The sequence below is a fragment of the Enterobacter sp. BIDMC109 genome (genome assembly GCF_001037885.1).
Classification (GTDB): Bacteria; Pseudomonadota; Gammaproteobacteria; order Enterobacterales; family Enterobacteriaceae; genus Enterobacter; species Enterobacter hormaechei_C.
Map to the genome: position 1 here is coordinate 2,967,435 of NZ_KQ090002.1, position 115,343 is coordinate 3,082,777.

At 56.4% G+C, this 115,343-nt stretch carries 105 protein-coding genes, 4 tRNA genes, 2 pseudogenes and 1 riboswitch (2 of these 112 cut by a window edge); of the genes and pseudogenes, 48 read left to right on the forward strand and 63 right to left on the reverse strand.

Annotated features, from left to right (window positions below; all coding sequences use genetic code 11):
• On the reverse strand, positions 1-377 hold the 5' portion of the coding sequence (gene ompX / locus SK62_RS14020; protein ID WP_003858450.1) for an outer membrane protein OmpX. 142 nt of this gene lie to the left of the window's left edge; 377 of the gene's 519 nt are visible here — the first part of the coding sequence; it begins with the start codon at positions 375-377; its stop codon lies beyond the left edge, outside the window.
• A gap of 354 nt (positions 378-731) precedes the next feature.
• On the opposite strand from ompX, the gene rhtA reads away from it, so the two are divergent.
• The 6 genes from rhtA to ybiO all read left to right on the forward strand — a co-directional run bounded on the left by rhtA (position 732) and on the right by ybiO (position 7,329).
• Positions 732-1,619, forward strand: coding sequence for a threonine/homoserine exporter RhtA (gene rhtA / locus SK62_RS14025; protein WP_017384917.1), 888 nt, complete (start codon positions 732-734; stop codon positions 1,617-1,619).
• A gap of 298 nt (positions 1,620-1,917) precedes the next feature.
• Complete coding sequence (gene dps / locus SK62_RS14030) at positions 1,918-2,421, forward strand: DNA starvation/stationary phase protection protein Dps (RefSeq protein ID WP_000100801.1); 504 nt, start codon at positions 1,918-1,920, stop codon at positions 2,419-2,421.
• Between the two features lie 361 nt (positions 2,422-2,782).
• Complete coding sequence (gene glnH / locus SK62_RS14035) at positions 2,783-3,526, forward strand: glutamine ABC transporter substrate-binding protein GlnH (protein ID WP_003858455.1); 744 nt, start codon at positions 2,783-2,785, stop codon at positions 3,524-3,526.
• 93 nt (positions 3,527-3,619) lie between these two features.
• Complete coding sequence (gene glnP, locus SK62_RS14040; protein WP_003858462.1) at positions 3,620-4,279, forward strand: glutamine ABC transporter permease GlnP; 660 nt, start codon at positions 3,620-3,622, stop codon at positions 4,277-4,279.
• Positions 4,276-4,998: a glutamine ABC transporter ATP-binding protein GlnQ gene (glnQ, locus tag SK62_RS14045; RefSeq protein ID WP_006809503.1), complete on the forward strand. Its 723-nt coding sequence runs from the start codon at positions 4,276-4,278 to the stop codon at positions 4,996-4,998. The genes glnP and glnQ overlap by 4 nt, the downstream gene beginning before the upstream one ends.
• Positions 4,999-5,118: 120 nt before the next feature.
• The gene (ybiO, locus tag SK62_RS14050) at positions 5,119-7,329 is read left to right on the forward strand and encodes a mechanosensitive channel protein (RefSeq protein WP_017384918.1); all 2,211 of its coding nucleotides are present in this window, start codon (positions 5,119-5,121) and stop codon (positions 7,327-7,329) included.
• 45 nt (positions 7,330-7,374) lie between these two features.
• Here ybiO and rlmF read toward each other — a convergent pair whose 3' ends face one another.
• Positions 7,375-8,286, reverse strand: coding sequence for a 23S rRNA (adenine(1618)-N(6))-methyltransferase RlmF (gene rlmF, locus SK62_RS14055; RefSeq protein WP_017384919.1), 912 nt, complete (start codon positions 8,284-8,286; stop codon positions 7,375-7,377).
• A gap of 242 nt (positions 8,287-8,528) precedes the next feature.
• Between rlmF and mcbA the strand changes: the two genes are divergently transcribed.
• The 3 genes from mcbA to ybiJ all read left to right on the forward strand — a co-directional run bounded on the left by mcbA (position 8,529) and on the right by ybiJ (position 9,728).
• A complete protein-coding gene (gene mcbA / locus SK62_RS14065; RefSeq protein WP_003858470.1) occupies positions 8,529-8,792 on the forward strand; it encodes a DUF1471 family periplasmic protein McbA in 264 nt (87 codons plus the stop codon).
• 123 nt (positions 8,793-8,915) lie between these two features.
• Positions 8,916-9,182 carry a DksA/TraR family C4-type zinc finger protein gene (locus SK62_RS14070; protein WP_017693765.1) on the forward strand — a complete coding sequence of 89 codons (267 nt, stop codon included), beginning with the start codon at positions 8,916-8,918 and terminating at the stop codon, positions 9,180-9,182.
• A 285-nt stretch (positions 9,183-9,467) separates the two neighbouring features.
• Positions 9,468-9,728, forward strand: a complete 261-nt coding sequence (ybiJ, locus tag SK62_RS14075; protein ID WP_032670284.1) for a DUF1471 family protein YbiJ — start codon at positions 9,468-9,470, stop codon at positions 9,726-9,728.
• A gap of 117 nt (positions 9,729-9,845) precedes the next feature.
• Here ybiJ and ybiB read toward each other — a convergent pair whose 3' ends face one another.
• Positions 9,846-10,808 carry a DNA-binding protein YbiB gene (ybiB, locus tag SK62_RS14080; protein ID WP_047718766.1) on the reverse strand — a complete coding sequence of 321 codons (963 nt, stop codon included), beginning with the start codon at positions 10,806-10,808 and terminating at the stop codon, positions 9,846-9,848.
• A 256-nt stretch (positions 10,809-11,064) separates the two neighbouring features.
• Here ybiB and SK62_RS14085 point away from each other — a divergent pair, with 256 nt between their 5' ends.
• From SK62_RS14085 to SK62_RS14105, 5 genes are all read left to right on the forward strand, one after another.
• Positions 11,065-11,601, forward strand: a complete 537-nt coding sequence (locus SK62_RS14085; RefSeq protein WP_047718768.1) for a fimbrial protein — start codon at positions 11,065-11,067, stop codon at positions 11,599-11,601.
• Between the two features lie 69 nt (positions 11,602-11,670).
• Positions 11,671-12,345 (forward strand): fimbrial biogenesis chaperone, encoded by a 675-nt coding sequence (locus tag SK62_RS14090; protein WP_048249640.1) that lies wholly within the window; start codon positions 11,671-11,673, stop codon positions 12,343-12,345.
• A gap of 26 nt (positions 12,346-12,371) precedes the next feature.
• Positions 12,372-14,915 (forward strand): fimbria/pilus outer membrane usher protein, encoded by a 2,544-nt coding sequence (locus tag SK62_RS14095; protein ID WP_139152745.1) that lies wholly within the window; start codon positions 12,372-12,374, stop codon positions 14,913-14,915.
• Positions 14,916-14,936: 21 nt separating this feature from the next.
• Positions 14,937-15,926 carry a fimbrial protein gene (locus SK62_RS14100; protein ID WP_047718772.1) on the forward strand — a complete coding sequence of 330 codons (990 nt, stop codon included), beginning with the start codon at positions 14,937-14,939 and terminating at the stop codon, positions 15,924-15,926.
• Positions 15,927-15,931: 5 nt separating this feature from the next.
• Entirely contained in the window at positions 15,932-16,435 is a 504-nt protein-coding gene (locus SK62_RS14105; protein WP_015571072.1) for a fimbrial protein, read from the forward strand.
• On the opposite strand, the gene dinG is transcribed toward SK62_RS14105, so the two are convergent.
• Together dinG and rhlE are read right to left on the reverse strand one after the other, a co-directional pair.
• The gene (gene dinG, locus SK62_RS14110; protein WP_015571073.1) at positions 16,422-18,599 is read right to left on the reverse strand and encodes an ATP-dependent DNA helicase DinG; all 2,178 of its coding nucleotides are present in this window, start codon (positions 18,597-18,599) and stop codon (positions 16,422-16,424) included. The genes SK62_RS14105 and dinG overlap by 14 nt on opposite strands.
• A 97-nt stretch (positions 18,600-18,696) precedes the next feature.
• Positions 18,697-20,079 (reverse strand): ATP-dependent RNA helicase RhlE, encoded by a 1,383-nt coding sequence (gene rhlE / locus SK62_RS14115; protein ID WP_047718773.1) that lies wholly within the window; start codon positions 20,077-20,079, stop codon positions 18,697-18,699.
• Between the two features lie 204 nt (positions 20,080-20,283).
• Between rhlE and cecR the strand changes: the two genes are divergently transcribed.
• From cecR to SK62_RS14140, 5 genes are read left to right on the forward strand one after another with little or no spacing between them, the layout of a single operon-like run.
• Entirely contained in the window at positions 20,284-20,961 is a 678-nt protein-coding gene (gene cecR / locus SK62_RS14120; protein WP_015571074.1) for a transcriptional regulator CecR, read from the forward strand.
• A complete protein-coding gene (gene hlyD / locus SK62_RS14125; RefSeq protein ID WP_023296152.1) occupies positions 20,958-21,953 on the forward strand; it encodes a secretion protein HlyD in 996 nt (331 codons plus the stop codon). Before cecR ends, hlyD begins: the two co-directional genes overlap by 4 nt.
• On the forward strand, positions 21,946-23,685 hold the full coding sequence (locus SK62_RS14130) for an ATP-binding cassette domain-containing protein (protein WP_045337871.1): 1,740 nt from the start codon (positions 21,946-21,948) through the stop codon (positions 23,683-23,685). The genes hlyD and SK62_RS14130 overlap by 8 nt, the downstream gene beginning before the upstream one ends.
• On the forward strand, positions 23,675-24,808 hold the full coding sequence (locus SK62_RS14135) for an ABC transporter permease (protein WP_045343735.1): 1,134 nt from the start codon (positions 23,675-23,677) through the stop codon (positions 24,806-24,808). The genes SK62_RS14130 and SK62_RS14135 overlap by 11 nt, the downstream gene beginning before the upstream one ends.
• A 57-nt stretch (positions 24,809-24,865) precedes the next feature.
• Entirely contained in the window at positions 24,866-25,972 is a 1,107-nt protein-coding gene (locus SK62_RS14140) for an ABC transporter permease (protein WP_047718775.1), read from the forward strand.
• Here the strand turns inward: SK62_RS14140 and SK62_RS14145 are convergent.
• Positions 25,934-26,344, reverse strand: a complete 411-nt coding sequence (locus tag SK62_RS14145; protein ID WP_003858499.1) for a YbhQ family protein — start codon at positions 26,342-26,344, stop codon at positions 25,934-25,936. The two genes, SK62_RS14140 and SK62_RS14145, sit on opposite strands and share 39 nt — an antisense overlap.
• 133 nt (positions 26,345-26,477) lie before the next feature.
• Here SK62_RS14145 and SK62_RS14150 point away from each other — a divergent pair, with 133 nt between their 5' ends.
• From SK62_RS14150 to SK62_RS14160, 3 genes are read left to right on the forward strand one after another with little or no spacing between them, the layout of a single operon-like run.
• Complete coding sequence (locus SK62_RS14150; RefSeq protein WP_017384933.1) at positions 26,478-27,239, forward strand: endonuclease/exonuclease/phosphatase family protein; 762 nt, start codon at positions 26,478-26,480, stop codon at positions 27,237-27,239.
• Complete coding sequence (gene clsB, locus SK62_RS14155; protein ID WP_047718776.1) at positions 27,236-28,474, forward strand: cardiolipin synthase ClsB; 1,239 nt, start codon at positions 27,236-27,238, stop codon at positions 28,472-28,474. The genes SK62_RS14150 and clsB overlap by 4 nt, the downstream gene beginning before the upstream one ends.
• Positions 28,474-29,436, forward strand: a complete 963-nt coding sequence (locus SK62_RS14160) for a lysylphosphatidylglycerol synthase domain-containing protein (protein ID WP_015571080.1) — start codon at positions 28,474-28,476, stop codon at positions 29,434-29,436. Before clsB ends, SK62_RS14160 begins: the two co-directional genes overlap by 1 nt.
• 126 nt (positions 29,437-29,562) lie before the next feature.
• Here the strand turns inward: SK62_RS14160 and SK62_RS14165 are convergent, their stop codons facing one another.
• The 6 genes from SK62_RS14165 to moaA all read right to left on the reverse strand — a co-directional run bounded on the left by SK62_RS14165 (position 29,563) and on the right by moaA (position 33,036).
• The gene (locus SK62_RS14165; RefSeq protein WP_015571081.1) at positions 29,563-30,270 is read right to left on the reverse strand and encodes a Bax inhibitor-1/YccA family protein; all 708 of its coding nucleotides are present in this window, start codon (positions 30,268-30,270) and stop codon (positions 29,563-29,565) included.
• 58 nt (positions 30,271-30,328) lie between these two features.
• The gene (gene moaE / locus SK62_RS14170; RefSeq protein WP_015571082.1) at positions 30,329-30,781 is read right to left on the reverse strand and encodes a molybdopterin synthase catalytic subunit MoaE; all 453 of its coding nucleotides are present in this window, start codon (positions 30,779-30,781) and stop codon (positions 30,329-30,331) included.
• 1 nt (position 30,782) lies between these two features.
• A complete protein-coding gene (moaD, locus tag SK62_RS14175; protein WP_047718778.1) occupies positions 30,783-31,028 on the reverse strand; it encodes a molybdopterin synthase sulfur carrier subunit in 246 nt (81 codons plus the stop codon).
• The gene (gene moaC / locus SK62_RS14180) at positions 31,021-31,506 is read right to left on the reverse strand and encodes a cyclic pyranopterin monophosphate synthase MoaC (RefSeq protein WP_006809528.1); all 486 of its coding nucleotides are present in this window, start codon (positions 31,504-31,506) and stop codon (positions 31,021-31,023) included. The genes moaD and moaC overlap by 8 nt, the downstream gene beginning before the upstream one ends.
• A gap of 3 nt (positions 31,507-31,509) precedes the next feature.
• On the reverse strand, positions 31,510-32,022 hold the full coding sequence (gene moaB / locus SK62_RS14185) for a molybdenum cofactor biosynthesis protein B (RefSeq protein WP_022647501.1): 513 nt from the start codon (positions 32,020-32,022) through the stop codon (positions 31,510-31,512).
• A gap of 24 nt (positions 32,023-32,046) precedes the next feature.
• On the reverse strand, positions 32,047-33,036 hold the full coding sequence (gene moaA, locus SK62_RS14190; protein WP_017384935.1) for a GTP 3',8-cyclase MoaA: 990 nt from the start codon (positions 33,034-33,036) through the stop codon (positions 32,047-32,049).
• Positions 33,024-33,157: riboswitch (molybdenum cofactor riboswitch) on the reverse strand. It overlaps the preceding gene by 13 nt.
• A 226-nt stretch (positions 33,158-33,383) precedes the next feature.
• Here moaA and yvcK point away from each other — a divergent pair.
• Positions 33,384-34,292, forward strand: coding sequence for a uridine diphosphate-N-acetylglucosamine-binding protein YvcK (gene yvcK / locus SK62_RS14195; protein ID WP_017384936.1), 909 nt, complete (start codon positions 33,384-33,386; stop codon positions 34,290-34,292).
• A 97-nt stretch (positions 34,293-34,389) separates the two neighbouring features.
• Here yvcK and SK62_RS14200 read toward each other — a convergent pair.
• Positions 34,390-35,544, reverse strand: a pseudogene (locus tag SK62_RS14200) (IS481 family transposase).
• Between the two features lie 115 nt (positions 35,545-35,659).
• Positions 35,660-37,675 carry an excinuclease ABC subunit UvrB gene (gene uvrB / locus SK62_RS14205; RefSeq protein WP_015571085.1) on the reverse strand — a complete coding sequence of 672 codons (2,016 nt, stop codon included), beginning with the start codon at positions 37,673-37,675 and terminating at the stop codon, positions 35,660-35,662.
• 748 nt (positions 37,676-38,423) lie between these two features.
• On the opposite strand from uvrB, the gene SK62_RS14210 reads away from it, so the two are divergent.
• Positions 38,424-39,146 (forward strand): ABC transporter ATP-binding protein, encoded by a 723-nt coding sequence (locus SK62_RS14210; RefSeq protein ID WP_045142380.1) that lies wholly within the window; start codon positions 38,424-38,426, stop codon positions 39,144-39,146.
• Here the strand turns inward: SK62_RS14210 and bioD are convergent.
• Genes bioD through bioB form a run of 4 tightly spaced genes read right to left on the reverse strand, consistent with a single transcriptional unit; the run spans position 39,109 to position 42,736 of the window.
• On the reverse strand, positions 39,109-39,810 hold the full coding sequence (gene bioD, locus SK62_RS14215; RefSeq protein ID WP_023303329.1) for a dethiobiotin synthase: 702 nt from the start codon (positions 39,808-39,810) through the stop codon (positions 39,109-39,111). The two genes, SK62_RS14210 and bioD, sit on opposite strands and share 38 nt — an antisense overlap.
• Complete coding sequence (bioC, locus tag SK62_RS14220) at positions 39,803-40,558, reverse strand: malonyl-ACP O-methyltransferase BioC (RefSeq protein WP_045343742.1); 756 nt, start codon at positions 40,556-40,558, stop codon at positions 39,803-39,805. Before bioC ends, bioD begins: the two co-directional genes overlap by 8 nt.
• Positions 40,542-41,699 carry an 8-amino-7-oxononanoate synthase gene (bioF, locus tag SK62_RS14225; protein ID WP_032670302.1) on the reverse strand — a complete coding sequence of 386 codons (1,158 nt, stop codon included), beginning with the start codon at positions 41,697-41,699 and terminating at the stop codon, positions 40,542-40,544. Before bioF ends, bioC begins: the two co-directional genes overlap by 17 nt.
• Complete coding sequence (gene bioB / locus SK62_RS14230; RefSeq protein WP_017694116.1) at positions 41,696-42,736, reverse strand: biotin synthase BioB; 1,041 nt, start codon at positions 42,734-42,736, stop codon at positions 41,696-41,698. The genes bioF and bioB overlap by 4 nt, the downstream gene beginning before the upstream one ends.
• A 68-nt stretch (positions 42,737-42,804) precedes the next feature.
• Between bioB and bioA the strand changes: the two genes are divergently transcribed.
• Together bioA and SK62_RS14240 are read left to right on the forward strand one after the other, a co-directional pair.
• Entirely contained in the window at positions 42,805-44,112 is a 1,308-nt protein-coding gene (bioA, locus tag SK62_RS14235; RefSeq protein WP_047718610.1) for an adenosylmethionine--8-amino-7-oxononanoate transaminase, read from the forward strand.
• A gap of 47 nt (positions 44,113-44,159) precedes the next feature.
• Complete coding sequence (locus SK62_RS14240) at positions 44,160-44,636, forward strand: kinase inhibitor (protein ID WP_003858531.1); 477 nt, start codon at positions 44,160-44,162, stop codon at positions 44,634-44,636.
• Between the two features lie 103 nt (positions 44,637-44,739).
• Here SK62_RS14240 and hutH read toward each other — a convergent pair whose 3' ends face one another.
• From hutH to hutI, 5 genes are all read right to left on the reverse strand, one after another.
• Positions 44,740-46,260, reverse strand: coding sequence for a histidine ammonia-lyase (gene hutH, locus SK62_RS14245; protein ID WP_023303326.1), 1,521 nt, complete (start codon positions 46,258-46,260; stop codon positions 44,740-44,742).
• Complete coding sequence (hutU, locus tag SK62_RS14250) at positions 46,257-47,945, reverse strand: urocanate hydratase (protein WP_032671286.1); 1,689 nt, start codon at positions 47,943-47,945, stop codon at positions 46,257-46,259. Before hutU ends, hutH begins: the two co-directional genes overlap by 4 nt.
• A gap of 127 nt (positions 47,946-48,072) precedes the next feature.
• Positions 48,073-48,807 (reverse strand): histidine utilization repressor, encoded by a 735-nt coding sequence (locus tag SK62_RS14255; protein WP_017384945.1) that lies wholly within the window; start codon positions 48,805-48,807, stop codon positions 48,073-48,075.
• Positions 48,808-48,826: 19 nt separating this feature from the next.
• Entirely contained in the window at positions 48,827-49,765 is a 939-nt protein-coding gene (gene hutG, locus SK62_RS14260) for a formimidoylglutamase (RefSeq protein ID WP_015571092.1), read from the reverse strand.
• The gene (gene hutI, locus SK62_RS14265) at positions 49,762-50,985 is read right to left on the reverse strand and encodes an imidazolonepropionase (protein WP_047718611.1); all 1,224 of its coding nucleotides are present in this window, start codon (positions 50,983-50,985) and stop codon (positions 49,762-49,764) included. The genes hutG and hutI overlap by 4 nt, the downstream gene beginning before the upstream one ends.
• A 223-nt stretch (positions 50,986-51,208) precedes the next feature.
• Here hutI and SK62_RS14270 point away from each other — a divergent pair, with 223 nt between their 5' ends.
• Positions 51,209-52,492: a putative acyl-CoA thioester hydrolase gene (locus tag SK62_RS14270; RefSeq protein WP_023296146.1), complete on the forward strand. Its 1,284-nt coding sequence runs from the start codon at positions 51,209-51,211 to the stop codon at positions 52,490-52,492.
• Positions 52,493-52,595: 103 nt separating this feature from the next.
• Here SK62_RS14270 and pgl read toward each other — a convergent pair whose 3' ends face one another.
• A complete protein-coding gene (gene pgl, locus SK62_RS14275) occupies positions 52,596-53,591 on the reverse strand; it encodes a 6-phosphogluconolactonase (RefSeq protein ID WP_015571095.1) in 996 nt (331 codons plus the stop codon).
• A 119-nt stretch (positions 53,592-53,710) separates the two neighbouring features.
• On the opposite strand from pgl, the gene SK62_RS14280 reads away from it, so the two are divergent.
• Complete coding sequence (locus SK62_RS14280; RefSeq protein ID WP_017384949.1) at positions 53,711-54,529, forward strand: pyridoxal phosphatase; 819 nt, start codon at positions 53,711-53,713, stop codon at positions 54,527-54,529.
• On the opposite strand, the gene modC is transcribed toward SK62_RS14280, so the two are convergent.
• The 4 genes from modC to SK62_RS14300 form a co-directional block, all read right to left on the reverse strand.
• A complete protein-coding gene (gene modC / locus SK62_RS14285) occupies positions 54,530-55,588 on the reverse strand; it encodes a molybdenum ABC transporter ATP-binding protein ModC (protein ID WP_023303318.1) in 1,059 nt (352 codons plus the stop codon).
• Positions 55,588-56,280: a molybdate ABC transporter permease subunit gene (gene modB / locus SK62_RS14290; RefSeq protein WP_015571097.1), complete on the reverse strand. Its 693-nt coding sequence runs from the start codon at positions 56,278-56,280 to the stop codon at positions 55,588-55,590. Before modB ends, modC begins: the two co-directional genes overlap by 1 nt.
• On the reverse strand, positions 56,277-57,053 hold the full coding sequence (gene modA / locus SK62_RS14295) for a molybdate ABC transporter substrate-binding protein (protein ID WP_047718612.1): 777 nt from the start codon (positions 57,051-57,053) through the stop codon (positions 56,277-56,279). Before modA ends, modB begins: the two co-directional genes overlap by 4 nt.
• A 178-nt stretch (positions 57,054-57,231) precedes the next feature.
• Complete coding sequence (locus SK62_RS14300; RefSeq protein ID WP_003858549.1) at positions 57,232-57,384, reverse strand: AcrZ family multidrug efflux pump-associated protein; 153 nt, start codon at positions 57,382-57,384, stop codon at positions 57,232-57,234.
• Between the two features lie 127 nt (positions 57,385-57,511).
• Here SK62_RS14300 and modE point away from each other — a divergent pair, with 127 nt between their 5' ends.
• The 7 genes from modE to gpmA all read left to right on the forward strand — a co-directional run bounded on the left by modE (position 57,512) and on the right by gpmA (position 65,320).
• The gene (gene modE / locus SK62_RS14305) at positions 57,512-58,300 is read left to right on the forward strand and encodes a molybdenum-dependent transcriptional regulator (protein ID WP_047053052.1); all 789 of its coding nucleotides are present in this window, start codon (positions 57,512-57,514) and stop codon (positions 58,298-58,300) included.
• Between the two features lie 67 nt (positions 58,301-58,367).
• Complete coding sequence (gene modF, locus SK62_RS14310; RefSeq protein WP_017384953.1) at positions 58,368-59,840, forward strand: molybdate ABC transporter ATP-binding protein ModF; 1,473 nt, start codon at positions 58,368-58,370, stop codon at positions 59,838-59,840.
• 201 nt (positions 59,841-60,041) lie between these two features.
• A complete protein-coding gene (galE, locus tag SK62_RS14315; protein WP_048249645.1) occupies positions 60,042-61,058 on the forward strand; it encodes a UDP-glucose 4-epimerase GalE in 1,017 nt (338 codons plus the stop codon).
• A 9-nt stretch (positions 61,059-61,067) separates the two neighbouring features.
• Positions 61,068-62,114, forward strand: coding sequence for a galactose-1-phosphate uridylyltransferase (galT, locus tag SK62_RS14320; protein ID WP_047718614.1), 1,047 nt, complete (start codon positions 61,068-61,070; stop codon positions 62,112-62,114).
• A 2-nt stretch (positions 62,115-62,116) separates the two neighbouring features.
• Positions 62,117-63,265 carry a galactokinase gene (galK, locus tag SK62_RS14325; RefSeq protein WP_023324336.1) on the forward strand — a complete coding sequence of 383 codons (1,149 nt, stop codon included), beginning with the start codon at positions 62,117-62,119 and terminating at the stop codon, positions 63,263-63,265.
• Positions 63,259-64,302 (forward strand): galactose-1-epimerase, encoded by a 1,044-nt coding sequence (gene galM, locus SK62_RS14330; protein ID WP_045328178.1) that lies wholly within the window; start codon positions 63,259-63,261, stop codon positions 64,300-64,302. Before galK ends, galM begins: the two co-directional genes overlap by 7 nt.
• 265 nt (positions 64,303-64,567) lie before the next feature.
• Positions 64,568-65,320, forward strand: coding sequence for a 2,3-diphosphoglycerate-dependent phosphoglycerate mutase (gpmA, locus tag SK62_RS14335; protein WP_006809557.1), 753 nt, complete (start codon positions 64,568-64,570; stop codon positions 65,318-65,320).
• A 61-nt stretch (positions 65,321-65,381) separates the two neighbouring features.
• Here the strand turns inward: gpmA and aroG are convergent, their stop codons facing one another.
• Positions 65,382-66,434: a 3-deoxy-7-phosphoheptulonate synthase AroG gene (gene aroG, locus SK62_RS14340; RefSeq protein ID WP_003858564.1), complete on the reverse strand. Its 1,053-nt coding sequence runs from the start codon at positions 66,432-66,434 to the stop codon at positions 65,382-65,384.
• Between the two features lie 304 nt (positions 66,435-66,738).
• Between aroG and SK62_RS14345 the strand changes: the two genes are divergently transcribed.
• Positions 66,739-67,098: a protein YbgS gene (locus tag SK62_RS14345; RefSeq protein WP_003858566.1), complete on the forward strand. Its 360-nt coding sequence runs from the start codon at positions 66,739-66,741 to the stop codon at positions 67,096-67,098.
• 99 nt (positions 67,099-67,197) lie between these two features.
• Positions 67,198-68,136, forward strand: coding sequence for a CDF family zinc transporter ZitB (zitB, locus tag SK62_RS14350; protein WP_048249647.1), 939 nt, complete (start codon positions 67,198-67,200; stop codon positions 68,134-68,136).
• On the opposite strand, the gene pnuC is transcribed toward zitB, so the two are convergent.
• The 19 genes from pnuC to mngA form a co-directional block, all read right to left on the reverse strand.
• Entirely contained in the window at positions 68,133-68,852 is a 720-nt protein-coding gene (gene pnuC, locus SK62_RS14355) for a nicotinamide riboside transporter PnuC (RefSeq protein WP_017694131.1), read from the reverse strand. The two genes, zitB and pnuC, sit on opposite strands and share 4 nt — an antisense overlap.
• Before the next feature lie 22 nt (positions 68,853-68,874).
• On the reverse strand, positions 68,875-69,918 hold the full coding sequence (gene nadA / locus SK62_RS14360) for a quinolinate synthase NadA (RefSeq protein ID WP_039271322.1): 1,044 nt from the start codon (positions 69,916-69,918) through the stop codon (positions 68,875-68,877).
• 230 nt (positions 69,919-70,148) lie between these two features.
• Positions 70,149-70,224, reverse strand: a tRNA-Val gene (locus SK62_RS14365).
• Positions 70,225-70,251: 27 nt separating this feature from the next.
• Positions 70,252-70,327 (reverse strand) — tRNA-Lys (locus SK62_RS14370).
• 3 nt (positions 70,328-70,330) lie between these two features.
• Positions 70,331-70,406 (reverse strand) — tRNA-Val (locus SK62_RS14375).
• Positions 70,407-70,433: 27 nt separating this feature from the next.
• Positions 70,434-70,509, reverse strand: a tRNA-Lys gene (locus SK62_RS14380).
• A gap of 161 nt (positions 70,510-70,670) precedes the next feature.
• Positions 70,671-71,459: a cell division protein CpoB gene (gene cpoB / locus SK62_RS14385; protein ID WP_003858574.1), complete on the reverse strand. Its 789-nt coding sequence runs from the start codon at positions 71,457-71,459 to the stop codon at positions 70,671-70,673.
• A 9-nt stretch (positions 71,460-71,468) separates the two neighbouring features.
• Positions 71,469-71,990 carry a peptidoglycan-associated lipoprotein Pal gene (gene pal, locus SK62_RS14390; protein WP_003858578.1) on the reverse strand — a complete coding sequence of 174 codons (522 nt, stop codon included), beginning with the start codon at positions 71,988-71,990 and terminating at the stop codon, positions 71,469-71,471.
• A 34-nt stretch (positions 71,991-72,024) separates the two neighbouring features.
• Positions 72,025-73,317: a Tol-Pal system beta propeller repeat protein TolB gene (tolB, locus tag SK62_RS14395; protein ID WP_017384962.1), complete on the reverse strand. Its 1,293-nt coding sequence runs from the start codon at positions 73,315-73,317 to the stop codon at positions 72,025-72,027.
• A 100-nt stretch (positions 73,318-73,417) separates the two neighbouring features.
• Positions 73,418-74,665 (reverse strand): cell envelope integrity protein TolA, encoded by a 1,248-nt coding sequence (tolA, locus tag SK62_RS14400; RefSeq protein ID WP_026094363.1) that lies wholly within the window; start codon positions 74,663-74,665, stop codon positions 73,418-73,420.
• Between the two features lie 28 nt (positions 74,666-74,693).
• Positions 74,694-75,122 carry a colicin uptake protein TolR gene (tolR, locus tag SK62_RS14405; protein ID WP_003858589.1) on the reverse strand — a complete coding sequence of 143 codons (429 nt, stop codon included), beginning with the start codon at positions 75,120-75,122 and terminating at the stop codon, positions 74,694-74,696.
• Between the two features lie 3 nt (positions 75,123-75,125).
• Complete coding sequence (tolQ, locus tag SK62_RS14410) at positions 75,126-75,818, reverse strand: Tol-Pal system protein TolQ (RefSeq protein ID WP_003858590.1); 693 nt, start codon at positions 75,816-75,818, stop codon at positions 75,126-75,128.
• Complete coding sequence (gene ybgC, locus SK62_RS14415; RefSeq protein WP_003858593.1) at positions 75,815-76,219, reverse strand: tol-pal system-associated acyl-CoA thioesterase; 405 nt, start codon at positions 76,217-76,219, stop codon at positions 75,815-75,817. Before ybgC ends, tolQ begins: the two co-directional genes overlap by 4 nt.
• A 148-nt stretch (positions 76,220-76,367) precedes the next feature.
• A complete protein-coding gene (gene ybgE / locus SK62_RS14420) occupies positions 76,368-76,658 on the reverse strand; it encodes a cyd operon protein YbgE (protein WP_003858596.1) in 291 nt (96 codons plus the stop codon).
• On the reverse strand, positions 76,658-76,771 hold the full coding sequence (gene cydX, locus SK62_RS14425) for a cytochrome bd-I oxidase subunit CydX (protein ID WP_003858598.1): 114 nt from the start codon (positions 76,769-76,771) through the stop codon (positions 76,658-76,660). The genes ybgE and cydX overlap by 1 nt, the downstream gene beginning before the upstream one ends.
• Before the next feature lie 14 nt (positions 76,772-76,785).
• Positions 76,786-77,925, reverse strand: a complete 1,140-nt coding sequence (gene cydB / locus SK62_RS14430) for a cytochrome d ubiquinol oxidase subunit II (protein WP_023303309.1) — start codon at positions 77,923-77,925, stop codon at positions 76,786-76,788.
• Between the two features lie 15 nt (positions 77,926-77,940).
• Positions 77,941-79,509: a cytochrome ubiquinol oxidase subunit I gene (gene cydA / locus SK62_RS14435; protein WP_003858601.1), complete on the reverse strand. Its 1,569-nt coding sequence runs from the start codon at positions 79,507-79,509 to the stop codon at positions 77,941-77,943.
• Positions 79,510-80,188: 679 nt separating this feature from the next.
• Positions 80,189-82,825 (reverse strand): mannosylglycerate hydrolase, encoded by a 2,637-nt coding sequence (mngB, locus tag SK62_RS14440; RefSeq protein ID WP_047718616.1) that lies wholly within the window; start codon positions 82,823-82,825, stop codon positions 80,189-80,191.
• 23 nt (positions 82,826-82,848) lie between these two features.
• The gene (mngA, locus tag SK62_RS14445; protein WP_047718618.1) at positions 82,849-84,765 is read right to left on the reverse strand and encodes a PTS 2-O-a-mannosyl-D-glycerate transporter subunit IIABC; all 1,917 of its coding nucleotides are present in this window, start codon (positions 84,763-84,765) and stop codon (positions 82,849-82,851) included.
• 170 nt (positions 84,766-84,935) lie between these two features.
• Between mngA and SK62_RS14450 the strand changes: the two genes are divergently transcribed.
• Positions 84,936-85,652 carry a GntR family transcriptional regulator gene (locus SK62_RS14450; protein ID WP_017384967.1) on the forward strand — a complete coding sequence of 239 codons (717 nt, stop codon included), beginning with the start codon at positions 84,936-84,938 and terminating at the stop codon, positions 85,650-85,652.
• An 86-nt stretch (positions 85,653-85,738) separates the two neighbouring features.
• Here the strand turns inward: SK62_RS14450 and sucD are convergent, their stop codons facing one another.
• From sucD to sdhC, 8 genes are all read right to left on the reverse strand, one after another.
• Positions 85,739-86,608, reverse strand: a complete 870-nt coding sequence (sucD, locus tag SK62_RS14455; RefSeq protein WP_006809578.1) for a succinate--CoA ligase subunit alpha — start codon at positions 86,606-86,608, stop codon at positions 85,739-85,741.
• Positions 86,608-87,774, reverse strand: coding sequence for an ADP-forming succinate--CoA ligase subunit beta (sucC, locus tag SK62_RS14460; protein ID WP_017384968.1), 1,167 nt, complete (start codon positions 87,772-87,774; stop codon positions 86,608-86,610). The genes sucD and sucC overlap by 1 nt, the downstream gene beginning before the upstream one ends.
• An 85-nt stretch (positions 87,775-87,859) precedes the next feature.
• Positions 87,860-89,086, reverse strand: a complete 1,227-nt coding sequence (gene odhB, locus SK62_RS14465) for a 2-oxoglutarate dehydrogenase complex dihydrolipoyllysine-residue succinyltransferase (protein WP_003858613.1) — start codon at positions 89,084-89,086, stop codon at positions 87,860-87,862.
• Positions 89,087-89,100: 14 nt separating this feature from the next.
• Positions 89,101-91,908 (reverse strand): 2-oxoglutarate dehydrogenase E1 component, encoded by a 2,808-nt coding sequence (gene sucA, locus SK62_RS14470; RefSeq protein WP_003858615.1) that lies wholly within the window; start codon positions 91,906-91,908, stop codon positions 89,101-89,103.
• 359 nt (positions 91,909-92,267) lie between these two features.
• A complete protein-coding gene (gene sdhB, locus SK62_RS14475) occupies positions 92,268-92,984 on the reverse strand; it encodes a succinate dehydrogenase iron-sulfur subunit SdhB (RefSeq protein WP_017384969.1) in 717 nt (238 codons plus the stop codon).
• Positions 92,985-92,999: 15 nt separating this feature from the next.
• Positions 93,000-94,766, reverse strand: a complete 1,767-nt coding sequence (gene sdhA / locus SK62_RS14480; RefSeq protein WP_023303306.1) for a succinate dehydrogenase flavoprotein subunit — start codon at positions 94,764-94,766, stop codon at positions 93,000-93,002.
• Positions 94,766-95,113 (reverse strand): succinate dehydrogenase membrane anchor subunit, encoded by a 348-nt coding sequence (gene sdhD / locus SK62_RS14485; protein ID WP_003858621.1) that lies wholly within the window; start codon positions 95,111-95,113, stop codon positions 94,766-94,768. The genes sdhA and sdhD overlap by 1 nt, the downstream gene beginning before the upstream one ends.
• Complete coding sequence (gene sdhC, locus SK62_RS14490; RefSeq protein WP_026080740.1) at positions 95,107-95,511, reverse strand: succinate dehydrogenase cytochrome b556 subunit; 405 nt, start codon at positions 95,509-95,511, stop codon at positions 95,107-95,109. Before sdhC ends, sdhD begins: the two co-directional genes overlap by 7 nt.
• 639 nt (positions 95,512-96,150) lie before the next feature.
• Here sdhC and SK62_RS14495 point away from each other — a divergent pair.
• Complete coding sequence (locus tag SK62_RS14495) at positions 96,151-97,434, forward strand: citrate synthase (protein WP_006809584.1); 1,284 nt, start codon at positions 96,151-96,153, stop codon at positions 97,432-97,434.
• 84 nt (positions 97,435-97,518) lie between these two features.
• On the opposite strand, the gene nei is transcribed toward SK62_RS14495, so the two are convergent.
• From nei to SK62_RS14530, 7 genes and pseudogenes are all read right to left on the reverse strand, one after another.
• Complete coding sequence (nei, locus tag SK62_RS14500) at positions 97,519-98,310, reverse strand: endonuclease VIII (protein WP_032670331.1); 792 nt, start codon at positions 98,308-98,310, stop codon at positions 97,519-97,521.
• Positions 98,311-98,328: 18 nt separating this feature from the next.
• On the reverse strand, positions 98,329-99,069 hold the full coding sequence (gene pxpA / locus SK62_RS14505) for a 5-oxoprolinase subunit PxpA (protein WP_047718619.1): 741 nt from the start codon (positions 99,067-99,069) through the stop codon (positions 98,329-98,331).
• On the reverse strand, positions 99,056-99,988 hold the full coding sequence (gene pxpC / locus SK62_RS14510) for a 5-oxoprolinase subunit PxpC (RefSeq protein WP_017384973.1): 933 nt from the start codon (positions 99,986-99,988) through the stop codon (positions 99,056-99,058). Before pxpC ends, pxpA begins: the two co-directional genes overlap by 14 nt.
• The gene (pxpB, locus tag SK62_RS14515; RefSeq protein WP_003858633.1) at positions 99,982-100,638 is read right to left on the reverse strand and encodes a 5-oxoprolinase subunit PxpB; all 657 of its coding nucleotides are present in this window, start codon (positions 100,636-100,638) and stop codon (positions 99,982-99,984) included. The genes pxpC and pxpB overlap by 7 nt, the downstream gene beginning before the upstream one ends.
• A gap of 14 nt (positions 100,639-100,652) precedes the next feature.
• Positions 100,653-101,396 carry a type 2 GTP cyclohydrolase I gene (locus SK62_RS14520; protein ID WP_003858635.1) on the reverse strand — a complete coding sequence of 248 codons (744 nt, stop codon included), beginning with the start codon at positions 101,394-101,396 and terminating at the stop codon, positions 100,653-100,655.
• Positions 101,397-101,406: 10 nt separating this feature from the next.
• A pseudogene (phrB, locus tag SK62_RS14525) lies at positions 101,407-102,820 on the reverse strand (deoxyribodipyrimidine photo-lyase).
• Positions 102,821-103,422: 602 nt separating this feature from the next.
• Positions 103,423-103,629, reverse strand: coding sequence for a YbfA family protein (locus tag SK62_RS14530; RefSeq protein WP_003858637.1), 207 nt, complete (start codon positions 103,627-103,629; stop codon positions 103,423-103,425).
• 309 nt (positions 103,630-103,938) lie between these two features.
• On the opposite strand from SK62_RS14530, the gene kdpF reads away from it, so the two are divergent.
• From kdpF to potE, 9 genes are all read left to right on the forward strand, one after another.
• On the forward strand, positions 103,939-104,028 hold the full coding sequence (gene kdpF / locus SK62_RS22720; protein WP_003858638.1) for a K(+)-transporting ATPase subunit F: 90 nt from the start codon (positions 103,939-103,941) through the stop codon (positions 104,026-104,028).
• Positions 104,028-105,707, forward strand: a complete 1,680-nt coding sequence (gene kdpA, locus SK62_RS14540; protein WP_032102596.1) for a potassium-transporting ATPase subunit KdpA — start codon at positions 104,028-104,030, stop codon at positions 105,705-105,707. Before kdpF ends, kdpA begins: the two co-directional genes overlap by 1 nt.
• A gap of 18 nt (positions 105,708-105,725) precedes the next feature.
• Positions 105,726-107,774 carry a potassium-transporting ATPase subunit KdpB gene (gene kdpB / locus SK62_RS14545; RefSeq protein ID WP_032652983.1) on the forward strand — a complete coding sequence of 683 codons (2,049 nt, stop codon included), beginning with the start codon at positions 105,726-105,728 and terminating at the stop codon, positions 107,772-107,774.
• A gap of 12 nt (positions 107,775-107,786) precedes the next feature.
• The gene (gene kdpC, locus SK62_RS14550) at positions 107,787-108,362 is read left to right on the forward strand and encodes a potassium-transporting ATPase subunit KdpC (protein WP_015571119.1); all 576 of its coding nucleotides are present in this window, start codon (positions 107,787-107,789) and stop codon (positions 108,360-108,362) included.
• The gene (gene kdpD / locus SK62_RS14555; protein WP_015571120.1) at positions 108,363-111,050 is read left to right on the forward strand and encodes a two-component system sensor histidine kinase KdpD; all 2,688 of its coding nucleotides are present in this window, start codon (positions 108,363-108,365) and stop codon (positions 111,048-111,050) included.
• The gene (gene kdpE / locus SK62_RS14560; protein ID WP_003858643.1) at positions 111,047-111,724 is read left to right on the forward strand and encodes a two-component system response regulator KdpE; all 678 of its coding nucleotides are present in this window, start codon (positions 111,047-111,049) and stop codon (positions 111,722-111,724) included. Before kdpD ends, kdpE begins: the two co-directional genes overlap by 4 nt.
• 278 nt (positions 111,725-112,002) lie before the next feature.
• Positions 112,003-112,107, forward strand: coding sequence for a leader peptide SpeFL (gene speFL, locus SK62_RS22395; protein WP_003858645.1), 105 nt, complete (start codon positions 112,003-112,005; stop codon positions 112,105-112,107).
• Positions 112,108-112,362: 255 nt separating this feature from the next.
• Entirely contained in the window at positions 112,363-114,561 is a 2,199-nt protein-coding gene (gene speF, locus SK62_RS14565) for an ornithine decarboxylase SpeF (RefSeq protein WP_048249654.1), read from the forward strand.
• A protein-coding gene (potE, locus tag SK62_RS14570) for a putrescine-ornithine antiporter (RefSeq protein WP_003858648.1) crosses the window boundary here: on the forward strand, positions 114,558-115,343 show its 5' portion. It continues 528 nt past the right edge of the window; 786 of the gene's 1,314 nt are visible here — the first part of the coding sequence; it begins with the start codon at positions 114,558-114,560; the stop codon falls past the right edge of the window. Before speF ends, potE begins: the two co-directional genes overlap by 4 nt.

The following is a 115,343-nucleotide window of genomic DNA, read 5'->3' on the forward strand; positions in this document are numbered from 1 at the left end:
TTGCTTGCAGTACGGTTCAGACCCTGGTTTTCGGTCTGCTGGAATTTACCGTAGCCAACACCTACAACACCGTAGATGCTTGCCCAGTCATTCAGGCGGTAAGCAGGACCCGCGGTGATGCCGTAGTACTGACCTTTATTGTAAGAGCCATTTTCAGTACGATCTTTCTCGGTGTAAGTGAAAGAACCGATCACACCCAGCGGGTTGTTGTCTTGCTCGTAACGGTACTTCAGGTTGAAACCGTTGGTTTTGTTCATCACGCCCTGCATATCGCTCTGAGCGTAACCACCGGTTACAGTAGAAGTTGCCGCTACAGCGGTACCTGCGGAAACAGCCAGAACAGCTGCCAGTGCTGAAAGACATGCAATTTTTTTCATAACCACCTCAAATGTGCTTCAAGTAAGTCCGTAAGTTTTAAATATATCAAAAAATTCTGTGAAACTCTTTGTCATTCACGATGTCTAATGCGACCTTTCCTGTAACAGAACATTTCCAGCACCAGCTATCTCGTTCAAATAACTCCAGATTTTCACCTGTAAATGCTAATAGTGCGCGTCATCGCCATTTAGTTCATCCAGATTATTCCTAATCTTTCGGGCGATAAAATCATCAACGTTTTCTCATTTTACGGATTTTCCCTGGATTTTTTTCAACAGTAGCTCAACCGTTGCAGCTTATTTCCATTACACTGCGACTTTTACCTCATTTGACATAAATTGACAGGAGAAAGGATGCCAGGTTTACCTCGTAAATCGTCGGTCTGGATGCCGGTGGCAGTCATACTTATCGCGATGATGTCCATACAAAGCGGCGCGTCGCTGGCAAAATCGCTGTTTCCGCTGGTTGGTGCGCCCGGCGTCACGGCGCTGCGTATCGCATTAGGCACCCTGATCCTCGTGGTTGTTTTTAAACCCTGGCGGCTACGGTTTAAAAAGGAGCAGCGACTGCCACTGCTTTTTTATGGGCTGGCGCTGGGAGGGATGAACTACATGTTCTATCTCTCTATTCAGACGATCCCGCTGGGGATCGCGGTCGCGCTTGAATTTACCGGCCCGCTGGCGGTTGCCCTCTTCTCTTCTCGTCGTCCGGTAGACTTTATCTGGGTCGTACTGGCCGTGCTGGGGCTATGGTTCCTGCTGCCGCTCGGGCAAAGCGTTTCACAAATCGATCTGACAGGGGCAGCTCTGGCGCTGGGCGCGGGGGCATGCTGGGCGGTGTATATTCTCACTGGCCAGCGTGCGGGGGAAGAGCACGGCCCCGCGACGGTCGCCTTAGGCTCGCTGATTGCCGCCGTTATCTTTGTCCCGATTGGAATGGCACAAGCGACAGACTCAATATGGCAATGGTCAATCCTGCCGGTTGGGCTGGCGGTTGCCATTCTCTCCACGGCGCTGCCCTACTCTCTGGAGATGATCGCCCTGACGCGCCTGCCCACACGCATTTTTGGTACGCTCATGAGCATGGAGCCCGCGCTGGCCGCCATCTCAGGAATGATTTTCCTCGGTGAAACCCTGACCCTGGTACAAACGCTGGCGCTCTGTTCCATTATCGCGGCGTCTATGGGCTCCACCCTGACCATGCGTCCGGAACCTAAAGTGGAAAAAATAGACCTCAACTAAGCCTTAAATTCTGCATGGCTAACCCGCCATGCAGAATATACTCCACGTCAGTAGCTCAAATAATTTCTTACAAACTCTCTCATATTGCCAAAATATTTCACCTGCTCGCCTTCCTGGAAAGTGAATTAAGATTGATCTGCATCAATTTAAATAAAACACTTATTTTTCAAAGTATTGAAAATACAACCATCCTTTCACTATTAAACCAATAGGCAGAGCCAAATCGCAGAGAAAAAATCCGGTGCTATACTTAGTCCCGTAATTACCTGGGACACAAACATCAAGAGGATATGAGATTATGAGTACCGCTAAACTGGTGAAAACGAAAGCGTCTAATCTGCTTTATACCCGTAACGATGTATCGGATAGCGATAAAAAAGCGACCATCGAGTTGCTGAATCGCCAGGTGGTCCAGTTCATCGATCTTTCGCTGATCACCAAACAGGCCCACTGGAATATGCGCGGTGCAAACTTTATTGCCGTTCATGAAATGCTGGATGGCTTCCGCACAGCACTGGTGACTCACCTGGATACCATGGCCGAGCGCGCCGTACAGCTGGGTGGCGTGGCACTGGGTACCACACAGGTGATCAACAGCAAAACGCCATTGAAAAGCTATCCGCTGGATATCCATACCGTCCAGGATCACCTGAAAGAGCTGGCGGATCGTTATGCGATTGTGGCGAACGATGTTCGTAAAGCGATTGGCGAAGCCAAAGATGAAGATACCGCTGATATCTTCACTGCCGCATCACGCGACCTGGATCAGTTCCTGTGGTTCATCGAGTCCAACATCGAATAATCCCTGCGGATTGTCCGAATAACCCTCGCCCCTGGCGGGGGTTTTGCACATTTATGGTGCGCACTTTTGCCCGCAACGGCCGCAAAAGTGAATAAAATGTAATAATCACCTCACACAACCGTTAACGGAAGATTGTTTTTTCGTCAGATTCTGCGCTAAATATCCCCCTGTCAGAAGACCTTAACGAAGCGCACCAAAACGGTGCTCCATTCTGGTGCAACCTGGCAGAATTGCCACGCTTTTTGTGCAATGCGTGACATCATCCCCTTTGCAAAACAACAGCTTGTAAAATTGGCACGATTTTTTCATTGTGCCTGAGGTTCTCGCAGGGGATCGCCCCGTGGATATAAAAGGAAATGCTATGAAGTCTGTATTAAAAGTTTCACTGGCTGCACTTACCCTGGCGTTTGCGGTGTCCTCGCAGGCTGCCGACAAACTGGTTGTGGCGACTGACACGGCGTTCGTACCGTTTGAATTCAAACAGGGTGATAAATACGTTGGTTTTGACGTGGATCTGTGGGCCGCTGTCGCAAAAGAACTCAAACTGGATTACACCCTGAAGCCAATGGATTTCAGCGGCATTATCCCGGCACTGCAAACCAAAAACGTTGACCTGGCGCTGGCAGGCATCACCATTACCGAAGAGCGTAAAAAAGCCATCGACTTCTCTGACGGCTACTACAAAAGCGGCCTGCTGGTGATGGTGAAAGCGGATAACAACGACGTGAAAAGCGTGAAAGATCTCGACGGTAAAGTGGTCGCAGTGAAGAGCGGAACCGGCTCCGTTGATTACGCGAAAGCCAACATCAAAACCAAAGACCTGCGTCAGTTCCCGAACATCGACAACGCTTACATGGAACTGGGCACCAACCGCGCTGACGCGGTGCTGCACGACACGCCTAACATCCTTTACTTCATCAAAACCGCCGGTAATGGCAAGTTCAAAGCGGTAGGTGATTCCCTGGAAGCTCAGCAGTACGGTATTGCGTTCCCGAAAGGCAGCGACGACCTGCGTAACAAAGTTAACGGCGCGCTGAAAACCCTGAAAGAGAACGGCACCTATAACGAAATCTACAAAAAATGGTTCGGTACCGAGCCTAAATAATTTCACCTGACTTCAGGTTTGTAACGCCCGGTGGCGCTTCCGCTTACCGGGCCTACGTTTTTTGTTTTTCACCACGGTATACAGGAATACATCATGCAGTTTGACTGGAGCGCCATCTGGCCTGCCATTCCTCTCTTGCTTGAAGGCGCTAAAATGACCCTGTGGATTTCGGTCCTCGGTCTGGTTGGCGGGTTGATTATCGGTCTGGTGGCCGGTTTCGCCCGCACCTACGGCGGCTGGATTGCAAACCACATCGCACTGGTTTTCATCGAAGTGATCCGCGGCACCCCCATTGTGGTGCAGGTCATGTTCATCTACTTCGCCCTGCCGATGGCCTTCACCGACCTGCGCATCGACCCGTTCAGCGCCGCCGTTGTCACCATCATGATCAACTCCGGCGCCTACATTGCGGAAATTACCCGCGGTGCGGTGCTGTCGATTCATAAAGGCTTCAGCGAAGCCGGCCTGGCGTTAGGTCTTTCCCGTCGCGAAACCATTCGTCACGTGATCCTGCCGCTGGCGCTGCGCCGCATGCTGCCGCCGCTGGGTAACCAGTGGATCATCAGCATTAAAGACACCTCGCTGTTTATTGTTATCGGCGTGGCCGAACTGACCCGTCAGGGCCAGGAGATCATCGCGGGTAACTTCCGCGCTCTGGAAATCTGGAGTGCGGTCGCCGTTGTCTATCTGATTATCACGCTTGTCCTGAGCTTTGTTCTGCGTCGTCTTGAAAGAAGGATGAAAATCCTGTGATTGAATTTAAAAACGTTTCCAAGCACTTTGGCCCAACCCAGGTGCTGCACAATATCGATTTGAACATCAGGCAGGGCGAAGTGGTGGTGATCATCGGGCCGTCCGGTTCCGGCAAATCCACCCTGCTGCGCTGCATTAACAAGCTTGAGGAGATTACCAGCGGCGATTTGATCGTCGATGGTCTGAAGGTTAACGATCCGAAAGTGGACGAGCGCCTGATCCGCCAGGAAGCGGGCATGGTGTTCCAGCAGTTCTACCTGTTCCCGCACCTCACGGCGCTGGAAAACGTGATGTTTGGTCCTCTGCGCGTGCGCGGGGCCAGCAAAGCGGCAGCGGAAGCGCTGGCAAAAGATCTGCTGGCGAAGGTTGGTCTGGCGGAGCGTGCCCACCACTATCCTTCCGAGCTTTCCGGCGGCCAGCAGCAGCGCGTGGCCATTGCCCGTGCGCTGGCGGTGAAGCCAAAGATGATGCTGTTCGATGAGCCAACGTCGGCACTCGACCCGGAGCTGCGTCACGAAGTGCTGAAAGTTATGCAGGATCTGGCGGAAGAAGGCATGACGATGGTGATCGTTACCCACGAAATCGGCTTTGCCGAAAAGGTGGCGTCCCGTCTGATCTTCATTGATAAGGGCCGTATCGCGGAGGACGGGAATCCGCAGGCGCTGATTGCGAACCCACCAAGCCAGCGCCTCCAGGAGTTCCTGCAACACGTCTCCTGATAGCCACACCCAGAGCCGGGCATGCCCGGCTTTTTTACGCCGGATTGTTCCCAAAAACTCCCCTCCGCTCCCCGCGCTCTATACTTATCATTTTGCACGATATTTTTGTCGGAGGACGCCGTGCCGTGGATCCTGTTGCTACTGTTTAGCCTGTTTAGCGCGCCATCACTTGCTGTAACCCTTCCCGGCGTTACCACCGGAGCCACCGCCACCCAGCAAAATGCGCCGCCAGAGCCAGACGCTGAAAAGAAAAAAGCCGCCTACGGCGCGCTGGCCGACGTGCTTGAGAACGACACGTCCCGACAGGAGCTGATCGATCAGCTGAGGAAGGTGGCCGCCACGCCGCCTCAGGATCCGGTTCCTGCTATTGCGCCGCCGGAAGCCGAAGAAGAAAAAACGGTGCTGGAAAACGTCACCGACATCAGTCGCCGCTACGGGGAAGCCCTGTCGTCGCGTTTTGCCCAGCTCTATCGCAACCTGGTTGGCACCTCACATAAGCCTTTTAATCCTCACACCTTTTCCGCAGCCGCCACCCAGTTTGCTATTCTGGCCGGCGCCGTCTTCATTTTTTACTGGCTGTTGCGCCTGTCTGTCTGGCCGCTTTACCGGAAAATGGGCCAGTGGGGGCGCAAAAAGAACCAGCATAAAAGCAGCTGGCTGCATCTTCCGGCAATGATTACCGGGGCGTTTGTCATCGATTTACTGCTGCTGGCCCTGACGCTGTTTGTCGGCCAGATGCTGGCCGACCGCCTTAATACCGGAAACAAAACCATCGCGTTTCAGCAGGGACTGTTCCTCAATGCGTTTGCCCTGATTGAGTTCTTTAAAGCCCTCCTGCGGTTGATCTTCTGCCCGCGCGTGCCGGACCTTCGCCCCTTCGCCATTTCGGATCAGAGCGCCAAATACTGGGCGGTGCGGCTCAGCGTGCTGAGCGGGTTGATCGGTTATGGCCTGCTGGTTGCCGTGCCGATTATTTCCAACCAGGTTAACGTGCAGTTCGGGGCGCTGGCGAACGTGCTGATCATGCTGTGCATTACCGTCTGGGCGCTGTACCTCATCTTCCACAATAAAAAAGCGATCACCGACAGCCTGCTGCACCTGGCCGATCGCTCCCTCTCCTTTTTCAGCCTCTTTATTCGCGCCTTTGCGCTGGTGTGGCACTGGCTGGCCAGCGCCTATTTTATTGTGCTCTGTTTCTTCTCCCTGTTCGATCCGGGCAATAGCCTGAAATTTATGATGGGGGCGACGTTCAAAAGCCTGGCGATTATCGGCATCGCGGCCTTTGTCTCTGGCCTGCTCTCCCGCTGGCTGTCGAAAACGATCACCCTGTCGCCGCAGGTTCAGCGTAACTACCCGGAACTGCAAAAGCGGGTGAATGGCTGGATGACGGTATCCCTGAAGGTGGCGCGTATTCTGACGGTCTGCGTGGCAATTATGCTGCTGCTGAACGCGTGGGGGCTATTTGATTTCTGGAACTGGCTGCATAACGGCGCGGGGGAGAAGACCGTTGATATTCTTATTCGTATCGCGCTGATCCTGTTCTTCTCCGCCGTCGGCTGGACGTTGCTGGCAAGCCTTATCGAAAACCGTCTGGTGTCGGATGTCCACGGCAGGCCACTGCCGAGCGCCCGCGCCCGCACGCTGCTCACCCTGTGCCGCAACGCGCTGGCGGTGATCATCAGCACCATCACCATCATGATTGTGCTGTCGGAAATCGGCGTGAATATCGCCCCGCTGCTGGCGGGTGCCGGTGCGCTGGGGCTGGCGATCTCCTTTGGTTCGCAGACGCTGGTGAAGGATATTATCACCGGCATTTTTATCCAGTTTGAGAACGGGATGAACACCGGGGATCTGGTGACCATCGGACCGCTCACCGGCACGGTGGAACGCATGTCCATTCGCTCCGTCGGTGTGCGTCAGGATACCGGCGCGTACCACATTATTCCGTGGTCATCGATCACCACCTTTGCTAACTTTGTGCGCGGCATTGGTTCGGTGGTGGCGAATTATGATGTCGATCGTCACGAAGATGCAGAGAAGGCGAAACAGGCGCTGCGGGATGCGGTGAGCGAACTGATGGAGATGGAGGATATTCGCGGGCTGGTGATTGGTGAACCGTCGTTCGCGGGCATCGTCGGGCTGACGAACACTGCCTTTACCCTGCGCGTGTCGTTCACCACCCAGCCGCTTAAGCAGTGGACGGTGCGCTTTGCCCTCGACAGCATGGTGAAAAAACACTTCGATCTGGCGAACGTGAGAGCGCCGGTGCAGACGTATCAGGTATTGTCGCCGCCCGCTTCGCCGCTCCCTCCGCAGGAGCCGACGCTGTAACCGAGCCGGGTGGCGGCTTCGCCTTACCCGGCCTGCGATGGGGTGCTATTTGCGGCGTTTGTTATCGTCCATAAAGGTCCAGGCGATAAAGCGGCTCTGCTTCTGGCCCTGCGCCATCTCTTTTTTGACCACTTTCACCGCGCCGACGTCGGTCAGGGCGCGGTAAAGCGGCGGCAGGTTATCGCCACGGGAAACCAGCGTGGTAAACCATTTCACCTGACGACCGAAGCCCTTACTCTCGGCAATCATGCGCAGAATAAATGCCACTTCCCCGCCCTCGCACCACAGCTCCTGCTGCTGGCCGCCAAAGTTCAGCGCGCCATCTTCAGCCTGGCCCAGGTTACGCCGCTTGCGTTCACTTCCCGCACGAGCGGAGGCGGCGGAGTCGTGGAAGGGCGGGTTGCACAGGGTGGCATCATATTGTTCGTTCTTGTGAATAATGCCGTTGAAAATAGCAGCGGGATCCTTTTGACGACGCAAACGAACGGCCCGGCTTAACCCTGGGTTAGCGTTGATAATGGCCTGTGCGCTGGCAAAGGCCTCGGCGCCGATCTCGCTGCCGGTAAACCGCCACTGGTACTCATGTGCGCCTATCAGGGGGTAGATCAGGTTCGCGCCCGTACCGATATCAAGCACGGTGGCCTGTTTCGGCACCACGCCGCCATTATCATCTGCCAGCAGATCGGCAAGATGATGGACATAATCCGCACGTCCTGGCACCGGTGGGCAGAGAAAGCCATCCGGGATGTCCCAGTGCGTAACGCCGTAAAAATGGGCCAGCAGCGCTTTGTTCAGCGTTTTAACCGCCAGCGGATCGGCAAAGTTTACCGACGGTTCACCGGCTGGTGTCTGAACAATAAAATCCTGCAATTCCGGGCAGCTCAGGCACAGGGCTTTCATGTCGTAGCGGCTACGGTGGCGGTTACGCGGGTGCAATCCCGGCTTTTGGGAAGTCATGGCATTCTCCTTTAGACAGCCGCGTAAGATACCCTGTGACGGCGCGGGGGTAAATATCTGTCTGCGCTGCACAAAAAACCGACGAAAATCAGCATCCTGTATGTCTATGATCTGTCAGCAAATTGTCAGATTTTATCGTTCAAAAAATAAGCAGATCATCATCAAATTTTTGCGCTAAATCACGCGCGTCAGGCTTCTAAACTTAAGAGGAATCACCTGTTGTTTCCCCTGAGGATGTGATTATGAAAAAGTATCTGACCTTTATTATTGCGGGTGCGCTGGCAGGCGCATCGTTCTCAGCCTGGTCCGTTCAACCTCTGACCGACAGCAATGACACCAGCCAGCTACGTGCGGCCGGGACGGTCTCTGTCAGCCGGGCAAGCAACCTTGATGACCTTCAGGACAAGCTGGCCGAAAAAGCGCGTCAGGAAGGGGCTAAAGGCTTCGTGGTGAACGCCGCCGGTGGCGATAACCATATGTACGGCACCGCGACCATCTATAAATAACGCCCTCTTTTCCCACACTGCATCTGCAAGGCAGATGCAGTTCTCATTTCCTTCCTTCGCCTTGACTGTGCGTTTTTTAACCCCATATTAAGATGAATGGCTTAAACAGATCAGGAGAACATGATGGCTTCCGGCTGGGCGAATGACGACGCCGTTAACGAACAGATCAACAGTACCATTGAAGATGCGGTCGCGCGTGCTCGCGGTGAAATTCCGCGCGGCGAAAGTTTGACGGAATGCGAAGAGTGCGGGGATCCGATTCCTGAAGCACGGCGTAAAGCCATTCCTGGCGTACGGCTATGCATTGCCTGTCAGCAGGAGAAAGATTCAAAAAATGCGGCACATTCAGGATATAATCGTAGAGGATCGAAAGACAGCCAGTTACGTTGACTTTCCTTTACCGAAGTTAACCGCGCCAGCCGTTTACTTTACGCTCACGACTTTTAGCGAAACGCGTAGCAAAACGTGCCCTTCCGATGGCTTCTGTAAAGCGCATCCCCAAGAAATGTCAATTGCGCTTCTGAATTTATTAATAATCAATAAGTTATTTTTCATTCAATTTTTTTGAGTAACCACGTCAATTCTCTTCGATTTTATCTTCCACTAAAAACCGTGATACTTATCACATCGACGGAACATCGTCCCCTTAACAGAATAACCTGCGAGAATTGACCTATGAAAACCATCAAATATGCTGTTGCCGCTGTTGCCCTGTCCGCTCTGTCTTTCGGCGCTTTCGCCGTAGAGCCAGTCTCCTCTACTCAGTCACAGGATCTGAACAAAATCGGGGTGGTGAGTGCTGAAGGCGCGACCACGCTGGACGGTCTGGAAGCCAAACTGGCGGAAAAAGCTGCCGCTGCCGGCGCAAGTGGATACACCATCACCTCCACTAACGGTAATAACAAACTGAGCGGTACCGCGGTTATCTACAAGTAATCGAACAAATTATGCTCCACCCTCACCCTCCCCTCTGGTGAGATGCTCCAACCCTCATTGACCCTGTTGTTGTTACCCTTGTTTGCCCGTCCGCCACTGGACGGGCTTTTTTTTTGCTTAAAACGACTGCGCCACGCGCTGCAACCCGGCGTCCACGGACGCCACTTCCCCTGCCGCCAGCAGACAGCAGGCCATTTGCAGCTTGATAGACTGCGGAACCGGCACCTTTCCGGCCAGACACTGTACGATCCAGTGCGCGGTGACTTGCGGATCTTTCAACTCAGGCAGGATCACATCGCTGTTCTCTTCCCCACGTTCCAGCACGACCCGCGTCCCGGCAGGCTCAATCAGCATCAGCTGTGGACAACGCTGCGGGTTGGCGTAAACCTCCCCTTCAGTTCCATGCATCAGCAGCGCTCGCCCGCCGATTTCGGCAAAGAATTGACCGACCCGCGTCACGTACTCCGGATGGGAGACACTGGAAAGACGCAGCGCGGCGTCTTCGGCAAACGGCGTCGCCAGCTTCGCCAGGGTGTGGGCGCTGTTACGTACCCCCATGCGCCAGCGCATGTCCAGCTGCTTTTCCAGCGGCGGGCAGAGCGCGCGCACGGGAATATAGACCGGCTGGTTCCCCTCCAGCTTTGCCTGCGCCTGGCCAGCATGGAGAGTGGGTTCGATGCCTAATAATTCCAGAATGGTTTCTGTCAGCACGCGCGTCGGATCTTCGCTCACGCCATGCACCACCACCGGGAAACCGAGTTTCTGCAACAGAATAGCCAGCAGCGGCGTGAGGTTTGCCTGCTTACGCGCGCCATTGTAGGTCGGGATCACAATCGGCATCGGCTTCGTGACGGGCGGGGTTAAACGCATCGTCTGCGACTGCATGGCCTCATAAAAACCGCGCATCTCCGCCTCACCTTCCCCTTTGATGCGCAGCGCAATCAGAATGCCGCCCATTTCCAGATCCGGCACGTCGCCATTGAGCATATGCGTGTACAACGCACGGGCCGTTTCCTGATCCAGATCGCGAGCATGGTTTTTCCCACGCCCTACCTCTTTGATAATTTTGCGGTAATCCACGACATTTCTCCTGACAGCATCATCTTGTTAACAATATAGCCCGATGAACACGCACCCGATAGTGTTTTGTGATCATTATCAACCTGCTGTTTTCAGGTAAAAAAAATAAACTCAAGCACTATTTGCATTATTTGTGATTGGAACTAAAGATTCGTACCTGCCCTTTTTTTGATTAAATAAACATCTGAAAGTTATTAAGGGTCAACGGTAAAAACGTCCAGGCAACGTTTTTGCCAGAAACACATCGGGATTTACTATGAACAAGGTTGCATTAGGGTTGTTTATCGCCGCAGCGGTGGGATGTTCTGCATCCGCATTTGCGGCAATCAACGGTGAAGGGCAGATTAATTTCACCGGAGAAATTATCGATTCTGCTTGCCAGGTCGTGAATGGATTAAGTAATCCATTAGATGTTCAGTTAGGAAAAGTATCTAAAACGGTATTTACCGGCGCAGGCTCTACCAGCACACTCACGAAGTTTGATATTAAGTTAACCAATTGTCCGGAAACCGTAACCTCGGCTGCGATTAACTTCGGTGGTACCCCGGATGCGAATAATAATGCCACGCTGGCATTAACGCCCGATACCGGTGCAGCTACTGGTGTGGCGATTCAGCTAATGGATGCTTCCGGGCAGCCTGTCACCCTGTATACCCCTTCGATGCAATATCCTTTAGTCTCCGGTACGGAGGTTAACGACCTGGAGTTTGGTGCACGTTATATTCAAACTCAGGCGGCAGTCACTGCGGGCCCTGCTAACTCTGTATCGACCTTCACCGTTATTTATAACTGATCTTATCAATCCTGAGATATTAATGCTCTTGCGGGCATTAACATCTCATCTTTTTAATGAGAAATCTTTATGCGCCACGGTTATTTACTGAGCACTCTTTTACTGGTAGCAGCCTCGGCACAGGCGGGTGTCGTGATCAATGGCACCCGTCTGGTCTATCAGGGAGATAAAAAGGAATCATCTCTTGGTCTTTCAAATCCAGATACCACGGATTATCTGGTGCAGTCCTGGGTCGATTCCGGCGGTAAAAACCCGGCCAAAGCCCCGTTCCTGATCACCCCGCCGCTTTTCCGACTGGATGCGAAAGAGGATAACGTCCTGCGCGTGGTGCGTACGGGAGGAAATTTACCGCAAGACAGGGAATCTCTGTACTGGCTGAATATTAAAGCGATCCCTTCCTCAAAGCATGTTGAGGGTGTAAATACGCTGCAAATTGCCATTAACACCCGAATTAAATTGCTCTATCGCCCGTCAGCGGTAAAAGGCAAACCAGAAGATATGGCCGATAAACTTGAATGGCATCGCGAAGGGAATGATTTAGTGGTGAACAATCCCACGCCTTTCTATATGAATTTTCAGGCCGTCACCCTGAATGGTCAGAAAATCACGAAAGCCACCTGGGCTGTGCCAAAAACTGAAACGCATTTTGCTTTACCTGGCAATGTCGGAGGCTCGACCGTCGCGTATTCCATTATTACTGATTACGGCAGCATCAGCCAGACATGGTCTAAACACGTTCATTAATAATATTGCCCGGTAATAAAATCATCATGTACCGCCATAAAAAGCCGTTCACCTGCCGATTTTCGTCATTGCTGATGACTTTTTGTTGCCTGGCAATGGCGATCTTTGCGCAGCAGGTTTTGGCTGATGATTATTTTAACCCAGCCCTGCTGGACATTGATAACCCACAGCAGGAAAAGACCGATCTGTCTGTCTATGAAAAAGGTCCCGGTCAGGCGCCAGGTAAATATCAGGTCGCGGTATTTATCAATAACAATAAAATTGATACCCGTGACGTGACCTTTAACATAGTTAAAGATCCGCAGGGCACCAGCACGCTTCAGCCCTGTTTTACACTGGACGAATTAAAGAGCCTCGGGATCAAAACGCAAAAATATCCGCAGCTGAGGGCAGAAGGTCAGTGCGCCGATCTACACGCCATCCCTTCGGCATCCGCGACCTTTCGCGTGCGCAATCAGCAGCTGCTGCTGAGCATTCCGCAAAAGGCGCTCGGACAGGTGCCACGCGGTTACATCGACCCGAAAGAGTTTGACGAAGGGATCAACGCGGGCCTGCTTAATTACAGCGTCAACGCCAGCCAGAGCCATGCGCGCCAGCAGGGTGAAGAGGATAGCAGCAGCCAGTACGTTAACCTGCGTCCCGGCTTCAACCTCGGGGCATGGCGCGTTCGTAACTACTCCACCTGGAATCGCAGCACCACGGGCCACGAGGAGGAACAGAAATTCACCTCCGTTTATACCTATGCGCAACGCGACATTGTGGCAATGAAAAGTGACGTGACGGTGGGGCAAAGCACCTCACCTTCCGACGTTTTTGACAGCGTCCCCTACACCGGCGTGGAGCTGAAATCCGACAGCGACATGCTGCCGGACAGTGAAAAAGGCTATGCCCCTATTATTCGCGGCACCGCCCACAGCAACGCGCTGGTGATGGTCCGCCAGAACGGGTACGTGATTTATCAGAACACGGTCGCGCCGGGCGCATTCGAAATTAACGACCTCTACCCCACCGGCAGCAGCGGTGACCTCCAGGTTACGGTGAAAGAAACAGACGGCAGCGAGAGCCATTTCGTGGTGCCGTTTGCCTCCGTGCCGGTATTGCAGCGTGAAAAAAACCTGCGCTACAGCGTAACCGCCGGGCGTTATCGCTCTTATGACAAAGACGTTGAAAAGACCCCGTTTGCCCAGGGAAGCGCCATCTACGGTTTACCTCACGGCTTCACGGCCTATGGCGGCGTGCAGCAGAGCAGCCACTATCAGTCCCAGGCGCTCGGCGCCGGGAAAAACATGGGCGATCTCGGGGCGTTCTCCATTGACGTGACCCGCGCCAGAGCCCTGCTGAAAAAACAGCAGTCCAGCAAGGGCCAGTCGTGGCGCGTACGCTACAGCAAAGATTTCGCCGGTTCAGGCACCAACTTTTCGCTTGCGGGCTATCGCTATAACAGCAAGGGGTTTTACACCCTGGACGACACTATGGAGTCGTATACCCGCGCCGACGACTGGTCTGCTCCCCAGCAGCGCCGCGCCCGTACAGAAGCCACCATTGACCAGACGCTGCCAGAAGGTTGGGGGTCGGTGACGCTGAGCATGGTGAAGGAAACTTACTGGAGCCAGAGCCAGAACATGACCTCCCTGAGCGTCAGCTACAACAACAGCTGGCACGGCGTGAGCTACAGCCTCAGCTACAGCATGAACAAAAACACTCACGACAGCGATGAAGACGGTAATGAGGTAACAAACGACAACCAGTTCTCGCTGAGCGTTTCGGTTCCGCTGGATCGCTGGATGCATAATACCTGGGCCACGTACAACCTGAACAACACCAAAGATGGCACCACGCAGAACATCGGTCTTAACGGTACGGCCCTGAAAGAAGACAACCTGAACTGGAATATCCAGGAAGGGCTCAGCAGCACCGGCAGCGGTAACTCCACCAGCATCAACACCGATTACAAAGCGACCTACGGCGAAGTGAGCGCAGGCGTCAGTCAGGATAAGTATCAGCAGACCCTGAACGTCGGTTTGCAGGGCGGCGTGGTGGCCCACGCTAACGGGATAACCCTGAGCCAGCCGCTCGGTGACACCATCGCGCTGGTGAAAGCGCCGGGTACGCACGGCACCCATATCACCAACCAGACAGGCGTGGAGACTGACTTCCGTGGCTATACCGTCGTGCCGTTCGTGACCGCGTATCGCCATAACACCATCGCACTGGATACCGAAACGCTGCCGGAGGATGCCGACGTCACCCACGCGGCGCAAATTGTGACGCCAACCCGCGGGGCCGTGGTGCGCGCCAGCTTTACTACCCGCGTGGGTAATCGCGTCCTGATGACGCTTACACAAAATGGTAAACCGCTGCCCTTCGGCGCAACGGTCACCACCGGGGATAAGGACAGCGAATTTATTGTCGGAAATGACGGCCAGACTTACCTCTCGGGTCTGCCACAGCAAGGGCATCTCAACGTTTCCTGGGGACAGGAGGCGAGCGAGCACTGCGTCGCTGACTATGCGCTAACGGATGAGGAAGAGAAAACCAGCATCATTAACGCTGCCGCGCAGTGTCATTGATTACCGTTCAGGCTAACGATTATGCAAATGATTAAACAGTGCTTTTTCTTACTGGTTCTGGGAACCGCCGCGTTATTTATGCCGCATGCGAAGGCGACCTGCACCACGCCGGATCTGCCCAAAATGATTAACGTGGCCTCCATCTCTGTCCCGACGACGCTGGCCGTTGGCGCAACTATCCCGGGTACAGAGCAAAGCGTTCATGTTGCCGGGCACTGCGATCAGAGTATTGACAGCGGTCTGGAAATTGTTTCCTGCTACTACGGCACCGGCGCGGAAATTCCTGGGCTCAGGGGCGTTTATGATTCCGGCGTACCGGGAATTGGGGTCGCACTAATGAACGATCAGGGTCAGCGAATCAGCGGAGCCGGCGGAGTACAGTGCGATTCACGCGGAACGCCTGTTGCCTATGTTTCTACTGATGGCACACAGTCGTTCAACTTTGACGTCACGCTTGAACTGGTCAAAACAAGCGACGCCGTGACCTCCGGCACGCTGGTGCAGTCTCAGACCGAATTCGGCATTGGCGTTTTTGGCCATGAAGGGATCGGCAGCCCTAATCATATTGCGTATGCAGGTAACGTCATTTTGCATCAGGTCACCTGCTCTGTTTCGCCAAAAAATCTCACCGTTAATTTGGGCGATTTTCCCGTCAGTGATTTTATGAGCGTGGGGTTTTTATCCAGCCCCGCTCAGACGTTTAATATCACCGTTAACTGTGACACAACCGTTCAGCCTGAGCTAAAAATCACCAGTGCTAACGGGTACGAAACGGCATTTGAGGGAGTGATCAAACTGACGAAGCAGACGGGCATGGCAAGGGGCGTCGGGGTAAGAATGCTGTTTGATGACCATATCGCGACCTTTGACTCCTACGTCAACACCCAAAGCCAGGCCGTTGCCAATGAAACGCTGGATATCCCCTTTCAGGTTCGCTACGAGCAGACCAGCGATGTGGTGACGCCCGGCCCCGCCAACAGCGTAGCAACCATCACTCTCGCCTATAAGTGACAAACATGAAAAAGACAATCGCGTTTCTGGCGGTGGGCTTACTGGCCCAGGCTCACGCAGACGACATTCAGATCCAAATGACGGGAAATATTTACGCCAATACCTGCGTCATTGACAGCGCCAGCCGCAACCTGACGGTGGACTTAGGCCAGGCGGTGTCGGGCAGTTTTAGAGACGTGGGGGATACCGGCGAGTGGAAAGACTTTTCCCTGTCAGTATCGCACTGCCCAGCCACGCTGGCGCTTGCCACGGCCTTTTTCTATGGCCAGGCAGACAGCGTGCATCCGACCAAATTTGCCAATATCGGTAGCGCAAAGGGACTGGCGCTGGAGCTGGCAGACCGACAGGACAAAATACTGATTGCCCCGCAGGCCGCCTTTAACGCCGCCATCAATCCGAGCGACCACACGGCAACCTTTCCTCTGTCCGCACGCTACTACGCCACCTCAATGCCCGTCACTGCCGGGACGTTCAGCAGCGTGATTCAGGTGACATTCACTTACCAGTAGGACCGCGCCTCTTTGCACGGATGCTTTTTGTACGCCCGGCAGAGGGTTTTGCCGGGCGTTTTTTTACCTCCGGCACTTCTGGCTGCTCAATCGGGAAGATCGGCAGCGCATTCAGCAGCCGCTGGCCATAGTTTTTGGTAAGCAGGCGTTTGTCATAAATCACCACCTCGCCCCAGCAGCCGTGGCTACGGATCAAGCGCCCGACCTGCTGGATCAGGTTAAACGACGCCGCAGGCAGGCTTTGCACTTCAAACGGATAACGGTTAAGGCTTTTCAGCCATTCGCCTTCGGTGATCACCACCGGGCTGTCGATGGGCGGGAAGGCAATTTTATGGATATGCACCTGCGTCAGGTAGTCGCCTTTTAAATCCAGCCCTTCCGCAAAGGACTGTAGCCCCACCAGCACGCTACGCTCGCCGTTATCAATGCGTTTACGGTGCGTTTCCACCAGCCGATAGCGCGGCTGATCGCCCTGCACCAGCAGGAGTAAGCGCAGATCGGTGACGTGCTCCAGGAAGCGTTGCATCGCGCGGCCGCTGGCAAACAGCACCAGCATACCGGGGTATTTTTTACTCTCAACTTGCTCGCGGAAGTAGGCCGCCATTTCCGCAATATGCTGCTCTTCGTTATCGATAAGCGGCTCATAGTTCATGCGCGGGATCACCAGCTTGCCCTGCTCACAGTGGTTGAACGGCGAGTCCAGGGCCACAAAACGGTCCCCCGCTTTCTCTTTCAGGCCGCTCATTTCCTGTAACCTTGAGAAGCTGTTCAGTGAACGCAGGGTTGCCGACGTCACTACCACGTGCGGCACGCTGCGCCAGATCAGCTTTTCCAGCTGATCGGCCACGCGGATGCCCACGCAGTGGAAGAACAGATGTACCTGTCCGTCTCGCACTTCGCGGGTGGCCCACTTTGTCACTGGCGCCCCGGACGCCTGCGCCATCGAGGCCAGCCGCCAGAGTTTGCTCTGCGCCTCAAACATGCCCAGCGCGCGGTTCATTTGCAGCAGAATGCGGTGCAAGCGCACCACGTCATGGGTACCGGTTTTCTCGCTGAGATCGTTTAAGAACATCTCCGCCAGCCCGCGCAGCTTTTCAAGGTGCTTCGCCAGCTGCTGGCAAATCTCCATCACTTCCTGTGGCAACTCACCCATCGCAAAGCGGTGTTCCGCTTCCTGGGTGGCGGGGAGATACAGGTTGAGAATGTTATTCAGCGAGGCGATGAGGCCGTACACCTCTTCACAGTGCTCGCTCAACCGCTCCGGGACCGCCAGCGGCGGCGTGGTTTTCGGGCGGAACTGCTCCATGCAGGTTGCCACCAGCTTGCAGAACAGATCGAGTTGCAGGCGAAACCACGGGGCGGTAATTTCCGCACTCATCTCCAGCGCATCCCGCGCCACGTCGGGCAGATGATGACCTTCATCCAGCACCAGCAGCAGGTTTTTGGGCTCCGGCAGGACCGCTTCACTCTCCAGGGCAGCCATCACCAGCGCATGATTGGCGACAACCACCTCCGCTTCCTGAATCTCACGCCGGGCGACAAAGAACGGGCACTCGCGATAGTAATGACAGTTGCGGTTCAGGCAGCTCGCTTTATCGGTGCTGAGCCTGCGCCACAGGTCGTCGCCGATCGCCTGGCTGGTGTGATCCCGCAGGCCGTCCCACCTGTAGCCGTCGAGATCGGCCTTTAGCTTTGCGCACTGCTCCTGCTCCGCCTTGTTGTTTGGCGTCAGCTCGTCATCAAGAAACGCGAGCAGATCCTGCTGGGAGGGTTCACTGCTGGCCAGCGCCGCCAGATTGCGCGGGCAGACGTAGCGCCCGCGACCAAAGGCGGCGGTGAACCGTAAATCGGGGATAATTTTGCGCAGCAGCGGCAAATCTTTGCTGAAGATCTGATCCTGCAAGGCCACGTTAGCGGTACTGACCACCAGCGTTTTGTCTTCTTCCCGCGCGATGGCAATGCCGGGAATGAGATACGACAGGGTTTTCCCGACGCCGGTCGGGGCTTCAATCGCCAGATGTCGTCCGTCGTCCCCGGCGAGCGTTTTTGCCACGTCGGCAATCATCTGCCGCTGCGGGGCTCGGGGGATAAAGTCGGGGATCTGCTGTTGTAGCGCCTTATACCATGCGCCAATTTGCGCCTTGAGCGCAGCGGTTAAAGCCATCGGAAAACCTGAAATACTGTATAAACAGCCACTATTGTGGCACTTTCTCTCCGCTGCCGCAAAAAGAAAAGCCCGGCTTTACGACCGGGCTTCCAGATTACTGCGGGTTAGCAGGTTTACGCGGGCGGCGTCGGCGCTGCCCCTCGCCTGCCGGTTTCCCTTCGCCGCTACGCCATGGGTTTTCACCGGCCGGTTTGCTGTCGTTATGACGACGCGGCGGTTTGCCCGAAGATTTCGGTGCGCCACCTTCTGAACGACGCGGCTGCTGACCGCGACCACCGCCGCCCTGACCGCGACCGCCGCCCTGACGACCGTTCTGAATTGGCTCGGCTTTGATCGACGGGTCCACTTCATAGCCCGGGGTTTCAATGCGCGGGATCTCTTTCTTCAGCAGGCGTTCGATGTCGCGCAATAACTTATGCTCATCCACGCAGACCAGAGAGAGCGCTTCCCCGGTTGCCGCCGCACGGCCGGTACGGCCGATACGGTGCACGTAGTCTTCCGGCACGTTTGGCAGCTCGTAGTTCACCACGTGCGGCAGCTCTTCAATGTCCAGGCCACGGGCGGCGATGTCGGTTGCCACCAGCACACGTATGTCGCCGGATTTAAAATCAGCCAGCGCGCGGGTACGCGCACCCTGACTCTTGTTGCCGTGGATCGCCGCGCTGCGAATACCGTCTTTATTGAGCTGTTCCGCCAGGTGGTTAGCGCCGTGCTTGGTGCGGGTAAAGACCAGTACCTGCTGCCAGTTGCCCTGGCCGATCATCTGGGAGAGCAGTTCCCGCTTGCGCTTCTTATCCACAAAGTGCACGTGCTGCGTCACCTGCTCGGAGGCGGTATTGCGGCGCGCGACTTCCACTTCCAGCGGGTTATGCAGCAGCTTTTCCGCCAGTGCCTTGATCTCGTCGGAGAAAGTCGCGGAGAAGAGCAGGTTCTGACGACGCGTCGGCAGCTTCGCCAGCACGCGGCGAATGTCGTGGATGAAGCCCATATCCAGCATACGGTCGGCTTCGTCCAGCACCAGAATTTCGATGTTATCGAGCTTCACCGCGTTCTGGTGTTCCAGATCCAGCAGACGCCCCGGCGTTGCCACCAGCACGTCCACGCCGCCGCGCAGCTTCATCATCTGTGGGTTAATGCTTACCCCGCCGAAAACCACCAGCGAACGAATGTTGAGGTAGCGGCTGTATTCACGCACGTTCTCGCCAATCTGGGCCGCCAGTTCGCGGGTTGGGGTGAGGATCAGCGCACGCACCGGACGACGGCCTTTGGCGTGCGGCTGGTTTTTTACCAACAGCTCCAGCAGCGGCAGGGTAAAGCCCGCGGTCTTACCGGTACCGGTCTGCGCGCTTGCCATCAGGTCACGGCCCTGCAAAACGGCCGGAATGGCCTGCTGCTGGATAGGGGTTGGCTCAACGTAGCCCTGCTCTGCGATGGCGCGCAGAATTTCCGGGTTCAGACCAAGGGAATCAAAAGACATAAAAACTCCGAACCGCCCCGACCATCACAGGTGTAGTTTTCAGGGAGATATAACGAATAGAAGGACAAAAACCACAATGTCGCGAAGGAGCGGAGTGTAGCAGCTTTTGTGACGTGGCGCATAAAATATCCCCGGCGATGACTCGACGTTTGCGCAAATCAGGCATAATCTTAATCAATCGATTGATTAATTTTTAATGCTGCTATGAATACAACCCCAACGACAACCAAAGGCGAACAGGCGAAAAGTCAGCTTATCGCCGCCGCGCTGGCGCAGTTTGGCGAGTATGGTCTGCATGCCACCACGCGGGATATCGCCGCTCAGGCCGGGCAGAATATTGCGGCCATCACCTACTATTTTGGCTCAAAAGAGGATTTATACCTCGCCTGTGCCCAGTGGATCGCGGATTTTATCGGCACCAGCTTTCGCCCGCACGTGGAAGAAGCCACCGCGCTGTTCAGCCAGCCAGAGCCGGACCGGGCTGCCATCCGCCAGTTGATCCTTAACGCCTGTCACAACATGATCCGCCTGCTGACGCACGACGATACGCTGAACCTGAGCAAATTTATCTCCCGCGAGCAGCTCTCCCCCACTGCCGCCTACCAGCTGGTGCACGATCAGGTGATCGCTCCGATGCACGGCCATCTGACCCGGCTGATCGCCGCCTATACCGGACGGGACGCCAGCGATACCGACACCATTTTGCATACCCACGCCCTGCTGGGCGAAGTGCTCGCCTTCCGTCTGGGGCGTGAGACCATCCTGTTACGTACGGGCTGGACACAATTCGATGAGGATAAAGCCGCGCAAATTAGCCAGGTCATTACCTGTCACGTTGATCTGATCCTGCAAGGCTTAACGCAAAGGAGCCAGAAGTCATGAAAAAACCTGTCGCCATCATTCTGGTGGTTGTTGTGTTACTTGCTGCGGGAATCGGTGGCTGGCTGTGGTATCAGAGCCAGCAGGATCGTGGCCTGACGCTGTACGGCAACGTGGATATCCGCACCGTGAACATGAGCTTCCGCGTCGGCGGACGGCTGGCCTCGCTGAACGTTGACGAAGGCGATGCCATCAAAGCCGGGCAGACGCTGGGAATGCTGGACAAAGCCCCGTTTGAGAACGCGCTGATGCAGGCAAAAGCAGGCGTCTCCGTCGCACAGGCGCAATACGACCTGATGCTGGCGGGCTACCGTGACGAAGAGATCTCCCAGGCGGCCGCTGCCGTTAAGCAGGCAAAAGCAGCCTATGACTATGCGCAGAATTTCTATAACCGTCAGCAAGGCTTATGGAAAAGCCGTACTATTTCCGCCAACGACCTGGAAAACGCGCGCTCATCCCGCGACCAGGCACAGGCGACGCTGAAATCTGCCCAGGATAAGCTAAGCCAGTACCGCACCGGTAACCGTGCGCAGGACATTGCCCAGGCGAAGGCCAGCCTTGAGCAGGCGCAGGCGCAGTTAGCCCAGGCGGAGCTGGATCTGCACGACACCACGTTAGTCGCCCCGTCTGACGGCACGCTGATGACCCGCGCCGTGGAGCCGGGCAGCATGCTCAGCGCGGGCAGCACCGTGTTAACGCTCTCCTTAACCCGTCCGGTGTGGGTGCGCGCTTACATTGATGAGCCAAATCTTGGCCAGATGCAGCCGGGCCGCGAACTGCTGCTCTATACCGACGGTCGCCCGGACAAGCCGTATCACGGCAAAGTGGGCTTCGTCTCCCCTACCGCCGAGTTCACGCCAAAAACCGTTGAAACCCCGGACCTGCGTACCGACCTGGTGTATCGCTTGCGCATCATCGTCACCGATGCGGACGACGCGCTGCGTCAGGGCATGCCTGTTACCGTGACCTTAAACGACGGGGAACGACATGAATGATGCGGTTATCCAGCTCAACAATCTGGTCAAACGCTTCCCGGGAATGGCCAAACCGGCGGTCGCACCGCTGAATTGTACGATTCAGAAAGGCTATGTGACCGGGCTGGTGGGGCCGGACGGCGCGGGTAAAACCACGCTGATGCGGATGCTGGCGGGATTGCTGAAGCCGGATGAAGGCAGTGCCAGCGTGCTTGGCCTCGATCCGATCAAAGACGACGCGGCGCTCCACGGCATGCTCGGCTATATGCCGCAGAAGTTTGGTCTGTACGAAGATCTGACGGTAATGGAAAACCTCAATCTGTATGCCGATCTGCGCAGCGTTACCGGCGAAACCCGGCAGAAAACCTTCCAGCGTCTGCTGGCGTTTACCTCCCTCGGCCCGTTCACCGACCGGCTGGCGGGCAAACTTTCCGGCGGGATGAAGCAGAAGCTGGGGCTGGCCTGCACGCTGGTGGGCGAACCGAAGGTGCTCTTGCTGGATGAACCCGGCGTGGGCGTGGACCCGATTTCCCGCCGCGAGCTGTGGCAGATGGTGCACGAGCTGGCGGGTGACGGCATGCTGATCCTCTGGAGTACCTCTTACCTTGATGAAGCAGAGCAGTGCCGCGACGTGCTGCTGATGAATGAAGGCGAACTGCTCTATCAGGGCGAACCCACCGAGCTGACGCAAACCATGGCCGGGCGCAGTTTTCTGCTGCACAGCGCGCAGGAGTCCAACCGCAAGCTGCTGCAACGGGTACTGAAGCTGCCGCAGGTGAGCGACGGGATGATTCAGGGCCGTTCGGTGCGCGTGATCCTCAAAAAAGAGACTTCCGCCGACGATATCCGCCGTGCGCAGGGTATGCCTGAGATCGACATGACAGAGACCGCGCCGCGCTTTGAAGATGCGTTTATCGATCTGCTGGGCGGGGCGGGAACCTCAGAATCACCGCTTGGCGCCATCCTGCACACGGTGGAAGGCACGGCGGGCGAAACGGTCATTGAAGCAAAATCGCTCACCAAAAAATTCGGCGATTTCGCCGCCACCGATAACGTCAATTTTGCCGTGAAGCGCGGCGAGATATTTGGCCTGCTCGGGCCGAACGGCGCGGGGAAATCCACCACCTTTAAAATGATGTGCGGCCTGCTGGTACCGACCTCCGGCAAAGCGCTGGTGCTGAACATGGATCTCAAAGTCAGCTCCGGCAAGGCGCGCCAGCACCTGGGCTATATGGCGCAGAAGTTTTCGCTCTACGGCAACCTGACGGTGGAGCAAAATCTGCGATTTTTCTCCGGCGTCTATGGCCTGCGGGGACGGGCACAGAATGAGAAGATCGGCCGCATGTGCGACGCCTTCGGCCTGACCGATATCGCCTCACACGCTACCGACGCTCTGCCGCTTGGCTTCAAACAGCGGCTGGCGCTGGCCTGCTCACTGATGCACGAGCCGGATATCCTGTTTCTTGATGAACCGACTTCAGGCGTGGACCCTCTCACCCGCCGCGAATTCTGGCTGCATATCAATAGCATGGTGGAAAAAGGCGTGACCGTGATGGTCACCACCCACTTTATGGACGAGGCAGAGTATTGCGACCGCATCGGGCTGGTCTATCGCGGCAAGCTGATTGCCCACGGCACCCCGGATGACCTGAAAGCGCAGGCCGCCGACGACGCGCAGCCAGACCCGACCATGGAGCAGGCGTTTATCACCCTCATCCACGACTGGGATAAGGAGAATACTCATGCGCAGTAACGCCCTTTCCTGGCGCCGGGTGCGCGCCCTGTGCGTCAAAGAGACGCGGCAGATTGTGCGTGACCCCAGCAGCTGGCTGATTGCGGTGGTGATCCCCCTGCTGCTGCTGTTTATTTTCGGCTACGGGATTAACCTCGACTCCAGCAAACTGCGGGTCGGGATTTTGCTGGAGCAGCAGAGCGAAGAGGCGCTGGACTTCACCCACGCCATGACCGGCTCGCCCTACATCGATGCCACCATCAGCGACAACCGGCAGGAACTGATCCAGAAAATGCAGGCCGGAAAAATTCGCGGTCTGATCGTCATTCCGGTCGATTTTGCCGCCAATATGGCACGCCCTGGCGCCGATGCGCCAATTCAGGTGATCACCGACGGCAGCGAGCCTAACACCGCCAACTTCGTGCAGGGCTATGCGGAGGGGATCTGGCAGCTCTGGCAGATGCAGCGCGCCGAAGACCGGGGGGAGGAGTTTGAACCGCTGATTGACGTGCAGACGCGCTACTGGTTTAACCCCGCCGCCATCAGCCAGCATTTTATTATTCCGGGGGCGGTCACCATCATCATGACGGTGATTGGCGCGATCCTCACCTCGCTGGTGATCGCCCGCGAATGGGAGCGCGGCACCATGGAGGCGCTGCTCTCGACCGAAGTGACGCGCGTCGAGCTGCTGCTCTGCAAGCTGATCCCCTACTACTTCCTCGGCATGCTGGCGATGCTGCTGTGTATGCTGGTCTCGGTATTTATTCTTGGCGTGCCGTACCGCGGCTCGCTGGTGCTGCTGTTCTTTATTACCAGCCTGTTTTTGCTCAGCACGCTGGGGATGGGACTGTTAATTTCCACCATCACCCGCAACCAGTTTAACGCCGCGCAGGTGGCGCTTAATGCCGCCTTCCTGCCGTCGATTATGCTCTCCGGCTTTATCTTCCAGATAGACAGTATGCCGGCGGTGATCCGCGCCGTGACGTACATCATTCCGGCGCGCTACTTTGTGAGCACCCTGCAAAGCCTGTTCCTGGCGGGAAATATTCCGGTGGTGCTGATTATCAACACCCTGTTTTTGCTGGCGTCGGCGGTGATGTTTATCGGGCTGACGTGGATGAAAACGAAAAGAAGATTAGATTAGCCATCGGATTTTGTAGGTCGGGTAAGCACAAGCGCCACCCGACAGGAGGACGACGCGATGTTTCACCGTTTATGGACATTGATCCGCAAAGAGCTGCAATCCTTGCTGCGCGAGCCGCAGACCCGCGCCATTCTGGTGCTGCCGGTGCTGCTTCAGGTTGTACTGTTTCCGTTTGCCGCCACGCTGGAGGTCACCAACGCCACCATCGCCATTTACAACGAAGACAACGGCAAGCATTCCGTCGAGTTGACGCAGCGTTTCGCCCGCGCCAAAGCCTTTACCCATGTCCTGCTTCTGGAAAGCCCGCAGGCGATCCAGCCCACCATCGACACGCAAAAAGCATTATTGCTGGTGCGCTTCCCGGCGGACTTTTCCCGCAACCTGGACACCTTCCAGACCGCGCCGATGCAGCTGATTCTCGACGGACGTAACTCCAACAGCGCCCAGATTGCGGCGAACTATTTGCAACAGGTGGTGAAGGATTACCAGCAGGAGCTGATGGCAGGCAAACCCAAACCCAACAACAGCGAACTGGTGGTGCGCAACTGGTACAACCCGAACCTGGACTATAAATGGTTTGTGGTGCCGTCGCTGATCGCCATGATCACCACCATTGGCGTGATGATTGTCACCTCGCTGTCCGTGGCGCGCGAACGTGAGCAAGGTACGCTGGATCAGCTGCTGGTCTCACCGCTCGCCACCTGGCAGATATTTGTCGGCAAGGCGGTGCCGGCACTGATTGTCGCGACGTTCCAGGCCACCATCGTGCTGGGGGTGGGAATATGGGCGTACCAGATCCCGTTTGCCGGATCGCTGACGCTGTTTTACTTCACGATGGTGATTTACGGCCTGTCGCTGGTGGGGTTTGGGCTGCTGATTTCCGCGCTCTGCTCAACGCAGCAGCAGGCGTTTATCGGGGTGTTTGTCTTTATGATGCCGGCGATTTTGCTTTCAGGGTATGTTTCGCCAGTGGAGAACATGCCAGTGTGGTTACAGGATTTGACGTGGATAAACCCGATTCGTCACTTCACGGATATCACCAAGCAAATCTATCTGAAGGATGCGAGTCTGGATATTGTGTGGGGAAGTTTGTGGCCGCTACTGGTCATCGCGGCCACAACGGGCTCAGTGGCCTATGCGATGTTTAGACGAAACATCGCGTAGCTTTTTCTCTTTGGTGAGCAACGACACCACCGCAGGCCCTGCGAGGATAGCCAGACCCGCCAGGGCCAGCAGCAGGTTGTTTTGCAGCACGCGTGACAACAGCCACAGGACGATCATTGCCGCACCAAAATACCAGGTGGTGGTGAGCTCTTCGAGCACATCACCCACTTCACGCCAGCGCGCGTCGTGGTGACGCTGTAAAAACAGCATCGACAGCACGGTCACGCCGTAAACCACGCATAACCCTAAGCCGACACGCACCAGCGTGCCGCTCATCCAGCCCATCACCAGTACGGCCACGACCAGTAAATGCAACATTATCTGCCAGCAACTCAAACCGGTTGCGACACGAACGCGTTGTTGCCACTTCATGGCTTCTCTCCTGAAGGATTTTTCTCTGCTAATTCAGACTACCGCACTTTACGGAAAATTCCGTAACGCCGCATCTTTTTGTGACGCCTACTACACTTTATTTTCATCGGGATAGTCACCCAGGAAGGTGTTTATGAGCAAAAAAACGCAGCATTTCTCGCTTAAGGTGCTGACGATAAACATTCATAAGGGCTTCACAGCATTTAACCGCCGCTTCATTTTACCGGAGCTGCGCGACGCGGTACGCACCGTCAGCGCCGATATTGTCTGCCTCCAGGAGGTCATGGGCGCGCACGAAGTGCACCCGATGCATTTCGAAAACTGGCCCGACACGCCCCACTACGAGTTTCTGGCGGATACCATGTGGAGCGACTACGCCTACGGGCGCAATGCGGTCTACCCGGAGGGGCATCACGGTAACGCGGTGCTGTCGCGTTTTCCTATCGAGCATTATGAGAACCGCGACGTCTCCGTTGGCGAGAGCGAAAAACGCGGGCTGTTATACTGTCGTATCACCCCCCCGGCGCTCGATTTTCCCATTCATGTGGGCTGTGTTCATCTTGGCCTGCGTGAAGCCCACCGTCAGGCCCAGCTACAGATGCTGGCAGACTGGACCAATGCGCTGCCGGAGGGCGAGCCCGTAGTAGTGGCCGGTGATTTCAACGACTGGCGACAGCGGGCCAACCATCCGCTGAAGGTGAAGGCGGGGCTGGAGGAGATCTTTACCCGCTCACGCGGTCGTCCCGCGCGGACGTTTCCGGTGCGCTTCCCCCTGCTGCGCCTTGACCGCATTTACGTAAAAAATGCCCACGCCAGCAGCCCGACGGCGCTGGCTTTACTCAACTGGCGACATCTCTCCGACCATGCCCCACTCAGCGCGGAGATCCACTTATGAAATGCTCATGGCAGGAAGGTAACCGTATTACGCTGCTGGAAAATGGCGATAACTTTTATCCGGCGGTTTTTGAGGCGATTAGCCACGCACAGCAGAAAGTCTTTCTCGAAACGTTTATCTGGTTTGAAGACGACGTGGGCAGGCAGTTGCACAGCGCACTGCTGCATGCCGCCCGTCGCGGTGTAAAAATCGAGGTTCTGCTCGACGGATATGGTTCGCCGGATCTCAGCGACGAATTTGTTAACGAGCTCACCGCCGCAGGGGTGGTGTTCCGCTATTACGATCCCGGCCCGCGTCTGTTCGGCATGCGCACCAACCTGTTCCGCCGAATGCACCGCAAAATTGTGGTGGTGGATGAAACGGTGGCCTTCGTTGGCGGCATTAACTACTCCGCCGAGCATATGTCGGATTACGGTCCCGAAGCTAAACAGGACTACGCGATCCGTATCGAAGGACCGGTGGTTCAGGACATCCAGCTGTTCGTGCTGGAAAACTTACCCGGCAAAGAGGCCGCTCGCCGCTGGTGGCGACGCCGTCATCGCCCGGAAGAGAACCGCAAGCCCGGCGAGGCGCAGGCGCTGTTCGTCTGGCGGGATAACGAGGAGCACCGGGACGATATCGAGCGTCATTACCTGAAGATGCTGGCGAACGCGAAGCGCGAGTTGATTATCGCCAACGCCTATTTCTTCCCCGGTTACCGGATTTTGCACGCCATGCGCAACGCGGCCCGACGCGGCGTGAGCGTGAAGCTTATCGTGCAGGGTGAGCCCGATATGCCGATTGTGAAGGTGGGCGCGCGTCTGCTCTATCGCTATCTGGTCAAAAGCGGCGTGCAGATCTATGAATATCGCCGCCGCCCGCTGCACGGCAAAGTCGCCGTGATGGATGACCACTGGGCGACCGTTGGCTCCAGCAACCTCGATCCGCTGAGCTTATCGCTCAATCTGGAAGCGAACCTGATCATCCACGATCGCCAGTTTAATCAGACCCTGCGCGATAACCTTCAGGGTCTTATCAATAAAGACTGCGTGCGTGTGGATGAGTCCATGGTGCCGAAACGGAGCTGGTGGAACGTGGGCATCGGCGTGGTGGTGTTCCACTTCCTGCGCCACTTCCCGGCCATGGTGGGCTGGCTGCCCGCGCATACGCCGAAACTGGCGCTGGTGGATCCGCCTGTGCAACCCGAAATGGAAACCCAGGACCGCGTAGAGGCGGAAGATGGAGGGAAAACCTGATGTCGAAATCTCATCCTCGCTGGCGGCTGGCGAAAAAAATCCTGACCTGGCTGTTCTTCATTGCCGTCGCGGTCCTGCTGGTGGTGTATGCCCAAAAGGTGGACTGGGAAGAGGTGTGGAAAGTTATTCGCAACTACAACCGGACAGTCCTGCTGGGGGCCGTTGGGCTGGTGATTGTGAGCTACCTGATGTACGGCTGCTATGACCTGTTGGGACGCGCCTACTGCGGACATAAGCTTGCCAAACGGCAGGTTATGCTGGTGTCATTCATCTGCTACGCCTTTAACCTGACGCTGAGCACCTGGGTGGGCGGGATTGGTATGCGCTATCGCCTGTACTCCCGCCTTGGCTTACCGGGCGGCACCATCACGCGTATTTTCTCCTTAAGCATCACCACCAACTGGCTGGGGTATATCCTGCTGGGCGGGGTGATTTTCACCATCGGCGTGGTGCAGCTGCCTGCGCACTGGTACATCGATGAGGCTACCCTGCGCATCCTGGGCATCGTACTGCTGCTGATCATCGCCGCCTACCTGTGGGCCTGCGCCTTTGCCAAACGTCGTCACATGACCATTAAAGGCCAGAAGCTGGTGCTGCCGTCATGGAAGTTTGCCGTCCTGCAAATGGTGGTTTCCAGCGCTAACTGGATGGCGATGGGGGCCATTATCTGGCTGTTGATTGGCGAAGATGTGAACTACTTCTTCGTGCTGGGCGTGCTGCTGGTAAGCAGTATTGCCGGGGTGATTGTGCATATTCCGGCGGGTATTGGCGTACTGGAGGCGGTGTTTATCGCGCTGCTTGCGGGGGAGCATGTGTCTCACGGGACGATTATCGCCGCCCTGCTCGCGTACCGCATGATCTACTACTTCCTGCCGCTGGCGCTGGCAACGGTCTGTTATCTGGTGCTGGAGAGTCGGGCGAAGAAGCTGCGCGCGAAGAACGAGAGGATGTTGGCGAAGTGAGTTGTGTCGGGTAGCGCTGCGGTCTGATGCCCTCACCCCGGCCCTCTCCCACGGGGAGAGGGAGAAAAGCCCGCACCGTGCAATCCCCTCTCCCTGAGGGAGAGGGTTAGGGTGAGGGGGAAATAACTAGCGACGGTTGCCAAAAATACGCAGCAGCATCAGGAACAGGTTGATGAAGTCCAGATAAAGCGTCAGCGCGCCCAGAATCGAGTATTTGCGCAGGTTTGAACTGTCGCGAACATCAATTTGTTCACCGATGTTTTTCAGCTTCTGGGTGTCGTAAGCGGTTAAGCCCACGAAGATCACCACCCCGATATAGGTCACCGCCCACATCAGCGCGTCACTCTTCAGCCACAGGTTCACCAGCGACGCCAGCACAATCCCAATCAGCCCCATAAACAGCATGTTGCCGAAGCCGCTCAGGTCACGTTTGGTGGTGTAACCGTACAGGCTCATCACACCGAACATCCCGCCGGTCACCACAAACGTGCTGGCGATGGAAGAGTAGGTGTAAACGATGAAAATACTGGAAAGCGTCAGCCCGGTCAGCGCCGAATAGAGCATAAACAGCGTGGTCGCCATACCCGCGCTGAGCTTGTGCACCAGCCCGGAGAGCACGAACACCAGCGCCAGTTGCGCAATAATCAGCCCAAAGAAGGTGATTTTGCTTGAGAAGATAAACATCATCAGTTCAGGCGTGTTTGCCGCATACCACGCGATAAACGCGGTAAGCAGCAGGCCAACCGTCATCCAGCCATACACCTGAGCCATGTAGGTTTGCAGCCCGCTACGGGTCTGCTGAACTATCGAATCGGAACGCGGAAATCGGTCCATGATTCACTCCTGATTAAGTAAACACACACGTTAAGAGTAACACATCCGCGTAAACCAACTACCAACGGCTGGCGGCATGTTTATCGCTGTCGCGTGATTCCACCCAGCGCTCACCTTCCGGCGTCGCTTCACGCTTCCAGAACGGCGCTTTGGTTTTAAGGTAATCCATGATGAACTCCCCCGCCGCAAAAGCACTCCCGCGATGGGCGCTGGTGACGCCAACAAACACAATCTCTTCGCCGGGCCACATTTCGCCGATGCGATGGATAACCGTAACGCGCCCCAGCGGCCAGCGGCCTCGCGCCTCTTCGACAATGGCCGCCAGCGATTTTTCGGTCATTCCCGGATAGTGCTCCAGCGTCAGCGCTTTTACGCTGTCCCCGAGATTATGATTACGCACTTTCCCGGTAAACGTCACGACCGCGCCGTCTTCGTCGCGCCCGGCCAGCCAGTCATATTCCGTGCCCACGTTAAAACGCTCATGGCCGACCAGAATTCGGGTTTCCGTCATCTTAACCCCCTGTGACCGGCGGGAAGAAGGCCACTTCGTCCCCATCGGCCAGCGGGTGGGTTAACTCCACCAGCGTCTGGTTCACGGCGGCCAGCAGTTTGCCTTCGTCCAGCGCCAGCGCCCAGCGGTCGCCTTGCGCCGCCAGATGCGCACGCAGGGCGGCGACATTTTTGAAAGAGCCGTCCAGCGTCAGGCTGTCGGTATTGACCAGCTCACGGACCTGGGCAAAAAAGAGCACCTTAATCATGGCTTTCCACCTTAAAATCACCGGATTTGCCGCCGCTTTTTGCCAGCAGACGCACCGGGCCAATCACCATATCTTTCTGCACCGCTTTACACATGTCGTAGATGGTCAGCGCCGCCACGGAGGCCGCCGTCAACGCCTCCATCTCCACGCCGGTTTTCCCGGTCAAGCGGCACAGGGACTCGATACGCACGCGGTTATGCTCCGGCTGCGCCTGCAAATTTACCTCCACTTTGCTGAGCATCAGCGGATGGCAGAGCGGGATGAGGTCCCAGGTACGTTTAGCGGCCTGAATACCGGCGATGCGGGCGGTGGCAAACACATCACCCTTGTGATGGCTACCGTCGATAATCATCGCCAGCGTCTCCGGCAGCATGGTGACGAACGCTTCAGCACGCGCCTCGCGCACCGTTTCGGCTTTGGCGGAGACATCCACCATATGCGCTTCGCCAGCGGCGTTAATGTGGGTCAGTTGTGACATAGCTTATTTCTTTAAATGGGGATGGAAATTACATGGACGGGTACGGGCATCCAGCTGCGGGGCAATAATGTTTTCCCACGCGGTGCGGCAGGCTTTGGTCGACCCCGGCATGGCGAAGATCAGCGTCTTATTCGCCACCCCCGCGACGGCACGGGACTGAAGCGTAGAGGTGCCAATCTCTTCAAAGGAGAGCATGCGGAACACTTCGCCGAAGCCTTCCACTTCGCGATCGAACAGCGGGAGCAGCGCTTCCGGCGCCTGGTCGCCTGCGGTAAAGCCGGTGCCGCCAGTGATCAGAACAACCTGGACGTCATCGCTCGCAATCCACTGTGAGACCTGAGCGCGAATGGCGTAACGGTTTTCTTTGACGATCGCTTTATCAACAATCTGGTGTCCGGCTTCGTGTGCCGCCTCGCGCAGCCAGTGGCCGGAGGTATCATCCTCTTCACCACGACGTTCGGAAACGGTAAGAATAGCAATGCGTGTCGGGATAAATTCCGCGCTTACCTGACTCATCTTCTGGTTCCTTCTAAAGCCTGATTACCCGCCGATATAGGACAGGTTCTGAGTAATGCCGGTGTTGCCCTGATGCAGGAAATGGGTCTGCTTTTTGTGCGTCAGCGCCTCGGAAATACGTGCTTCAAGCGCGTCCTGCTGGGCGTCATCTTCCAGCAAATCGCGTAGATCGACGCCGCCATCCCCGAACAGGCAAAGATGGAGCTTGCCGACGGAGGAGACGCGCAGGCGGTTGCAGCTGGCACAGAAGTCTTTTTCATAGGGCATGATCAGGCCGATTTCGCCTTCATAATCCGGATGACAAAAGACCTGCGCCGGGCCATCGCTGCGCTGGCGGATCTGGTGGATCCAGCCGCGTTTCAGCAGTTCGTCGCGCAGAACCATGCCGGAGATATGATGGCGACGGAACAGCTCGCTGCCCTCCCCGGTCTCCATCAGCTCAATAAAACGCAGTTGAATGCGGCGCGGTTTGATCCACGCCAGGAAGGTGTCCAGCTGATGGTGGTTCACATCACGCATCAACACGGTGTTGACTTTGACCTTGTCGAAACCGGCGGTGAACGCGGCATCGATGCCGTCCATCACCTGCTGGAACTTGTCCTGGCCGGTAATGGCGTGGAACTGACGGGCGTCCAGGCTATCGACGCTGACGTTGATCGCCGTCAGCCCCGCATCGCGCCAGTTCGCCACGTCACGCGCCATGCGGTAACCGTTGGTGGTCACCGCGATCTGGCGGATACGTTCGTTTTCACGCACGGCGGCAATGATGTCAGGGAAATCACGGCGCAGGGAGGGCTCTCCCCCGGTAAGACGCACTTTTTCCGTGCCAAGTTCAGAGAACGCGCGCGTGACGCGGCGTACTTCATCCACGGAGAGAAAGCCATTATTGGTGACGCTGCCCGGCTTGTAGCCATCGGGCAGGCAGTAGGTGCAACGGAAGTTACACACGTCGGTAATCGACAAACGTAAGTAGAAAAACTTACGCGCGAAAGCATCAGTAAGTTGTGAAGCCATGTACACCTTTCCAGATCGGGAGGCACAGTCATTTCTTTCTGTACCCTGGTGGCAAATCCGCCACGGCCAGGGCGCCATATCTCTCGACACAGGCGCCAGGGCTAGAGTGTATGTTTTCAGTTTTGAAAACGTGGTTATGGCGATAGTAGCGTGGAAATCGCCACTTCGCCATTGTCGCTTTTCGCTATATAAATTTATATATAACGATGTTATCGTGCATTTTCACTACAGAATACGCAAAAACAGCGCTTTCGCATTGATATACGTCATTATGGTTTGTGAGAGGCATCGTCTTTTAGGAGTAGTTGCGTTACTGTGACGCAAGCTTAACAGGATAAGGAATAGGTATGCGCAATCGCACTTTTGCGGATCTGGACCGTGTGGTCGCTCTTGGCGGAGGTCACGGTCTGGGACGCGTGATGTCGTCGTTATCGTCACTGGGCTCGCGCCTGACTGGCATCGTGACAACAACGGACAACGGCGGCTCAACCGGGCGGATCCGACGTGCTGAAGGCGGGATTGCCTGGGGTGACATGCGCAATTGCCTCAACCAGCTTATCACGGAGCCAAGCGTGGCCTCGGCGATGTTTGAATACCGTTTTGGCGGGAATGGTGAACTTTCAGGCCATAACCTTGGAAATCTGATGTTAAAGGCACTTGATCACCTGAGCGTGCGCCCTCTGGAAGCGATCAATTTAATTCGTAACCTGTTAAAGGTGGATGCATTCCTGATCCCGATGTCTGAACAGCCGGTGGATTTAATGGCGATCGATGCCGACGATCACGAAGTGTATGGTGAAGTGAATATCGACCAGCTTCTTCTTCCGCCAAAAGAGCTGATGACCTACCCCAGCGTACCCGCAACGCGTGAAGCGGTAGAAGCGATTGCCGAGGCCGATCTGATCCTGATTGGGCCGGGAAGTTTTTACACCAGCCTGATGCCGATCCTGCTGGTGAAAGAGCTGGCGCAGGCGCTGCGCAGAACGCCTGCGCCCATGGTCTATATCGGTAATTTAGGCCGCGAACTCAGCCCGGCGGCGGCAAGCCTGTCGCTGGCGGATAAGCTGGACCTGATGGAACAGTACGTTGGTAAGAAAATTATCGATGGTGTCGTGGTCGGGCCGAAAGTGGATGTATCGGGGATTGGCGATCGCGTGGTGGTGCAGGAGCCGCTGGAAGCCAGCGATATTAAATATCGCCACGACCGCCATCTGCTGCGCGAGGCGCTGGAGAAGGCGATTCAGGCATTAGGTTAGGTTCGTTTTGTGCGGCCTGATGCCCTCACCCCGGCCCTCTCCCTTGTACAGTCCGGGGACATGGTAGACAGGTGTTCGGGGACATGGTGAACACTTTTTAACATCCTTTACCCATGATGATCGACTTTTTCTTCAGGTCGATCATCCCCACTTTCGTGCTGTACCACCATACTTCATAGCAGCCGTCCTCCTGTGTCTCCCTCAGCCCCACACGCTCTCCCCTGAAGGCCTTCCCTGCGTTCAGACTGATACCCTGTATGCTCAGCTTCCCGCTGATATCCACCTTCCTGACCACCACGCCTTCATCGTACTCCGGTGGGGGTGTGCCGGCGCGGTACTACCGCGCAGACGGCTGGTATCTCGAGGCCGGTACTGCCATGTCCAGCGCTTCATGTGGCCGTTCAAGGTTGTACACCGTCCGCCAGTGGTCGAAAGCGCGCTGCAACTCACCGCTGTCCGCGAACCATCTCTCCTGTAGCACTTCCGCCTTCAGGCTGCGGTGAAAACGCTCCAGCTTGCCCTGCGTCTGCGGATGGTAAGGCCGGGAATGGCCCACCCGGATACCGTGGCGCATCAGCCACAGCTCCAGCGCCGTCCAGGTGCCGGTGGTGTCACCCCACGGCGAGCCGTTGTCCATCGTCATCCGGTCCGGCAGGCCGTAACGCTCAAACACGCTGACCAGTTGCTGCTGCACGGTCTCGCGCCGTTCATCGGTACAGTGCGCCAGGCACAGGGAAAAACGGGAGTGGTCATCCAGCAGGGTGAGCGGATGGCAGCGGCCACCGCCAAAGGGAAAGTGGCCCTTAAAATCCATCTGCCAGAGCCTGTTCGGCGCATCGTGTTCGAAGCGGCCCGTAGCCGGAATACCGGGCGCCGTTCCCGGCAGCAGGCCATGGCGGGCCATCAGGTTATGGACGGTGCTGAAGGCAGGCATGGTGTGTCCCTGGTCTTCGAGCCAGCGCTTAATCTTGCGGGCTCCCCAGCGTTCATGACGGGCATGTGCCATGCGCAGCAGGGCAGTGATGTCGTCTGACGAGCGGTTCGGGGAATGGTGCGGTATGCGCGGGCGGTCCTGAAGGCCGGCGGCGCCTTCCTGAACCCAGCGCTGAAGCCACTTGTAGCCGGTGGCAGGGGAAATGCCGTAGTGACGGCAGAGGGAACGGATGTTCGCCCCGTCCTGCGAGGCGAACAAAACAAACTCGGTACGTAATGACATGGTATCTCTCGCATCCCAGGGCATAAGCGACTCCATAAACGGGTTCTTATGCCTTAGTTGTAAGTGTCTACCATGTCCCCGAACAAGTGTTCACTATGTCCCCGGACCGTACACCCACAGGGAGAGGGAGAAAACGCCACCGGGCAAAAAACTACGATGCCGCAATAAACAGATCCCGCAGCTGATGCAGCTGATCGCGGATTTGCGCGGCCTCTTCGAACTCCAGGTTCTGCGCATGCTGCATCATCTGCCCTTCCAGCTCGTGGATCTTCTGCTGCAACGCTTTCGGCGTCAGCGCGACGGTATCCTCTTCCACCACTGAACGGGCCTTGCCGCGGCCTTTCGCTTTGGTCTTCGCAATGTTCTGACCCAGCGCCAGGATATCCACCACCTTCTTGTTCAGCCCCTGCGGCGTGATGCCGTGCTCTTCGTTGTAGCGCTGCTGCTTCTCGCGACGACGTTCCGTTTCGCCAATCGCTTTGGCCATCGACGGGGTGATTTTATCCCCGTACAGGATCGCCTTCCCGTTGACGTTACGCGCGGCGCGGCCAATGGTCTGGATCAGCGAGCGCTCGGAACGCAGGAAGCCCTCTTTGTCCGCGTCCAGAATCGCCACCAGCGACACCTCAGGCATATCCAGCCCTTCTCGCAGAAGGTTAATACCGACCAGCACGTCGAACTCGCCCAGACGCAGATCGCGGATGATCTCCATACGCTCCACGGTATCGATATCCGAGTGCAGATACCGCACCTTCTCACCGTGTTCTTCCAGATACTCCGTCAAATCTTCCGCCATACGTTTGGTGAGCGTGGTAACCAGCACGCGCTCGTTGATGGCGGAGCGGGCACGTATTTCCGAGAGCAGATCGTCCACCTGCGTCGCCACCGGACGCACCTCGATAATCGGATCCAGCAGCCCGGTCGGACGCACCACCTGGTCCACCACGTCATCACCGGATTTTTCCAGCTCGTAGTTGCCCGGCGTGGCCGATACGTAGATGGTCTGCGGAGCAAGCGCCTCAAATTCTTCAAACTTCATCGGACGGTTGTCCAGCGCTGACGGCAGTCGGAACCCGTACTCCACCAGCGTCTCTTTACGCGCGCGGTCACCGCGGTACATCCCGCCGATCTGGGGGATCGTAACGTGGGATTCGTCGATCACCAGCAGGCCGTCCGCCGGAAGGTAGTCAAACAGCGTCGGCGGCGCTTCGCCCGGCCCGCGCCCGGAGAGGTAGCGCGAGTAGTTTTCGATGCCGGAGCAGTAGCCCAGCTCGTTCATCATCTCCAGATCGAACTGGGTACGCTGGCTCAGGCGCTGCTCTTCCAGCAGCTTATTGTTCGCCAGCAGCACCTTGCGGCGGTCCGCCAGCTCGGTTTTGATCTCTTCCATCGCCTGCACAATACGCTCGCGCGGCGTTACATAGTGCGTTTTTGGGTAGATGGTGAAGCGCTGGATCACCGACTCGACGTGACCGGTCAACGGATCGAACAGCGACAGGCGTTCAACCTCTTCGTCGAACAGCTCCACGCGCAGCGCCATATCGTCCGACTCCGCCGGGAAGATATCAATCACCTCGCCGCGCACGCGGAAGGTCCCGCGCTGGAACGCCTGATCGTTACGGGTGTACTGCAACTCCGCCAGACGGCGCAAAATCGCACGCTGATCGATGATCATCCCCTGCGTCAGGTGCAGCATCATCTTGAGATAGAGATCCGGATCGCCCAGGCCGTAGATCGCCGACACCGAGGCCACCACCACCACATCACGACGCTCCAGCAGCGCCTTGGTCGCCGACAAACGCATCTGCTCGATATGTTCGTTCACCGAGGCATCTTTCTCGATAAACGTGTCGGAGCTGGGAACGTAGGCTTCCGGCTGGTAGTAGTCGTAGTAGGAGACGAAATACTCCACCGCGTTTTCCGGGAAGAACTCTTTCATCTCACCATACAGCTGCGCCGCCAGCGTTTTGTTCGGCGCGAGAACCATCGTCGGACGCTGGAGATCGGCAATGACGTTGGCAATGGTGAAGGTTTTGCCCGAACCGGTAACCCCCAGCAGGGTCTGGTGCGCCAGCCCGTCCTCCAGCCCCTCTTCCAGGCGACGAATAGCCTCGGGCTGATCCCCGGAAGGACGGAAAGCAGAATTCAGTTTAAACGGTTTACTCATGGGCGACGACCTGATGACAGAATAAGCGGCAGGTGAGTAATTTTACTCGTTGTGGCCAGGATTGCCAGTAAAAAACACTGGATGAAAAACCAGTAGCGTGTCAGGATATTTAGCGTAGCGCAGAGAGGATTAGTGCGTTCGCGAGCCAAATTTCGACTGTGACAAAATAAAACACCAGCCTCAGGGGGTTATCCCCAGAACTATTACTTTTTTAACATTTGTCAAGGGCGGTTATGAAAGTTTTATGGCAGCAGGTCTCGCTGGCGTTGAGGGAATTGCTTTTATCTAATTCGTTAAAAAATAAAGACTAATTTATTAAGCCGCGTTTCGCATCAATTTGGTTGTAACCCGCGTATTCTCTCGCTTATCGCGGGTTTTCTAACTCTAATGCACAAGGTTATCCACAGGAATAGTGGATAACTGCCTCCAGCCCGTACAGCATGCACTCCAGCAAATTCCCGGTTTTTCCCACGAAGCGGCAGTAAAAAATTTTTATCACTCTTTTTTGCCTGGAAAACGTTCATTTTTTCATAAGCGACTGGCGAGATCTTAATCACAATTCTGTCATTTCTCCTGCACCACAATTCGACATACGCAGCACCGGGAGTGTGCAATTCGTATAAACGTTCAGCTTTTGATAGTGAGTTATTCCTAAAAATGGCCTTTTTTTAATCATTATGAAGTTCCTGGCAGGCGTTTTGCAGACATCACTCTGTGCATCACCCCACACATTTTTAAGGAGAGAAAGATGTTGAGTCTGCGTGCTGTAAATCAGTTTTACGGAAGCCAACATACGCTATGGAACGTGAATATCGATTTCCCGCAAGGCATCTGTACGGGCATTGTTGGCCTGCCTGGCATGGGCAAATCCACGCTTATGAACTGCATTACCGGAAAGGTGCCCGTCGAGAGCGGCACCATCATCTGGCATGAGGCTGGCGCGCCGCCGCATAACTTGCTCAACCCTGCGTCAGCATTCCCGGCGCCGCCGACGATAGGCTACGTCCCGCAGGATCGGCGAATATTTTCCCAGCTGACCGTCGATGAAAATCTGCATATCGCTATGCGGGCGACGGGGAAACCCGACCCGGCATCAAAAAGTGACGTGTATGCCCTGTTTCCGGAGCTTTTTCCGCTGCGACAGAGCCGTGCCTCTGCGCTGTCCCCTGACGACCAGTATCAGCTGGCCCTCGCCAGTGCGCTGGTTAATCGTCCGCGCGTGCTGATTCTGGATGAGCCCATGCATGGCGCAGGGCACGGTTTCGCGCGCAGGCTGGGGCAGCTGCTGGTGCGGCTGAATCGGGAGCTGGGAATGACGGTGCTGTTAGCGGAGCAACAGCTGTCGTTTATCCGCCGGGTAGCGGATCGTTTCTGCATGCTCTATCGCGGGCGTAACGTGGCACAGGGCCACGTTAACGAGCTGGATGACGACCTTATTGCGCACTGGATGGCGCGGGACATAAGGCGCTGAGGTCGAGATAGCGTCCGGTTTCCGCCTGCTCTGCGCCGTCGGCAAGCCACGGGATCTCGCCGAGAAACGGCGCAGGCAGCACCCGCTTCAGCGTCGCCAGATACTCAGCATGACGTTTACCCGGCGCTACCACGTCATTGGCAATCCACCCTGCCAGACGCAACCCGGCCTGCTGCACGGCCTGGGCGGTCAGCATGGCGTGATTGATACAGCCAAGCTTCACGCCAACCACCAGAATGACCGGAAGCTGCTCGGCCTGCACCCAGTCAGCAAATGTCTGCTCGTCGGACAGCGGGGTAAACCAGCCGCCAGCCCCCTCCACCAGCACCCAGTCGGCCTGCGTTTCCAGGACGCGTAACCCGGAAGAGAGCACCGAAAAATCAATCGGACGATCTTCATCGACGCTGACGATGTGCGGCGAGGTGGGTTCAGCAAAGGTATAGGGGTTCACCGCAGAATAGGCCAGCGTAAGGCTGCTGTTACGCTGTAGCGCCAGCGCATCGGTATTACGTAAGCCTTCCGGCGTCATCTCGCTGCCGGAGGCTACGGGCTTATACCCGGCCGTAGTTTTCCCCAGCAGACGCGCCGCCTGCAACAGCGCGGCGCTGGCAACCGTTTTACCGACTTCAGTGTCCGTGCCGGTAACAAAATAACGTTCAGTCACGTTCAATAATCCCATGAAAAAGATGATAAGAGAGCGGGAACCGGCCCCGCTCCTGCGGCCAGGCCAGCTCGAGACGCTGGAGTTGGCCGCGGGTAAGGGGTTTCTTCTCCCGTCCGGCGTGCAGGTGCGTCGCGCCTATGCCCTTAAGCGATCGCATGGCGCTTAACGCATCGCTAAATTCGAGGGTGACGGTCTGGACCACGCTGCGATAGCGCCAGCCTGCCAGCGCCTGAGTGACCTGTTCGTGCGAGAGAAACCGGTTGACGTGCGGCTGTGCATCCACTGCCCTCCACGCCTGATTCAGCTCTGGCAACGAACTTTCCAGCAGGGTGGTAAAGGCCACCGCTCCGCCGGGCCGCGCCACGCGGTATAGCTCGCGTAGGGCCTGCGGCAGGCTGGCGCACCACTGCACCGCCAGATGGCTCCAGACAAGGTCAAACAGCGCATCCTCCAGCGGGATGGCCTCGATATCGGCCACCAGATAACGGTCTGCTGACTGCTGCTGGCGGGCCTCATCCAGCATCTGCGCGGATAAATCCAGCGCCGTGACGTGGCTACCCGTTGCGCGCCAGTAGCGGCTATTGCCGCCAGGCCCGCAGCCAGCGTCGAGCACCTGCGCAAAACGCCCCTCACCGAGCGCGGCCAGCAGCCCGCGGGCGCTCAGGCGTTGCAGCTCATCGTGCTGTGAATAGCTTTGCGCTGCCCGGCCAAACGCGGCGGCAACGGCCTGTTTATTGACAGGAGACATACAGTGCCTCCAGAAGCGTATCGATATCCTGCGGCTCGTGCGCTGCCGTGAGCGTCAGACGCAAGCGCGCGGTGCCTGGCGGCACGGTGGGTGGGCGGATCGCCGTGACCCACTGCCCCCGCTCTCGTAGCGCCTGTGCCAGCATCAGCGCCCGATGGTTTTCACCCACAATCACGGGCTGAATGGCGCTGTGCGAGTCGGTAAGCCGGTAAGGCAGTGCGCTTACCCCCCGGCGAAAACGCTGAATATGGTCGGCCAGGCGCGCCCGGCGTTCAGCGCCGTCTTCGCCGCGGATCACCGCAAGCGACGCAGAGAGCGCCACGGCCTGCGCCGGGGGCATGCTGGTGCTGTAGATCAGGTGCCGGGCGAACTGCACCAGGTAATCGGCCACCGGCTCGCTGCACAACACCGCGGCGCCGCTGACGCCGAAGCCTTTGCCGAAGGTGACCACCAGCAGTTCCGGCCTGACGCGTTGCTGGTGCGCGCTTCCGCGCCCCTCCTCGCCGGTGACGCCAATGCCGTGGGCATCGTCGACCAGCAGCCAGGCGTTCTGCTGTTTTGCGACGTCATGCAAAGTGGCAAGCGGCGCGCTGTCGCCGTCCATGCTGAATACCCCTTCCGTCACCGCCAGCTGAAGCCCTGAACAGGGTTTACCCAGCAGGACGTTCAGCTGAGAGGCATCGTTATGGGCAAAACGCCGCAGCTGCGCCGGGCTGAGACTGGCCGCTTCAAGCAGGGACGCGTGGCTCAGGCGGTCCGCGATGATGCGGTCGTCTTTGCCCATCAGGGCGGTAATCACCGCCTGATTCGCGGCAAAACCGGAGATAAACAGCAGCGCCCGCGGGTAGCCCAGCCAGTCGGCCAGCTCTTCCTCCAGCGCCTGATGCGCCGTGGTGTAGCCGCTGACGTGCCCGGAGCCACCGCTGCCCACGCCGTAACGATCCGCGCCCTGCTGCCAGGCGCGAACGATCTGCGGGTGCTGGCTCAGGCCCAGATAATCGTTGCTGGAGAAATTACAGAACCGCTCTCCTTCCCGGGAGAGAAAACGGCCTGCACCGTTTTCCACTACCCTGCGCACCCGAAACGCATCCGCCGCCCGCCGCTCGTCGAGCGCGGTCCTGATACGTGCCTGCCAGGTCATACGGCTGCCGCGTTGTAGAACTGGTCGGTGTCGGCGTTAAAAATCTGCTGCTCCAGCTGCTGCTGTTGCTCGTTATCCCCCGCCTGTACCTCGGTCTGGTGTGGGTTCAGCCCCAGCTTGCGGAACAGCTGGACATCTTTGTCCTCTTCCGGGTTTGGCGTGGTCAGCAGTTTGCAGCCGTAGAAGATGGAGTTGGCCCCGGCCATGAAGCACATCGCCTGGGTCTGCTCGCTCATCTGCTCGCGACCGGCGGAGAGGCGAACGTAAGAGGTCGGCATCATGATGCGCGCCACCGCGATGGTGCGGATGAAATCGAAGGCATCCACGTCCTCGTTATCCGCCAGCGGCGTCCCTTTTACCTTCACCAGCATGTTGATGGGCACGCTTTCCGGCGGGGTCGGCAGGTTTGCCAGCTGTAACAGCAGGCCGGCACGATCTTTTACCGTCTCGCCCAGTCCCACGATCCCGCCGGAACAGACCTTGATCCCCGCATCACGCACTTTATCCAGCGTGTCCAGACGCTCCTGATAGGTGCGCGTGGTGATGATGTTGCCGTAAAACTCCGGCGAAGTATCGAGGTTGTGGTTGTAGTAATCCAGCCCCGCCGCCGAGAGACGCTGCGCCTGCTCCTCGTTCAGCGTGCCCAGGGTCATGCAGGCTTCAAGCCCCATCGCCTTCACCCCCTTCACCATCTGCTCCAGATAGGGCATGTCGCGGTCATGTGGATTTTTCCACGCCGCGCCCATGCAGAAGCGGGTCGAGCCAGCGTTTTTGGCCTTGCGCGCGGAGTCGAGCACCTGCTCGACTTCCATCAGGCGCTCGGATTCGAGACCGGTTTTATAGCGCGCGCTTTGCGGGCAATATTTGCAGTCTTCCGGGCAAGCCCCGGTTTTGATCGACAGCAGCGTGCTGACCTGAACATGACGCGGATCGAAGTGCTGGCGGTGCACCTGTTGCGCCTCAAACATCAGCTCCAGGAAAGGTTTGTTGAATAATTCAGTGACTTGCGACATCGTCCAGCGTGCGTGGTGAGCCATCGGGCTTCTCCAAAGGGTTTTGTTAATTGTCGGTTCGGTTTATACTTGTAAACCTAAAACTTTTCAAAATGGTTTACAAGTCGATTATGACCCAGGACGATCTCGCCTTCGACAAGCAGCATATCTGGCACCCTTACACCTCCACGACCCGCCCCCTTCCCGTCTATCCGGTAGCCTCGGCCCACGGCTGCGAGCTGCATCTTGCCAGCGGCGAGCGGCTTGTTGACGGGATGTCCTCCTGGTGGGCGGCGATCCATGGCTACAACCACCCGCGACTGAACGCGGCGATGAAAGCGCAGATTGACCAGATGTCACACGTGATGTTTGGCGGGATCACGCATCAGCCCGCGGTGGATTTATGCCGTCGCCTGGTAGCGATGACGCCTGAATCGCTGGAGTGCGTTTTCCTGGCCGACTCCGGCTCGGTGGCCGTGGAAGTGGCGATGAAAATGGCGTTGCAGTACTGGCATGCGAAGGGCGAAACGCGCCAGCGGTTCCTTACCTTCCGCAACGGCTATCACGGCGACACTTTCGGCGCGATGTCGGTATGTGATCCGGACAACTCCATGCACAGCCTGTGGAAAGGCTATCTGCCGGAAAACCTGTTTGCGCCAGCCCCGCAGAGCCGCTTCGACGGCGAATGGGACGAGATGGACATGGTGGGCTTCGCGCGGCTGATGGCGGCCCATCGCCACGAGATTGCCGCCGTTATTCTCGAACCGATTGTGCAGGGCGCGGGCGGAATGCGGATGTACCATCCCGAGTGGCTGAAGCGCATTCGCAAGATGTGCGACCGCGAAGGGATCCTGCTGATTGCCGATGAGATCGCCACCGGCTTTGGCCGCACCGGAAAGCTGTTCGCCTGCGAGCATGCGGGGATCGCGCCGGATATTTTGTGCCTGGGGAAAGCGCTCACCGGCGGCACCATGACGCTCTCCGCCACGCTTACCACCCGCCAGGTTGCCGATACCATCAGCGACGGCGACGCGGGCTGCTTTATGCACGGCCCGACGTTTATGGGCAACCCGCTGGCCTGCGCCGTGGCAAGCGAAAGCCTCGCCATTCTGGAAAGCGGCGCATGGCAGACGCAGGTGGCGGCGATTGAGGCGCAGCTGAAGCAGCAGTTAAGCGCGGCGGCGGAGGCGGAATACGTCGCGGACGTCCGCGTACTGGGCGCCATCGGGGTAATCGAGACAACGCATCAGGTGAACATGGCCGCGTTGCAGCGCTTCTTCGTTTACCAGGGCGTGTGGGTGCGACCTTTCGGTAAGCTGATTTACCTCATGCCGCCGTACAGCATTTCTGCGGATCAGCTCCGCAAGCTGACCGGGGCAGTGGTTGAAGCCGTTAACACTTCAGCGCATTTCGCGATTTAACCCCATGCGTTACACTTTCTGAATGAGTGAGTAACGAGGGAAATCGGATGAAAATCATCAGTAAAGATTTGCGCGACGGCGAAAAGCTGCCGGAACGTCACGTGTTTAACGGGATGGGTTATCAGGGGGATAATATCTCTCCCCATCTGGCGTGGGACGATGTGCCAGCGGGAACCAAAAGTTTTGTCGTGACCTGCTACGATCCGGATGCGCCAACCGGGTCGGGCTGGTGGCACTGGATCGTGGCAAACCTGCCCGCCGACACGCGCGTGCTGCCGCAGGGCTCCGGTTCCGATCTGGTTGCTCTGCCTGACGGTGCGATTCAGACGCGCACTGACTTTGGCAAAGCGGGCTACGGCGGCGCGGCGCCGCCAAAAGGGGAAACGCACCGCTATATCTTCACCGTGCACGCGCTGGATGTGGACAAGATTGAGGTCGACGAAGGGGCGAGCGGCGCGATGGTAGGCTTTAACGTGCATTTCCATTCGCTGGGCAGCGCGTCGATTACGGCGATGTATTCGTAATCGTGCGGGCTGATACCCTCACCCCGGCCCTCTCCCGCAGGGAGAGGGAGAAAACCTAACAATTCCCTCTCCCTGTGGGAGAGGGTTAGGGTGAGGGTAAAAATCACAGCACCGAAGGTAACAGCCCCACCAGCCGACCTTCCTCCAGAAGCTGCATCGCCTTATCAATATCCGGCGCAAAGAAGCGGTCGTCATCGTAGTGCGTAACGTGCTCGCGCAGTTCCTGGCGCGCCTGCTCCAGCAGCGGGCTGGATTTTAGCCCTTCGCGCAAATCAATACCCTGACACGCCGCCAGCCACTCCACCGCCAGCACGCCGCGGGTGTTAGAGGCCATCTCCCAGAGGCGACGCCCGGCAGCCGGGGCCATCGAAACGTGATCTTCCTGGTTGGCTGAGGTTGGCAGGCTGTCCACGCTGTGCGGATGCGACAGGGCTTTGTTCTCGCTTGCCAGTGCCGCGGCGGTGACCTGGGCTATCATGAAGCCCGAGTTCACGCCGCCGTTGCGCACCAGGAATGGCGGCAGCTGGGACATGTGCTTATCCATCATCAGCGCGATTCGACGCTCAGACAACGCCCCGATTTCGGCAATCGCCAGGGCGATATTATCTGCGGCCATCGCCACCGGCTCGGCGTGGAAGTTACCGCCAGAAACCACCTCGTTTTCCTGAGCAAATACCAGTGGGTTATCGGACACCGCATTGGCCTCCACCAGCAGCACTTCTGCCGCCTGGCGCAGCTGCGTCAGGCATGCGCCCATCACCTGCGGCTGGCAGCGCAGGGAATACGGATCCTGCACCTTCTCACAGTTGTGATGCGAATCGGCAATGTCGCTGGTATCGGTAAGTACGTGGCGGTACATGGCAGCGGCATCAATCTGCCCGCGCTGGCCGCGCACCTCGTGGATGCGGGCATCGAACGGACGACGCGAGCCGAGCACCGCCTCAGTGGTCAGTGCACCGCACACCACCGCCGAGGCGAACAGATCTTCCGCTTCAAACAGACCGCGCAGCGCGAAAGCGGTCGACGCCTGCGTGCCGTTGAGCAGCGCCAGCCCCTCTTTTGCCGCGAGGGTGATCGGCGTTAAGCCAGCTTTTTTCAGCGCCTCTTTCGCAGGCAGCCACTCCCCTTGCCAGCGCGCCTGGCCTTCACCCAGCAGGAGCAGCGACATATGCGCCAGCGGCGCCAGATCGCCGGAGGCGCCGACGGAGCCCTTCGCCGGGATCCACGGATAAACTTCCGCATTGACCAGCGCCATCAGCGCCTGGATCACGCTCAGACGAATGCCGGAAAACCCACGCGCCAGGCTGTTGATTTTCAACACCATCATCAGGCGGACGATCTCATCGTCCAGCGGCTGGCCAACCCCCGCCGCGTGCGACAGCACCAGCGAACGCTGTAAATTCTCCAGATCGTGCGTGGCGATGCGGGTCTGCGCCAGCAGGCCAAACCCGGTGTTGATGCCGTAGGCGGTGCGCCCCTCCGCCACAATCGCCTCCACGCAGGCCACGCTGTCGTTAATGGCACGGTGGGCGCTTTCATCAAGGGAGAGTGTCACCGGATGACGCCAGACGTGACGCAGCTGTTTGAGCGTCAGCGAGCCGGGAGTAAGTGTTAACGCGTTCATGCAGGCTTTCCTTGTGTGGCGGGGATCATCGGCAGGTTCAGGCCCTGCTCTTTGGCACAATCAATGGCAATCTCGTAACCCGCATCCGCGTGACGCATCACGCCGGTTGCCGGGTCGTTGTGCAGCACGCGAGCGATACGCGCGGCCGCTTCATCAGTTCCGTCACAGACGATGACCATCCCGGAGTGCTGGGAGAAGCCCATCCCGACGCCGCCGCCGTGGTGCAGCGACACCCAGGTCGCGCCGCTGGCGGTGTTCAGCAGGGCATTCAGCAGCGGCCAGTCGGAGACCGCATCCGAGCCGTCGCGCATGGCTTCGGTTTCACGGTTCGGACTGGCGACAGAGCCGGAGTCCAGGTGGTCGCGGCCAATGACGATCGGCGCGGAGACTTCGCCGCTGCGCACCATTTCGTTAAAGGCGAGGCCGAGTTTTTGCCGCCACTCCAGCCCGACCCAGCAGATACGCGCCGGCAGGCCCTGGAAGTTAATGCGTTCGCGCGCCATATCCAGCCAGCGATGCAGGTGTTCGTCATCGGCGACAATCTCTTTCACTCTGGCGTCGGTTTTGTAGATATCCTCCGGGTCGCCGGACAGGGCAACCCAGCGGAATGGCCCAATGCCGCGGCAGAACAGAGGACGAATATAGGCGGGCACGAAGCCGGGGAAGTCAAAGGCGTTAGTCACCCCCATCTCTTTCGCCATCTGGCGGATGTTATTCCCGTAATCAAAGGTCGGAATACCCATCTTACTGAAGGCCAGCATCGCGGAGACGTGTTCCGCCATGGCGCGTTTGGCCGCCAGTACCGTGCCCTCAGGATCGGTTTCCGCTTTTTGCTGGTAGTCTTCCCACGTCCAGCCTTTTGGCAGATAGCCGTGGAGCGGATCGTGAGCGCTGGTCTGGTCGGTGACCAGGTCCGGACGCACGCCGCGCGCCACCAGTTCCGGCAGAATATCCGCCGCGTTGCCGCACAGGGCAACCGAAACGGCTTTGCCTTCAGCGGTGTACTTTTTGATGCGCGCCAGCGCGTCATCGAGGTTGTCGGCCTGTTCATCGACATAGCGGGTACGCAGACGGAAATCGATGCGGCTCTGCTGGCACTCAATGTTCAGGGAGCACGCGCCCGCCAGCGTCGCGGCCAGCGGCTGCGCGCCGCCCATGCCGCCCAGTCCGGCGGTGAGAACCCAGCGGCCTTTCAGTGATCCGTTATAGTGCTGACGGCCCGCTTCCACGAAGGTTTCATACGTGCCCTGCACAATCCCCTGGCTGCCGATGTAGATCCAGCTACCCGCGGTCATCTGGCCGTACATGGCCAGCCCTTTTGCGTCCAGCTCGTTGAAGTGTTCCCACGTTGCCCAGTGCGGCACCAGGTTGGAGTTGGCAATCAGCACGCGGGGCGCATTTTTATGGGTTTTGAATACGCCAACCGGTTTGCCGGATTGCACCAGCAGCGTTTCGTCGTTTTCGAGATTCGTCAAAGACTCAACAATCGCGTCATAGCACGCCCAGTTGCGCGCGGCGCGGCCAATGCCGCCATAGACCACCAGCTCGTGGGGATTTTCTGCTACCTCAGGATCAAGGTTGTTCATCAACATGCGCAGCGGTGCTTCGGTGAGCCAGCTTTTTGCGGTGAGCGTGGTGCCGCGCGCGGCGCGGACATCCTGCTTGCGGTATTTATCTGACGACATTGTGTGTTCCTCATAAGGGACAGGTGATGCATTTAGATATACTTGTATAGACAAGCACACACAAGGTCGGATTTAACAAAAAAGATACAATTTTGCTATATTGCGTTAGCGATCACGCTTATAAAACTTATGACATAAAGTGGCCCTGCAACCGGTAGCGATTCCCCGGGAATAGCAGCTTCGCATGCGACACAATTTGCGAGGACGACCAGGTACGACGGCGGATCAGCAGACAGGGATCGTGCTCTTTAATACGCAACAGCTCGCACTCCTGCGGCGTGGCGCGCACGGCTTCCACGATATGCTCCCCTTCCGTCAGCGGGGCGACGAGCGAGAGATACGCATGCGGTGTGGTTTGGGTGTAATCCTGGCTCAGGTAATCCGGTATCCGCTCCGCGTTGACGCAGCGATCTTCAATCTGGACCGGAATGTCGTTCTCATAATGCACCATCACCGAATGGAAAATCCGGGTGCCCTCGGTAACGTTCAGCTCGATGGCTTGTTCGGCGCTGGCCTGCGTCTCTTCAAGCACCAGCACCTCGCAGTGGTGCTGATGGTTGCGGGCGGCAATTTCATCGGCAATGCTGCGGATTTCAAACAGCGCCGACTGTCCTTTTGGCTCGGCGACAAAGGTTCCGACACCCTGCAAACGCACCAGCAACCCTTCATCGGTCAGTTCACGCAGTGCGCGGTTGATGGTCATTCGGCTAAAGCCAAACTGCGCCACCAGCTCGGCCTCGGACGGAATGCGGTCGTGCGGGCGCCAGACGCCGGCGGCGATTTTTTCGCTGATCGCCTGCTTCACCTTTTCGTAAAAAGGCGCGGGAGGGCTCGGCTGCGGCAGGGGCGAGCGTGAAAACATCATGACTCCTTGAATGTTGTTATGCCCACCAGTGAGCAATTTGCCAGGCCAGTCGGGCGGCGAGCTTAGCGCCCTGACCGTCCCGATCGTAGTGCGGATTGAATTCCACCAGATCCGCCGCCTGTAGTTTACCGCTTCGGCAGATACGCTCAATCACCGGGAACAGATCCAGCGCCGGGATCCCCAACGCCGCAGGGGCGGACACGGCGGGCATTTCTGCGGCAGGCAGCACATCAAGGTCAACGGTGAGATAAACCCGGTCTGCCTGCGCAAGCACGCTATCCAGCGCGGATAGCGCATCCCGGCGAAAATCGAGATCTTCAACCAGCGTCACGTTCAACCGCTCAGCTTCCTCCCACAGCGCCTGAGTATTCGCCGCACGGCTTACCCCCAGGCAGGCGTAGTGAAACACCCGCGACTGAGACGCGCAGTAGTGCGCCAGCTGGCGGAACGGCGTGCCGGACGTTGCCCGTTCGGCCTTGCGTAAATCGAGGTGCGCATCCAGGTTGATCACCGCAAGGCGATCGTTCGGAAAGGCGTCCAGCACGCCGCGCCCGTGCGCCCAGGCGGTTTCATGTCCACCACCGAAAACCAGAGTACGCATCCCGGATTGCTGGCACGCGGTTATGGCCTCGCTCAGCGCCTGCTGTGCCGCCTCCAGCGCGTGGCCTTCAACATAAATAGCGCCCATATCCACGAGGCGCGCATGCCCCTGATGGCTCGCCATATTCGCCAGCGCGCCACGCAACACATCGGGCGCCTGTGCAGCACCGGGCCTGCCCTGGTTACGCTTAACCCCTTCATCACATTCAAAGCCCAGCAGGGCGATGCCTGACGGCGCGGGAGAAAAGTGTTCGCGCTGCTGTATGGTCTGGAAGAGACGTTTCGCGGTGCTGGACTCGGCGCTGTCGTCACGACCCTGCCAGACCTGCGGTGAGACGGGATGCCACAGTTTCATGCTACCTGCCCCCGAAACACGCGTTGATACATAGGATTCCGCCCCGGCTCGTAAACCATCTCAACCGGATGATTCGCCTCCCAGACGACGAAATCAGCCACATAACCGGGCTTTAACTGCCCGTGCGTCGCACCACGTCCTAGCGCCTGCGCCGCATGCCGCGTCACGCCAGCCCAGGCCTCTTCCGGCGTGAGGCCAAACTGGACGCAGGCCATGTTCATTGCCAGATGCAGGCTGGCAAACGGGCTGGTGCCCGGATTGTAGTCGGTAGCCACCGCCATCGGCACGCCCTGCTCTCTCAGCTGCGCCACCGGTGGACGCTGGCGCTCCTGAAGAAAATAGAACGCGCCGGGGAGCAATACCGCCACCGTGCCGCTTTGCGCCATCGCCTGAATACCTTCATCATCAAGATACTCAATATGATCGGCCGACAGCCCTTTATACTGGCTGACCAGCGCCGCGCCGCCGAGATTCGACAGTTGTTCTACATGCCCTTTTACCGGGATCCCGAGCGCGGCGGCGGCCCGGAACAGGCGCTCGGTTTGCGCCGGGGTAAAGCCGACGTTTTCACAAAACACGTCCACCGCTTCAAATAACTCTTTTTGCCACAGCGTGGGCATGATCTGCTCACAGACCAGCGCCAGATAGGCATCCGGATCCTGTCGGTACTCGGCAGGAACGGCGTGCGCGGCCAGCAGCGTCGGGCTGATATCGACCAGATTATTCAGGCTGAGCTGGCGGGCAACCAGCAGCATTTTCTCTTCGGCTTCGGCATTCAGTCCGTATCCCGATTTGATTTCAACGGTCGTTACGCCTTCATTCATCAGCCGCTGGAGTCGCTGCTGCGCCACCGTCAGGAGCGTTTCCGGCGAACTGTTGCGGGTGGCCGTGACCGTGGCGTTAATTCCGCCGCCCTGCGCGCTAATGGTCTGATATGACACGCCGTTAAGCCGTTGCTCCCATTCCGCTGCGCGATCGCCGCCGAACACCAGATGGGTGTGGCAATCGATCAGGCCGGGGGTAACCAGACGCCCGTCGAGATCGACACACTGACGATGCCCGGAGGGGATCCCGGATTCAGGAATAACGGCCAGAATCGTCTGGCCGCGCACAACGAGGGCATGTTGTTCTCTCAGGCCGTAGGGCTCCGCCTCACCTGTCGCCAGGGTTGCCAGTCGCGCATTTCGCCATATCACATCATCGGGATGAAGCTGCTGCATGTGCCTTCCACTTGTCATGGGTTGTATAGACATTTATTTTCATCTGCCGCCTGCTGTCAACCGCATTGGGGGAAAATGTTATTTATTTGTGATGACTTTCCCGTCGCCTGCGGGCAAAAATGCAACTTTTCCGGTTTTTATCTTCCCGTTTCGCTCAACTTAGTATAAAAAAGCAGGCTATTTCGTCTATCCAGATAAGACTTGCATACCCAGGAGCATTACCTTGAATATTTCCAGGATTTCCCGTCTGGCGTTGGCACTCGCCTTTGGCGTGACTTTATCCGCTTGCAGTTCAACACCACCGGATCAGCAACCTTCTGAGCAGGTTGCTCCGGGCACCGCTTCCCGTCCGATCCTGTCAGCGGCTGAAGCGAAGAACTTCACCCGTGCGCACTATTTCTCGGCGATGGATCCCAATGCAGCCCCGTGGACGCCTTCTTCTATTAACCTGCCGAAACAGCCAGACTTCGTTGTCGGCCCGGCCGGGGCAGAGGGCGTTACACACACCTCTATTCAGGCAGCCGTTGATGCCGCAATTACCAAACACAGCGCATCTCGTCAGTACATTGCCATCCTGCCGGGTGAATACGAAGGAACCGTTTATGTTCCGGCGGCACCGGGAAGCATTACGCTTTACGGCCTGGGCGAAAAAGCGGTCGACGTAAAAATTGGCCTGGCGATTGATTCAGAGATCGACAGCACCACCTGGCGCCATCTGGTGAACCCGGCCGGTAAATACATGCCAGGTAAACCGGCGTGGTATATGTTTGATAACTGCCAGCGCAAGCGTGCCGCCACCATTGGCGTGATGTGTTCGGCGGTATTCTGGTCACAGAACAATGGCCTGCAATTGCAGAACCTGACCATTCAGAACACCCTGGGCGACAGCGTTGACGCAGGTAATCATCAGGCCGTGGCGCTGCGTAGCGATGGCGACAAGGTACAGATTAACAACGTCAATATCCTGGGCCGCCAGAACACCTTCTTCGTGACCAACAGCGGCGTGCAGAATACCCTTCAGAACAACCGTCTGACGCGTACTCTGGTCACCAACAGCTACATTGAAGGCGACGTGGATATGGTCTCTGGCCGCGGCGCGGTGGTATTTGATAACACCGACTTTCGCGTGGTGAATTCACGTACGCAGCAGGAAGGTTACGTCTTTGCCCCGGCCACGCAGTCTAACCTGTTCTATGGCTTCCTGGCCGTGAATAGCCGCTTTACTGCTGCTGGCGATGGCGTGGCGCAGCTTGGTCGCTCGCTGGACGTGGACTCCGCCACTAACGGCCAGGTCGTGATCCGCGACAGCGTGATTAACGAAGGCTTTAACATGGCAAAACCGTGGGCGGATGCGGCGATCTCGAAACGTCCTTTCTCCGGCAACACCGGCACGGTGGATGAGAAAGACAACGTGCAGCGTAACCTGAATGACGCTAACTTTAACCGCATGTGGGAATATAACAACCGCGGTCTGGGTAGCAAAGTGGTTGCTGAGCCGAAGCAGTAAAATGCCTGCTGCCGGGTGGCGGCTGCGCCTTACCCGGCCTACCTCATGCATTAACCGCGCATAAAAAAACCTCGCATTTGCGAGGTTTTTTTTCGTCTACGGATCAATGAGCGTTAATCACAACCCACATCGGCCCTTGTCCGACCGCATAGCGTCCTTTCTCTTCCAGTAGACCCTGCACGCCCTGGATTTCATAGAGCGCAATGTGGTGGGATTTCTGCCCCGCCGCAATCAGGTATTTGCCGCTGTGATCGACATTAAAGCCGCGCGGCTGGGTTTCTGTCGGCTGGAAGCCTTCAACTGCCAGAACGCTGCCGTCTTCAGAGACGCTGAAGATGGTGATCAGACTGGAGGTACGGTCACAGGCATACAGGTGACGGCCATCCGGCGTAATGTGAATGTCTGCCGCCCAGCGTGTGTCGGAGAAATCAGATGGCATCATGTCCAGCGTCTGTACGCACTCGATCTGTCCATTAGGATCGTTCAGTTCCCACACGTCTACCGAGCTGTTCAGCTCGTTAACGACATAGGCATACTGCTGATTCGGGTGGAAGACCATGTGGCGCGGGCCTGCGCCTTCCACGGTGGTGACTTCCGCCGGGCTCTGCGCGACCAGATGGCCGTCATCGCTCAGGGTGAACAGGCAGATGCGGTCCTGCTTAAGCGCTGGCACCCACAGCGTGCGGTTGTCCGGCGAAATGTTGGCGGAGTGGCAACCTTCGAGCCCTTCTACCACGTCGACGGTTTCAACGGGAATACCGTCTTCCAGGCGGGTGACGCTCACGCAGCCTGCATTGTAGGAGCCGCTGAAGATAAAGTTGCCTTTATGGTCAGTGGAAATATGGGTCGGGCTGCCCGGCAGCGGGGCTTCTGCGGTATAGGTCAGCGCGCCGTCGTCCGGGGAGATGCGGTATGCCAGCACGCGGAATTCCGGGCGTACGCCGACATAAAGAAAACGTTTATCCGGGCTGACGACCATCGGCTGCACCTGGCCTGGCACATCAACAACCTGAACCAGCGTAAGCGAACCTTCTGTATTCAAACGCCAGACATGGATCTGCTGACTTTCAGGACTGGCGGTATAAACGGTTTGTTTCATGAATACTCCTGATTATTTTTAACGGTGAATGCTGAATTGTAGTCCGGGATTTTGCAGGGTTCCGCTCTCGGTGTACCATCCCGACAGACCTTAAATTCAACATTAACCCGGAAGAAAAAATGACCTCGCGAGTGATTGCCCTGGATTTAGACGGAACACTGCTTACCCCTCAGAAAACCCTGCTCCCCTCTTCTCTTGAGGCCCTCAAACGAGCCCAGGAAGCGGGGTATCAACTTCTCATCGTAACGGGTAGACATCACGTAGCCATTCATCCTTTTTATCAGGCACTGGGCTTAGATACACCTGCAATTTGTTGTAATGGCACCTATTTGTATGATTATCAGGCAAAAAAGGTTTTAGCCTCCGATCCGCTTCCCGTTACGCAGGCGCTGCAATTGATTGATTTACTGGATGAGCATGCCATTCACGGCCTGATGTATGTGGACAACGCCATGGTGTATGAACGCCCTACCGGCCATGTGATCCGCACCAGCAACTGGGCTCTGTCTCTGCCGGAAGCGCAGCGTCCGGTGTTCACTCAGGTTTCCTCCCTGCGCCAGGCCGCGGAAGACGTCGACGCAATCTGGAAATTTGCCCTGACCGATGAAGACACCGCCAAACTGAATACTTTCGCAAAACATGTCGAGCATACGTTGGGTCTGGAATGTGAATGGTCCTGGCACGATCAGGTGGATATCGCCCGCAAAGGCAACAGCAAAGGAAAGCGTCTGACCCAGTTCGTTGAATCGCAGGGCGGATCAATGCAGGACGTAATTGCCTTCGGCGATAACTATAACGACATCAGCATGCTGGAAGCGTCCGGAACGGGCGTGGCGATGGGTAATGCCGATGACGCGGTGAAAGCGCGCGCTGACGTGGTGATTGGCGATAACACCACCGACAGCATCGCGCAGTATATTTATACCCACCTGCTGTAATCAGGCGGTGATGGAGACGCTCTTGATTTGCGCGTAAAGCCACAGGCCAGGCTTGATGCCCAGCTCATCCCTGGCCCACGGGCTGATGCGCGCCCACAGCGTTCTGCTGCCCACTTCCAGCTGCACTTCCACCTGGCCGTTATCATCAAAACACTGCGCTACTTTTGCGCGCAAAATATTGCGGATACTGGTTTGCAGCGGCGGTTGCAGGACCAGAGAGACATCCGACGCCTGAATGCGGATCCGTAACGTGGACTGAATCGGCGTATCGATTTTATTCACCCACAAATGCTGATCGCCCAGCGCCAGCGCAGTCATCGCGTAGTGCGGATGGTGCTCCAGCACGCTCACCTTCAGAATGCTGCTCTGCTGCTCCTTTGGCAGCCATGGATGCATAACGCTGCTGCCCCACACCTCCTCCAGATTGCCGAATGCCTTCACCCTGCCCGCTTCCAGCACCAGCACTTTGTCGGCCAGATGTAAGATCTCATCCAGCGAATGGCTGACGTAGAGCATGGGCACGTTGATTTCCCGCGCCAGACGTTGCAGATACGGCAGCAGCTCGCGCTTGCGCGGAATATCCAGCGAGGCCAGCGGCTCATCCAGCAGCAACAGTTCCGGCGCGGTTAACAGGGCGCGGCCAATCGCCACGCGCTGTTTTTCACCACCCGACAGCGACGACGGCAGACGATCCAGCAGCGGTTCGATGCCCAGCAGCGCCACCAGCTTATCGAACTGTCCGGCCATGCTTTTTGCCATGCCGTAACGCAGGTTCCCGCGTACGCTGTAGTGCGGGAACAGGCGCGCATCCTGAAACACATAGCCGATGCGACGTTTGTCCGGTGACAGGCAGACCTTCTTCTCCGCGTCATTCAAGACGCGGTTATTTAACACAATACGGCCAGACTGGGGACGCGTCAGGCCGCTAATCGCATTAATCAGCGACGTTTTCCCCGCCCCGGACACGCCAAAAATGGCGGTGATACCGCTGGCAGGCAGCGTTTCGTTCAGCGTCAGCGTGTGGCTGCCCAGGGTTTGCGTAAAGTTGAGTTCCAGCATCACGGTTTCCCCATCCGTTCACGGCTGAGGCGCGCCAGCCACTCAGACACCAGCAGCGAGACCAGAGCGAGCACAATTGAAATAATACACAGCCGGGCCGCCGCACCTTCGCCGCCTGGGGTCTGAATCAGGGTATACATGGCCGACGGGATGGTCCGCGTCTCGCCGGGAATGTTCGACACAAAGGTGATGGTCGCGCCAAACTCACCCAGCGAGCGGGCGAAGGCTAACACCGTACCGACGATAATGCCCGGTAACGTCAGCGGAAGCGTAATGGTCAGGAATACCCGCCAGCGGCCTGCGCCCAGCGTGCGGGCGGCCTGTTCTAACCGAGTATCCACCCCTTCCAGCGCCAGACGGATAGCGCGCACCATCAGCGGGAAGGACATCACCGCCGCGGCCAGAACCGCGCCGCGCCAGCTGAAAGCAAAGGTCAGGCCGAACCAGTCGTACAGCCATTCGCCGATAAAGCCGCGTCGACCCATGGAGATCAGCAGCAGATATCCGACCACCACAGGCGGTAAGACAAGCGGAAGATGGAGAACACTGTCGAGCAGGGCTTTGCCTGGAAACTTCACGCGAACCAGTAACCAGGCAAAGAACACCCCAAAGGGCAAACTCAGCGCAACCGCCAGGGAAGAGACTTTCAGGCTCAGCAGCACGGCCTGCCATTCAGGTTCGGTCAATATCATTCGTGAGTCGTAAATCCGTAACGTTTAAAGATCGCGGACGCTTCCGGCCCCTTCAGGTAGTCAACGAAGGCCGTCACGCTCGCATTTTTATGTCCATCAACTATCGCAACAGGATATTCCACTTTCTTATGCGAGTCTTCCGGGAAGGTGCCTACCACCTTCACACCTTTACTGGCGACGGCATCGGAGCCGTAAACGATCCCGAGTGGCGCTTCGTTACGCTCCACCAGCGCCAGCGCGCCACGCACATCTTCTGCGGGAGCCAGCTTCGGCGATAAGGTCTCCCACGCGCCCAGTTTTTGTAGCGCTTCTTTCGCATAAATCCCGGCAGGAACATGCTCCGGATCGCCTACCGCCAGACGGCCACCGTTGAGCAGCCGGGTCCAGTCCGTCTGTTTGTTGATGGCGATGTCGTCCTGCTTGCTGTTTGCGGGCGCGACCACCACCAGGCTATTTCCCAGCAGCGTTTCGCGGGTAGCCGTATCAACAGCTTTTTTCTCCACCGCGTAATCCATCCATTTCTGATCGGCAGAGATGAACAGATCCGCGGGCGCCCCCGCTTCAATCTGGCGGGCCAGCGTGGATGAGGAGGCAAACGACGAGACCACCTCGACGTTTTTCTCTTTTTTGTATACCGCAGCAATATCCTGCATCGCGTTAGTCAGCGACGCCGCCGCAAAGACCGTGATTTTTCCTTCATCCGCCAGTGCGTGGGCGGTGAGTGAGAGAGTCAGCGTTGCCCCTGCGAAAAGGCGTACCCATGAACGTGCCATTTGAAGCTCCTGTGCGTGTCGTTATATACAAATAAATATAACGACATATCGCAGGCGTTCCTAGCGCTAAATCGTACCCATTAATGCGTAAACTCAAGGAACGTTGTAAAAGATATCGGCGGGAGAGGAATAAACTTGAGAGCAAAACGCCCGGGCTGGCCGGGCGTTTTGGAGGAAATCATTGCTGCTTTTTAGGCTGGTCACGACGATGACCAATGTTCGAAAAGACGTTGAACACTTCACCCAGGCCGTAGATGGCACCGAGGATGATAGCCATCACTACTGGCACCATGATTACCGCGAATACCAGACTTTTCAACAACTCTAACATGGTTTTCTCCAGATCTTGTGAACGGCTTATTCTACCCTGAAAAGTAAGAAAAACATCCCCTTTTGTGCGGTGCGCTTTCCGCCCCCGGGCATTTGGGTCACAATAGCCTTTTTGCCGGGACACTGTTATGCAGGCCGAAATTCTCCTCACCCTACGACTTCAGCAGAAGCTTTTCGCCGATCCGCGACGCATCGCCCTGTTAAAACAAATAGAACAAACTGGCTCGATTAGCCAGGGAGCCAAAAACACCGGCATCAGCTATAAAAGCGCCTGGGATGCGATTAACGACATGAACACCCTGAGCGAACATACGCTGGTTGAGCGCGCCACCGGCGGGAAAGGCGGCGGCGGCGCCGTGTTGACGCGTTATGGGCAACGTCTGATCCAGCTCTACGATTTACTGGCGCAGATCCAGCAAAAAGCATTTGATGTGCTGAGCGATGACGACAACCTGCCGCTGGACAGCCTGCTGGGCGCCATCTCCCGTTTCTCTTTGCAGACCAGCGCCCGCAACCAGTGGTTTGGTACGGTGACGGGGCGCGATCATTCGCAGGTGCAGGAGCATATAGAGATCCTGCTCGCGGACGGTACGACGCGCCTGAAAGCCGCCATCACCGCGCAAAGTGGTCAACGCCTTGGGCTGAACGAAGGTCAGGAGGTGCTGGTATTACTCAAAGCGCCCTGGATCAGCATCGCACTCAACCCTGAGCAGGCCGCAGAGGCCGACAACCAGCTACGCGGGCGTATCAGCCACATCGAGCGCGGCGCAGAACAATGTGAAGTGCTGATGACCCTGCCGGATGGACAGTTGCTCTGCGCCACCGTTCCGGTGAACGACGCGACCGAATTAGACGAAGGTGCTGTGGTGACCGCATATTTCAATGCAGACAGGGTAATTATCGCCACATTGTGCTAAGCGCATTGACAACCCTGCTTACACTGAGTATCCCTGACATCTGTTGCTGCAAAAAATGGGATAACACATGTCATCATTGCATATTTCGCAAGGCACGTTTCGTCTTAGTGATACCCGTACCCTATCGCTGCCAGAGTTAACCCTTCGCGCCGGAGAAAGCTGGGCATTTGTGGGCACGAATGGCAGCGGAAAATCCGCGCTGGCCCGCGCTCTGGCAGGCGAATTAACCCAACTGAAGGGTGAACGTCGGTGCACCTTTACCCGGCTGACGCGCCTTTCCTTCGAACAGCTGCAAAAGCTGGTCAGCGATGAGTGGCAGCGTAACAATACCGATTTGCTCAGCCCCGGCGAAGAAGATACCGGCCGCACGACGGCGGAAATTATCCAGGATGAGATAAAAGATCCTGCCCGCTGTCAGCAGCTGGCGGAGCAATTTGGCATTACCGCCCTGCTTAATCGCCGCTTTAAATACCTTTCAACCGGTGAAACGCGCAAAACGCTGCTGTGTCAGGCGCTGATGAGCGAGCCGGAACTCCTGATCCTGGATGAACCGTTTGACGGACTGGATGTGCAGTCCCGCGCGCAGCTGGCAGCGTTGCTGGCGTCGCTTAACCAGCAGGGATACACGCTTGTGCTGGTTCTTAACCGCTTTGATGAGATCCCGGATTTCGTACATTATGCGGGCGTGCTGGCGGACTGTAGCCTGACCGAAACCGGCGAGAAAGCCGTACTGCTTCGGCAGGCGCTGATTGCGCAGCTGGCCCACAGCGAGAAACTGGACGGTATTGCCCTGCCGGAGCCGGATGCGCCTTCAGCACGCCACGGGCTGGAGCCTGACCAGCCGCGCATTGTGCTGCGCGATGGGGTGGTTGCTTACGACGATCGCCCTATTCTTAATCACCTCAGCTGGACGGTTAATCCTGGTGAGCACTGGCAGATCGTCGGCCCCAACGGGGCGGGTAAATCCACGCTGCTGAGCCTGATCACCGGGGATCACCCGCAGGGATACAGCAACGATCTCACCCTGTTCGGCCGTCGCCGCGGCAGCGGGGAAACCATCTGGGATATCAAAAAGCACATCGGCTATGTCAGCAGCAGCCTGCATCTGGACTACCGGGTGAGCACCACGGTGCGAAACGTGATCCTCTCTGGCTTCTTCGACTCCATTGGTATTTATCAGGCGGTATCCGACAAGCAGCACAAGCTGGCGCAGCAGTGGCTGGATATTCTGGGTATGGATAACCGGGTCGCCGATGCGCCATTCCACAGCCTGTCGTGGGGGCAGCAGCGGCTGGCATTGATCGTCCGCGCGCTGGTCAAGCACCCTACGCTGCTGATTCTTGACGAACCGTTGCAGGGGCTGGATCCGCTCAACCGTCAGCTGATCCGCCGCTTTGTGGATGTCCTGATTAGCGAAGGTGAAACCCAGCTGCTGTTTGTGTCCCACCATGCTGAAGATGCCCCGTCCTGCATCACCCATCGGCTGGAATTTGTCCCTGACGGCGAGCAATACCGCTACCTGCTGAGCAAAATCGATTAACACATGGAGGGCGCTGCCCTCCGCTTTTCAGACAACCTGCAACAATACATCTCTATCTCTTTGATCTACAATGCACTCAGTCTGTGAAAAAGCGCGTGTGAAAACCAGTGTAAACGATACCACTATTTTATCCCATGTCACACTTTTCGCGTCTCTGATATGCTATGGTTAATTCATACCATAAGCCTAATGGAGCGAAATATGCGAGTTCTGGTAACAGGTGGTAGCGGTTACATAGGAAGTCATACCTGTGTGCAACTGCTGCAAAGCGGCCACGATGTCGTCATTCTTGATAACCTGTGCAACAGTAAGCGCAGCGTGCTGCCGGTCATTGAACGCCTTTCGGGTAAACAGCCGACTTTCGTGGAAGGCGACATCCGCAATGAAGCGTTGATGACTGAAATCCTTCACGATCACGCGATTGCAACCGTTATCCACTTCGCGGGCCTGAAAGCGGTTGGCGAATCGGTGGCAAAACCGCTTGAGTACTATGACAACAACGTTAACGGTACCCTGCGTCTGATCTCCGCCATGCGAGCGGCCAACGTTAAAAATTTTATCTTCAGCTCCTCCGCGACCGTCTACGGCGATCAGCCAAAAATCCCTTACGTTGAAAGCTTCCCGACCGGTACGCCGCAAAGCCCGTATGGCAAAAGCAAGCTGATGGTAGAGCAGATCCTGACCGACCTGCAAAAAGCTCAGCCTGAGTGGAGCATTGCCTTGCTGCGCTACTTCAACCCGGTTGGCGCGCATCCGTCAGGTGATATGGGCGAAGATCCGCAGGGCATTCCTAATAACCTGATGCCGTATATCGCGCAGGTTGCCGTAGGGCGCCGCGATTCCCTGGCGATTTTTGGTAACGATTATCCCACCGAAGATGGCACCGGCGTGCGCGATTACATTCACGTCATGGATCTGGCCGACGGCCACGTGGCGGCGATGCAGCAGCTGGCTGATAAACCGGGCGTGCATATTTACAACCTCGGCGCCGGGATCGGCAGCAGCGTACTGGACGTGGTGAATGCCTTCAGTAAAGCCTGCGGCAAGCCGGTGAAGTATCACTTCGCTCCCCGCCGGGATGGCGACCTCCCGGCTTACTGGGCCGATGCCACCAAAGCGGATAAAGAGCTTAACTGGCGTGTCACCCGCACGCTTGATGAAATGGCACAGGATACCTGGCACTGGCAGTCGCGCCATCCGCAAGGCTATCCAGATTAAGGATTTGTCATGACGCAATTCAATCCCGTCGATCACCCGCATCGTCGTTTTAACCCGCTCAGCGGGCAATGGATTTTAGTTTCACCGCATCGCGCCAAGCGCCCCTGGCAGGGGGCGCAAGAGACGCCTGCCAAACAGACGCTGCCGCAGCATGATCCGGACTGTTTCCTCTGCCCGGGCAATATGCGCGTGACGGGCGATAAAAACCCGGACTACCAAGGCACCTTCGTGTTTACTAACGACTTTGCCGCGCTGATGACCGATACGCCGGACGCGCCGGAAAGCCATGATCCGCTGATGCGCTGCGAAAGCGCCCGCGGCACCAGCCGCGTGATCTGCTTCTCGCCCGATCACAGTAAAACGCTGCCGGAGCTCAGCGTTGAGGCGCTGAAAGAGGTGGTCAGCACCTGGCAGGCGCAAACCGCAGAGCTGGGGCAGAGCTATCCGTGGGTGCAGGTGTTCGAAAACAAAGGCGCGGCGATGGGCTGCTCCAACCCGCATCCGCACGGTCAGATCTGGGCGAACAGCTTCCTGCCAAATGAAGCCGAGCGTGAGGACCGACTGCAAAAAGCATATTTCGCCCAGAACGGTTCGCCGATGCTAGTGGATTACACCCAGCGTGAGCTGGCGGATGGCAGCCGTACCGTGGTGGAAACCGAGCACTGGCTTGCGGAGGTCCCTTACTGGGCGGCGTGGCCGTTTGAGACGCTGCTGCTGCCTAAAGCCCATGTTCAGCGCATTACCGAACTCAGCGACGCCCAGCGAGACGACCTTGCGCTGGCGCTGAAAAAACTGACCAGCCGCTACGACAACCTCTTCCAGTGCTCCTTCCCCTACTCCATGGGCTGGCACGGCGCGCCGTTTAACGGCGAAGAGAATCAACACTGGCAGTTACATGCACACTTCTACCCGCCGCTGCTGCGTTCTGCGACGGTACGTAAATTCATGGTGGGCTATGAAATGCTGGCGGAAACCCAGCGCGACCTGACGGCGGAACAGGCGGCAGAACGTCTGCGTGCCGTTAGCGACGTCCATTACCGCGAATCAGGAGTCTAAAAATGAGTCTGAAAGATAAAACACAATCCCTGTTTGCTGAAAAATTTGGCTACCCTGCCACCCATGTTATCCAGGCGCCAGGCCGCGTTAATCTGATCGGCGAGCACACAGACTATAACGACGGTTTTGTCCTGCCGTGTGCCATCGACTACCAGACGGTGATCAGCTGCGCGAAACGCGACGATCGTCATGTGCGAGTGATCGCCGCGGATTACGGCAACGAAATTGACGAATTTTCCCTCGATGCGCCGATCGTGACCCACGACAGCCAGCAGTGGTCGAACTATGTTCGCGGCGTGGTGAAGCACCTGCAAAAGCGTAACAAGAATTTCGGCGGGGCCGATCTGGTGATCAGCGGCAACGTGCCGCAGGGGGCGGGATTAAGCTCTTCCGCATCGCTGGAAGTGGCGGTCGGCACCGTGTTCCAGCAGCTTTATCATCTGCCGCTGGACGGGGCGCAAATCGCCCTCAACGGTCAGGAAGCGGAAAACCAGTTCGTAGGCTGCAACTGCGGCATTATGGATCAGCTGATTTCCGCGCTGGGCAAGAAAGAACACGCTTTGCTGATTGACTGCCGCTCGCTCGGGACCAAAGCGGTTCCGCTGCCTAAAGGGGCGGCTGTGGTGATCATCAACAGCAACTTCAAACGCACCCTGGTGGGCAGCGAGTACAACACCCGTCGCGAACAGTGCGAAACCGGCGCGCGCTTCTTCCAGCAGCCAGCCCTGCGTGATGTCTCACTTGATGAATTTAACAAGGTTGCCCACGAGCTGGATCCGGTTGTCACGAAGCGCGTGCGTCATATACTGACGGAAAATGCCCGTACCGTAGAAGCCGCCTCCGCGCTGGCAAAAGGTGACCTGAAGCGGATGGGCGAGCTGATGGCCGAATCGCATGCCTCCATGCGTGACGATTTCGAAATCACCGTGCCGCAAATCGACACCCTGGTTGAAATTGTGAAAGCCACGATTGGCGACAAAGGCGGCGTGCGTATGACCGGCGGCGGATTCGGCGGGTGCGTCGTCGCCCTGGTGCCGGAAGAGCTGGTCCCTGCCATTCAGGACGCGGTGGCTAAACAGTACGAAGCCAAAACGGGCATCAAAGAAACTTTCTATGTCTGCAAAGCATCACAAGGAGCCGGACAGTGCTAAACGAAACACCAACACTCGCACCGGATGGTCTGCCGTATCGCCTGTTAACCCTGCGCAACAGCGCCGGGATGGTGGTTACGCTGATGGACTGGGGCGCAACGTTACTTTCTGCCCGCGTACCGATGCCTGACGGCAGCGTGCGCGAAACCCTGCTTGGCTGCGCATCGCCGGAGCAGTATATCGAGCAGACCGCTTTTCTGGGCGCATCCATAGGCCGCTACGCTAACCGCATCGCCAGAAGCCAGTTTACGCTGGACGGCGTAACGTATTCCCTGCTTGCCAGCCAGGGCGAAAATCAGCTGCACGGCGGCCCGGAAGGGTTTGATAAACGTCGCTGGAAGATTGTGCAGCAAAATGACGGTGAGGTCTGGTTCTCTCTGGACTCCCTCGATGGAGACCAGGGCTTCCCGGGCAATCTCACCGCAACAGCGCGCTTCACCCTGACCGAAGATAATCGCATCGCCATTGAGTACCGCGCGACCGTCGATAAGCCGTGCCCGGTCAATCTGACTAACCACGCCTATTTCAACCTTGACGGTAATCAGACCGATGTCCGCAGCCACAAACTCCAGATCCTGGCGGATGAGTATCTGCCGGTCGATGAGATGGGTATCCCTTATCAGGGGCTGAAACCGGTAAGCGGAAATAGCTTTGATTTCCGTCAGCCGAAAACCATTGCTCAGGATTTCCTGAGTGATGACGATCAGCGCAAGGTGAAAGGCTACGACCACGCGTTCCTGTTGCAGGCAAAAGGCGATCTTTCTCAACCTGCCGCACAGGTCTGGTCTGCTGATGAGAAGTTACAGATGACGGTCTACACCACCGCCCCCGCCCTACAGTTCTACTCCGGTAACTATCTGGAGGGTACCACGGCGCGTGAACATGACGCCTACGGCGCCTGGCAAGGACTGGCGCTGGAGAGCGAGTTCCTTCCGGACACGCCTAACCATCCTGAATGGCCGCAGCCGGACTGCGTGCTACGTCCGGGTGAAGAGTACGTAAGCGTCACCGAGTATCATTTCATTCCGCGCGCTTAATGTCCGGCGGCGCACGGGCCTACGAATATAGGCCTGATAAGCGAAGCGCCATCCGGCAAAAAAGACTGGCCCTCATCGCGAGGGCTTTTTTATCTCCGCCTTGCTGAAAATAGCGGCGATCGCAGACAAAATCATAACCCTGGATTCACATGCATCTTACACTCTCGAACTATTTTCGCTATGGTTAGGGTTAAGCGTTGCTGCTGGCACAGTCACGGCAATATAATGAGAATTGTTATCATTCAAAATGCTTGAGGAGTAAGAAATGGCTAATACTAAGCTTGTCCTGGTGCGCCACGGCGAAAGCCAGTGGAACAACGAAAACCGCTTCACCGGTTGGTATGACGTTGATCTGTCCGAGAAAGGCGTGAGCGAAGCAAAAGCGGCAGGTAAACTGCTGAAAGAAGAAGGCTTCACCTTTGACTTTGCTTACACCTCTGTGCTGAAACGTGCCATCCATACCCTGTGGAACGTTCTGGACGAGCTGGATCAGGCCTGGCTGCCGGTTGAGAAATCCTGGAAACTGAACGAGCGTCACTACGGTGCGCTGCAAGGTCTGAATAAAGCGGAAACCGCAGAAAAATACGGTGACGAGCAGGTTAAGCAGTGGCGTCGTGGTTTTGCGGTCACGCCTCCAGAGCTGAGCAAAGATGACGAGCGCTACCCGGGCCACGATCCGCGTTACGCGAAGCTGACTGAGGCTGAACTGCCGCAGACCGAAAGCCTGGCGCTGACCATCGACCGCGTTGTGCCTTACTGGAACGAAACCATTCTGCCACGCCTGAAAAGCGGCGAGCGCGTCATTATCGCTGCTCACGGTAACTCCCTGCGTGCGCTGGTGAAATACCTGGACAACATGGGTGAAGATGAAATCCTCGAGCTGAATATCCCTACCGGCGTGCCGCTGGTGTACGAGTTCGACGAAAACTTCAAGCCAGTTAAACATTACTACCTGGGTAACGCCGACGAAATCGCTGCAAAAGCGGCGGCCGTGGCGAACCAGGGTAAAGCGAAGTAATATTCGCCGGACATAAAAAAAGCGTGGAGCAATCCACGCTTTTTTATTGCCCGGGACAAACTTAGCCGCGACGCGCTTTAACCGCATCCGCCAACTGACGCAGGATCGCATCGGTATCGTCCCAGCCAATGCAGGCATCCGTCACGCTCTTACCGTAGACCAGCGGCTCGCTGCCCTCCAGGTTCTGGTTGCCTTCCACCAGATGGCTCTCAATCATCACCCCAATCACTGCGCGTTCACCGCTGGCGATTTGCTGACACACATCTGCGCCGACTTCCATCTGCTTTTTAAACTGTTTGCTGGAGTTGGCATGGCTGAAATCGATCATCACCTGCGGTGCCAGACCCGCTTTCTCCAGCCCTGCTTTTACCTCCGCTACGTGTTTAGCACTGTAGTTAGGCTCTTTACCGCCGCGCAGTATAATATGGCAATCGCCATTACCGCTGGTATTCACGATAGCGGAGTGGCCCCACTTGGTCACCGACAGGAAGCAGTGCGGCGCGCCAGCCGCATTAATGGCGTCAATAGCGACTTTAATGGTGCCATCAGTGCCATTTTTGAACCCCACCGGGCATGACAGGCCAGACGCCAGCTCACGGTGAACCTGAGATTCCGTCGTACGCGCGCCAATAGCGCCCCAGCTCATCAGGTCAGCCAGATACTGCGGGGTGATCATATCGAGGAATTCTCCGGCAGCAGGCAGCCCGCTGTCGTTGATCTCCAGCAGCAGCTTACGCGCAATGCGCAGGCCGTCGTTGATCTGGAAACTGTTGTCCATATGCGGATCGTTGATCAACCCTTTCCAGCCCACGGTGGTACGCGGTTTTTCGAAATAAACGCGCATCACGATTTCCAGTTCGCCTTTCAGCTCTTCACGCAGGGCGAGCAGACGGGACGCATACTCTTTGGCCGCAGCAGGATCGTGAATGGAGCACGGCCCAATGACCACCAGAAGACGATCGTCGCTACCTTTCAGGATCTTGTGGATCGCCTTGCGGGCATGAGACACCGTGTTGGCGGCATTTTCGGTGGCGGGGAATTTTTCAAGGAGCGCTACGGGAGGTAATAACTCATTGATCTCTTTAATGCGTAAATCGTCGTTCTGATAATTCATCTTCTTTCCGGCTCTGCCATATCTTTAGTAATGAAAGCAATCCTTTCAATCTAACTTGTCGGCCACGAAGTGTAAACGGGCTTTTACACTTCGCGCAGATAATTCCTGGAATTCGCCTAAAATACACAACAAAATAGCGAAAAATGAGATCTCGCCTAAGCTTTTTACTTGTAACGACTGTTTTTAAATATTTATACGCGATTCCATCCTGACATAAATCAGGAAACTGGGATCTTTCGCCACTGAACAAGATGCACTGTTGGAGAATGTTATCCAGCGTAACGATAAGAACAGGAGCACCATGATGAAAATGACGAAACTGACTACGCTTTTCCTGACGGCAACCCTTACTCTGGCAAGCGGTAGCGTACTGGCTGCTGACGCAGGCTCATCCGGCAGCAACGGCGACGCGAATGCCGCTGCCGAAGCAGGCCAGGTTGCGCCGGATGCAAAACAGAATATTGCGCCAAACAATGTTGATAACAGTAATATCAACACGGGCAATACCAACACCGGCGGGACGAACACAGGCACGATGAACCATGAGGGTATGACTACCGACGAGGTTCATAAAAACTCAGTGTGTAAAGACGGGAAATGCCCGGACCCGAATGACAAAGTAGGCAGCGATGCCAATACCAAAACGGACGGTACTACCCAGTAACCTTCCGCAAGGTAAAACAGGGAGAGCGAATGCTCTCCTTTTTTATTTAAGCTCTTAAAAACGCTACACTAAAAATAATAATAAATCAGGAACGATACCATGGCGCACTCCCACTCCCATTCCCACTCCACTGGCGATGAAAATGCCAAACGGCTTCTGCTGGCTTTTGGCGTCACTGCCACCTTTATGATAATTGAGGTCACAGGCGGGCTGATATCCGGATCGCTGGCGCTGCTGGCCGATGCCGGGCATATGCTGACCGACGCTGCCGCGCTCCTGTTTGCTCTGCTGGCCGTGCAGTTTGCCCGTCGCCCTCCCAATACCCGCCACACCTTTGGCTGGCTCAGACTGACCACGCTTGCCGCCTTTGTGAATGCGATTGCACTGGTGGTCATTACTCTTCTTATCGTCTGGGAGGCTTTTCAGCGCTTTCGGCATCCACAACCGATAGCCGGGACGACAATGATGGTTATCGCCATTGCCGGGTTGGTCGCCAATATTCTGGCGTTCTGGATATTGCACCGCGGTAGCAGTGAAAAAAATCTGAACGTACGGGCCGCGGCGCTTCATGTGCTGGGCGATCTGCTGGGTTCCGTAGGGGCCATCGTAGCCGCGCTGATCATTATGGGCACGGGCTGGACCCCTATCGACCCGATTCTTTCCGTGCTGGTATCGTGCCTTGTATTACGCAGTGCCTGGCGGCTGTTGAAAGAGAGCGTCAATGAGCTGCTGGAAGGCGCTCCCACGTTGCTGGATATTGGCGAGCTAAAACGCAATCTGTGTCGTTCCATTCCTGAAGTCCGTAACGTTCACCACGTTCACGTCTGGCTGGTGGGTGAGAAACCGCTTATGACGCTGCACGTTCAGGTTATTCCGCCCCACGATCACGATGCGTTGCTTGAACGTATTCGGCACTTCCTTGAGCATCACTACGAAATTGCGCACGCCACCATCCAGATGGAGTATCAGCCATGTAACGGGCCAGACTGTCACCTGAACGAGGCGCAGTCCGGCCACTCACACGCCCATCACCATTAACGGGAAAGCGCGCGCGAGCCACGCTCACGCGCGCTGTTAATCCACATGCGACTGCCGTTCAGGGCAATGACCGTCAGCAGCATGTACTCCAGCGACATGGCATAAACACCCTGGCGGGCAAAAATCACCACGCTAATGACGTTGATGACCACCCACAGCAGCCAGTTCTCAACGTATTTACGGGTCATCAGGATCATTGCGGCAATCGACAGTACCATCATGCAGGAATCCCAGAACGGGAAGGCATCCGGCTGAAGCTCAGGCATCGTCACGTTTAATCCCAGACCCGACATGACCGAGACCGCCACGCGCGTCAGGAAGGCAAATACCGGATCAATAAAGACGGTCATAAAGCCGATAGCTACCACGCAGGCCGCGAACCAGGTGATGGCTTTTGGCAACGGCAGCCAGCGGATTTGCAGTTCCGCCTCCTGCTGACTGTTTTGCCGAGACCAGGCGTACCAGCCATAGATATTGGCTGCGAAGAAGAACAGCTGTAGAAGCAGGCTGGCGTAGAGCTGGATCTGGAAGAAGATGATCGCAAACAGCGTGACGTTTATCAGCCCGAACGCATAGTTGCTGATCTTCTCAAGGCTGGCCAGCCAGATACAGAGTAAACCGGCCAGCGTACCCACCGCTTCAATCCACGACAGGTCATAGCCGCCCGCACCAATCGGGATATGAACCAGGATGTTCTGTGTGCTAAAAAAATCCATTTTTTCTCCGGGGCGTAATAAGTTAAGTACGTAGTGTAGCCGCAAAATCCAGCATACGGTTAAGTGGTATTAACGCGCCTTCACGCAGAGCGGCATCCACGTGGATCTCATGCGCTGCGCCACCGTTTTCCAGCCCCTCCGCAATCGCTTTGAGCCCATTCATCGCCATCCACGGGCAATGCGCGCAGCTTCGGCAGGTCGCCCCTTCTCCGGCGGTCGGCGCTTCGAGCAACGTTTTTTCCGGCACGGCCTGCTGCATCTTGTAGAAGATACCGCGATCGGTCGCCACAATGAGCTGCTTGTGTGACAGGGTTTTCGCAGCATGAATGAGCTGGCTGGTTGACCCGACGGCATCGGCCATGTCGACGATGGACTGCGGGGATTCCGGGTGCACCAGAATCGCGGCGTCCGGGTATAACCCTCTCATGCGCGTCAGGGCCTGGGTCTTAAACTCGTCGTGAACGATACAGGCGCCCTGCCAGCACAGCACATCCGCACCGGTTTGTTTTTGTACATAGTTTCCCAGGTGACGATCGGGCGCCCAGATGATTTTCTCCCCCAGGCTGTCCAGATGCTCAATCAGCTCAACGGCGATACTAGAGGTCACTACCCAGTCTGCCCGGGCTTTCACCGCCGCAGACGTGTTGGCATAGACCACCACGGTACGATCAGGGTGGGCATCACAGAAGGCGGTGAACTCATCAATCGGGCAACCGAGGTCAAGGGAGCATTCGGCATTCAGCGTCGGCATCAGTATGGTTTTTTCCGGGCTGAGAATTTTTGCCGTTTCGCCCATGAAGCGCACACCTGCAACCAGCAGCGTGGAGGCAGGATGTTTTGCACCGAAACGCGCCATTTCCAGGGAGTCTGAGATACAGCCGCCCGTCTCTTCTGCCAGCTGCTGAATTTCCGGGTCGGTGTAGTAATGCGCCACCATCACCGCATCACGCTCTTTAAGCAGGCGCTTAATTTTTTCACGATAGAACTGTTTTTCATCCCGGCTTAGCGGAGTGGGCTTCGGCGGGAAGGGATAGATTGCGGTTTCGGGATCAAACATCACACTCATTATGGCTTCTCGTTTTACTGGCTTAACAATATTGCCTTTGTTTTGCATGAGATAACAAAAATGAGGCAATGGTGTTTTGTATACTAAACAAGATAGCGAATTTGAGGGGGAATGTCATCGGGAATTGATGCCGGTAGCATCTGTCGGGTGGCGGCTTCGCCTTACCCGACCTACAAGGCACTGGCGAACGACAGATAGCAAAAAGGCGCCTTTAGGGCGCCTTTCAACACTGGTGGGTCGTGCAGGATTCGAACCTGCGACCCCCTCCGTGTAAAGGAGATGCTCTACCAACTGAGCTAATCACCCACTCTGTACTGCCAGAACTGCTTTAATTGGTGGGTCGTGCAGGATTCGAACCTGCGACCAATTGATTAAAAGTCAACTGCTCTACCAACTGAGCTAACGACCCGAGTGGTGGGTGATGACGGGCTCGAACCGCCGACCCCCTCCGTGTAAAGGAGATGCTCTACCAACTGAGCTAATCACCCACTCTGTACTGCCAGAACTGCTTTAAGTGGTGGGTCGTGCAGGATTCGAACCTGCGACCAATTGATTAAAAGTCAACTGCTCTACCAACTGAGCTAACGACCCACTTTTGCGCTGCTTTCACGTTGTTTGATATCCCGTGGCAACGGCGGCATATATTACTGATTTAAGAATTCTGCGCAACAAAAATTTCGATGAAGATCACTTAACTGCTTAGGAATCATGCTGCACGACCAGAAATGACGCGATTTCTGGTCATGCGATAATCAACCCATCGAACTCAAACGTTTTTGCGCTTGTTTGGCGCCGTCTGTACCCGGGAATTTTGCAACCACCTGCTGATAAACCGCTTTGGCTTTTGCAGTGTCGCCTTTGTCCTGCATGATCACGCCGACTTTATACATCGCATCAGGCGCTTTCGGTGATTTCGGGTAATTTTTCACCACAGAGGCAAAATAAAACGCCGCATCATCCTTTTTACCCTTGTTGTAATTCAACTGACCCAGCCAGTAGTTCGCATTTGGCTGGTAAGTGGAATCAGGGTACTTCTTAACGAAGTTCTGAAACGCAACGATAGCATCGTCCTGGCGCGATTTGTCCTGCACCAGGGCAATGGCCGCGTTGTAGTCCGTATTCGCGTCACCGCTCTGTACAGGCGCACCAGACGACGCGGAGGCATCTGCCGCAGGTGCAGGCGTTGCCGCACCGCTTTGATCGCCTGCTGCTGGCTGTGCTGCTGCTCCGCCGCTGTTCAGGCTATCCATCTGCAACAAAATTTGCTTCTGGCGCTCCACAACCTGATTAAGCTGATACTGACTCTCCTGGATCTGACCACGAAGGGAATCAATATCATTCTGGTTATCGGAAAGCTGCTGCTGGAGTTGAGTTAAAAGCTGGCTGTGAGCGTTAGAAATACGCTCGAGTTGAGTGACCCGGTCTTCTACCGAGCCTGAGCCGACACTACTGATTGGTGCCTGAGCAAAAGCGGCCCAGGGGGCCGCTATTCCAACCAGTAACGACAGACTCATCAGATGATGTCTGAAGTTACTGCTCATGCAATTCTCTTAGTAAACGAGTACGGCACGACGGTTTTTGGAGTAAGCCGCTTCGTCGTGACCCAGTACTGCTGGTTTTTCTTTACCGTAAGAAACGATGGAGATCTGGTCAGCAGAAACGCCTTTACCCTGGAGGTACATTTTAACAGCGTTTGCACGACGTTCACCCAGGGAGATGTTGTACTCCGGAGTACCACGTTCGTCCGCATGACCTTCTACGGTGACTTTGTAAGACGGGTTGCTACGCAGGAAGTTTGCGTGCGCATCCAGCATTGCAGCGAAGTCAGAACGGATGTCGTATTTATCCAGATCGAAGTAAACGATGTTGTTCTGCTGTAACTGCTGCATCTGAAGACGCGCTTGCTCTTCAGAAGACATATTGCCATTGCCGTTAGCGTCCATACCGGTGCCGGCACCCATCATGCCTTCGCCGCTCTGGTCATTGCTTGCATTCTTGTTAGAAGAACACGCTGCGATTGCCATAACAGGCAGAGCGATCATCAGCCCCTTCAGCACTTTGTTCAGTTGCATTTCTAAGATTCCTTTAGTAATCAATTAATTATTATTACAGATACGGCGACCAGGCAGGTGATTTTACCTGTCCATCAGTTGCCGGAAGACGCGCTTTGAAACGCCCATCTGTAGAAACCAGATTCAGCACGGATCCCATCCCCTGAGAAGAGCTGTAGATTACCATGGTGCCGTTAGGTGCCAGACTTGGCGTTTCATCCAGGAACGTTGACGACAGTACTTGTACGCCCCCCGTTACCAGATCTTGTTTGGCAATGTGCTGCTGACCACCCGCAGTACTGACCATTACCATCGTTTTACCATCGGCACTGACGTCAGCATCCTGGTTCTGAGAACCTTCCCAGGTAATACGCTGCGCTGCTCCGCCGTTGATATTCACTTTATAAACTTGTGGACGACCTGCCTGGTCAGACGTAAAGGCCAGATTCTGGCTGTCCGGGAACCAGGTTGGCTCAGTGTTGTTGCTACGACCATCCGTGACCTGACGGATCTGACCAGAACCAATATCCATCACGTACAGGTTCAGACTACCGGTTTTAGACAGGGCAAACGCCAGTTTGGTACCGTCCGGAGAGAACGCAGGCGCACCGTTGTGACGCGGGAATGACGCAACCTGACGCACAGCACCGTTAGAGAGCGTCTGGATAACCAGCGCGGAACGGCCGCTTTCGAAGGTCACGTACGCCAGCTTAGAGCCGTCCGGAGACCATGCCGGAGACATCAGCGGCTGTGGTGAACGGTGTACGGTGAACTGGTTGTAGCCATCGTAATCAGAGACGCGCAGCTCATAAGGGAACTGGCCGCCGTTGGTCTGTACTACGTACGCGATACGAGTACGGAACGCACCTTTAATACCGGTCAGCTTCTCAAACACTTCGTCACTCGCCGTATGGCCTGCGTAACGCAGCCACTGCTTGTTCACCTTATACGTGTTTTGAGCCAGAACGGTACCCGGCGCACCGCCGGTATCCACCAGCTGATAAGCGACGTTATAGCCGCCGTCTGGCGCAGGAGTAACCTGTCCGACAACCACGGCATCAATACCCAGTGCAGACCATGCAGCAGGTTGAACTTCCTGAGCGGTACCCGGCTGCTGCGGCAGACGAGAACGATCTAAGGGGTTAAATTTACCGCTGTTACGCAGGTCAGCTGCAACAATGCCGCCAATATCTTCAGGCGCAGCGCCCGGGCCTGCCCACTGGAACGGAACGACACCGATTGGACGCGCTGAGTCGTTCCAGTCGGTAATGTCGATGCTTACTGTGGCATGCACTGCTGACGTCAACAGTACTAAAAAACCAAAAGCTAATCGTAATGCCTGCTTCATCATATCTCCCTTATCCGAACAATAAGTCCTGGATAATTTAGCAGAAGGTTAACAAACTCAAATACACAAAACTATCAGAACCCGATAACCGCAGCTCTGCTTATGGCTTAAAGTTCAGCGAAGCGTCTTTGAACACTTCATAGACAGCCTGTGACGGAGGTTTTGGCAGTTTTGCCTGATTCACTGCCACAAGTGCAGCCTGGCATAACGCTTCATCTCCCCCTTCTGACTCAACGCTCAGCACCATACCATCCGTAGCCAGTTTAATATGCAGTCGGCAGGTTTTCCCGGTATAGAGCGATTTATCGTTAAGTCTGCTGGCAATAGCCGCAGCAATCTGATTCTTATAGTCGTTGATCTCAGCGCCAGAAGCACCGTTGTTCTTAGTGTTACCACTTCCTGCCGGTGCTGCGTTACTTCCTTTCGCCCCACCGCCCGTTTTCGGTGCATTCTTACCGGAGCTCAGGTCGCCCAGCAGATCGTCAACCCCTGCGGCAGCGGCTTTTTCCGCAGCAGCGGCCTTTTTAGCTGCGGCTTTTTCGGCAGCCGCTTTCTTATCAGCAGCGGCTTTCTCAGCTGCCGCTTTTTTATCAGCAGCGGCTTTTTCCGCAGCGGCGGCTTTTTCTGCCGCAGCTTTCTCGGCGGCGGCCGCTTTTTTCGCAGCATCGGCAGCCGCCTTCTTCTCTGCTTCCTGCGCAGCTTTTTTGGCGGCTTCCGCTTCGGCTTTCTTCTGTGCGTCAGCGGCCGCTTTTTTCGCCGCTTCGGCTTCTGCTTTCTTCTTCGCATCAGCCGCCGCTTTCTTCGCTGCTTCGGCTTCCGCTTTCTTCTGCGCATCAGCAGCCGCTTTCTTCGCCGCGTCTGCGGCTAACTTAGCCTGAGCATCTGCCTGCGCCTTCGCGTCTGCTGCGGCTTTGGCTGCCGCCTCTTCCGCCTGCTTCTGCTGCTCCTGAGCTTTCTTCGCTGCGGCTTCAGCCTGTTTCTGCTGCTCCGCCTGCTCTTTAGCGGCTTCCTGCGCCTGCAAACGCTCTTTCTCAAGCTGCTTCAGACGTTCCTGCTCGGCGGCCTGCTTTTCACGCAGCTCTTCCGCCTGCTGTTGCGCCTGTTTTTCACGCTGTTCTTCCGCGCGTTTTGCGCTCGCCTGCTGCTGTTGCTGGCGATTATAGTTCTGCACTACCGCACCGGGATCCACCATGACGGCGTCGATGGACGAGCCCCCACCGCCGCCTGATGCATCAAGGTGCTCATCGAACGAACTCCAGATCAGCGCTGCAAAAAGAATTACGTGCAGCACTGCGGAGACGATTATCGCTCGCTTAAGCTTGTCGTTCTGTTCGGTTGCCTTTGACACTATCGGTTCCCAAAAACTACGCAGATGATCAAATAGGCTGAGTCATTAAGCCAACTGACTTAACGCCCGCGCTATGTAGCAAGTTCAGCGCTTTGATAATTTCATCATATGGTACGTCTTTCGCACCACCGATTAAGAAGACCGTCTTCGGATTTGACTCCAGGCGTCGTTGCGCTTCAGCAATAACCTGCTCTGGCGGAAGCTGATCCATACGATCTTTCTCTACCACCACGCTGTACTGCCCTACGCCGGAAACCTCAATGATGACCGGAGGATCGTCATTGGTGCTTACCGCCTGTGATTCTGTCGCATCCGGCAGATCAACTTCCACGCTCTGGGTGATGATGGGCGCCGTCGCCATAAAGATCAGCAGCAGCACCAGCAGCACGTCCAGTAACGGAACGATATTGATTTCGGACTTGAGCTCGCGACGACCTCGTCCACGCGATCTGGCCATGGTTTACCCCTTGTTGCTCTCGGTGCTGGTAAACGCCTGACGATGCAGAATCGCGGTGAACTCTTCCATAAAGTTGTCGTAGTTCAGTTCCAGTTTGTTCACGCGCTGGTTCAGACGGTTGTACGCCATTACCGCCGGAATTGCGGCGAACAGACCGATTGCGGTCGCGATCAGTGCTTCGGCGATACCCGGTGCAACCATCTGCAACGTTGCCTGCTTCACCGCCCCCAGGGCGATAAAGGCGTGCATGATCCCCCACACCGTTCCAAACAGGCCGATATACGGGCTGATGGAGCCAACGGTTCCGAGGAAAGGAATATGCGTTTCAAGATTTTCCAGTTCGCGGTTCATGGAGATGCGCATCGCACGCGACGCTCCTTCTACCACGGCTTCCGGCGCATGGCTGTTAGCGCGATGTAAGCGAGCGAACTCTTTGAAACCGCTATAGAAAATTTGTTCGGAGCCTGAAAGGTTATCACGGCGTCCCTGGCTTTCCTGGTACAGACGAGAAAGCTCAATACCCGACCAGAACTTATCTTCAAACGCTTCGGCTTCGCGGCCGGCGGCATTGAGGATACGCGTTCTCTGGATGATGATGGCCCAGGATGCGATTGAAAAACCAATCAAAATCAACATGATAAGTTTAACCAGAAGGCTTGCCTTCAGGAACAAATCAAGGATATTCATGTCAGTCACTGCTTAAACTCCGCGACAATAGACTTAGGAAGCGCACGAGGCTTCATTATGGTTGGATCAACACAGACAATCAGGACTTCAGCTGAGTTCAGTACCGTATTCTCTGCATTGACTATCCGCTGCGTGAAAACCAGTGAAGTTCCGCGCATTGATGTAATTTCTGTTTGAACTTCGAGCATATCGTCGAGTCTGGCAGGCGCAAAATACTCAAGCGTCATCTTGCGTACCACGAAGGCAACTCGCTCAGCCAACAGCACCTGTTGACTAAAGTGATGATGGCGCAGCATCTCTGTGCGTGCCCGTTCATAAAAAGCAACGTAGCTGGCGTGGTAGACCACACCACCGGCATCAGTATCTTCGTAATAGACACGTACCGGCCATCGAAACAGCGTTGTATTCACTTTACATCCCGGTAATACAAGAAAAGTTGGAGCTTTCAAACTTCGCTACTATACGCGCGGGAATGATGGTTTGGAATGGGGGAAAGTAAACGGAGAGTAAATTTTTATGGGCCAGGGTAAGCCCATAACGTTAACGGACATTTCTTATTCAGAAGAAGAAGAAAATCAAACCGGCGAGGAGAACCAGATCGGCAATCAGTGGGCAGAAGATGCCCTGCCAGTGAAGCGCTTTCGGACGAAAGCCGACACCGTGAATCACGCCTGCGCACACCGCCCACATAATCAGGAAGCCGTGCCAGATTTCAAGCTCGCTGGTTTTCGCCGCGAAGCGCGACGGGTCCCAGAAGATACAGCCTGCCAGCAGTAATGCCATAATGAGGGAAAGCGCCCTCAAGGGGCGCTTATCCATTACCGCATATAACGTTGCGATAATATTCATTAGTGCTTTTCTTCACCTGCTTTGGTCGCTTCTACATGCTCAAGCGCCAGGGCAGTGATGACACCAAACGCACAGGCAAGAAGCGTCCCTAAAATCCATGCGAAATACCACATATTCAGCTCCTTACTTAGTACATAGAGTGGGTGTTGCTTTCGATATGTTCTTTAGTGATACGACCGAACATTTTCCAGTAACACCAGATGGTGTAAGCCAGAACAATCGGAACGAACACGCAAGCCACATAGGTCATTAAGTTCAGCGTCATATGGCTGGACGTTGCATCCCACATGGTCAGACTGGCATTCATCATGGTGCTGGATGGCATCACGAACGGGAACATCGCAATACCGGCCGTCAGGATGATGCACGCCAGCGTCAGGGAAGAGAATACGAACGCCAGAGCGCCTTTCTCCAGACGAGACGTCAGCACGGTCAGCAGCGGCAGCAGCACACCCAGAGCCGGGATAGCCCACAGCACAGGGGTATTGTTGAAGTTCACCAGCCATGCACCGGCCTGACGCGCCACCTCTTTGGTCAGCGGGTTAGACGGCGCAGCATGGTTGATAGCAGACGTCACCACGTATCCATCAATACCATACACCACCCACACGCCTGCCAGCGCGAAGCAGACCAGCGTCACCAGCGCCGCCACCTGAGCGGTAGCGCGGGAACGCAGATGCAGTTCACCTACGGTACGCATCTGGAGATAGGTTGCCCCCTGGGTGATGATCATCGCCACGCTCACCACGCCCGCCAGCAGACCAAACGGATTCAGCAGCTGGAAGAAGTTACCGGTGTAGAACAGACGCATATATTCGTCGACGTGGAACGGTACGCCCTGCAACAGGTTACCGAACGCCACACCAATGACCAGCGGTGGAACGAAGCTACCGATGAAGATGCCCCAGTCCCACATGTTACGCCAGCGGGTGTCTTCAATCTTGGAACGGTAGTCGAAACCCACCGGACGGAAGAATAAAGAAGCCAGCACCAGAATCATCGCCACATAGAAGCCGGAGAACGCAGCCGCGTAGACCATCGGCCAGGCAGCGAACAGCGCGCCGCCTGCGGTGATCAGCCACACCTGGTTACCGTCCCAGTGCGGGGCGATGGAGTTGATCATGATTCGACGCTCGGTGTCATTACGACCGAGGAAACGGGTGAGCATGCCCACGCCCATGTCGAAACCATCGGTGACCGCGAAACCAATCAGCAGAACACCGATCAGCAGCCACCAGATAAAACGCAATACTTCATAATCGATCATTTGATGACTCCTGTCTTAGCGTGCCGGCTGAGTAGTCGCAACAGACTGCTCGTAGTGGTAGCGACCGGTTTTCAGGCTGCTTGGGCCAAGGCGCGCGAACTTGAACATCAGGAACAGTTCAGCCACCAGGAACAGGGTGTACAGACCGCAAATGAGCAGCATGGAGAAGATCAGGTCGCCTGCGGTCAGGGAGGAGTTCGCTACCGCTGTTGGCAGCACCTCACCGATGGCCCACGGCTGACGGCCATATTCCGCAACAAACCAGCCGGACTCGATAGCAATCCATGGCAGTGGGATACCGTACAGCGCGGTGCGCAGCAGCCATTTTTTCTCACCGATACGGTTACGAATGACTGACCAGAACGAGGCCGCGATGATCAGCAGCATGATAATGCCGCAACCCACCATGATGCGGAACGCGAAGTACAGCGGCGCAACGCGTGGAATAGAGTCTTTGGTTGCCATCTGAATCTGCGCTTCCGTCGCGTCGGAGACGTTCGGGGTATAGCGTTTCAGCAGCAGACCGTAACCGAGGTCTTTCTTCACGTCGTTAAATTGATCGCGAACGGCCTGGTCGGTAGAGCCGGCGCGCAGCTGTTCCAGCAGCGAGTAGGCTTTCATCCCGTTACGGATACGCTCTTCATGCTGCACCATCAGATCTTTCAGGCCAGTCACCTGTTTGTCGACGGAGCGCGTGGCGATAATACCCAGAGCGTAAGGAATTTGAATGGCGAAGCGGTTTTCCTGCGCTTCCTGGTCAGGCACGCCGAACAGGGTAAACGCTGCCGGTGCCGGCTGGGTTTCCCATTCAGCTTCAATTGCGGCGAGTTTGGTTTTCTGCACGTCGCCCATTTCGTAACCGGATTCATCACCCAGAACAATAACGGAAAGAATCGCGGCCATACCGAAGCTTGCTGCGATAGCGAAAGAACGCTTGGCAAAGGCGAAGTCGCGGCCGCGCAGCATATAGTAGGAGCTAATGCCCAGCACGAACATCGCGCCGCACACATAGCCAGACGCCACGGTGTGAACGAATTTAACCTGAGCAACCGGGTTCAGGACCAGCTCAGCGAAGCTGACCATCTCCATACGCATGGTTTCGAAGTTGAAATCAGATGCGATTGGGTTTTGCATCCAGCCGTTCGCCACCAGGATCCACAGTGCGGACAAGTTGGAGCCTAATGCCACCAGCCAGGTTACCGCCATATGCTGGACTTTACCCAGACGGTCCCAACCGAAGAAGAACAGACCTACAAAGGTGGATTCGAGGAAGAAGGCCATCAGACCTTCAATGGCCAGCGGCGCACCGAAAATATCCCCCACATAATGGGAATAGTAAGACCAGTTTGTCCCGAACTGGAACTCCATGGTCAGACCGGTTGCCACGCCCAGCGCAAAGTTGATACCAAACAACTTGCCCCAGAACTTGGTCATATCTTTATAAATCTGTTTGCCGGAGAGGACATAAACCGTTTCCATGATGGCCAGCAGGAACGCCATACCGAGCGTCAGCGGCACAAACAGGAAGTGGTACATCGCGGTCAAGGCAAACTGTAAGCGCGACAGTTCGACTACGTCTAACATTATGACTCCTTGCTCATCGCATGAAGACTCCGAGAGTGAACCCCGTTAGATAAGGATCCACACGCATGCCCCAATACAAAGTAATCTGCTTCCCTTCTTCGTTGCTTATTCTCTACATGAGGAAAAAGCAATGATGAAAGGTTACAAATACGTTAAGAAAAAACCAAATTGATCCCGTAAATATAATACGCTGCAAAACCCTTACAATAAACAGGTTTTTATTCGAACAGATTTACGTTTTTCGACGGCGATCAATTTATAGCAAAATTACCACTTTTCGGCCATTTTGATCGGGAACAATTTAACGCCTTTCGGAGCCTTTTTCCAAGTATTAAACATTGATTTAAATCAAAAACAGTCAGAGCTGTTAATGATGTTTCTTTGTGGTGCGGATAGTAAAAACCTTGTTAACAATATGTATATTTAAAGGCGTTATTGGTTATAAAAGCCAGAAGATAATATAAACAGTTGTGATTTTTATTAACGCGCAAGAAAAAACGCATTTTGCCGGAAGATAAACATATAATGTTATCTGCTTCACAGTATTTTTCTTTCGCTTTGCTACCCGCCGAAGCGATTACATTTCATTCACCTTTAATAATCTTAAAATTAACACCCTTTCGTGACTATTTGATGAAATAAAGGCCGCATTCCTGCGGCCTTTATTTTGTTCGGAGGATTACCTTTCAATTTTTATGCTAAAGGTGCGTGACTGGCCTGGCCGGAACGGTCCCGTAATGGCTGAACCCTCCTCCCCTTGCGCCTTGCACACCTCATTCATGTCCGTTTCGCAACAGGCCTGGACCTCACGGTTCACAGACAAAGCCACGTCACAGGAGCGGGTCTCCGAAGGGTTGTACAGACGAAGAATCATCTCGTCACGATCCTCCGCTTTTTTCAGCGCACTGAGTACGCATCCGTTAGGCGCCAGCGTTAGCAGGCTATAGCTACAGGGAGTGGTGAAAGAGGCGCGGTTAAGCTTCATCGCATCCCACGGGATTTTGTTATAACAGTGCACTGGCGTTAACCACGACTTCGCCTGCTGCGCAACGCCAGCACTGACTGGCGTACCATTAAAACTGAACAGGCTAAAGCGACAGGTTAACTGGCCCCGCATCTGCGAATCAGGCACCGGCATTTTGATCCCGGACGGTCTGCCGGGGCGCAGCAGTAAATCTTCCTTCCCAAGCACCCCCACGCCGCGAAGCAACGTCAGGGCAAACGTTTTTTGACGCTCGCCAGTCACTTCAAATTCGCGCAACCCTTCGGTAAACAGCGCCATCCCGTTACGCCGTTCCTGGAGCACAGCGTAGTTAAGCAGATTCCACACCGGCAGCGGCGCTTCCTTCCAGCCCTCCTCCTGCCAGTTCGCCATCGCTTCATCCTGTACAGGACGCGTCAGCGAACCGAACTGGGTATCGGCTAACACCGTGTCTGTGGTAAATGGCGTCGGGATCAGCACCCGCACACGGTGGTCATCCGCGTGATTTCCGAGACGCGCCTCAACGTCGATACGTCGGCTGTTATGGCTGAGCGTGACCGTGAGTTCTGCCTCAAGCGTTCCCGTCTGCTGACGCGCAGAACGTTCGGCGAGATCCGCCGGCACCGCCATGCGATGGCGGATCACCGCCCTGCTCTGCCAGGCCTCGTGGATCACCTCAACCTCATGCTCGCCCTGAGCGGAAGTGAGTCTCCACTCTTCCCGTGAAGGCGAGTAGTCGTACTCATCGCCATCATCCGAGCTCTCTTCTATTTCCAGCGCGCGGTCATAGATAAGCCCAGACGCTTTATCGAGCAGACGCAGGGTGCCGTCGTCGTTTAACGTTATTTCCCAGAAAGCATTTTCCAGCAACGCCTCCGACGATTTTTCTGCCGCCAGCAGCTTGCCGGCCACGTGCGGCTCGATATAGAGCGTGCGGTAACCCATTGATGGCAGGATCTGATTGAGCTGGATATCAAACTCCATAAAGGGATCGTAGTTGCCGTAATGCACAATTTGCCGGTCAATCAAGCCGGGGTCGATTTCACGCGCGCTGCGCAGGCAGTAAGGGATTTCATTCCCCCTATCGTCCAGCAGGCGGAACTGGCTGGCGCGCAGACGTATCGTGGTGTTAATCACTTCCTCACGCGGCCAGGGCGTGAGGTTAAACATCACCAGTTTGTCTTCCTCGCTCTGCGGCATGTTGTCGACAATCTTGCGCATATAGAAGCATGTCAGGTTATCGGCCATGTCTTCCGCCAGCTCGAAGCGTGACATCACCTCACGATGCACTTTGTCACTACAGCAGCAGCCGATACTGTCGTGGGCGTGATTCTTGAGGATCTCTTTCCACATTTTTTCCAGCAAGCCGTGGTGATACTCAAAACCCAGCGTCCAGGCAAGCGTGGCCAGCGGCTCAAGGACGTTGACGATTTTATTCTCTATCCGGGCGTGGGCGATTTTGATATCCATCCGCGTGGAGCCTATCGTCCGGTGCACTCGCATATATTTACCGTCAATAAACTCCCCTTTCAGCGTCGCCAGTTCATCGCGGTGCGCGTCAATGTGGTCAAACACCTCCTCGAAGCGGCTCATCACAAACTGACGCTGCGGATAGATTTCGCGCAGCTTATCCATCACCGCAAAGATGTTCTGCTGGAGCGGCATCTGATCATGGCCGTTAGGCAGTAAAATTTCTTTCGTCACGGAGGCTTTTTCCAGCACCTCGAAGTACGTGTCGAGCCGTTTGCGCAGCCCGGCCTCATCCTCCGGTAAGTACTTACCAATCGCGTAGCCCAGCGGCAGCACCTGTGCCGTCACTTCGCTGCCGTCCTGGCTTTGCCAGAGAAATTCGGTTTTATCGGTACCGTGCCGCTCGGAACACCCGCGCCAGAACATGGTGCGCGTGATGCCAAAACCGTTGTAAATGTGCGGCAGCTGGGAAGACATGCCGAAGGAGTCCGGCAGATAGCCAATTTTCATCGGCTCGCCAAAGGCCAGACAGTCGCGAATACCGTACATCAGATTTCGGACAATCGACTCGCCGGAGACAAGGGTGGTGTCCGTCTGGGTATACCACGGCCCGATAATCAGCTTCCCGGCCGCCACCAGCGCCTTCACGCGTGGCCTGTTTTCCGGTTTCACGGCAAAATAATCTTCCAGCACCGCCGTCTGGCCGTCGAGAACGTAGTATTTATACTCTGCGTCCTGCTCAAGACGGGTGAGGATCTCTTCCATATTATTGACCAGAAGAATACGTGACGCTTCGGTGGTGAAGTACCACTCCCGGTCCCAGTGCATATGTGGCGTGATATGAACGCGAGATACAGCTTTCATCTTCGTTTCCTGTCAGTGCGTGTTTACGATGGTATGTCTTCAGTCACGTAGGTGCCGCTCTTCACGGCCTGGCGTCGCCAGAGCAGTAAAATGAGCGTAGAGATTGCGGCGCCAGCCAGCGCGGCGCCAAACCAGCCGACAGCGGCCATCACGCCGCCCAGCCCGGCATCATGCAGTAAGAAGAGCGAGAAAATGCCCGCGCCGGGGGTGGATAGCCCAATCCCCATCGCCCCGACAATCGCTCCGGTCACCATTGACCCCAGAACAAATGAGCCAATGACCCGCAACGGATCCTCGATAGCCATCGGAATTGCCCCTTCGGTGATGCCCGCCAGCCCCAGCAGCCAGGTGGACTTGCCGGTTTCAATTTCGAACTGTTTGAACAGGTTCGGAGCCAGCATCGTTGATGCCGTCACGGTAAAGGCCGATACCATTTTGACGGAGGCAAAAATCGCATAAGGCCCGTATACGCCATTGGCCATCGCTCCCAGACAGAACGCGTAAGAGGCTTTGTTGACCGGACCGCCCAGATCGAACGAGCACATAAAGCCCAGGATCGCCCCCAGCAGCAGCGCATTCGCGCCGGACAGACCGTTAAGCCAGGCGGTCAGGGCGTTATTGATCCAGGCCACCGGTTCGCCGATCACAAACAGCATCAGGCTGCCTGCGCCCAGCACGCCAATCACCGGATAGAGATAAAAGGTCAGAAAGCCGTTGTAGCGGCTACTCAGCCGGATGTGGTTTTTCACCCAGCGCATCAGGTAGCCCGCAATCAGCCCGCCGACGATGGCCCCGAGAAAACCAGAGCCGATCATATTGGCGGCAAGACCCGCCGCAAAGCCGGGCGTAAGCGCAGGTTTATCCGCCAGCGAGTAAGCGGTATAGGCCGCCAGAACAGGCACCATCAGAATACCGAGCATCCCGCCGCCCAGTTTGCGGTACATCCACAGCCACGAGTTTTCCTGATCGAACAGATGCTGCAAGCCCAGGATTTGCGCCAGTAGTACCGACACGGCCAGCACCGTGCCGCCAGCGACAATCAGCGGCACCGCAAAAGAGATACCGCTGAGCAGCGCCTGCTTGAGTTCGGTTTTAACGCACTTTTTCGCGTCCGTGTCGACGTGCGCAGGACGCGCATCGGATACAGGCTGTAGCGCCAGCGCACGCTCAATGAGCGCTTCAGCATGGCGTAAGGGTTCCGCGACGGGCACGGAAATGGCGGGGATCCCCTGAAAACGCTCACGCTCTTTGATCGCCACTTCCGCCGCGAAGATACACGCTTTTGCCTCCTGCAACTGCTGCGCGGTGATGCGCCCCTCAATACCATTCGCCCCCTGCTTTTCGACCACCACATTGACGCCGAGCTTACGTCCCGCTTTTTCGAGATATTCCGCTGCCATGTAGGTATGGGCGATCCCGGCCGGACAGGCGGTTACGCAGACGATCGTCGGGGCATTCTCCGCAACGGCGGTTTCTTGTGCGTCAGGCGCCGTCTCCAGCGCCGCAAGCACCGCTTCCGCGCTGGTCGCCGTCATCACGCGCGCCCTGAGCTCGTCATCCGCCAGGCGAGACGTCAGTTCCGTCAGGACCTGAATATGCGTTGACCCCGCTTGAGCGGGAGGAATGGCGAGCAGAAAAATCAGCTCGACCTCCTCCGGCCCGTCCACGCCTTCCCAGGCCAGCGGCTCGCGCAGTGTGGCCACGGCAAAAGCCGCTTCCTTTACCGCCACTGATTTACCATGGGGTACGGCCAGCCCCTCGCCCAGCGCCGTCGGGCCAAGCGATTCCCGATGGAAAACGTCTGCCAGAAACGTATCGGCGTCGGCTATTTTGCCCAACGCCACCAGCCGCGTCGCAAGCTGACGGATTGCCTCATCACGGCTGGTAAACTGCGCCTGCACGCAGACAGCACGGGGGTCGGTCAGAGTCGTCAGGTTCATAAGATCCTCACCTATCCAAAGTTATTGTCTGGGGAGGATTGTGGCAGACCAGATAATACATTTACGTGATCATTTTCACTAACATCGATATTTGTATTTTATTTGTATTATTTACAAATTTACAGCTGAAGGCATAATTCCCTGAAAAGGTATTAAAAAGGCGCGACACAATGGGTAATAAACCGATGTACCGGCAGATCGCCGATGCGTTCCGCGAAAAAATTAATGCCGGTGAGTTAAAACCTGGCGACGCGCTGCCGACAGAATCCAGCCTTCAGGAGGCGTTTAGCGTCAGCCGGGTCACCGTGCGGCAGGCTTTGAAGCTGCTCGCCGACGAGCAGATCATCGAAAGTATTCAGGGCAGCGGCTCGTATGTAAAAGAGGAGCGGGTGAATTACGATATTTATCAGCTCACCGGCTTTTACGAAAAGCTGGCGGATCGCAACGTCGATACGCACAGCGACGTCAGCGTCTTCGAAGTGGTGAAAGCCGATGAGCGGCTCGCGGCAAAACTGGCGCTCAATCCGGATGATAAAGTCTGGCACGTCAAGCGCGTACGCTTCATCAGGGAAAAGCCGGTGAATCTGGAAGAGACATGGATGCCGCTGGCGATGTTCCCCGACCTCACCTGGGAAGTGATGGAACAGTCGAAATACCATTACATTGAGCAGATCAAAAAGATGGTTATCGATCGCAGCGAGCAGGAGCTGGTGCCAGTCATGCCATCGGATGAGGCGATTGCCGCCCTGGCGCTCGATCCGGCAAAACCGATTCTGGAAAAAGTCTCCCGCGGCTTTCTGAAAGACGGCCGGGTATTTGAATACAGTCGCAACGTGTTTAACACCGACGACTATAAATTCACTCTGGTGGCTAAACGCAGACAATAAAAAAAGGCCGCTTTACAGCGGCCAACCATGTCGAAACGGACATTTTTTTATACTTCAACGCGCCCCATTCGGGGAGCAGAGAGGACTTACTTAATGATGGATTTCAGTGCTTCACCGATATCCGCCAGGCTGCGAACGGTTTTCACGCCTGCGGCTTCCAGTGCTGCGAATTTCTCATCAGCCGTACCTTTACCGCCAGCGATAATCGCGCCCGCGTGACCCATACGTTTGCCTTTCGGCGCGGTCACACCTGCGATGTAACCCACCACTGGCTTGGTCACATGATCTTTGATGTAAGCAGCCGCTTCTTCTTCCGCGCTACCACCGATCTCACCGATCATCACGATCGCTTCGGTCTGTGGATCTTCCTGGAACAGCTTCAGGATGTCGATGAAGTTAGAGCCCGGGATCGGGTCACCGCCGATGCCCACGCAGGTGGACTGGCCGAAACCGTAATCGGTGGTCTGCTTAACCGCTTCATAGGTCAGGGTGCCGGAACGGGAAACGATGCCCACTTTACCCGGCTTGTGAATGTGCCCCGGCATGATGCCGATTTTGCATTCGCCCGGAGTGATAACGCCTGGGCAGTTCGGGCCGATCATGCGCACGCCTGCTTCGTCCAGCTTCACCTTCACGGTCAGCATATCCAGCGTCGGGATACCTTCGGTGATGGTGATGATCAGCTTAATGCCTGCGTCGATCGCTTCCAGAATAGAGTCTTTGCAGAACGGCGCCGGAACGTAGATCACGGTCGCGGTTGCGCCCGTCGCTTCTACCGCTTCACGCACGGTGTTGAACACCGGCAGGCCCAGATGCGTGGTGCCGCCTTTACCTGGCGTTACGCCGCCAACCATCTGCGTACCGTAGGCAATCGCCTGTTCGGAGTGGAAAGTCCCCTGGCTACCGGTGAAGCCCTGGCAGATAACCTTGGTATCTTTATTAATTAAAACGGACATTATTTCCCCTCCACTGCGGCAACAACCTGCTGAGCTGCATCCGTCAGACTTTTCGCTGCAATAATATTCAGGCCGCTGTCAGCCAGTTTTTTCGCGCCGAGTTCAGCGTTGTTCCCTTCCAGACGTACAACAACCGGAACGTTAACGCCCACTTCTTCTACCGCGCCGATGATACCGTCGGCGATCAGGTCGCAACGTACGATACCGCCGAAGATGTTCACCAGAACCGCTTTCACGTTGCTGTCAGAGAGAATGATTTTGAACGCTTCGGTTACGCGCTCTTTAGTTGCGCCACCGCCCACGTCGAGGAAGTTCGCTGGCTCACCGCCGTGCAGCTTAACGATGTCCATGGTGCCCATTGCCAGGCCCGCACCGTTAACCATGCAGCCGATGTTGCCATCCAGCGCGACGTAGTTCAGCTCCCACTGTGCAGCCTGTGCTTCACGCGGATCTTCCTGAGACTGATCGCGCATTTCACGCAGATCGGACTGGCGGAACAGCGCGTTGCCGTCAGCGCCCAGCTTGCCGTCGAGGCAGATCAGGTCGCCCTGGGTGGTGATCACCAGCGGGTTGATCTCGATCAGCGCCAAATCGCGCTCCAGGAAAATGGTCGCCAGACCCATGAAGATCTTGGTGAACTGCTGAACCAGCTTGCCTTCCAGACCCAGTTTGAATGCCAGCTCACGACCCTGGTAAGGCATTGGGCCCGCCAGCGGATCGATAGCCACTTTGTGGATCAGGTGCGGGGTTTCTTCCGCCACTTTTTCGATTTCCACGCCGCCTTCGGTAGACGCCATGAACACCACGCGACGGGAGCTACGGTCTACGACTGCGCCGAGGTACAGTTCTTTCGCGATGTCGGTTGCCGCTTCCACCAGGATCTGGTTAACCGGCTGGCCGTTCGCATCTGTCTGGTAGGTTACCAGACGCTTGCCGAGCCAATGTTCAGCAAACGCACGGATCTCTTCTTTGCTCTTAACAACCTTCACACCGCCCGCTTTACCACGGCCACCAGCGTGAACCTGACATTTAACTACCCACGGGCCGGAACCGATTTTAGACGCGGCTTCTTCTGCTTCACGCGGGGTAGTACAGGCATAACCCACCGGAGCCGGTAAGCCATACCGGGCAAACAGCTGTTTGGCCTGATATTCATGTAAGTTCATGTGTTCTATCCATCCTTCAGGTAATCGTTAGGTAGTGCTTTTGTAGGCCCGGCAAGCAACGCGCCGCCGGGCAAGACTGCAAAAACTAGACGTCCAGCAGCAGACGCGTTGGATCTTCCAGCAGCTCTTTAATGGCAACCAGGAAGCCTACGGACTCGCGGCCGTCGATCAGGCGGTGATCGTAAGAGAGCGCCAGGTACATCATCGGCAGGATCTCCACTTTACCGTCTACCGCCATTGGACGATCTTTAATGGCATGCATACCCAGGATCGCGCTCTGCGGCGGGTTGATGATCGGGGTAGACATCAGCGAGCCGAACACACCACCGTTGGTAATGGTGAAGTTACCGCCAGTCAGGTCCTCAACGGTCAGCTTGCCGTCGCGGCCTTTCACGGCCAGCTCTTTGATTTTCTTCTCGATGTCAGCCATACCCAGGGTATCCACGTCACGCAGAACCGGGGTAACCAGGCCGCGCGGGGTAGAAACCGCCATGCTGACGTCGAAGTAGTTGTGGTAAACCACGTCATCGCCATCGATAGACGCGTTCACTTCCGGGTAGCGTTTCAGCGCTTCAACTACCGCTTTCACGTAGAAGGACATGAAGCCCAGACGGATACCGTGACGTTTTTCAAACGCGTCACCGTACTGCTTGCGCAGATCCATGATTGGCTTCATGTTGACTTCGTTAAAGGTGGTCAGCATCGCGGTGGAGTTTTTCGCTTCCAGCAGACGCTCGGCCACGCGCTTACGCAGGCGGGTCATCGGCACGCGTTTTTCGCTACGTGCGCCCAGAGCGGGCTGTGCCGCTGGTGCTGCCGCAGGGGCTTTCGCTTCCGCTTTCGCCTCAGAAGGCGCTTTTGCCAGATGCTTGTCGATGTCTTCGCGCGTCAGACGGCCACCCACGCCGGTGCCTTTGATGGCTGCCGGATCGAGGCTGTGCTCAGCCAGCAGGCGACGGATCGCCGGGCTGAGCGCGTCGTTGGTCTGATCGGACAGAGACGCCTGCTGGCGCTGGGCCGGGGTAGACGCTTTTTCTTCAGATTTGGCGCTGGACTCTTTGCCCGCGCTATTGCCTTCACGCAGGCGACCCAGGATCTGGCGAGAAGTGACGGTCGTACCTTCATCTTCCAGGACTGCATCCAGAATGCCATCCGCTGAAGCCGGTACTTCCAGTACCACTTTGTCAGTTTCGATTTCTACCAGCACTTCGTCACGGGTTACCGCGTCGCCTGGTTTTTTGTGCCAGGTGGCGACGGTTGCATCTGCTACGGACTCAGGCAGGTCGGGAACAAGAATATCTACGCTACTCATTATGTATCCTTTAATTAATCGACGTTCAGCGCGTCATTGACCAGATCTTGTTGCTGCTTCTGGTGAACGGACATATACCCTACCGCCGGAGAGGCGGAGGCCGGGCGACCTGCATAACGCAGGGCAGACCCAAATGGAATCACTTCACGGAAATGATGCTGGCTGCAATACCATGCGCCCTGGTTGAGCGGCTCTTCCTGGCACCAGACAAAATCATGAACGTGAGCGTACTGTTTCAGCACTTCCTGCATCGCCTGATGCGGGAACGGATAAAGCTGTTCGATACGCACGATGGCGACATCTTTCTGATCGTTCTTACGGCGCTGTTCCAGCAGGTCGTAATAAACCTTACCAGAACACATTACGACACGCTTAACGGCCTGCGGATCCAGCTCGTCAATTTCACCGATGGCCGGCAGGAAGGTGCCGTTTGCCAGCTCTTCCAGGCTGGAGACCGCCAGTGGATGGCGCAGCAGGGATTTTGGCGACATGACCACCAGCGGACGGCGCATACCGCGCAGCGCCTGACGACGCAGCATGTGGTAAACCTGAGCCGGAGTGGACGGCACGCAAACCTGCATATTCTGCTCGGCGCAGAGTTGCAGATAACGCTCCAGACGCGCGGAGGAGTGCTCCGGACCTTGTCCTTCATAGCCGTGCGGCAGCAGCATCACCAGACCGCACATACGGCCCCACTTCTGCTCACCGGAGGAGATGAACTGGTCGATGACGACCTGCGCACCGTTGGCGAAGTCACCGAACTGCGCTTCCCAGATGGTCAGGGTGCGGGGTTCTGCGGTGGCGTAGCCGTATTCGAAGGCCAGAACCGCTTCTTCTGACAGCACGGAGTCCCAGACCTTGAACTGGCCCTGACCGTTATGCACGTGCTGAAGCGGAGTGTACGTTGAACCGTTAGACTGGTTGTGTACAACCGCATGACGGTGGAAGAAGGTGCCACGACCCGCATCTTCACCGGACAGACGAACCGGAATACCTTCGTCAACCAGCGTCGCATAGGCCAGCGTTTCCGCGCCGCCCCAGTCGAACAGCTTCTCACCCGCCGCCATTGCCTGGCGATCGCCATAGATCTTGGCCACGCGGGACTGCATCTCGATCGCTTCCGGCACGGTGCTGATGCGTTTAGCCAGTTCCTGCAAACGCTTCATCTCAACCTTGTTCGGGTAGCTCTCGTCCCACTCGTGGTTGAGATACGGCGACCAGGTAAAGGAGTGCATGTTCATTGGGCGCAGCTCTTTCACTACGCATTCACCCGCATCCAGCGCGTCGCGATAAAGATTGACCATCTCGGTCGCATCTTCCAGCGTCGCCACTTTTTCGCTTTCCAGCTTGTCAGCGTAGATTTTACGCGGCGTCGGGTGTTTTTTGATTTTCTGGTACATCAGCGGCTGGGTTGCACTTGGCTCATCCGCTTCGTTGTGGCCGTGACGGCGGTAGCAGAAGAGGTCAATGAACACGTCGCGCTTGAAGGTGTTACGGAAGTCCAGCGCCAGACGGGTAACGAAAGCAACGGCTTCAGGGTCATCCGCGTTAACGTGGAAGATGGGTGCCTGAACCATTTTACCGATGTCGGTGCAGTACGGGGTGGAACGCGCATCCAGCGGGTTAGAGGTGGTGAAGCCCACCTGGTTGTTGATTACGATGCGAACGGTACCGCCCACTTCATAACCACGCGCTTTCGACATGTTCAGGGTTTCCTGAACCACGCCCTGCCCTGTGACCGCCGCATCACCGTGAATGGTGATTGGCAGCACTTTATTGCTGCTCGGCTCGTCCAGACGATCCAGACGCGCACGCACGGAACCGATAACCACCGGGCTGACGATTTCCAGGTGCGACGGGTTAAACGCCAGCGCCAGGTGAACCTGACCGCCCTCGGTTTCGATATCTGACGAGAAGCCCATGTGGTACTTCACGTCACCGGTGCCGAGGTGCTCTTTATGTTTACCCGCAAATTCGTCGAACAGATCCTGCGGCTTTTTACCCAGCACGTTAACCAGCACGTTCAGGCGACCACGGTGCGCCATGCCCAGCACCACTTCGCGCGTGCCGCTCTTACCGGCATGACGAATCAGCTCTTTCAGCATCGGGACTAACGCATCGCCGCCCTCCAGTGAGAAGCGTTTTGCGCCAGGGAATTTCGCGCCCAGATAGCGCTCAAGGCCTTCCGCTGCGGTCAGTTCGCTGAGGAAACGTTTTTTCTCTTCTGCTGAGAAATTCGCGTGGCCTGCCACGGATTCGATACGCTGCTGGATCCAGCGTTTCTCTTCGGTGGAGGTAATGTGCATATATTCCGCGCCGATGGAGCCGCAGTAGGTTTGCTTGAGCGCGTCAATCAGATCGCCCAGCTTCATCGTGTCTTTGCCGATGGCAAATGAACCTACGTTAAAGCTTTCCTGGAAATCGGCCTCGGTCAGATCGTGATAAGCCGGATCGAGATCCGCCACACGTTCCTGCTGCCACAGTCCCAGCGGATCGAGATTCGCATGCTGGTGACCACGGAAGCGATAAGCGTTGATAAGTTGCAGGACTTTAACCTGCTTCGCATTGGTGTCAGGGTCGGAAATCGCAGAAGAGTAACGTGAGGCATCCTTCGCCAGACGACGGAAATAATCACGTGTTTTTGAATGGAATTGATCCGGTTTGACCCCTGTACCAGGCAACTGCTGGAACATGGAACGCCAGTTTGCGTCCACTGAGTCAGGATCGGTTAAGAAGTCTTCATAGAGCTGTTCTATCCAGCTCTGGTTTGAACCAGAGAGGTAAGAAGAGTCCAGCCAGGCTTTCATTGCGCCGTTCTGCATCGTGATCCCTTAAGCATTTTTATGCTTACTTTCGCCGTAGAAACTACCACGCACACCACGTGTACGTGCCGGGGTTCACCTGCGAGCTCTTTGTGGCCCGCGAAGGAACCTTTAGAAACTGTCTAAATAATCTTCGTCGTTCCGGCTGCGACTGCGTTGCGGCTTTCACTCACCCCAGTCACATAGTCAACTATGCTCCAGGGGATTCGTTCAACCGCGCCTTGTCTCGCGCTGAACGTCTCGATTATTTACTTATCTGGCAGTTTTTAAAGGTTTCTGCAATTTGCCCGGTGGCGCTACGCTTACCGGGCCTACTGTTACGTAGGCCGGATAAGCGCAGCGCCATCCGGCGTTGTTACTTACGCACTGCGCTGCAACAACATCGACTTAATATGGCCGATGGCACGCGTCGGGTTCAGCCCCTTAGGACACACACTGACGCAGTTCATGATGCTATGGCAGCGGAATACGCTGAAAGCGTCACTTAGCCCTTCCAGACGATTCTCGGTTTCGGTATCGCGGCTGTCGATCAGGAAGCGATAGGCAGCCAGCAGACCCGCAGGGCCGATAAATTTATCCGGGTTCCACCAGAATGACGGGCATGACGTTGAACAGCATGCACAGAGAATACACTCGTACAACCCATCGAGTTTTTCACGCTGCTCAGGAGACTGTAAGTGCTCACGAGCGGGTGGATTTTGCCCATTATTCAATAAGTAAGGCTTAATCTTCTCATATTGTGCATAGAATTGCCCCATGTCCACCACCAAATCACGCACGACCGGCAGGCCAGGCAGAGGACGGATCACAATTTTCTGGCCAGGACGCTGTAGCGCTGAAATTGGCGTGATACAGGCCAGACCGTTTTTGCCGTTCATGTTCACACCGTCAGAGCCACACACCCCTTCACGGCAGGAGCGGCGGAACGACAGCGTAGGATCTTTCTCTTTCAGCTGGATTAAGGCATCCAGCAGCATCATGTCACGACCTTCTTCCGCTTCGAGGGTGTAATCCTGCATACGCGGAGCATCGTCTACATCCGGGTTATAACGATAAACTGAGAATTCGAGTTTCATTATCCTGTCTCCGCATTAGTAGGTACGAATCTTCGGCGGGAACGCCGGACGCAGTTTCGGTTCCATGTTAACGCTACGACGCGTCATGGTTTCCGACTCTGGCAGATACAGGGAATGGCACAGCCAGTTTTCGTCATCACGATCCGGGAAGTCGAAGCGGCTATGGGCGCCACGGCTTTCGGTACGGAAGTTTGCCGACATCGCAGTGGCGAACGCGGTTTCCATCAGGTTATCCAGCTCCAGGCACTCAACGCGCTGGGTGTTGAACTCGCTGGAGGTATCATCCAGACGGGCATTCTTCAGACGCTCGCGGATCGCTTTCAGCTGCTCAAGCCCTTTGGCCATAGCGTCACCTTCGCGGAATACCGAGAAGTTGTGCTGCATACACTCCTGCAACGCCTTACGGATCTCCACCGGATCTTCGCCGCTACGGTTGCCGTTCCAGCGGTTGAGGCGCTCAAGAGAGGCATCTATTTCGTCGTCGGTCGCATCACGCAGCGCGCCCTGCTCGGCAATAGACTCCTGGAGATGCAGACCCACCGCACGACCAAATACCACCAGGTCCAGCAGGGAGTTGCCGCCCAGACGGTTTGCGCCGTGCACGGATACGCAGGCAATTTCGCCTACCGCGAACAGGCCAGGGATGACCACGTCTTCGCCCTGCTCGTTCACGGTCAGCGCCTGACCGGTCACTTTGGTCGGAATACCGCCCATCATGTAGTGACAGGTTGGGATAACCGGAATTGGCTCTTTCACAGGGTCGACGTGCGCGAAGGTGCGGGACAGCTCCAGAATGCCCGGCAGACGGGATTCCAGCACGTCTTTACCCAGATGGTCGAGTTTCAGCTTCGCGTGTGGACCCCAAGGGCCGTCACAGCCGCGGCCTTCACGGATTTCGATCATGATGGAACGCGCCACCACGTCACGGCCCGCAAGGTCTTTTGCGTTTGGCGCATAACGCTCCATGAAGCGCTCGCCATGTTTGTTCAGCAGGTAACCACCTTCACCACGGCAGCCTTCTGTCACCAGTACGCCCGCACCGGCGATACCGGTTGGGTGGAACTGCCACATCTCCATGTCCTGCACCGGCACGCCAGCGCGGATCGCCATCCCAACGCCGTCACCGGTGTTGATATGGGCGTTGGTAGTGGACTGATAGATACGGCCTGCGCCGCCGGTCGCCAGAACGGTTGCGCGGGCTTTGAAGTAGACCACCTCACCGGTTTCGATGCACAGGGCGGTACACCCCACCACGGCGCCATCGGCGTTTTTCACCAGATCCAGCGCATACCACTCGGAGAAAATTGTGGTGTGGTTTTTCAGGTTCTGCTGATACAGCGTGTGCAGCAGCGCGTGGCCGGTACGGTCAGCCGCCGCTGCGGTTCGTGCCGCCTGCTCGCCGCCGAAGTTTTTCGACTGGCCGCCAAACGGACGCTGATAGATGGTGCCATTTTCCAGACGAGAGAACGGCAGACCCATGTGGTCCAGCTCCAGAATCGCTTCCGGGCCGGTTTTACACATATATTCGATGGCATCCTGGTCACCGATGTAATCGGAACCTTTTACCGTATCGTACATATGCCATTCCCAGTTATCTTCATGGGAATTACCCAGCGCAACGGTGATACCGCCCTGCGCAGACACAGTGTGGGAACGGGTCGGGAATACTTTAGAGAGCAGCGCACAGGTCTGGCCGCTCTGGGAAATTTGCAGTGCGGCGCGCATACCTGCGCCACCCGCACCAATCACAACAGCATCAAATTCTCTGACTGGCAGTTTCATTACACACCCCACACCACAACAAATCCATAAATGACGTAAACCAGCAGAGCAACAACAATAATCAGTTGCAGCGGAAGGCGAATCGCCAGCGGTTTAACGTAATCGGTCAACACCTGCCACATGCCAATCCAGGCATGAATAAGGATGGAGAACAGGGCCAGCAGGGTGAACACTTTGGTGAAGGCCGATCCGAAGAAACCACTCCAGATTTCCCACGTCAGCGTGCCGCTGGTCGCGAAGAAACCGATCATATAGATGATGTAAAGGGTGAGAACGATGGCGGTAGCACGGACCAGGATGAAGTCATGTACGCCGTTGCGTCCTAATGCGGAGGCGTTGCTTACCATACGAGAACTCCTGCGAGAAGTGAAAGCACGACAGTGATCACAAATGAAATGTTAGCGGTACGTTTACCGGCCTCGAACGTCTCTTCCAGGTAGCCAAAGTCCATCAGCATATGGCGAACGCCGCCAACCACGTGATAGGCCAGCGCGGTCAGAATGCCCCACATGATAAATTTCACGAAGAAGCTGTTCATAATGGCTGAGGCCTGGAGGAATCCTTCAGGGGATGAGAGGCTGGTTCCCAGTAACCACAGCAAGATACCGACCGCCACAAACGTAATCACACCAGAAACACGGTGCAGAATGGACGCTATTGCTGTTACAGGGAATCGGATCGTTTTCAGATCCAGATTGACAGGTCTTTGTTTTTTCACATTTCTTATCATGAATAACGCCCACATGCTGTTCTTATTGTTTCCTTCCTCCGGACTGCGATGCGGGTCAGACAGCGTTCCTTTTCTATAACTGCGCGTCATGCAAAACATTGCTTCCAAATGCTAAAACGACACGTTACAACGCTGGGTGGCTCGGGATTGCAGGGTGTTCCGGAGACCTGGCGGCAGTATAGGCCGTTCACAAAATCATTACAATTAACCTACATACAGTTTGTTGGGTTTTCTCTGGAACAGTGATCGGGGTCACGATAACAACATCTTTTTAATTTTTAATCATCTGATTTGACAAATGTTAAACAATATTGTTACAAACGTCATCAGAAAAGGCATATAATGCGCAAAAGTTATGAGGTCTCTCTTTCACCTGACAAATAGTTATGTAACAGTGTGATGGTATTGACCGAAGTTATCAGGACAGTTATTAGTGATATACAGGTTTGAATAATTCGGACTGCAAAAACGCTGATTTGCTGTTGTTTCACTGATATTTCATTCGTTTACCTGCAAGGCGCCATAGCTCTGTACCCTGGTTTCTCCTCGTGAGCTGAGCGGTAAGCCAAATAACAATCTGGTAACGATGATTAACAGCTGAAAGCAAATCCGGTAAAGCGCAGTCTTAAGCATAAGGCGCTAAGGAGACCGTAAATGGCTGATACAAAGGCAAAACTCACCCTAAATGGTGATGATGCTATTGAACTGGATGTGCTAAAAGGCACGCTCGGTCAGGATGTTATTGATATCCGTACGCTGGGTTCCAAAGGGGTATTCACCTTTGACCCTGGATTCACCTCCACCGCATCTTGCGAATCCAAAATCACCTACATTGACGGTGACGAAGGTATCCTGCTCCATCGCGGCTTCCCCATCGATCAGTTAGCCACCGAATCCAACTATCTGGAAGTGTGCTACATCCTGCTGAACGGCGAAAAACCGACGCAGGCGCAGTACGATGAATTCAAAACCACCGTGACCCGTCACACCATGATCCATGAGCAGATTACCCGTCTGTTCCATGCGTTCCGTCGTGACTCTCATCCGATGGCGGTCATGTGCGGTATTACCGGTGCGCTGGCGGCGTTCTACCACGATTCTCTGGACGTGAATAACCCACGTCACCGTGATATCGCGGCGTTCCGTCTGCTGTCTAAAATGCCTACCATGGCGGCGATGTGTTACAAATACTCTATCGGTCAGCCGTTTGTGTACCCACGCAATGACCTCTCCTACGCGGGTAACTTCCTGCGTATGATGTTCTCCACGCCGTGCGAAGAGTACGAAGTGAACCCGGTGCTGGAACGCGCGATGGACCGTATTCTGATCCTGCACGCTGACCACGAACAAAACGCCTCGACCTCTACCGTCCGTACCGCGGGCTCTTCCGGCGCGAACCCGTTCGCCTGTATCGCTGCGGGTATCGCCTCCCTGTGGGGACCGGCGCACGGCGGCGCGAACGAAGCGGCACTGAAGATGCTGGAAGAAATCAGCTCCGTTGAGCACATTCCTGAGTTCGTGCGCCGCGCGAAAGACAAGAATGACTCCTTCCGTCTGATGGGCTTCGGTCACCGTGTTTACAAAAACTACGACCCGCGCGCGACCGTCATGCGTGAGACCTGCCACGAAGTGCTGAAAGAGCTGGGCACCAAAGATGATCTGCTGGAAGTGGCGATGGAGCTGGAACACATCGCGCTGAACGACCCGTACTTCATCGAGAAGAAACTCTACCCGAACGTCGATTTCTACTCTGGCATTATTCTGAAAGCGATGGGCATTCCGTCTTCCATGTTCACCGTAATCTTCGCCATGGCGCGTACCGTGGGCTGGATTGCGCACTGGAACGAAATGCACAGCGAAGGCATGAAAATCGCGCGTCCTCGTCAGCTGTATACCGGCTACGAGCAGCGTGATTTTAAGTCTGACATTAAGCGCTAAAAAACACGCCCGGCGGCGCTTCGCTTGCCGGGCCTACAAGTGCGAGATGTAGGCCGGGTAAGGCGTAGCCACCACCCGGCTTTTTTACATCTGGCACCCAGGACACCAGTAAAACGGCCTGGAAGAGATCGTCGCCTTCTCAATCACCCCGCCGCACCGCTCGCACTTTTTACCTGCCCGATGAAACACCTTGAAGCGGAACAGCGCCCCGTGATGCTTGTTCTCATCCACCACGCCGCGCGTGTTGTACGACAGCCGTGGAATATCCAGTAACGCGTGCGACAGCGCCTCCAGCTGTTCATCGCTCAGCTGCGACGCTTTGCGCTGCGGCGCCAGCCCCACTTCCCAGAGGATCTCCACCCGCAGGTAGTTTCCCAGCCCCGCCAGAAATGCCTGATCGAGCAACAGCCCGGAAAACTGCCGGTTGCGGAATGTGGGGGATAACAACCGGGCTTTCACATCGCTTGCCGTCAGACGCATGTCGAGCACGTCCGGTCCGACCCGCTGTAAGAACGGATGCGTCAGCAGCTGCTCCGGTGTTAACATTTCGATATCAGAGGCGCTGTAAAGCAGGATCGCCTTATCCGCCGTTTGTAGCCGCACGCGCAGCACGCGGGTCGTTTGCGGCTGCTCGTCCGCCTCCACCACCCGCCAGACACCGTAAAGCTGATTATGGCTGTATAACGTCAGGTTATGGGAAAAGTGGGTGAGTAACGCCTTGCCGCGCGTTTCAATGTGGGTCACCGTCTGCCCCACCAGCTGCGATTCAAACGGCTTGAGTTGAGGAAAGGCAAACCAGACGTGTGTCAGAGGTTTGCCCTTTATCGCCGCCTCCAGGCTATCCGCCGCGCGGCGGATCTCCGGACCTTCTGGCATGTTATTGTCCTTTCATGATTATTCTGCGCTGACAACAATGCCCTCTTCCGAGAACGCCGCCCGCAGGCGTCGCGCAAACTGGAGCGCATGCTCGCCGTCACCGTGTAAGCACACCGTATCAGCCTGAACGTTTGCCGTTGTCCCCTCCGTTGAGGTTACTCGCCCGAAGCGCACCATCTCCAGCGTCTGCGCCAGTGCTTTACCTTCGTCGGTGATCAGCGCACCGGCCTGCGTACGCGGAACCAGGCTACCGTCCGGCAGGTATCCCCGATCGGCAAACACTTCCTGCCGCGTCGTCAGCCCCAGCCGTTCTCCGGCACGAATAAGCTCGCTGCCCGCCAGGCCTACCAGAATCAGTTGCGGATTACAGTCCCGCACCGCACGGGCAATGGCATCCGCCAGCGCCGGATCTTTCGCCGCCTGGTTATAGAGCATGCCGTGCGGCTTGACGTGGCGCAACACGCCATTCTCAGCGCGCACTATCGCCTCCAGGGCGCCGATCTGGTAGAGCATTTGCGCGTAAACCGTCTCAGGCGGCAGAACCATCACCGTGCGACCAAAGTTTTCCCGGTCGGGAAAGCTGGGGTGAGCGCCAATCGCCACGCGGTTTTTCATGGCATTGCGCACGCTCGCCAGCATGGTCTGCGCATCGCCGGCATGAAACCCGCAGGCGATGTTCACCGAGGAGACCAGCGTCATCAGCGCCGCATCGGCGCTGCTGCCCTCCCCCAGATCGGCGTTTAAATCAATCTTTACCATCGAGCCTCCACGCCAGCTGATCGAGATAACGCTGCTGATCCTGCCGGGCTTTCAGCGCCTCCTCCAGCGAACACTGCACAAAATGAATGGGCTGACCTAGAGGAATTTGCGCCAGATGGTAGCGATCCGCTTCGATAATGCAGGCAATACGCGGATATCCCCCCGTGGTTTGCGCATCGTTCATCAGTACGATGGGCTGCCCGTTGCCCGGCACCTGAATCACCCCGGGCAACAGACCATGGGAAAGCAGTTCCCGGTCAGTCGTGCGGGTCAGCGGCTGCCCCTGAAGCCGGTAACCCATGCGGTTACTCTGCGGGCTGATCTTCCACGGCGAGCGCCAGAAAGACTCTTTCGCGGCTTCATCAAACTCATGGTATTCCGGTCCTGGTAAGGCGCGGATCACGTTCCCCCACAGCAGCTGTTTCACGCCCTGCGTGGTGGTGAAATGGCGCGTTGAGGTCTTTATCCGCAGACGATCGCCGTCACGCAGCAGCCGTCCTTCATGGCCGCCCATTCCCGCTTTCTGGTCGGTGCTGGATGAGCCCAACACCTCCGGCACGTCGATCCCCCCCGCCACCGCAAGATAGCTGCGCACGCCGTGCAGAGGACGCTTGAGCGTCAGACGCTGCCCGGCCTTCGCCCGCAGGCGCCAGCCGGTCCACACCGCTTTGCCGTCCAGCATCGCGTCACAGCCCGCGCCGGTTAAGGCAAACCAGGTTTCCTGACCAAACTCAATCACGCACTGACCCAGCGTAATTTCTAACGCCGCCGTGCTGCCTGCGTTACCTACCAGCAGGTTGGCAATCTCCAGCGAAGGGCGATCGAGCGCACCGCAGTAGCTTACGCCCGACTGACGCAACCCAAAACGCCCGGCATCCTGTACCGAGGTGTAAAGCCCTGCGCGAATAAGCGTTAACATACCCCCTCCTTCTGCGGGATAAAGCGCAGGGTATCCCCCGGACGCAGGAGTATGGGCGCGTCCTGGCCTGGTTCAAATAACGGCGTGGACGTGTGCCCAATCAGCTGCCAGCCTCCCGGTGAGGCGAGCGGATAAATTCCCGTTTGCTCGCCACCAATCGCCACGCTGCCCGCCGGTACGCTCAGGCGCGGCTCAGCCCGGCGCGGCGTATGCAGCTGGGGCGATAACCCGCCCAGATAGGGGAAACCCGGCTGAAATCCCAAAAACCAGACAACATAGTCGACTGAGCTATGCAGCTCCACAACCTGCTTCTCCGTTAATCCACAGTGTTCGGCCACCACGCCAAGGTCGGGACCTCCCTTGCCGCCATAGACAACCGGGATCTCAATCGTCCGCGATTCCGGCTCCAGCGCCTCGCTCTCCTCCCACCAGCGTTGCAGACGCTCAATGGCATCCAGCGCCCCCGTGTGCGGATCACGCAGCACCACGGTGATATTATTCATACCCGGAATAGCTTCAACCACGCCGGGTAGCTCGGGCAGTCGCTGAGCCAGACGCCAGATACGCTTTTGCGTAGCAAGCGTCACCGGAGGCTCAAGCTCCAGAACTACCGCGGTTTCACCCAGAAGATAACAACGCGCTCGCTGCACTTAACTACCTCTCATCAGGCCGGATTAGGGATATCAATAAACGTCACATCCAGATCGGTATTTTCCGTCAGCCACTCGCTGAGGGCGCGGATGCCGCCACGCTCGGTGGCGTGATGGCCCGCCGCGTAAAAATGCAGGCCTTGTTCACGGGCTGAGTGAATGGTCTGCTCGGAGACTTCGCCGGTAATGAAGGCGTCGACACCAAAACGCGCCGCGCTGTCAATAAAGCCCTGGCCGCCGCCGGTGCACCATGCCACGCGCTTCACGGTATCCGGCCCGGTGTCGCCGCACCACAGCGGACGACGCCCCAGCCGCGCTTCGATCCACGAAGCCAGCTCCAGACCCGGAACCGGCATCGACAGTTCGCCCCACGGCACCAGAGGTTCAATTTCACCCATCACGGTAATCCCCAGCAGCTGCGCAAGCTGAACGTTATTTCCCAGTTCAGGATGCGCATCGAGCGGCAGGTGATAGCCGTACAGATTGATGTCATTCGCCAGCAGCGTTTTAAGTCGGTTGCGCTTCATGCCGCGAATAATCGGTGATTCGTTTTTCCAGAAATAACCGTGGTGGACAATCACCGCATCGGCTTCCTGACGCACCGCCTCATCCAGCAGCGCCTGGCTTGCCGTCACGCCGGTGATGATTTTTTGCACCGTCTCACGCCCCTCCACCTGCAAGCCATTCGGGCCGTAGTCGCTAAACGAAGCCGTGTTGAGTTTTTCGTTAATCAGGCGTTCCAGTTCACTGTTTTTCATCATCATTCTCTCAAACTTTTCGGGCGGCTTCGTACGCCGCCAGCGTGGCGACGCGCGCCTGTTTATGGTCGACAATGGGACGGGGATAGTTCAGGGTAACACGCTGTTTATCCGCCCATATCCAGGGTTCATGAATGGCTTTGGCCGGGACATCCTTAAGCTCCGGCAGCCAGCGACGGATAAATTCGCCGTCGGCGTCAAATCGTTGTCCCTGCGTGGTCGGATTGAAGATCCGAAAATAGGGAGCCGCATCCGTTCCGGTGGAGGCCGCCCACTGCCAGCCGCCGTTATTCGCCGCCAGATCGCCATCGATCAGCTGAGAGATAAAATAACGCTCTCCGGTTCGCCAGTCGATAAGCAGATCCTTCACCAGGAAGCTGGCGGTAATCATTCGCAGACGGTTATGCATCCACCCGGTTTCATTGAGCTGCCGCATAGCCGCATCAACAATCGGGAAGCCGGTGAGCCCATGCTGCCATGCCTTAAGCAGCTTCTCATTCGACTGCCACTGTACCTGTTCGGTCCAGTGAATAAAGGGCCGATGTTTACACAAATCAGGATGATACGTCATCAGATGGCGATAAAACTCACGCCAGATCAGTTCGTTCAGCCACACTGCGCCCGCCCCCCCCGTCTAAGGCCTGAGGCTGTTCCGCCAGCAGGCGATGTAAACACTGGCGCGGAGAGAGCGCGCCCAGCGCTAAACAGGCCGACAAGCGACTGGTGCCTTCAGTCGCTGGAAAATCCCGACGCGCCTCGTACTCTGCCGCCCCCTGCGTGCAGAACTGACGCAACCGGTCAATAGCTGCTTTCTCACTGGCGGGGAATACCGTTTCATCGAACGACTGCTGGGGATAATTCAGCCTGATCGCCGGCATATCCGTTATCGTTTCCCCTCTCACGGTCGGGGCGGTAACGCACTCAGGTAGTCCCTCTTTCAGGCGTTTGATAAAGGCATTTTTAAACGGCGTGAAAACTTTATACATCTCGTGGCTACCGGTCATTACGCTGCCCGGCGCGAGCATCACGCTGTCATCAAAGCCTTCACAGACCACGCCCGCAAGGGTTTTCTCCAGCTGACGATCCCGCTGTTGCTCGTTGAATTCATACTGATAGTTGTAATAAAGATGCGTTACTGCGTGCTGCTGGCAGATTGCCTGCACCGTCTGGCGCTGCGCGGCAAAATCATGGGCCTCTTTATAGATCAGCGGAATGCCTTTTTCAGCCAGTGAATGTTGCAGGTCATTCAGATACGCGCTGAGTAGTGCCGCTTGCCGGGGCGCCATGTCATGCTGCCGCCACTGTTCAGGCGTGGCGATAAACAGGGCCAGCACATTCGCGTCTTTAGCGCGGCAGGCCGCCGCGAGAGCGAAGTTGTCGTGAATGCGTAAATCCGCGCGAAACCAAACCAGATGGGTGGGCATAAAACTCCTGGCAATTGTCCATTATGTCCGTAAGGGCATGCCGTAAAAGGAAAAAGGCACGCTTTGAACTACTTTGCCATGAAGTGTAGACGGGATGAAATAAAAAAGGCCGCCCAAGGCGGCCTTAACGCTACTTGTCCTGCGCTATCAGGGTAAAGGCAATAAACACATCCGGTTTATCACTCTTTACAACGAGTGCGCTGGCGACAATGAACGCGATGCATAAATAGCGTTTCACTATGCGGTCCCTGCTGCTAACCGCTCCACCTATCACCACCGGTGATAAATCGGTGGACACAAGCCCGGGTAGGTGGGCTGCTTTACGGCTATGGATACACCTTTCCCAGGACCGATGCCCATTTGCGAGATGGCGGAAAGGGACGCTGCATAGTAGGCATCACGTGAGCAAAACGTAATCCATTGAACCTGTTTTTAAGAATTTATTTAGGAGTGAAGCGTTTGCTTATTAAACCAGCAGAAGTATGCTTGTAAGCCTCTGTGTGAGAGCTTGAAAACCACCCAACGGACCGCGAATCCCGAGGGACAAAAAAACCGCCACATTGCTGTAGGCGGTTTTTTTATGGCTACGATGTCACACCGTATCAGTAGAAATCGCAGGTCGCTTTCTCGGCCTGATCCATCCACACCGGCTTCTCGCTGGTTTTCGCCCAGACGCGGTGCAGGTAACTGTAGAAACGTGCGCGATCTTTCCAGAACAGCATCACCGGCAGGGCCAACACGCCAGCCACTACGGCGAAAGTGCGACGCATGAAAATGATATGAGCCGGAAACTCTTTATAAAGATCCATAATTTTCTCCCCTGTAGTTGGCCGGAAACCGTCTCCGGAAAATGTGAAATCTGTGACCTGGTTAAAATAATACCGCTTTGTTTGTAATTTTACTACTCATCCGACCACTTATTTTCATCCATTTCGTGAATATTTACATTCCCGCCTGTAATTAAGTTACAAAAAAGTTAACGATTTACTTACCAATAGTTAAATTGTGGTCTTTCCCTTTTTATACTTTTTTTACACCTGCCCTTCTGATTTTTGCGAAATCTTTGCGCCATAAATCCTACCGTTTGTACAACAACAAAAGTCACCCGGAGGTGGATTGTGAGTGCAGGTCTGATTGCCGGCATCGTGCTGGTGTTCCTGTTATTGGGTTATCTGATTTATGCCCTGATTAATGCGGAGGCATTCTGATGGCTGCTCAGGCGTTTTTGCTTATTGCCAGCTTTTTACTGGTACTGTTTGTGCTCGCCAGGCCGCTGGGAACAGCGCTGGCGCGGCTGATAAACAACGTGCCATTGCCTGGCACGCGAAATATTGAAAACGTGCTCTGGCGCATTTCAGGTATCAGCGACCGGGAAATGAACTGGCGCCAGTACCTGATGGCGATACTGCTTCTGAATATCCTGGGACTTATTGCCCTCTTTACGCTGCTGATGCTCCAGGGCAGTCTGCCGTTGAACCCGCAGCAGTTACCGGGTTTATCCTGGCATCTGGCGCTGAACACGGCGGTCAGCTTTGTCACCAACACCAACTGGCAGTCTTACGCCGGTGAAACCACGCTCAGCTACTTCAGCCAGATGGCCGGGTTAACCGTGCAAAACTTTCTTTCTGCGGCCAGCGGTATCGCGGTGATCTTCGCCCTGACGCGCGCGTTTGCCCGTCAGAATGTCAGCACTCTCGGCAACGCCTGGGTTGATGTCACGCGCATCACTCTTTGGATCCTGGTGCCTGTTGCGCTGATTATTGCCCTGTTTTTTATTCAGCAAGGCACTCTGCAAAACCTGCTGCCTTATACCCCTTACACCTCGCTTGAAGGGGTCAGGGAACTCCTTCCTATGGGGCCGGTGGCGTCGCAGGAAGCGATCAAGATGCTGGGCACCAACGGCGGCGGCTTCTTCAACGCCAACTCATCGCATCCGTTTGAAAACCCAACGGCATTAACCAATTTTGTACAGATGCTGGCGATCTTCCTGATCCCCGCCGCGCTCTGCTTCGCCTTTGGCGATGTGGTTAACGATCGCCGCCAGGGACGTACGCTGCTGTGGGCGATGTCGTTGATCTTCGTGGTCTGTGTAGCACTGGTGATGTGGGCCGAATGGAACGGCAACAGCCACTTCATGCTGCTGGGGGCTAACAGCAATATCAACCTGGAAGGCAAAGAGAGCCGCTTCGGCATTCTTGCCAGCAGCCTCTATGCGGTGGTCACCACGGCGGCCTCCTGCGGGGCAGTGAACGCCATGCACGACTCTTTTACCGCGCTCGGCGGCATGATCCCGATGTGGCTGATGCAGATTGGCGAGGTAGTTTTCGGTGGGGTCGGTTCGGGGCTGTACGGCATGCTGTTGTTCGTTCTGCTCGCCGTGTTTATCGCCGGGCTAATGATCGGTCGCACGCCGGAGTATCTCGGCAAAAAAATCGACGTCCGCGAAATGAAATTAACCGCGCTGGCAATTCTGGTCACCCCCACCCTTGTGCTGCTCGGTACCGCGCTGGCGCTGATGACCGACGCCGGGCGCAACGGCATCTTTAACCCGGGCATTCACGGCTTTAGCGAAGTGCTTTACGCCGTTTCGTCTGCCGCCAACAACAACGGCAGCGCCTTTGCAGGGTTAAGCGCCAACTCGCCGTTCTGGAACTGTTTGCTGGCGTTCTGCATGTTCATCGGACGTTTCGGCGTGATTATTCCCGTCATGGCGATCGCTGGAACACTGGTGAATAAGAAGATCCAGCCGACCACCACCGGTACGTTACCGACTCACGGCGCGCTGTTCGTCGGCCTGCTGATTGGCACCGTTTTGCTGGTGGGTGCCCTGACCTTTATCCCCGCCCTCGCGTTAGGCCCGGTTGCGGAATATCTCTCTTTACGCTGATTTTGCGGAGAATTTGTCATGAGTCGTAAACAACTGGCCCTGCTCGAACCGACGTTAGTTCGTCAGGCCCTCATGGATGCGGTAAAAAAACTGAGCCCGCGCGTGCAGTGGCACAACCCGGTGATGTTTATTGTCTGGACTGGAAGTTTACTCACCACCGCACTGGCGATTGCCATGGGAACGGGACACCTTTCAGGGAATGCAACCTTTACCGCCGCCATCAGCCTGTGGCTGTGGTTTACCGTGCTGTTCGCCAACTTCGCCGAAGCGTTAGCGGAAGGCCGCAGTAAGGCACAGGCCAACAGCCTGAAAGGGGTAAAAAAGACCGCCTTTGCGCGCAAATTACGCGAACCTAAATACGGCGCGCAGATGGACCACGTTCCGGCGGATGAACTGCGCAAAGGTGACGTGGTGCTGGTGGAAGCTGGCGACATCATCCCCTGCGACGGTGAGGTGATTGAGGGCGGCGCGTCGGTAGACGAAAGCGCCATTACCGGGGAATCCGCACCGGTGATCCGTGAGTCGGGCGGAGATTTCGCCTCAGTTACCGGCGGAACGCGCATTCTTTCCGACTGGCTGGTGATCCAGTGCAGCGTTAACCCGGGCGAAACCTTTCTCGACCGGATGATCGCCATGGTGGAAGGCGCACAGCGTCGTAAAACGCCGAACGAGATCGCCCTGACCATTCTGCTGGTGGCGCTCACCATTGTCTTCCTGCTGGCAACGGCGACCCTGTGGCCCTTCTCCGCCTACGGCGGTACAGCGGTTAGCATCACCGTACTGATCGCCCTGCTCGTCTGTCTGATCCCCACCACTATCGGCGGCCTGCTTTCCGCGATTGGCGTGGCGGGGATGAGCCGGATGCTGGGCGCGAACGTCATCGCCACCAGCGGACGCGCCGTTGAAGCGGCGGGTGACGTAGACGTGCTGCTGCTGGATAAAACCGGGACCATCACCCTGGGCAATCGTCAGGCCTCTGACTTTCTACCTGCTCCCGGCGTGGATGAAAAAACGCTGGCTGACGCGGCGCAGCTTTCCTCGCTGGCCGATGAAACGCCGGAAGGCCGCAGTATCGTGATCCTCGCCAAGCAGCGCTTTAACCTGCGCCAGCGCGACGTTCAGAGCCTGCACGCCACGTTCGTGCCCTTCACAGCGCAAACCCGAATGAGCGGAATTAACATTCAGGACCGGATGATCCGTAAAGGGTCCGTTGATGCCATTCGCCGTCATATTGAAGCCAATAATGGACACTTCCCCCCGGAAGTCGACAACCTGGTGGAAAGCGTGGCGCGTCAGGGAGCAACCCCGCTGGTGGTGGCGGAAGGTGCAAGCGTTCTGGGGGTTATCGCCCTGAAGGATATCGTTAAAGGCGGTATTAAAGAGCGTTTCGCCCAGATGCGTAAGATGGGCATTAAAACAGTGATGATCACCGGGGATAACCGTCTGACTGCGGCGGCCATTGCCGCCGAAGCGGGCGTGGATGATTTCCTTTCCGAAGCGACGCCGGAAGCGAAGCTGGCACTCATTCGCCAGTATCAGGCGGAAGGCCGTCTGGTGGCGATGACCGGCGACGGCACCAACGACGCCCCGGCGCTGGCGCAGGCCGACGTGGCGGTGGCGATGAACTCCGGTACCCAGGCGGCAAAAGAGGCGGGCAACATGGTGGATCTCGACTCGAACCCGACCAAGCTGATCGAAGTGGTACATATCGGGAAGCAGATGCTGATGACGCGCGGCTCGCTGACCACGTTCAGTATCGCCAACGACGTGGCGAAGTATTTCGCCATCATTCCGGCGGCTTTTGCGGCAACCTACCCGCAGTTGAATGCCCTGAACGTGATGCACCTGCACTCTCCGGCCTCGGCCATTTTGAGCGCGGTGATCTTCAACGCGCTGATTATTGTCTTTCTTATTCCGCTGGCGCTGAAAGGGGTGAGCTATAAGCCGCTGACGGCCGCCGCCATGCTGCGCCGTAACCTGTGGATTTACGGTCTGGGTGGGCTGGTGGTGCCCTTTATTGGGATCAAGGTTATCGACATGCTGTTAACGCTGTTCGGGCTGGTTTAAAAGGTGGATCCAATGACGATGTTACGTCCCGCTATACTGTTGTTTATTCTGCTGTCTCTGATTACCGGCGGGCTTTACCCGCTGATGACTACCGCGCTGGGCCAGTGGTGGTTTAAAGATCAGGCCAACGGCTCGCTGATTATCCAGAACGGTGAAAACCGCGGCTCGCGTCTGATTGGGCAGAACTTTACGGACCCGCGCTACTTCCAGGGACGCCCTTCCGCCACTGCGGAAAGCCCGTATAATCCAATGGCCTCCGGCGGCAGCAATCTGGCTGGCAGTAATCCTGACCTGGACAAAGCCGTTGCTGAACGCGTTGCCGCCCTGCGCGCCGCGAATCCGCAGGCCAGCCGTGAGGTGCCGGTTGAGCTGATCACCGCTTCCGCGAGCGGGCTGGATTACAGCCTGACGCCGGATGCGGTGGTGTGGCAGATCCCACGCGTGGCAGCCGCCCGTCAGCTGACCGTCGAGCAGGTGAGCCAGCTGGTCGCAGAACATACGCAAAAGCCGCTGGTCAGCTTCATCGGCATGCCGGTAGTGAACATTGTTGAGCTGAATCTGGCGCTGGACGCGCTAAGGAAGAACTAAATGACCGACGAGCCCATGCGCCCGGATCCGGACAGGCTGCTTGAACAGACGGCTGAAGCCCACCGCGGCAAGCTGAAAATTTTCTTCGGCGCCTGCGCGGGCGTCGGGAAAACCTTCGCCATGCTGACGGAAGCCCAGCGGCTTCGGGCGCAGGGGCTTGATATTCTCATCGGCGTGGTGGAAACCCACGGTCGCAAAGAGACGGCTGCGCTGCTGACGGGGCTGGCGACGCAGCCGCCCCAGCGTATCAGCCATCGCGGGCGGCTGGTCACGGAGTTTGATCTTGATGCCGCCCTCGCCCGCCGCCCTGCCCTGATCCTGATGGACGAACTAGCGCACAGCAATGCGCCAGGCTCCCGCCATCCGAAGCGCTGGCAGGATGTTGAGGAGCTGCTTGAGGCAGGCATTGACGTCTTCACCACGGTAAATGTTCAGCATCTGGAAAGCCTGAACGACGTAGTGAGCGGCGTAACCGGTATCCAGGTGCGGGAAACCGTCCCCGATCCGTTTTTTGATTCTGCCGATGAAGTCGTACTGGTTGACCTGCCGCCGGACGATCTACGCCAGCGCCTGCACGAAGGCAAAGTGTATATTGCCGGCCAGGCCGAACGCGCCATCGAACATTTTTTCCGCAAAGGAAACCTGATTGCCCTGCGCGAGCTGGCCCTGCGCCGCACCGCCGATCGCGTTGATGACCAGATGCGCGCCTGGCGAGACCTACAGGGACAAGAGCGCGTCTGGCACACGCGGGACGCCATTCTGTTATGCATTGGTCACGGCAGCGGCAACGAAAAACTGGTTCGCACCGCCGCCCGGCTGGCAGCGAAATTTGGCAGCGTCTGGCACGCGGTCTACGTCGAAACGCCGCAGCTGCATGGCCTGCCAGAAAATCAGCGTCGCGCCATTTTGAGCGCGCTGCGGCTGGCGCAGGAGCTGGGTGCCGAAACCGCCACCCTTTCCGAACCGCAGGAAGATAAAGCCATTCTGCGCTACGCGCGCGAGCACAACCTGGGCAAGATTGTCATTGGACGTCGACAGCATCGCCGCTGGTTTAGCCGCGAATCTTTTGCCGACAGGCTGGCCCGCCGCGCGCCGGATCTTGATTTAGTCATCGTCGCGCTGGATGACAAGCCCGCCCCACTGCCCAACCGTACGCCGGATGCTCGCACCTTTGGCGATAAATGGCGCATTCAGATCCGGGGTTGCCTAGTGGCAGTGGTCCTTTGCGCCCTGATTACGGTGATTGCCAGCCAGTGGCTCATCGCCTTCGACGCCGCCAATCTGGTCATGATTTATCTGCTCGGCGTCGTTGTGGTCGCGCTCTTTTATGGCCGCTGGCCGTCGGTGCTGGCAACGGTGATCAACGTCATCAGCTTCGACCTTTTTTTTATCGCTCCGCGCGGGACGCTTGCTGTCTCGGACGTGCAGTACATTCTGACCTTTGCCGTGATGCTTACCGTCGGGCTGGTGATCGGGAATCTGACGGCAGGCGTACGCTACCAGGCACGCATTGCCCGCTATCGCGAGCAGCGCACGCGCCATCTGTATGAAATGTCAAAATCGCTGGCGGTTGGCCGCACGCAGCGGGATATCGTGCAGACCAGCGAGCAGTTTATCCGTTCGACCTTTCATGCCAGTAACCTGATTTTGCTCCCCGACGAACAGGGGCGCCTTCGCCCGCTGACCTCCCCTTCGGGGATGACGCCCTGGGATGAAGCGATTGCCCGCTGGAGTTTCGATAAGGGGTTACCTGCCGGCGCCGGCACCGACACGCTGCCCGGCGTGCCTTACCAGATCCTGCCGCTGCGCAGCGCGGATAAAAATCACGGGCTGGTCATCGTCGAGCCGTCTAACCTGCGTCAGCTGATGATCCCAGAGCAGCAGCGCCTGCTGGAAACCTTCACCCTGCTGGTCGCCAGCGCCCTTGAACGGCTGGCGCTCACCGCCAGCGAAGAGCAGGCGCGGCTGGCAAGCGAGCGCGAAAGTATTCGCAATTCGCTGCTGGCAGCGCTGTCTCACGATTTGCGCACCCCGCTTACCGTGCTGTTTGGCCAGTCCGAAATTCTGACGCTGGATCTGGCGGCGGAAGGATCAAAGCACGCGATGCAGGCCAGCGAAATTCGCCAGCACGTGCTGAATACCACGCGCCTGGTGAACAACCTGCTGGACATGGCGCGCATTCAGTCCGGCGGGTTTAACCTCAAAAAAGAGTGGCTCACCCTTGAGGAGGTTGTCGGCAGTGCGCTGAAGATGCTGGAGCCGGGTCTCGGCGGGCGCCATATTGAGCTGGACATGCCGGAACCCCTGACGTTAATCCATGTGGATGGCCCGCTGTTTGAGCGCGTGCTGATTAATCTGCTGGAAAACGCGGCTAAATACGCCGGGACAAAGGCCCGGCTGGGGATTGCTGCCAGGGTGGATAAACGTGTGCTGCGGCTCGACGTCTGGGATAACGGGCCGGGTATTCCGGCCGGTCAGGAGCGCGCCATATTCGAAAAATTTGCGCGCGGTAATAAGGAATCCGCCATTCCGGGCGTTGGGCTGGGTCTGGCGATCTGCCAGGCGATTGTCGACGTGCATGGTGGCACCATTTCCGCAGAGAACCGCCCGGAAGGTGGGGCACGCTTTTGTGTTACACTTCCTCTTGAAACCCCACCAGAACTTGATGAATTACCAGAGGATTTGTGATTAACGTTCTGATTGTTGAAGATGAGCTCGCTATCAGCCGATTTCTGCGTACCGCGCTGGAAGGCGACGGCTTGCGCGTGCATGAAGCCGGTACGCTTCAACGGGGGTTAATTGAAGCCGCCACCCGCAAGCCAGATCTGGTGATCCTGGATCTGGGACTTCCGGATGGCGACGGCATCGATTTTATTCGTGAGGTGCGTCAGTGGAGCCAGATGCCCATTCTGGTGCTCTCTGCCCGCACCGAAGAGACGGATAAAATCGCCGCGCTGGATGCCGGAGCGGATGATTATCTGATCAAACCGTTTGGCATTGGCGAGTTACAGGCCCGGCTTCGTGTGGCGCTGCGTCGACACAGTGCCACGTCCCCTTCTGATCCGGTGTACGCCTTTGGCGATATCCGCGTCGATCTTGCCGCCCGCCGCATCGTGCGAGGGGAAGAAGAGATCCACCTTACGCCTATCGAATTTCGTCTGCTGGCCGTGCTGCTCAATAACCACGGAAAAGTGTTAACGCAGCGACAGCTGTTAAGCCAGGTCTGGGGACCGAATGCTGTCGAGCATAGTCACTATTTACGCATTTATATGGGACACCTTCGCCAGAAACTTGAAGCCGATCCCGCGCGTCCTCGTCATTTATTAACAGAAACCGGTATCGGATATCGGTTTATGATCTGAATAAGTATTCACTTTAATTTTAAATAAAAAACATACCAGCCTTAATATAGCCATGAAAATAACGATGAGTTTATTTTCATAGCTATATCCGCCCTCTTTAAACACAATTAAAACATCAATTTAACACCGAACCAACAAAACAGCATTTTGATCTGCGTCATTCACTCAAAACGACTAATTATTTCTGAAATGATCGGTTATTGGTGATCTGTTTCACAGTTAATCCCTTTTTCCTGGATAAAATGACCATGCTTTCAATTACTGAAAGGAAACTGAACATGGAAAACAATAATCGTTTAATGCCCCATATAAGGCGGACAACACATATCATGATGTTTGCCCACCGTAACTGTTTTGACTTTCATCTCTTTAACGCCCGGTAGTCCTTCGACTTCTGGCGCATCTGCTTACAGGTTATCCTGAAAAACGCTATTTTACAGGCTGTTGCCTGTGAACACCTGCGCTCATTCCTTGTGATTCAGATTCTCCGCAACCGGGCGGACTGAATTCTACTCAGCAAAAAAGCAATTAACTGATTTCGTATCAGCGGACACGCTTTGCTTTTTTTTCCGGAAATAATCGATTTCTTTACCGCAAGAAGTCGAGGGCCCCATATTGCCTGAAATAAAGAGATTAAGATGAAAACGTTAAAAATTGCCGTCAGCCGTGCCTGCCCTGAATGCTTTACCACTTCGCGCGACATCGTGGATATCACCGCATCAGATTATATTGATGTGGCAGCCGTAGTTCTGGCCGTCAGCGATATTTTCAATGGCGCCATAGAAGAAATAGAAGCCACGGGATTCGGCATCCCGGTGTTTATTGCCACGCATAAAGAAGAAAGGGTTCCGGCTGAATTTCTGTCGCGTATTCACGGCGTTTTTGAGTACTCCGACACCAGCAATGCGTACTACGGACGCCAGCTTGAAGCGGCTGCGCAGAAGTACGAAACCCAGCTCCGCCCGCCGTTCTTCCGCGCGCTGGTCGATTACGTCCAGCAGGGGAACAGCGCGTTTGACTGCCCCGGACATCAGGGAGGCCAGTTCTTCCGCCGCCATCCGGCCGGAAACCAGTTTGTCGATTTCTTTGGCGAAACGCTTTTCCGCGCCGATCTGTGCAATGCCGACGTGGCAATGGGCGATCTGCTGATCCACGAAGGCGCGCCATGCATCGCCCAGCAGCATGCGGCAAAAGTCTTTAATGCGGATAAAACCTACTTCGTGCTGAACGGCACCTCCTCTTCCAACAAGGTGGTGCTCAATGCCCTGCTCACGCCAGGCGATCTGGTGCTGTTCGATCGCAATAACCATAAATCTAATCACCACGGGGCGCTGTTACAGGCGGGCGCGACGCCGGTGTATCTGGAAACGGCGCGCAACCCGTACGGGTTTATCGGCGGTATCGACGCACACTGTTTCGACGAGAGCTACCTGCGGGAGCTGGTGTCAGAGGTCGCGCCTGGCCGTGCGCGGGATGAACGTCCGTTCCGTCTGGCGGTGATCCAGCTGGGCACCTACGACGGTACCATTTATAACGCCCGTCAGGTGGTGGATAAGATTGGTCACCTGTGCGATTACATTCTGTTTGACTCCGCCTGGGTGGGTTACGAGCAGTTTATCCCGATGATGGCCGACTGCTCGCCGCTGCTGCTGGAGCTGAACGAAAACGATCCGGGCATTCTGGTGACCCAGTCGGTGCATAAGCAGCAGGCGGGCTTCTCGCAAACCTCGCAAATCCATAAGAAGGACAGCCACATAAAAGGCCAGCCGCGCTATGTCCCGCATAAACGCCTCAACAACGCCTTTATGATGCACGCCTCCACCAGCCCGTTTTATCCGCTGTTTGCCGCCCTGGAAATCAACGCCCGCATGCACGAGGGTCAAAGTGGGCGCAACATGTGGATGGACTGCGTGGTGACGGGTATCGAAGCGCGGAAACTGATCCTTCAGAACTGTCAGTTTATTCGTCCGTTCGTGCCGGAGACGGTGGATGGCCGTCCATGGGAAAGCTGGGATACGGCAGAGATTGCTACCGATCTGCGCTTCTTCCATTTCGTTCCGGGCGAACGCTGGCACGCCTTTGAGGGATATGCCGAGCATCAGTATTTTATCGATCCCTGCAAACTGCTGCTGACTACGCCGGGCATCAACGCCCGCACCGGTGAGTACGATGATTTCGGCGTGCCCGCCACCATCCTCGCCAACTTCCTGCGTGAAAACGGTATCGTGCCGGAAAAATGCGACCTCAATTCCATTCTGTTCCTGCTCACCCCGGCGGAGGACATGGGCAAATTGCAGCAGCTCGTCGCCCAGCTGGTGCGCTTCGAAAAACTGCTCCAGAGCGATGTGCCGCTGAAAGAGGTTCTGCCCTCTCTTTATAAGCAACATCCGGAACGTTATGCGGATTATACCCTGCGTCAGATTTGTCAGGAGATGCATGACCTCTACGCCCGTCATAACGTGAAGCAACTGCAAAAAGAGATGTTCCGCAAGTCTCACTTCCCACGCGTCATGATGAACCCGCTGGAGGCGAACTATGCCTATCTGCGCGGTGAGGTCGAGCTGGTGTCCCTGCGCGACGCGGAAGGCCGTATCGCCGCGGAAGGCGCGCTGCCTTACCCACCGGGGGTGTTGTGCGTGGTGCCGGGAGAAGTCTGGGGCGGTTCCGTGCTGCGCTATTTCGCCGCGCTGGAAGACGGGATCAATCTGCTGCCGGGTTTTGCGCCGGAGTTACAGGGGGTTTACGTCGAGGAGTGTGACGGTCGCAAACAGGTGCGCTGCTACGTCATCAAACAACCTGCCGCTCAGCCATCGCTGCTGAAAGGAGAAAAATTATGAGTAAGGCCAACAAGATGGGCGTGGTGCAACTCACTATTCTCACCATGGTGAATATGATGGGTTCGGGGATCATCATGCTCCCCACCAAGCTCGCTGAAGTGGGGACGATTTCGATTATCTCCTGGCTTGTTACCGCCGTGGGTTCGATGGCGCTGGCGTGGGCGTTTGCCAAGTGCGGTATGTTCAGCCGCAAGTCCGGCGGCATGGGCGGCTATGCCGAATATGCGTTTGGTAAGTCCGGTAACTTTATGGCGAACTATACCTATGGCGTGTCGCTGCTGATCGCCAATGTGGCGATTGCCATTTCCGCTGTCGGTTACGGCACAGAGCTGTTTGGCGCGACGCTGACCCCGGTGCAAATTGGGCTGGCGACCATCGGCGTGCTCTGGATCTGCACCGTCGCTAACTTTGGCGGCGCGCGCATCACCGGACAGCTCAGCAGCATCACCGTCTGGGGCGTCATCATCCCGGTTGTCGGCCTGTGCATCATCGGCTGGTTCTGGTTCAGCCCGACGCTGTACGCCAATTCCTGGAATCCGCATCACGTACCGTTCTTCACCGCCGTGGGATCGTCCATCGCCATGACGCTGTGGGCCTTCCTCGGGCTGGAGTCGGCCTGTGCGAATGCGGAAGTGGTGGAAAACCCGGAGAAAAATGTGCCGATCGCGGTACTCGGCGGGACGCTGGGGGCGGCGGTGATCTATATCGTCTCAACCAACGTGATTGCGGGAATTGTGCCCAACATGGATCTGGCTAACTCCACGGCGCCGTTCGGACTGGCG

What these genes read in the sequence shown, in the direction of transcription:
- rhtA (WP_017384917.1), top strand. Translation starts at nt 732, where the DNA reads ATGCCAGGTTTACCTCGTAAATCGTCGGTCTGGATGCCGGTGGCAGTC.
- dps (WP_000100801.1), top strand. Translation starts at nt 1,918, where the DNA reads ATGAGTACCGCTAAACTGGTGAAAACGAAAGCGTCTAATCTGCTTTAT.
- glnH (WP_003858455.1), top strand. Translation starts at nt 2,783, where the DNA reads ATGAAGTCTGTATTAAAAGTTTCACTGGCTGCACTTACCCTGGCGTTT.
- glnP (WP_003858462.1), top strand. Translation starts at nt 3,620, where the DNA reads ATGCAGTTTGACTGGAGCGCCATCTGGCCTGCCATTCCTCTCTTGCTT.
- rlmF (WP_017384919.1), bottom strand. Translation starts at nt 8,286, where the DNA reads ATGACTTCCCAAAAGCCGGGATTGCACCCGCGTAACCGCCACCGTAGC.
- mcbA (WP_003858470.1), top strand. Translation starts at nt 8,529, where the DNA reads ATGAAAAAGTATCTGACCTTTATTATTGCGGGTGCGCTGGCAGGCGCA.
- SK62_RS14070 (WP_017693765.1), top strand. Translation starts at nt 8,916, where the DNA reads ATGGCTTCCGGCTGGGCGAATGACGACGCCGTTAACGAACAGATCAAC.
- ybiJ (WP_032670284.1), top strand. Translation starts at nt 9,468, where the DNA reads ATGAAAACCATCAAATATGCTGTTGCCGCTGTTGCCCTGTCCGCTCTG.
- SK62_RS14085 (WP_047718768.1), top strand. Translation starts at nt 11,065, where the DNA reads ATGAACAAGGTTGCATTAGGGTTGTTTATCGCCGCAGCGGTGGGATGT.
- SK62_RS14090 (WP_048249640.1), top strand. Translation starts at nt 11,671, where the DNA reads ATGCGCCACGGTTATTTACTGAGCACTCTTTTACTGGTAGCAGCCTCG.
- SK62_RS14095 (WP_139152745.1), top strand. Translation starts at nt 12,372, where the DNA reads ATGTACCGCCATAAAAAGCCGTTCACCTGCCGATTTTCGTCATTGCTG.
- SK62_RS14100 (WP_047718772.1), top strand. Translation starts at nt 14,937, where the DNA reads ATGCAAATGATTAAACAGTGCTTTTTCTTACTGGTTCTGGGAACCGCC.
- SK62_RS14105 (WP_015571072.1), top strand. Translation starts at nt 15,932, where the DNA reads ATGAAAAAGACAATCGCGTTTCTGGCGGTGGGCTTACTGGCCCAGGCT.
- dinG (WP_015571073.1), bottom strand. Translation starts at nt 18,599, where the DNA reads ATGGCTTTAACCGCTGCGCTCAAGGCGCAAATTGGCGCATGGTATAAG.
- rhlE (WP_047718773.1), bottom strand. Translation starts at nt 20,079, where the DNA reads ATGTCTTTTGATTCCCTTGGTCTGAACCCGGAAATTCTGCGCGCCATC.
- cecR (WP_015571074.1), top strand. Translation starts at nt 20,284, where the DNA reads ATGAATACAACCCCAACGACAACCAAAGGCGAACAGGCGAAAAGTCAG.
- hlyD (WP_023296152.1), top strand. Translation starts at nt 20,958, where the DNA reads ATGAAAAAACCTGTCGCCATCATTCTGGTGGTTGTTGTGTTACTTGCT.
- SK62_RS14130 (WP_045337871.1), top strand. Translation starts at nt 21,946, where the DNA reads ATGAATGATGCGGTTATCCAGCTCAACAATCTGGTCAAACGCTTCCCG.
- SK62_RS14135 (WP_045343735.1), top strand. Translation starts at nt 23,675, where the DNA reads ATGCGCAGTAACGCCCTTTCCTGGCGCCGGGTGCGCGCCCTGTGCGTC.
- SK62_RS14140 (WP_047718775.1), top strand. Translation starts at nt 24,866, where the DNA reads ATGTTTCACCGTTTATGGACATTGATCCGCAAAGAGCTGCAATCCTTG.
- SK62_RS14145 (WP_003858499.1), bottom strand. Translation starts at nt 26,344, where the DNA reads ATGAAGTGGCAACAACGCGTTCGTGTCGCAACCGGTTTGAGTTGCTGG.
- SK62_RS14150 (WP_017384933.1), top strand. Translation starts at nt 26,478, where the DNA reads ATGAGCAAAAAAACGCAGCATTTCTCGCTTAAGGTGCTGACGATAAAC.
- clsB (WP_047718776.1), top strand. Translation starts at nt 27,236, where the DNA reads ATGAAATGCTCATGGCAGGAAGGTAACCGTATTACGCTGCTGGAAAAT.
- SK62_RS14160 (WP_015571080.1), top strand. Translation starts at nt 28,474, where the DNA reads ATGTCGAAATCTCATCCTCGCTGGCGGCTGGCGAAAAAAATCCTGACC.
- SK62_RS14165 (WP_015571081.1), bottom strand. Translation starts at nt 30,270, where the DNA reads ATGGACCGATTTCCGCGTTCCGATTCGATAGTTCAGCAGACCCGTAGC.
- moaE (WP_015571082.1), bottom strand. Translation starts at nt 30,781, where the DNA reads ATGACGGAAACCCGAATTCTGGTCGGCCATGAGCGTTTTAACGTGGGC.
- moaD (WP_047718778.1), bottom strand. Translation starts at nt 31,028, where the DNA reads ATGATTAAGGTGCTCTTTTTTGCCCAGGTCCGTGAGCTGGTCAATACC.
- moaC (WP_006809528.1), bottom strand. Translation starts at nt 31,506, where the DNA reads ATGTCACAACTGACCCACATTAACGCCGCTGGCGAAGCGCATATGGTG.
- moaB (WP_022647501.1), bottom strand. Translation starts at nt 32,022, where the DNA reads ATGAGTCAGGTAAGCGCGGAATTTATCCCGACACGCATTGCTATTCTT.
- moaA (WP_017384935.1), bottom strand. Translation starts at nt 33,036, where the DNA reads ATGGCTTCACAACTTACTGATGCTTTCGCGCGTAAGTTTTTCTACTTA.
- yvcK (WP_017384936.1), top strand. Translation starts at nt 33,384, where the DNA reads ATGCGCAATCGCACTTTTGCGGATCTGGACCGTGTGGTCGCTCTTGGC.
- uvrB (WP_015571085.1), bottom strand. Translation starts at nt 37,675, where the DNA reads ATGAGTAAACCGTTTAAACTGAATTCTGCTTTCCGTCCTTCCGGGGAT.
- SK62_RS14210 (WP_045142380.1), top strand. Translation starts at nt 38,424, where the DNA reads ATGTTGAGTCTGCGTGCTGTAAATCAGTTTTACGGAAGCCAACATACG.
- bioC (WP_045343742.1), bottom strand. Translation starts at nt 40,558, where the DNA reads ATGTCTCCTGTCAATAAACAGGCCGTTGCCGCCGCGTTTGGCCGGGCA.
- bioF (WP_032670302.1), bottom strand. Translation starts at nt 41,699, where the DNA reads ATGACCTGGCAGGCACGTATCAGGACCGCGCTCGACGAGCGGCGGGCG.
- bioB (WP_017694116.1), bottom strand. Translation starts at nt 42,736, where the DNA reads ATGGCTCACCACGCACGCTGGACGATGTCGCAAGTCACTGAATTATTC.
- bioA (WP_047718610.1), top strand. Translation starts at nt 42,805, where the DNA reads ATGGTTTACAAGTCGATTATGACCCAGGACGATCTCGCCTTCGACAAG.
- SK62_RS14240 (WP_003858531.1), top strand. Translation starts at nt 44,160, where the DNA reads ATGAAAATCATCAGTAAAGATTTGCGCGACGGCGAAAAGCTGCCGGAA.
- hutH (WP_023303326.1), bottom strand. Translation starts at nt 46,260, where the DNA reads ATGAACGCGTTAACACTTACTCCCGGCTCGCTGACGCTCAAACAGCTG.
- hutU (WP_032671286.1), bottom strand. Translation starts at nt 47,945, where the DNA reads ATGTCGTCAGATAAATACCGCAAGCAGGATGTCCGCGCCGCGCGCGGC.
- SK62_RS14255 (WP_017384945.1), bottom strand. Translation starts at nt 48,807, where the DNA reads ATGTTTTCACGCTCGCCCCTGCCGCAGCCGAGCCCTCCCGCGCCTTTT.
- hutG (WP_015571092.1), bottom strand. Translation starts at nt 49,765, where the DNA reads ATGAAACTGTGGCATCCCGTCTCACCGCAGGTCTGGCAGGGTCGTGAC.
- hutI (WP_047718611.1), bottom strand. Translation starts at nt 50,985, where the DNA reads ATGCAGCAGCTTCATCCCGATGATGTGATATGGCGAAATGCGCGACTG.
- pgl (WP_015571095.1), bottom strand. Translation starts at nt 53,591, where the DNA reads ATGAAACAAACCGTTTATACCGCCAGTCCTGAAAGTCAGCAGATCCAT.
- SK62_RS14280 (WP_017384949.1), top strand. Translation starts at nt 53,711, where the DNA reads ATGACCTCGCGAGTGATTGCCCTGGATTTAGACGGAACACTGCTTACC.
- modC (WP_023303318.1), bottom strand. Translation starts at nt 55,588, where the DNA reads ATGCTGGAACTCAACTTTACGCAAACCCTGGGCAGCCACACGCTGACG.
- modB (WP_015571097.1), bottom strand. Translation starts at nt 56,280, where the DNA reads ATGATATTGACCGAACCTGAATGGCAGGCCGTGCTGCTGAGCCTGAAA.
- modA (WP_047718612.1), bottom strand. Translation starts at nt 57,053, where the DNA reads ATGGCACGTTCATGGGTACGCCTTTTCGCAGGGGCAACGCTGACTCTC.
- SK62_RS14300 (WP_003858549.1), bottom strand. Translation starts at nt 57,384, where the DNA reads ATGTTAGAGTTGTTGAAAAGTCTGGTATTCGCGGTAATCATGGTGCCA.
- modE (WP_047053052.1), top strand. Translation starts at nt 57,512, where the DNA reads ATGCAGGCCGAAATTCTCCTCACCCTACGACTTCAGCAGAAGCTTTTC.
- modF (WP_017384953.1), top strand. Translation starts at nt 58,368, where the DNA reads ATGTCATCATTGCATATTTCGCAAGGCACGTTTCGTCTTAGTGATACC.
- galE (WP_048249645.1), top strand. Translation starts at nt 60,042, where the DNA reads ATGCGAGTTCTGGTAACAGGTGGTAGCGGTTACATAGGAAGTCATACC.
- galT (WP_047718614.1), top strand. Translation starts at nt 61,068, where the DNA reads ATGACGCAATTCAATCCCGTCGATCACCCGCATCGTCGTTTTAACCCG.
- galK (WP_023324336.1), top strand. Translation starts at nt 62,117, where the DNA reads ATGAGTCTGAAAGATAAAACACAATCCCTGTTTGCTGAAAAATTTGGC.
- gpmA (WP_006809557.1), top strand. Translation starts at nt 64,568, where the DNA reads ATGGCTAATACTAAGCTTGTCCTGGTGCGCCACGGCGAAAGCCAGTGG.
- aroG (WP_003858564.1), bottom strand. Translation starts at nt 66,434, where the DNA reads ATGAATTATCAGAACGACGATTTACGCATTAAAGAGATCAATGAGTTA.
- SK62_RS14345 (WP_003858566.1), top strand. Translation starts at nt 66,739, where the DNA reads ATGAAAATGACGAAACTGACTACGCTTTTCCTGACGGCAACCCTTACT.
- zitB (WP_048249647.1), top strand. Translation starts at nt 67,198, where the DNA reads ATGGCGCACTCCCACTCCCATTCCCACTCCACTGGCGATGAAAATGCC.
- pnuC (WP_017694131.1), bottom strand. Translation starts at nt 68,852, where the DNA reads ATGGATTTTTTTAGCACACAGAACATCCTGGTTCATATCCCGATTGGT.
- nadA (WP_039271322.1), bottom strand. Translation starts at nt 69,918, where the DNA reads ATGAGTGTGATGTTTGATCCCGAAACCGCAATCTATCCCTTCCCGCCG.
- cpoB (WP_003858574.1), bottom strand. Translation starts at nt 71,459, where the DNA reads ATGAGCAGTAACTTCAGACATCATCTGATGAGTCTGTCGTTACTGGTT.
- pal (WP_003858578.1), bottom strand. Translation starts at nt 71,990, where the DNA reads ATGCAACTGAACAAAGTGCTGAAGGGGCTGATGATCGCTCTGCCTGTT.
- tolB (WP_017384962.1), bottom strand. Translation starts at nt 73,317, where the DNA reads ATGAAGCAGGCATTACGATTAGCTTTTGGTTTTTTAGTACTGTTGACG.
- tolR (WP_003858589.1), bottom strand. Translation starts at nt 75,122, where the DNA reads ATGGCCAGATCGCGTGGACGAGGTCGTCGCGAGCTCAAGTCCGAAATC.
- ybgE (WP_003858596.1), bottom strand. Translation starts at nt 76,658, where the DNA reads ATGAATATTATCGCAACGTTATATGCGGTAATGGATAAGCGCCCCTTG.
- cydX (WP_003858598.1), bottom strand. Translation starts at nt 76,771, where the DNA reads ATGTGGTATTTCGCATGGATTTTAGGGACGCTTCTTGCCTGTGCGTTT.
- cydB (WP_023303309.1), bottom strand. Translation starts at nt 77,925, where the DNA reads ATGATCGATTATGAAGTATTGCGTTTTATCTGGTGGCTGCTGATCGGT.
- cydA (WP_003858601.1), bottom strand. Translation starts at nt 79,509, where the DNA reads ATGTTAGACGTAGTCGAACTGTCGCGCTTACAGTTTGCCTTGACCGCG.
- mngB (WP_047718616.1), bottom strand. Translation starts at nt 82,825, where the DNA reads ATGAAAGCTGTATCTCGCGTTCATATCACGCCACATATGCACTGGGAC.
- mngA (WP_047718618.1), bottom strand. Translation starts at nt 84,765, where the DNA reads ATGAACCTGACGACTCTGACCGACCCCCGTGCTGTCTGCGTGCAGGCG.
- SK62_RS14450 (WP_017384967.1), top strand. Translation starts at nt 84,936, where the DNA reads ATGGGTAATAAACCGATGTACCGGCAGATCGCCGATGCGTTCCGCGAA.
- sucD (WP_006809578.1), bottom strand. Translation starts at nt 86,608, where the DNA reads ATGTCCGTTTTAATTAATAAAGATACCAAGGTTATCTGCCAGGGCTTC.
- sucC (WP_017384968.1), bottom strand. Translation starts at nt 87,774, where the DNA reads ATGAACTTACATGAATATCAGGCCAAACAGCTGTTTGCCCGGTATGGC.
- odhB (WP_003858613.1), bottom strand. Translation starts at nt 89,086, where the DNA reads ATGAGTAGCGTAGATATTCTTGTTCCCGACCTGCCTGAGTCCGTAGCA.
- sucA (WP_003858615.1), bottom strand. Translation starts at nt 91,908, where the DNA reads ATGCAGAACGGCGCAATGAAAGCCTGGCTGGACTCTTCTTACCTCTCT.
- sdhB (WP_017384969.1), bottom strand. Translation starts at nt 92,984, where the DNA reads ATGAAACTCGAATTCTCAGTTTATCGTTATAACCCGGATGTAGACGAT.
- sdhA (WP_023303306.1), bottom strand. Translation starts at nt 94,766, where the DNA reads ATGAAACTGCCAGTCAGAGAATTTGATGCTGTTGTGATTGGTGCGGGT.
- sdhD (WP_003858621.1), bottom strand. Translation starts at nt 95,113, where the DNA reads ATGGTAAGCAACGCCTCCGCATTAGGACGCAACGGCGTACATGACTTC.
- sdhC (WP_026080740.1), bottom strand. Translation starts at nt 95,511, where the DNA reads ATGTGGGCGTTATTCATGATAAGAAATGTGAAAAAACAAAGACCTGTC.
- SK62_RS14495 (WP_006809584.1), top strand. Translation starts at nt 96,151, where the DNA reads ATGGCTGATACAAAGGCAAAACTCACCCTAAATGGTGATGATGCTATT.
- nei (WP_032670331.1), bottom strand. Translation starts at nt 98,310, where the DNA reads ATGCCAGAAGGTCCGGAGATCCGCCGCGCGGCGGATAGCCTGGAGGCG.
- pxpA (WP_047718619.1), bottom strand. Translation starts at nt 99,069, where the DNA reads ATGGTAAAGATTGATTTAAACGCCGATCTGGGGGAGGGCAGCAGCGCC.
- pxpC (WP_017384973.1), bottom strand. Translation starts at nt 99,988, where the DNA reads ATGTTAACGCTTATTCGCGCAGGGCTTTACACCTCGGTACAGGATGCC.
- SK62_RS14520 (WP_003858635.1), bottom strand. Translation starts at nt 101,396, where the DNA reads ATGAAAAACAGTGAACTGGAACGCCTGATTAACGAAAAACTCAACACG.
- SK62_RS14530 (WP_003858637.1), bottom strand. Translation starts at nt 103,629, where the DNA reads ATGGATCTTTATAAAGAGTTTCCGGCTCATATCATTTTCATGCGTCGC.
- kdpA (WP_032102596.1), top strand. Translation starts at nt 104,028, where the DNA reads ATGGCTGCTCAGGCGTTTTTGCTTATTGCCAGCTTTTTACTGGTACTG.
- kdpB (WP_032652983.1), top strand. Translation starts at nt 105,726, where the DNA reads ATGAGTCGTAAACAACTGGCCCTGCTCGAACCGACGTTAGTTCGTCAG.
- kdpC (WP_015571119.1), top strand. Translation starts at nt 107,787, where the DNA reads ATGACGATGTTACGTCCCGCTATACTGTTGTTTATTCTGCTGTCTCTG.
- kdpD (WP_015571120.1), top strand. Translation starts at nt 108,363, where the DNA reads ATGACCGACGAGCCCATGCGCCCGGATCCGGACAGGCTGCTTGAACAG.
- speFL (WP_003858645.1), top strand. Translation starts at nt 112,003, where the DNA reads ATGGAAAACAATAATCGTTTAATGCCCCATATAAGGCGGACAACACAT.
- speF (WP_048249654.1), top strand. Translation starts at nt 112,363, where the DNA reads ATGAAAACGTTAAAAATTGCCGTCAGCCGTGCCTGCCCTGAATGCTTT.